Consider the following 115,343-nt stretch of genomic DNA (forward strand, 5'->3'; position numbering starts at 1 on the left):
AGGGATTGCAGCAGATTCAGTTTTCAACTTCCCTCATTCCGCTCAATCGTGGCATCGTGGCGACAGTTTACAGCAAGATGAGGGATTGCAGCAGATTCAGTTTTCAACTTCCCTCATTCCGCTCAATCGTGGCATCGTGGCGACAGTTTACAGCAAGTTGAAGGAACCTTTGACTCGGGAAGAACTGACTGCTATTTATCAGGAATGCTATCAGGACAAGCCGTTTGTCCGTATTCAAGCAGCTCTGCCGAATTTGCACCAGGTTGTCGGTACTAATTATACAGATATTGGTTTTGACTATAATCCTGTGACAAATATTTTAACTGTCGTGGCCGTGCTGGATAATCTGATCAAAGGGGCTGCTGGTCAAGCAGTTCAAAATATGAATCTGATGCTGGGCTTTCCTGAAACAGATGGCCTGCTCAGTCAACCGTCCTATGTCTAGATGAGAAAGGGTTAGATATGAAGATTATTGATGGAACGATTGCCAGTCCGCTAGGCTTTTCGGCTGACGGTTTACACGCTGGCTTTAAGAAAAAGAAGTTGGATTTTGGCTGGATTGTCTCAGAAGTGCCGGCCAGTGTGGCAGGAGTCTATACGACTAATAAAGTCATTGCTGCTCCGCTTCTAGTGACCAAAGCATCAATCCAAAAGAGCCAGAAATTGCAGGCAATAGTGGTTAATTCTGGTATTGCCAATTCCTGTACAGGCCAGCAGGGGTTGGACGCTGCCTATGATATGCAGCGATTGGCTGCTCAAAAGCTGAAGATTGATCCCGACTTGGTAGGTCTGGCTTCTACAGGAGTCATCGGTGAGCAGCTTCCAATAGATGCTCTGAAAAATGGTCTGTCACAGATTCTAGTGAGTGGCAAGGCAGAAGATTTTGCTGAGGCTATCTTAACAACGGATACTTGCACCAAGACCTGTATAGTCACAGAAGAGTTTGGCTCAGAGCTGGTGACTATGGCAGGGGTGGCTAAGGGATCGGGCATGATTCATCCGAATATGGCGACCATGCTGGCCTTTATCACCTGTGACGCTAATATTTCAAGTGCTACCCTGCAAGCGGCTCTCAGTCAGCATGTGGAGACGACTTTCAACCAAATCACGGTGGATGGAGATACATCGACCAATGACATGGTGCTAGTCATGGCTAACGGCTGCCGACAAAATGAAGAAATTCTGCCAGATACGGAAGAATTTGAAAAGTTTTCCAAGATGCTCCGCTATCTTATGGCTGACTTGGCTAAGAAAATTGCCAAGGATGGAGAGGGAGCAACCAAGCTGATTGAGGTCAATGTTCGGCATGCCAAGGATGAACAGAGCGGCCGTATGATTGCTAAGAGTGTCGTTGGCTCTAGCTTGGTCAAAACAGCTATTTTTGGTCAAGATCCCAATTGGGGCCGAATCTTAGCAGCTATCGGCTATGCGGGAGCAGATGTCTCGGTTGATGACATTGATATTTGGATTGAGGGGATTCCAGTTATGCAGGCTTCTAGTCCTGTGGCTTTTGACCCCGAGGAGACTAGTGATGCCATGGCTGGGGAGCTGCTGACCTTGACCATTGACCTGCACGATGGGGAAGCTGAGGCTCAGGCCTGGGGCTGCGATCTATCCTATGATTATGTGAAAATCAATGCCCTCTATAGAACCTAAGGAGAAATGCAATGAAAGATGTGATTGTTATAAAAATTGGCGGTGTTGCTGCGCAAAAGCTGTCTACTAAGTTTATCAAGCAAATGCAAGCGTGGATAGCAGCTGGTAAGAAAATCGTGGTCGTTCACGGGGGCGGTCTGGTCATTAACCAGCTTATGAAAGAACGCCAGCTGCCTACTCGCAAGGTTAAGGGGTTGCGGGTGACAGCTAAGTCTGACTTGCCTATCATTGAGCAAGCCTTGCTAGGTCAAGTCGGCCGGACGCTGACACAAGAACTGAACGACTCAGATATTGAAAGCCTTCAGCTGGTTTCACATTTGGGGAAGACAGTTTCGGCAGATTTTATCGATAAAAACCTCTATGGCTATGTCGGTCAGGTGAAGGCGATTCAAACTGCCTATCTAGAGCAGCTGCTGGCTGCGGACATGGTCCCGGTGCTGGCTTCGCTGGGGGAAAATGACTCTGGTGAGCTCTTAAATATCAATGCAGACTATCTAGCTGCGGCAGTTGCTAGCAGCTTGCAGGCAGAGAAGCTGATCCTGATGACAGATATAGAAGGAGTTTTAGAGGATAAAAAAGTCCTGCCTCAGCTTCTGACCAGTCAGGTGTCCAAGAAGATTCAGACAGGTGTCATTAAGGGCGGCATGATTCCTAAGATCGAGAGTGCTGTTCAGACTGTGCTTTCCGGTGTCGGACAGGTTCTGATTGGTGATAATCTTTTGACGGGCACCTTAATAGCAGAGGGATAATGATGACTTATTTATTTGAAAACTACAAGCGGGCGCCTATTGAGTTTGTTAAAGCAGAGGGCTCCTATCTGCTTGACAGTGAGGGAAAGGCTTATTTGGACTTTTCATCAGGGATTGGTGTAACCAATCTTGGCTTTAACCCGCAGGTCCAGCAGGCTTTGATCCAGCAAGCAGGGCGCATCTGGCACAGTCCCAATCTCTATCTTAGCTCTCTGCAAGAGCAGGTGGCTCAGGAACTGGCTGGTTCTTATGATTATTTGGCTTTTTTCTGCAATAGCGGAGCAGAAGCTAATGAAGCAGCTATTAAGCTAGCTCGCAAAGCTACTGGCAAGCAAGGCATTATCACTTTTCAGCAATCCTTTCATGGTCGGACCTTTGGCGCTATGGCCGCAACAGGACAGGATAAGATTAAGGAAGGATTTGGTGATGGGGTGCCCCATTTCAGCTATGCGGTTTACAATAATTTGGCCAGCGTAGAAGACTTGGTCAATCAGGATACTGCAGCTGTCATGCTGGAATTGGTCCAAGGAGAATCAGGAGTTCGTCCAGCAGAAGCAGCTTTTGTCAAAGACTTGGCTGATTTTTGCCGACGAGAGGAGATTTTGCTGATTGTTGATGAAGTCCAGACAGGTATGGGGCGCACGGGTCAGCTTTATTCCTTTGAGCACTATGGGATTATACCGGATATTGTGACACTGGCTAAGGGTCTGGCTAATGGCCTGCCTGCTGGTGCTCTATTAGGAAAATCAAGCTTGGCTCCTGCTTTTGGACCTGGCAGTCATGGTTCTACCTTTGGTGGCAATAAATTAGCTATGGCAGCCGCCTTGGAGACCTTGCATATCATGAAAGAAGCGGGCTTTATGGAAGGAGTCAGGTCTAAGAGTGCCATCTTACTGGAGCAGCTGCAGCTTGCTTTTCAGGATCATCCAAAGATTTCTGCTGTTCGAGGTCTGGGCATGATGATTGGGATTGAAACAAGTGCCAGTCTGTCAAAGATTGTTGAAGCCGCTCGTCAGAAGGGCTTGATTATCCTGACGGCCGGAGAGAATGTCATCCGTCTCCTGCCGCCTTTGACTATCAGCAGGGAGGAAATCCAGCAGGGGATTGCTATTTTAAAAGAAGTATTTTCTCAAGTAGATGAATAAAGGAAAAGAGAGTGGGACAGAAATCGGTAATTCGTTAGAATTCGATTTCGTCGTCCCACCTCCGCACAGTTGAGTAGGGCTGTAAAAGCTGATGAAATCAGCGTAGTAGAGCCCACTCAACCACTGCGTCTTGCTCGACAATCCAAAGACAATTGAGAGGCTAGGACTTTTGTCCCAGCCTCTTATTTGTCTATGATAATGGCAAATTTGACAATGATTATTATTTTTTTGACAAATATACTTGTCAAAAAGAAAAGAATCTGTTACAATACTTTTGAACAGGAAATGGAGGGACGCTTATGAATGCATTCTTATGGTTCTTGCTTCCGATAACTTTTATGGTTTTTATCTTTGGGATTGATTCTTTAGAAAGAAAAAGAAAGGGGAACAAAACAATGTCACAATTTTTAAAAGAAATGATTGGAAAGAAGCCGACAATTATGAGCGAGTCAATTGGAACCAATAACTGGCTGGTAGTGGATGTGGATGAAGAATGGGTCAAGCTGAGCATGACAGATAAAAAAGGTCAGACCAAGACCAAGCTGATTCGTATTGAAGACATTCGGTCTATCGAGCTTTAGGAGAAGTGGGGGATTTTAATGAAATTAAGAAATCGACTCAAGGAGTTGAGGGCGCGTGACGGTCTCAACCAGACAGAACTGGCTAGGCTGGCCGGTGTTTCCAGGCAGACAATCAGCCTTATAGAGAGAGGCGAATATACCCCGTCGATTGTGATTGCCCTTAAGATTGCCCATATTTTCAATGAAAACGTTGAGAATGTCTTTCGGCTGGTGGAGGAAGCAGAATGAAGAACCAATTAAGATTCATTTCAACAGGAGCTAAAACAGTCCTTCAGCCTCAGCATTCTTGTATCATCTATTGTAAAAAAATAAAGGAGAAGAAGTCGTGAAAGAGCAAAAACGTATATCTACACAGAAAAGAGTTTTATATAATGTCCTTATATTTCTAGCTGGAGCTTTAATAGGTGGTCTGTCTATTTTGTTTTCTGAAACTGGTCTGCTAAAAAACATCAGTTGGTCGACTATTTTTTCTGTTCAACTGCTGCGCCAGCTAGGTAGGGCCAGCCTTATCATCCTCTATCCCTTGGTCTTTTTCTTGATTTATCGGACTCGTAAATACAATGAAGCCTATGAAAAAGAAGCAGATGAGGATAAGAATTATGAATGGTACCGGCTAACCTTTAAAAATCTGGAATATGCGACTATTGTCTTTAATATCAGCAGTGCTATCGTTCTTTTTACGATTTTAGTTGGAGTTGTTTTTATTGGAAATATTACTAATCATAAGAGCCCTCTTCAGTGGAGTTTTATAGATTATGCGATTGCCTTTCTTTATATTATTTTGCAAGTTGTCTTTTTAAAGACAGTTCAGAAGGTGCGGCACTATAAGCTATCAGCCTTTCCGACTACTGAGGAAATAAAAGAATTTGCCCTCTCTTATGATGAGTCAGAGCTGCAAGCCAATTATGAACAGTGCTATCTCATTCTCTTCAATGTAAATCAAAGACTTCTGCCAATCCTCTATATTGTTTTAGGAATAGTGGGAACTTTCACCCCCCTCAATGTCGTTTCCGGTTTTGTCGTCCTAGTGGTGATCCATATCTATATCAATCTTATGTATTATCCAATGGTAAGAAAATATTTCAAATAAGCTTATTTCCCGATGAAAGGCGGAAATTATGAAACTACTGAAAGAACTTGATTTTATCCATAATAAAAAGGTCAATCTGACTCTGAATATAACGGCTGTATTGCTGATCTTCCCTTTTCTAGCCCTCTTTACTTGGATTGCTATTCTGATGTATGGCAAGGGCAGCGAAGTTTTTCATTTCTTTGACTTACTCTACCTCCTTGTTCTAATGGTCATCCATGAACTAATCCACGGCTTTTTCTTCAAGGTCTTGGGAGATGAAAATACCAAGGTCAAGTTTGGTTTTAAGAGTGGCATGGCCTATGCGACCAGCCCAGGCAGTCGTTACAGTCGGAAAAGGATGCTCGTCATTATCCTGGCACCTTTCGTTTTGATTAGCCTAGCCCTGACCTTGATCTATGGCTTGCATATTTTAACTGCGGCTTCTTATATCGTCCTTGCTAGCTTCCATGCAGCTGGCTGTGCAGGAGATTTTTTCCTCGCTGCCACTATTCTCCAGCAGAAGGGAGATATTGCTGTTGAGGATACGGAAGTCGGTATCAATATTTATCAAAAGGAGAATACAAAATGAACAACTTCAAATCAACTGCTTTAGGACTTGTAAAATGGATAGGCTTAATTGCTCTTAGCCTCCTTATAAATGTTGCTCCGATGCTATTCTTAAGGCTCGGGAAGAGTTTACCTGTTTATGCAGAAATCTTATTGGTAGCCTTGTATCTGATTTTAGTTTTCCTGATTTTTCGTATCTTATGGCGGCGATATCAGAAGCGTGTGTCTGAAGAAAAGAAGAAATTCAAACTGTCTGGCAAGGACATCGGTTTTGCTTTTCTATTCTTTTTCCTTGCGAGAGTGGCTGCTATTGTCGGTGTTTATCTTAATCTTATCCTGAGCGGCAATTCCCAGACTAGTAATGACAGTGCTATACAAGGGCTGGGGGGGATGATGTCTTCGCAGCATATCTTCTTTGCCTTGCTCTTTGTTGCAACGATTGCCTTTATCGCTCCTATCATGGAAGAACTAATTTTCCGCGGTTTTGGTACTGCCTTCTTTTTCAAGAATAATCAAAAAGTTTTGCCTGCTATTGTGACTTCTGTGGTCTTCACCCTGCCTCATATCACTCAATTGACAGAGTTTCCAATTTATTTTGCACTTGGACTGGTTCTTTATTTATCCTATGCTCGTCGGGGGAATATAAAAGATTCCATGTTGGTTCATATCCTGAACAATCTCCCTATGGCTATAATACTGCTGCTAGCTATGTTTAAGTAAATCAATCTATAAGGAATCACTATGAAATTAAAAACTTTCTTTACTAATTTTGGCCTTTATATACTTGTCCTCTTGGCCTATTTCTATATATTTTCGGCTATAGTTCTCTTCACTATGGGTTCTCTGACAGGAGGAACTTCTCAACTATTGATTTTGCCGATTTTTGTTATACTTGCCAGTCTCTATTCTTTTGCCATGTGGAAATGGTACCAGAAAGATTTGAAACTGGAAATCAAAAATACCAAGCTGACCAGTTCTATCTGGCTTCCCAGCGCCCTCTTGCTTGCTTTTATCATCTTCCAGCAGCTCGTTCCTATTGAATCTTCTGCCAATCAGAACACTGCTGTAGAGTTGATTCAGCAGCAGCCAGCCTTTGCCTTCCTATACATGGTAATCTTTGCTCCTATTCTTGAGGAGTTGCTGACACGAGGATTTTTGGCTAAGTTTCTCTTTCCTGACCAAAATAGTTTGGCGAAAATCCTGCTCTATTTAACTGTATCTGCCAGCTTTTTCTCTCTTCTGCACATGCCGGGCAATCTAGTCCAGTTTCTGGTCTACTTCATCTTGGGAGCAATTTTCGGCCTAGGCTATCTAGCCAAGAAGGACCTACGTTACTCAATGGGGCTACATTTGGCCAATAACCTCATTGCCTTTGTTCTCATTGTCTTCTTTTAATAGAAAAACTAAATATAAGACAGCACTTCTAAAGTTAGGCAGAAAAATCTAACGCAAGAAGTGTTTTTCTGTAAAATTGAGTTTAAATACCAAACTGCTTTTCTGGTCTCTCGAAAGCTAGCAGTTTCAAATAGTTGTGAAAGTGTTTTCCAGATGGTATAATGAGCTATCAAATGAAAAGAGGTTTCCTTATGTCTAAAGTCCTATTAATTGTCAACCCTAGTTCGGGAGGCGAAAAAGCCAAGTCCTATGAAGACTTGGCAAGGGAAAAGCTAGCAGAATGTTTCGATGAGGTAGTGGTCAAGCATACTGAAAAAGGCGGAGACGCAGCAGCTTTTGCTAAGCAAGCAGCAGAAGACCATTATGATAGCGTCTTTGTCATGGGTGGCGATGGAACTGTCAATGAAGGAATCAGTGGTCTGGCTGAACTAGACTATCGTCCGACTTTTGGTTTCTTTCCACTTGGTACGGTCAATGACTTGGCGCGTGCTCTTGGCATTCCTCTAGATGCTGAAGAAGCCATACAGAATCTGGATATCAATAAAGTCAAGCCACTTGATATCGGCAAGATTAATGACCAGTATTTTATGAATGTGGTTGCCATTGGAACTATTCCTGAGTCGATCAACAATGTAGATTCGGAGGACAAGACCAAGTGGGGCAAGTTTGCCTACTTTATTTCCGGTTTCAAGCAGTTGATGGATACTAGTTTTTACGAATTTCACTTGAAGATTGATGGAGAAGAGCGCACGATAAAGAGCAGTACACTCTTGATTGGCTCTACCAACTCAATCGGAGGTTTCGAGAGTATTCTCCCTGAAGCCACTGTCAATGATGGCTTGCTTCACCTCTTGTATCTTAAGGATAAAAATCTCTTGGACACCTTGGTTTCTGTGCCAGATTTGATTTCTGGTAATGGTGAGGAAAGTGATAATATCGAGTATCTGACCTTTAAGGAAATCACAGTTGAGTTGGCTGATGATAAGGCAGAGCTCAGCGTCAACGTTGACGGAGATGAGGGCGACCAATTGCCAGTAACGATTCGTGTCTTGCCATCTCACTTGAATGTGTATTGCTAATTATTTTGGGAAAATTAGAAAAGCTAGATGATATTTGCTTTATTTGTTTTCCTTGCTAGTTTAGATTACAAAACCCCTCTTTCCGGATTTTGGAAAGAGGGGTTCTTTGTCTTATAAACCGTAATTATAGTCGTCATCCTGCATGGCTTCAACTTCGCCCAGCAGGTAGCCGTTACCTACTTGAGAGAAGAAGTCATGGTTGGAAGTGCCGGTTGAGATGCCGTTCATGACGATAGGGTTGACATCGTCCGCTGAGTCTGGGAAGAGGGGATCCTGTCCCAGATTCATCAGAGCCTTGTTGGCATTGTAGCGTAGGAAGGTCTTGACTTCTTCGGTCCAGCCAACTGTGTCATAGAGGCTTTCAGTGTAGCCTTCTTCATTCTCATAGAGGGTGTAGAGCAGGTCGTACATCCATTCTTTGAGTTTTTCTTGCTCGTCTTCTGGTAATTCGTTAAAGGCTAGCTGGAACTTATAGCCGATATAGGTTCCATGGACAGACTCGTCACGGATAATCAGCTTGATAATCTCAGCAACGTTAGCCAGCTTGTTATTCCCCAGATAGTAGAGTGGAGTGAAGAAACCAGAGTAGAAGAGGAAGGTTTCCAAGAAAACGCTGGCTATTTTCTTTTCCAGAGCTGTACCGTTCAGGTAAATTTCGTTGATAATCTCAGCTTTCTTTTGCAGGTATGGATTGGTGTTGGTCCAGGCAAAGATTTCATCAATTTCTGACTTGGTGTTGAGCGTAGAAAAGATAGAAGAGTAGGATTTAGCATGAACGGACTCCATGAATTGAATGTTGTTGAAGACAGCTTCTTCGTGAGCTGTGCGGACGTCCTTGCGCAGGGCATCCACACCAGACTCAGACTGGAGGGTATCCAGTAGGGTCAGGCCACCGAAGACCTTGCCGACCAAGTCTTTTTCCTTGTGGGACAGCTTTCTCCAGTCATCCAGGTCATTGGATAGGGGAATCCGCGTATCCAGCCAGAATTGTTCAGTCAGCTTTTCCCAGGTGGACTTATCAATGACATCTTCGATAGCGTTCCAGTTAATGGCTTTGTAGTAAGTTTGCATTTAACATCTCTTTCTTTTGTATTTTGAAACAAACAAATATCATAAAAGGCTAATCTTTATTTAGTTGATAAAATTCAATATAAATTCTAAGTGGCGCGACATAGAGTGGAAGTATTTTTAAGTGTCTGAATAGTTCGTAAGGATTTAAAGTATCTATGGGTTGGTTGCTAATTTCTAATGTGTATAAAATAAATGCAGTACTTATAATCAATAAACTATTCAAAATTGATTTAGCGATTTTCACTTCATCATCCAAAGAGAATGATAATTTATTTTTAATCTTATTTAGAAGTATGAATAAAAAAACAGGAATTACAGATGATAAAACTAATCGAACAATTTCAGGTATAAAAAGGAAAAAATCCCAAGTAACAAAAATATAGTATACTGCAAAAATTCCCAAGTTTATTAATATTTTTAGAAATAGATTTTTCATTATTCTAAAATTCCAAATATTTTAAATCACACAGCTTTCACAATGGTTGGCACCTACTTCGCCCCCATCATCAGTGAAGGTGCGGACGTAGTAGATGGACTTGATACCCTTGTTGAAGGCGTAGTTACGCAGGATAGAAAGGTCGCGGGTTGTTTGCTTGCTTTCTTTTTTCCATTCGTAGAGTCCTTTAGGGATATCGCTGCGCATAAAGAGAGTCAGGGAAAGACCTTGGTCCACATGCTCAGTTGCGGCTGCATAGACATCAATAACCTTGCGCATGTCCATGTCATAGGCACTGGTGTAGTAAGGAATAGTCTCAGTTGACAGACCAGCAGCAGGATAGTAGATCTTACCAATTTTCTTTTCTTGACGTTCTTCGATCCGCTGAGTGATTGGGTGAATTGAAGCAGAAACGTCATTGATGTAGCTGATAGAGCCATTTGGCGCAACAGCTAGGCGGTTTTGGTGGTAGAGACCATCGGCCTTGACCTTGTCGCGCAACTCTGCCCAATCCTCTGCAGATGGGATAAAGATGCCTGCGAAGAGTTCTTTGACACGGTCAGACTTAGGTATAAATTCACCCGTCAGATATTTGTCAAAGTAAGTACCGTTAGCATAGTCAGATTTTTCAAAGTTATGGAAGGTCACACCACGCTCGCGAGCGATATTGTTAGACTCAACTAAGGTCCAGTAGTTCATGAGCATAAAGTAGATGCTTGTGAACTCTACAGCTTCTGCTGATCCATAGTCGATCAATTGTTGAGCCAAATAGCTGTGCAGTCCCATAGCTCCCAGACCAAAGGTATGAGCCAGACTGTTACCATTGTCGATAGATGGTACAGCAGTGATGTGTGAACTGTCTGTGACAAAGGTCAGGGCGCGTGTCATAGTCCGGATGGATTTTCCAAAGTCAGGCGATGTCATCATGTTGACAACGTTGGTAGAGCCTAAGTTACATGACACATCTGTTCCTAGGTGAAGATACTCTTGCGCATCATTCAAAAGGCTAGGCTCTTGTACCTGCAGGATTTCAGAGCAAAGGTTACTCATGATGATTTTACCGTCGATTGGATTTGAACGGTTAGCTGTATCAATGTTTACGACATAAGGATAGCCGGATTCTTGTTGGAGTTTGGAAATTTCTGTTTCTAAATCACGGGCCTTGATCTTGGTCTTAGTGATATTTGGATTAGCGACCAATTCATCGTATTTTTCAGTGATGTCAAGGTAGGCAAATGGCACGCCATACTCGCGTTCAACAGAATATGGGCTGAAGAGGTACATTTCTTCATTCTTACGCGCCAATTCGTAGAACTTATCTGGAATCACAACACCGAGTGAGAGGGTTTTAACCCGAACTTTTTCGTCAGCATTTTCTTTCTTGGTAGAAAGAAAGGCGATGATATCTGGGTGGAAGACATTGAGGTAAACAACCCCAGCTCCCTGACGTTGCCCCAGTTGGTTAGAGTAGGAGAAGCTGTCCTCGAAGAGTTTCATAACAGGCACAACCCCAGATGCAGCACCCTCATACCCCTTGATAGGCGCTCCAGCTTCCCGCAGATTGCTGAGGGAAATACCGACCCCGCCTCCAATACGAGACAATTGCAGGGCAGAGTTGATAGAGCGGCCGATTGAGTTCATATCATCGGTTACTTGGATGAGGAAGCAGGACACCAATTCGCCGCGACGAGCCCGACCAGCGTTGAGGAAGCTTGGTGTAGCTGGTTGATAACGTTGGTGGATAATTTCATTGGCAATATCCTTGGCAATGGCTTCATCTCCGTTGGCAAAGTAGAGGGCGTTGAAGAGTACCCGATCTTCCATGCTTTCCAGATAGTATTCACCATCATTGGTCTTCAATGCATACTGGTTGTAGAATTTATAAGCTGCCATGAAAGATTTAAACTTGAAATCTTGAGCATGGATAAAAGCAGTCAGCTCCTCGATGTATTCTGGAGAGTAGAGCTGGATAAATTCCTTTTCCAAATAGTTTTCTTCTATTAAATATTTAATTTTTTCTGTAATAGAAGAAAATTGCTTGGTGTTTGGCTCAACGTTTTCTTTAAAAAAAGCTTTTAAGGCTTCTTGATCTTTATGAAGCATAATCTGACCATTAACTGGACGGTTGATTTCGTTGTTGAGTCGGAAGTATGTCACATCCTCTAAATGTTTGAGTCCCATGTTTTCCCTTTTCTATATAAATAAGATAATTAGCTAGCGGAAAAATATCCGCCTTACAAAAGAAACGGCTCCTATGAGCATAGGAGCTGCAGTTTGCCCTGATATTCTGTCTTTTAGTTTATCTCCCGATCAAGGCGCACTGCCCTCAAAATAAACTACATTAAGACAGTTTTTTCAATTTACCAGGTTGGAAACCAGAAAATGCCTCAGTTGCTGTCTGAATCACAGGAGCAGCATTGAAACCAAGATCTTTGACATGGTCAATGAATTCTGGCTGTTCGTCCAAATTGATTTCGCGGTATTCTACATGATTAGTATCTAAGAAGCGCTTGGTCATTTTGCACTGAACGCAGTTGTTTTTTGAGTAAATAGTTACCATTAAAGATTCCTCTAAACTTTCATTTTTTTCTTTTAAATAATACGAACCTAGTATATCTAAAAGAAAATAGAATGTCAATAGTTTTGAACTAAATATTGTGTGATATTTTGTTATAGGATAGATTACAATACAATATATAGTGTTTATATAAACGATGAAAAGAAGTGAAAAATTGCAGAAAAGGAGCAAAATGCTGTTGGGGCAATGCTTAAACAAGTCTTAAAACTTTAGATAAATGACTGGTAGCTTTTCCTACCAAAAACCAAAATCCAATATCTTGTGTTACAGAATTTAGGGAATCACTAGGAGGAGTGGAGGGAGGAGTTTTTGGATCTGAATTCGAGCTAGATATTTTTGATTGGAATGTAAAAACTCCCTGCAAATGTTGCTGCAGGGAGCTAGGGATAACATGTTATTTTTAGTAGGCAGCCCACCATTGATAAAGAGACCAGTAGAGAATATTGGCGACCATGATTAGAGAGGATAGGCTGGCAATACTAGTGATAAATAATTTACTCTTACTCCATTTTTCCTTGTTTTTAAGATAGAAAGGATAAAGAGAGCCGACTGCAAGAAGCAGAGCTAGAATGGCTAATGTTATAAAGTTCCAGTTATAGTCAGCATCTGCAGCATTCATAAGTTTAGTAAAGATATTGAATAGGTTGAAGGGAATGCTTAAAATAGCTGCATTAGTCAGGTATATCCATATTTTCCATGCTAATGAAGTCTTCTTTTGGGATTTTTTTAGGATAAGGCGATAAAGATCGATACCTGCATTGGTAAGGAGACTAATCGCACTAAACAAAATGGCCAATCCAGCAAGAAGGAGCATCCCGTAGTCTTTGATAAGATCCCAATTAGATTGCCGAAGCGCGTCGCCATAGGCTCGCGTGATTTTTTCTTGTCCTTGTGATTCACTAGCGACCCAGAAATCTCCGTTGAGCTGAGCAGCATCTGCTTTCTCATTGATATAGTAGGTATATCCCGGAACTGTTCTTAAGAAAGAGAAGGGACCACTATTGAAAGTACGGGCGTTGCGATAGTAACCAGGATGGAACTTTGCATAAGATTGTTTATTTGGAGATTTTTTAGGACCAAATACTAGCTCGGGCATCTTGTAATTATAGATTTTTTCTTGAAATTGGTTCGTCATAATGACTTGGCCAATACCAGACTCTAAGTCAAGTAAAATGTAAGAAGAAAATCCTCCAGAATTGCCGCCGTGTCCAATAACTCTGACACCATATTCTTGATACCAAAATCCGTGTGCATTCAGAGGGATATCTGTACCTGGATAGGTCGAGCTTGCAGTATATAGAGTCTTCCAAGTCTCAGGATGTTTGAAAAGTTCTTTCTTTTTTAGAAGGGCTTGGGCAAATTTCTGTAAGTCATCTAAGGTTCCTGTGGCACGACCGACAGGATAGAGACTCAGTTCAAAGTCTGAATCTTTCTTATAATTTCCATTAGCATCATAGCTTTTGACTTCTTTATGTTTTTTATAGACATATGTATTATCAGACAAGTCAGGCAAAATAGCCGTTTTTTCCATTTCTAAGGGTTTAAAGATGTGCTCATGGGTATAGTCGGAAAATGATTGTCCACTAATTCGCTCAACAATATAAGCGGCTAGTCCGGTACCAAAGTTAGAATAGGCAGTAGTTGTACCTGGTTCAAATACTTGATTAGGTTGTCTGGTCTTCATCAGTTCTTCAATACTTTTATCCCCTTTTAGGTAAGTATTTTGCTCGTCAAATCCGGCTTGATGATTCATCAAATCTAGCATAGTAATAGGTTTATCGAAATTTAAATGTTTGAGAAAGTCCTTGGGCAGGTAGTTTTTTATATCAGTCTCAAGATCAATTTTTCCTTCTTCCCAGAGCTGCATGACAGATATCCAGACAGTCAGCTTAGTGATAGAACCCCATTCAAAAATGGTGCTATCATCAGCTTTGGTCTGTTTTTCCTTATCAATATAGCCGAAATTTCCTCGATAAATGGTTCCATTTGTATCAAAAACAGCTGTTTCCATAGCAGCGGATGTCTTTTCATTTTTTTTATAAAAATCTTCTATCTTTTGACCGATCTGTTCATAGCTATCCCCTGTAGGTAAAGTCTTACTATCCGCCAATACAGGACTTGGAATGATAATGCAAAGTATAGGGAGTAGTGAGCAGATGAATAATAGTAATTTCTTCATAGCGTCTTCCTTTCATAAAAATAGAGACTGGACCGTCTATAACCTCTATTTCTTTTCTATTAAATATAGCGCGCCTTCAATAGACAGAAGAAATAGAGAAATCAGTTCTTTTCTATAAAAAAGATTGCAATTGTAGCTAAAGTAAGATATATTTAACGAGTAGCTACAAAACAATTATACCATATGACCGGAATTGTGTAAATAGTCATATACGATTTTTAAAAAGAAAGGAAAACTATGCCAAAAGGGTTTACAATAGAAGAAAAGAGAATATTAATTGAAAAATTTAAGGATGCTTGCAGTCAAAGCTGGATGAATTTTGGCTATAAGAAAACGAGTGTTGATATTCTCTGTCAAGAAGTTGGGATTGCAAAAGGTTCCTTTTATACCTTTTTTAAAAATAAAGAAGAGCTCTTCTTTCAGGTTTATCGCGATGCACAAGACAGGATTTTTTCCATTTTTGAAGCTATTTTGAAGGATAATCCATCAAAGGAGGGGCTGTCTAAAGCTTTGAAGGCAGTCTTTAAAGAGTATGAAAAAAGTACATTTGTCTTTGATACAAAGAATCCTGATTACTTAAACTTTAATAATAAACTGAGTCTTGAACAGCGACAAGAAATTGATGCTCAAACGGCTCGTCTGAATGAAGAAATTTTTTCTCAGTCCTTTCTAAGTTTAAAGATTGATAAGGATTTAGCTATTTCTGTTTTATTTGCAACTATGTCTACCATTACACATAAGGATCAGTTACCTGTTGATATTGAACAAGTTTTTGATTTTATGATTGAAAATTTGGTGGAAGTCATTTTTGAATAAAGCTTGGTGAGTGTGGGCTTTAGCTTTGAAATTCTACCTTCAATATAATAAGAAGTGCTTTCATTTCCTAAGAAATATTTTGTAAGCGAGCCATAAAATTCTTGAAAAAGATTTCAAAAGGTGATATAATATCAACTTGTAAGGGTTATCACAATAACTCAAAAAGAATTATTTAAAAGGAGAGTCTAACTATGGCTTCTAAAGATTTCCACATTGTAGCAGAAACAGGTATTCACGCACGTCCAGCAACTTTGTTGGTTCAAACTGCTAGCAAATTCGCTTCAGATATCACGCTTGAATACAAAGGTAAATCAGTAAACCTGAAATCAATTATGGGTGTTATGAGTCTTGGTGTAGGTCAAGGTGCAGACGTAGTTATCTCAGCTGAAGGTGCAGATGCAGACGATGCTATCGCTGCAATCTCCGAAACAATGGAAAAAGAAGGATTGGCTTAATATGACAGAAATGCTTAAAGGAATTGCAGCATCTGACGGTGTTGCCGTTGCTAAGGCATATCTATTAGTTCAACCGGATTTATCATTTGAGACTGTTTCAGTCGAAGATACGAATGCAGAAGAGGCTCGTTTGGATGCAGCTCTTGAAGCTTCACAGAACGAGCTTTCTGTTATCCGTGAGAAAGCAGTAGATAGCCTTGGTGAGGAAGCCGCTCAGGTGTTTGACGCTCACTTAATGGTACTTGCTGACCCTGAAATGGTTGGGCAAATCAAAGAAACAATCCGTGCGAAAAAGACCAATGCAGAAGCTGGTCTGAAAGAAGTAACGGACATGTTTATCACTCTCTTTGAAAACATGGACGACAATCCATACATGCAGGAACGTGCGGCTGATATCCGCGACGTGACCAAACGTGTTCTTGCTAATCTTTTGGGCAAGAAATTGCCAAATCCAGCGTCTATCAATGAAGAATCAGTTGTCATTGCTCATGACTTGACTCCTTCTGATACAGCACAGCTGGATAAGAAATTCGTTAAAGCTTTTGTAACCAATATCGGTGGCCGGACAAGCCACTCTGCTATCATGGCTCGTACGCTTGAAATCGCAGCAGTATTGGGAACTAATAATATTACTGAGCTTGTAAAAGACGGCGATGTGATTGCAGCTAACGGTATCACTGGTGAAGTAATTATCAATCCAACTGAAGAACAAATCGCAGCATTCAAGGCAGCTGGTGAGGCTTATGCTAAGCAAAAAGCTGAATGGGAATTGCTTAAAGATGCTCAGACTGTGACTGCAGATGGCAAGCACTTCGAATTGGCTGCCAACATCGGTACGCCAAAAGATGTTGAAGGTGTCAATGCTAACGGTGCAGAAGCAGTTGGTCTTTATCGGACTGAGTTCCTTTATATGGATTCTCAAGACTTCCCGACAGAAGATGAGCAGTATGAAGCATACAAGGCTGTGCTTGAAGGAATGAATGGAAAACCGGTTGTTGTTCGTACTATGGACATCGGTGGAGATAAGGAGCTTCCTTACTTTGATATGCCGCATGAAATGAACCCATTCCTTGGTTTCCGTGCTTTGCGTATCTCTATCTCTGAAACTGGTGATGCTATGTTCCGTACACAAATCCGCGCTCTCTTGCGTGCTTCTGTACATGGACAATTGCGCATCATGTTCCCAATGGTAGCCCTTCTGACAGAATTCCGCAAAGCTAAAGCGGTTTATGACGAAGAGAAAGCTAAGCTGCAGGCTGAAGGCGTTGCAGTAGCAGACAATATCCAAGTGGGTATCATGATTGAAATTCCAGCAGCAGCTATGCTGGCGGATCAATTTGCCAAGGAAGTAGACTTCTTCTCTATCGGTACCAACGACTTGATCCAGTACACTATGGCAGCTGACCGGATGAATGAGCAAGTCTCTTACCTCTATCAACCTTACAACCCATCTATCCTTCGCTTGATCAACAATGTTATCAAGGCAGCTCATGCTGAAGGCAAGTGGGCAGGTATGTGTGGAGAAATGGCCGGCGACCAAACAGCGGTGCCATTGCTCGTAGGTATGGGCTTGGATGAATTCTCTATGAGTGCGACTTCTGTTCTTCGGACTCGCAGTCTCATGAAGAAGCTGGATACGAAGAAGATGCAAGAACTGGCTCAGCGTGCACTGACTGAATGTGCAACGATGGAAGAAGTTCTTGAGCTTGAAAAAGAATATCTTGACTTCGATTAATCTGAAAAATTAAGATCAGGAAAAATTTCCTGGTCTTTTTTTGTTGTAGCTTCATAGTAAGAGGGAGCAAAAAGTGGAAACCAAAGAAAAAATTGCAAATAAGCAAGTAGAATATGAACAAACTAAGATTATCTATTTAATTTGTGAAAAAATTCCTTAAATTTACGGATTTTAGTTGAAATTTTCAGAAAATTTGGTAAAATAATATTTAATAAAATTTTGGAGGGGACACGTGACACAATATAAAAACTATGTAAATGGAGAGTGGAAAGTTTCTGAAAATGAAATTGCCATTTCATCTCCCATCAATAATGAGACTTTAGGAACTGTTCCTGCTATGACTCAGGCAGAGGTTGACTATGCTATGGCGAGCGCTCGTGCGGCTTTGCCAGCTTGGAGAGCTCTTTCAGCAGTTGAACGTGCAGCTTATTTGCATAAGGTTGCGGATATTTTGGAGCGTGATCAGGAGAAGATTGGTGAAATCCTTGCTAAAGAAGTTGCCAAGGGGATCAAAGCGGCAGTCGGAGAGGTAGTCCGGACAGCAGACTTGATTCGCTATGCGGCTGAAGAGGGGATTCGTATTCACGGTCAGGTTATGGAAGGCGGTGGCTTTGAAGCTGCCAGCAAGAAAAAACTGGCTGTGGTCCGCCGTGAGCCTGTAGGAGTTGTATTGGCTATTGCGCCATTCAACTATCCAGTTAATCTGTCAGCTTCTAAGATTGCTCCTGCCCTTATCGGCGGAAATGTCGTGATGTTTAAGCCACCTACTCAAGGTTCAATCTCTGGTTTGCTCTTGGCTCAGGCTTTTGCTGAGGCAGGTCTGCCTGCTGGTGTTTTCAATACCATCACTGGCCGCGGTTCAGAAATCGGGGACTACATCATTGAGCATAAGGAAGTAAACTACATTAACTTTACTGGCTCCACTCCAATCGGTGAACGCATTGGTAAGTTGGCTGGTATGCGTCCAATTATGCTTGAATTGGGTGGTAAAGATGCTGCAGTCGTGCTAGAAGATGCTGACTTGGAGCATGCAGCTAAGCAGATTGTTGGTGGGGCATATAGTTATTCCGGCCAGCGCTGTACGGCTATTAAACGTGTCATTGTTATGGAGAGCGTAGCAGATAAATTAGCGACGCTGCTTCAGGCAGAGGTAGAGAAACTGACGGTTGGTGATCCCTTTGATAATGCGGATATCACACCAGTCATTGATCATGCATCAGCAGATTTCATCTGGGGCTTGATTGAAGATGCTCAAGAAAAAGGAGCGTCAGCCCTGACAGAAATCAAACGTGAAGCAAATCTCATCTGGCCTGCCTTGTTTGACCATGTGACACTGGATATGAAAGTAGCTTGGGAAGAGCCATTTGGTCCTGTTCTTCCGATTATTCGTGTGACTTCCGTTGAAGAGGCTATCCAAATCTGTAACCAGTCAGAATTTGGTCTTCAATCTTCAGTCTTTACAAATGATTTCCCGAAAGCATTTGAAATTGCTGAAAAACTGGAAGTGGGTACTGTACATATCAATAATAAGACCCAACGCGGCCCAGATAACTTCCCATTCCTTGGTGTTAAGGGATCTGGAGCTGGAGTGCAAGGGATTCGTTACAGTATCGAAGCCATGACACAAGTGAAATCCATCGTGTTTGATGTGAAATAATGAGAAAGGCGGCTTTGTGCGGCCTTTTTTCTTACCTTGATGAACTTGTAAATCTAACAAAGTTATCGAACTATTTGAAAAGGAACCAACTATTTATATTTTTAAGTGCTTATTATTTTAAAATGTAAATTTACATATTGGTCTATATCTTTATGAAAATTTTCATCCTCTGCTTGTTTGGGATAGCTCCTATATTTAGCGAAAAAGGAATTAAAAGATATCGATAGGCACAAAATGCAGTGGTTTCTATCTTATTTATTACTAATTTCAGCTAATGTTCGGTTCTGGTAATTTTCCGTAAGGATATTTGAAATTTACTTGAAAAAGATATAAAAATAATGTAGAATAGTATTATAGAAAACGCTTACAAATAGAAAGGTGATCGCATGGATAAGAACGAAGCATTAAGAACCTTTACAACAGGTGAAAACTTTCATTTACAGCATTATCTAGGGGCGCATCAGGATGAAGTGGACGGCAAGTCTGGCTATTCTTTCCGCGTTTGGGCGCCTAATGCTCAGAGTGTCCATTTGATTGGAGATTTCACCAATTGGTATGAAGAGCAGATCCCTATGGTCCGAAATGAAGCGGGCGTTTGGGAAGTCTTCACAGAACTGCCTAAGGAAGGAGATATTTACAAGTACAATATCAAGCGCAGCAGTGGTCAGGAAATTTTGAAAATTGATCCGCTGGCTATCTATATGGAAGAGCGTCCGGGCACGGGAGCAGTTATTCGCACTATTCCTGAGAAGAAGTGGAAAGATGGTCTTTGGCTGGCACGCCGGAAGCGTTGGGGTTTCTTCTCTCGGCCAGTCAATATCTATGAAGTGCATGCCGGCTCGTGGAAACGCAATGAAGACGGCAGTCCTTATAGCTTTGCCCAGTTAAAAGAAGACTTGATTCCTTATCTGGTGGAGATGAACTACACACATGTGGAATTCATGCCGCTTATGGCTCATCCGCTGGGACTTAGCTGGGGCTATCAGCTTATGGGCTACTTCGCCTTTGAGCATACCTATGGAACACCAGAGGAATTTCAAGACTTCGTTGAAGAATGTCACTTGAACAATATCGGTGTCATTGTGGACTGGGTACCAGGTCACTTCACTATTAATGATGATGCTTTGGCCTACTATGATGGGACACCGACTTTCGAGTATCAGGATCACGACCGGGCTCATAACTATGGATGGGGAGCTCTCAACTTTGATTTGGGCAAGAATCAAGTTCAGTCTTTCTTGATTTCCAGTATTAAATTTTGGATTGATTTTTATCATCTGGATGGGATTCGGGTTGATGCGGTCAGCAATATGCTCTATCTGGACTATGACAGTGGTCCATGGCAGCCAAATAAAGATGGCGGCAATCGCAACTATGAAGGCTATTACTTCCTGCAGCGTCTCAATACGGTTATCAAATTAGCTCATCCTGATGTCATGATGATTGCAGAGGAAAGCTCCTCAGAAACCAAGATTACTGGTATGAGAGAGCTGGGTGGTCTTGGATTTGACTACAAGTGGAATATGGGCTGGATGAATGATATCCTTCGCTTCTACGAAGAAGATCCGATTTATCGTAAGTACGATTTTAATCTGGTGACCTTCAGCTTTATGTACGTTTTCTCTGAAAACTTCCTCCTGCCATTCTCGCATGATGAAGTGGTTCACGGCAAGAAGAGTCTTATGCACAAGATGTGGGGTGACCGTTACAATCAATTCGCAGGGCTCCGCAACTTGCTGACCTATCAGATCTGCCATCCGGGCAAGAAACTGCTCTTTATGGGCTCAGAATTTGGTCAGTTCCTAGAGTGGAAGTCAGAAGAGCAGCTAGAATGGTCTAATTTGGACGATCAGATGAACAAGAAAATGCAGGGCTTTACTGCTGCACTCAATGCCTTCTATAAAGACAATCGTCCGCTTTGGGAAATTGATCTGAGCTATGATGGTATCGAAATCATAGATGCGGATAACACTGATCAAAGTGTCCTCTCCTTTATCCGTAAGACGGAAAAAGGAGATATGTTAGTTTGTGTATTTAATATGGCGCCGGTAGAGCGGAAAAACTTTACCATTGGTGTTCCAGTGGAAGCCATTTATGAAGAAGTATGGAACACTGAATTAGAAGAATGGGGAGGTGTTTGGAAGGAACATAACGAAACAGTTCAGTCTCAAGAAGGACTTTGGAAAGATTATCCACAGACCTTGACCTTTACACTGCCAGCTCTTGGAGCCAGCATCTGGAAGATCAAGCGTCGGATTGCTCGCAAAAATGTTAAAAAAGATTCCACAAAGGAGTAATAGTCTATGAAGAATGAAATGCTAGCTTTGATTCTTGCCGGCGGGCAAGGAACTCGTCTTGGAAAGCTCACACAGAGTATCGCAAAACCAGCGGTACAGTTTGGCGGTCGCTATCGTATTATTGACTTCGCCTTGTCTAACTGTGCCAACTCCGGTATTCATAATGTCGGTGTCATTACTCAGTACCAACCACTAGCTCTGAACAGTCACATCGGAAATGGTTCTAGCTGGGGTCTCGATGGTATTAACTCAGGCGTGTCCATTCTTCAGCCTTATTCTGCGAGCGAAGGAAATCGTTGGTTTGAAGGTACCAGCCATGCGATTTATCAAAATATCGACTATATCGACAGCATCAATCCTGAATATGTCCTGATTTTGTCTGGGGACCATATCTACAAGATGGACTATGATGACATGCTTCAGTCTCACAAGGACAACAATGCCAGCTTGACAGTTGCCGTTCTGGATGTGCCTCTCAAAGAAGCCAACCGTTTCGGTATCATGAATACAGATGCTAATAATCGGATTGTTGAATTTGAAGAAAAACCAGAAAATCCTAAGTCCACCAAGGCTTCTATGGGGATTTATATCTTTGACTGGCAGCGCCTGCGCAATATGCTGGTAGCTGCTGAAAAGAGCAATGTGGATATGTCTGACTTTGGTAAGAATGTTATCCCTAACTACCTTGAATCTGGCGAAAGCGTTTATGCTTATGACTTTGCAGGCTATTGGAAAGACGTTGGTACAGTAGAGTCTCTCTGGGAAGCCAACATGGAATACATCAGCCCAGAAAATGCTCTGGATAGCCGCAATCGTCGCTGGAAAATTTATTCTCGCAACTTGATTTCTCCGCCAAACTTCATCAGTGAAAATTCCCATGTAGAAGATTCGCTGGTCGTTGATGGCTGTTTCGTTGACGGTACAGTAAAACACTCTATTCTTTCTACTGGTGCTCAGGTCAAAAAGGGCGCAGTCATTGAAGACTCTGTCATCATGAGTGGAGCTGTTATTGGCAAAGACGCTAAGATCAAGCGGGCCATTATCGGCGAAGGTGCTATCATCTCTGATGGTGTAGAGATTGATGGCACAGAGGAAGTATATGTTGTCGGATACAACGAGAAAGTGGGGGTACCAAAAGATGAAGATTGATAAATACTCAGCAATTTTAGGAAACACAGTCGGCTTCCATGATATGTCAACTTTGACAAATCATCGTCCAGTAGCCAGCTTGCCATTCGGTGGGAAATACCGTTTGATTGACTTCCCGCTTTCAAGTCTTGCCAATGCTGGTATCCGCAGTGTCTTTGGTATCTTCCAGCAGGACAATATTAGCTCTGTCTTTGACCATATTCGTTCTGGTCGTGAGTGGGGTCTGTCTACCTTGCTCAGCCACTATTACCTGGGAATCTACAATACTCGTGTAGAAAGTTCTACAGTCGGTGAGGAATACTATGACCAGCTTTTGACCTACCTCAAACGTTCTGGTTCCAACCAAACGGTTGCACTTAACTGCGATATCCTGGTTAATATTGACCTCAATCAAGTTTTCCATTTGCACAATACAACAGAGCAGCCGATTACAGTTGTCTACAAGAAATTGCATAAGGAAAATATTTCGGATGTGAACGCTGTTCTAGACATTGACGAGACGGACCATGTCAGAGGGCATAAACTCTTTGATGGTCGAGAAGATGTTGAGCTCTTCAATATGTCTACAGACATCTTTGTGGTAGATACTCCATGGCTGATTGAAAAACTGGAAGAAGAAGCTAAGAAAGAGCATCCGCAAAAACTGCGCTATGTCCTGCGCGATTTAGCAACTCAGGAAGGGGCATTTGCCTACGAATATACAGGCTATCTGGCGAATATCTATTCTGTAGAGACCTACTACCGATCCAACATCGATATGCTTGAAAGTAAGAAATTCTACTCTCTCTTTAGTCCTAACCAAAAGATTTACACCAAGGTTAAGAATGAGGAGCCAACTTACTATGCTGAGTCTTCAAAAGTAGCTCGCTCTCAATTTGCGTCAGGAAGTATTGTGGAAGGTGAAGTTATCAATTCTGTGATTTCGCGGAATACCAAGATTAAGACTGGAAGCAGTGTTAAATCCAGTGTTCTCTTCCCTCGAGTGAAAGTTGGAGAAAATGCAACTGTTGAGTACGCGATTGTGGACAAGGGTGTTGAAATTGCCGAAGGAGTGGTGATTCGAGGAACAGCAGAAGACCCAATCGTAGTTAAGAAGGGCCAAAAAGTTACAGAGGACATGATTCGATGAAGATTTTATTTGCAGCAGCAGAAGGAGCCCCATTTTCTAAGACAGGTGGTTTGGGAGACGTTATCGGCGCTCTCCCCAAATCACTGGTCAAGGCTGGCCATGAAGTTGGTGTTATTCTGCCTTACTATGACATGACCCATGCCAAATTTGGCGACCAAGTGGAAGACCTTTTCTACTTTGAAGTCAGCGTTGGCTGGCGCCGCCAGTACGTTGGGGTCAAGCGACTGGTCTTGAACGGTGTGTCCTTCTATTTTATTGACAATCAGCATTATTTCTTCCGCGGCCATGTTTACGGGGATTTTGATGATGGTGAGCGCTTTGCTTACTTCCAGTTAGCAGCCGTAGAGCTGATGGAGCGGATTGATTTTATTCCGGATGTTTTGCATGTTCACGATTATCATACAGCTATGATTCCTTTCTTGGTTAAGGAAAAATACCATTGGATTCAAGCCTATCAGAATATCAAGACTGTCTTAACCATCCATAATCTGGAGTTCCAAGGTCAATTTCCTGACAGTATGCTTTGGGAACTTTTTGGAGTGGGCTATGAGCGCTATGCAGACGGAACCCTGCGTTGGAATGACTGTCTCAACTGGATGAAAGCTGGTATTCTCTATGCGGACCGAGTGACGACTGTATCACCAAGCTATGCAGGTGAAATCCGTACACCAGAATTTGGCTGTAATTTGGATCAAATCCTGCGGATGGAGTCCGGTAAGCTGGTTGGAATTGTCAACGGTATTGATACAGATATCTATAATCCAGAAACGGATCCGCTATTAGCTCATCACTTTGACAAATCTGACTTATCTGGTAAACTAGAAAATAAGCGGGCTTTGCAAGAGAGAGTTGGTCTGCCTGTGCGTGATGATGTGCCGGTTGTTGGGATTGTTTCCCGCCTGACGCGTCAGAAAGGCTTTGACTTGGTAGTGGAAGAGCTGCACAATCTCCTGCAGGAAGATGTGCAGATTATCCTCTTGGGAACAGGCGATCCAGCTTTTGAGCAGGCTTTCGCTTGGTTTGGCCATGCCTATCCTGATAAGCTTTCAGCCAACATCCTCTTTGATGTGACCTTGGCTCAGGAGATTTATGCTGCCAGCGATATTTTCCTCATGCCAAGCCGCTTCGAGCCTTGTGGCCTGTCACAAATGATGGCTATGCGCTACGGAACCTTGCCTTTGGTGCATGAAGTGGGCGGTCTGCGTGATACCGTAGAGCCTTACAATGCCTATACAGGACAGGGAACTGGCTTTAGCTTTAATAACTTTTCTGGCTACTGGCTGACTTGGACCTTCAAGGAAGCATTGAGGCTTTATGCCGATGACAAGGAAGCTTGGAAATCTCTGCAAGAGCAGGCGATGGAGAGAGACTTCTCTTGGGATACAGCCAGCAAGGCTTACAGTGATTTATATCAATCACTGCTGTAAAATTTACTTTGGAATCAGTATAAGAAAATCCTCTCTTGTCCATGGGACAAGGGAGGATTTCCGTGAGAATTACATTTTTATATATTATCATACTGTTTTGGAACCCTGTTTTCAGCTTGTGGCTGAAGCGAGTGTTTCCTATCTTGATTGAAAAAAGTATTCCTGCGTTTAAAAACTGTTTCCTGCTTTTAAGAAAGGGAGATAACCACCCACCATGGAACTGACAAAAGAACGTTTTATTCGAGATTTTAAGGATATTCTACATGAAAGACAGCTGATTAAAGTTGCTGATGCGACTTCAGTGGAGCTTTTTCAGGCTTTAGCAAGCACTGTCCGCAAGTATATCACGCCCCTGTGGCTGGAGCGCCGTAATCAGTTGATTGAGCAACAGCAAAAGACAGCTTATTACTTTTCTATCGAGTTTCTTCCAGGACGCATGCTGGAAACCAATCTGCTCAACTTAGGTATCCTCGATACGGTCAAGGAAGGCTTTGCTGAGTTGGGCGTTGACTTTGAGGATGTTAAGAATGCTGAGTATGACATGGCGCTGGGGAATGGCGGTCTGGGCCGTTTGGCGGCTGCCTTCATGGACTCGCTGGCAACAACTGGCTATCCAGGATTTGGAAATGGGATTCGCTATCGCTATGGACTCTTTAAGCAAAGAATCGTAGATGGCTATCAGGTAGAAATTCCTGATGCTTGGTTTGGCAGTCTGGGCAATGTCTGGGAGACGCGCAAGGACCATGATATTGTTGATGTTAAAATCTTCGGAAATGTTTCCCTCCACGCCAATGAAAAGGGCCGGATTGTGCCTCTTTATGAGAATTCCAAAATCTTTCGGGCCGTTCCTTACGATGTGCCGCAGATTGGCTTTGGCAATGACAATGTCAACAATCTCCGGCTTTGGGATGTTGAAATTCCAGAGGAGCATGAACTGGACTACCCGACCATTGAAGCTCGTCGCCGGGTGCAAGATATCACTGCTATTCTCTATCCAGACGACTCTAGCTACGAAGGAAAAGAGCTGCGCTTGATCCAGGAATACTTCATGACCAGTGCAGGTCTGCAGACCATTATCAAATCCTACCTCAAGCAAGGTCGTCCGCTCAAGGATATTCATGAGAAGGTCTCTGTCCATATCAACGATACCCACCCAGCTGTCGCACCAGCTGAATTTATGCGTCTCTTGATGGATGAGTATGATTTGGAATGGGCAGATGCTTGGAATGCTACAGTTAAAACCATGAGCTATACTAACCATACCATCTTGTCAGAAGCCTTGGAAAAATGGGATGCAGAACTCTTTAAGAATGTCCTGCCGCGGGTTTATCAGATTATCCTAGAAATCGACAACCGCTATGTAGCTGAAATGGCTGGGCGTGGCCTTGATCCGCAAGTCATCGAAAACACTCGGATTGTCAAAGATAATCAAATCCACATGGCCCACTTGGCTATCATTGGCGGTCATTCAATCAATGGTGTTGCCAAACTCCACACCGAACTGCTCAAAGAAGATACTTTGCGTGATTTCTATAGCATTTACCCAGAGAAGTTTAATAACAAGACCAACGGGATTATCCAGCGCCGCTGGCTGCAAATTGCGGATGAGCCTCTGTCAGCTGAGATTGATAAGCTGATTGGTAAGGGCTGGAGAAGTGATATCCATGAGCTGCGTAAGCTTTTGGAATTCAAGGATGATCAGCAAGTGCTGGGTGATTTCTATCGGGTTAAGCAAGAAGCTAAGGCTCGTCTAGCTGACTTTATCAAGGAATCAACCGGAGTGGAAGTCTCTACAGAAGCCATCTTTGATGTCCAGGTGAAACGCCTCCACGCTTATAAGCGTCAGTTGCTAAACCTGCTTCATATCATCAAGCTTTACTGGGACCTCAAGGACAATCCTGATAAGGATATGGTGCCACGTGTCTTTATTTTCGGTGCCAAGGCTGCTCCAGGCTACCACTTTGCCAAGTCGGTTATCAAGCTGATTAATGAAGTAGCCAATCTGGTCAACAAGGATGAAAGCCTGCAAGGAAAACTCAAGGTTGTCTTCTTGGAAAACTACCGCGTCAGCCTGGCTGAGCTCATCATTCCAGCTGCGGATGTATCAGAGCAGATTTCTCTGGCTTCCAAGGAAGCTTCTGGTACTTCCAACATGAAGTTCATGATGACAGGTGCCATTACCTTGGCTACTCTGGACGGAGCCAATATCGAAATCAAGGACGAGGTTGGTGACGACAACATTGTCATCTTCGGGATGGACAAGGACCAAGTTTACGAGCACTATGCCCTCCATGATTACTACTCACGCGGTGTCTATGAGAGCAATCCAGATATTCGCCGGGTGGTCGACACCTTTGTCAATGGCACCATTCCAAACGTCCGTGAAGAAGGCTCTGAAATCTACGAAGCCCTCATCACCCATAATGACGAATACTTCCTCTTGGAAGACTTCCATGCTTATGTGGAAGCTCAAGAGAAGATTGATGCTCTCTATCGTGACAAGGGAAAATGGGCCCGCATGAGCTTGATCAACATCGCTACATCCAACAAGTTTACCTCAGATGATACAATTGAGCAATATGCCAAGGAAATTTGGAGCTTGGAGAAATAATACTCTTCAGAAAACATGAACAGTAAGAGATTGGGGCCTGGGTCTCAGTCTCTTTTGCTATCCATCTACCATCTTGTTGAGAAATATGCTATAGTAGAGAAAGTATGAGAGTCCAACTTTTAGAAAAGCAGGGTAAGCAAGCATGAAAGACTACACAATTTTTTATCAACAATTAACAACTCCTTTTCGCAGTCGCCCTCAGTGGCTGAAAGGGCTGGTTTACTTCAATAGGGGAATGACACTGTTCATACCTATTGTTTATGCTCTCGTTCTAATCAGTGCCTTTCTGACGGAAGGCTGGAAAGGGTTGCTTACTTTTTTCTTCTTACCAGCCATTGGATTTGGCCTCTTGTCAGCTATTCGTAAACGGCTGAATCAAGCACGCCCTTACGAAAAATGGCCAATTCAGCCCTTGTTGGCCAAGGATACATCAGGCAAGTCCATGCCCAGCCGCCATGTCTTTTCGGCGACAGTGATTTCCATGTGCTTGCTCTACTTTTTCTGGCTGCCGGGGCTCATCTTCCTCTTGCTTTCGGCAGGGCTGGCCGCAGTGCGTGTGATTGGCGGAGTGCACTATCCAAAGGATGTGCTGGTCGGCTATCTTTGCGGCATTTTCTGGGGAGCTTTACTCTTTTTATTATAAAGGACCTGTTTTCGGTATAGAGTAGACAAAGAACCTCCAGCTATATTATAATAGAAGCAACAACAACCGTTTCGACACCAAGGATTATTCCTTGCAGGATTAAAAAAATATTTAAGGAGAATGCGATGTCAGAACCATTATTTCTACAGTCTGTGATGCAGGAGAAGATTTGGGGTGGGACCAAGCTGCGCGATGTCTTTGGCTATGAAATTCCCAGCGACTATGTAGGGGAGTACTGGGCTATCTCGGCTCATCCCAATGGTGTGTCAACCGTCAAGAACGGACGATTTGCCGGCCAGAAGTTAGATGCGCTCTATGCCGAGCACCGTGAACTTTTTGGCAATCGTTCGGAACCTGTCTTTCCGCTTTTGACTAAGATTTTAGATGCCAATGACTGGCTCAGCGTTCAGGTCCATCCTGATGATGCTTATGGACTAGAGCATGAAGGGGAGCTTGGTAAGACTGAATGCTGGTATGTCATAGCTGCAGATGAAGGAGCAGAGATTATTTATGGCCACAATGCCAAGAGCAAGGAAGAGCTGCGCCAGCAGATTGAGAGCAAGGACTGGGACCGTCTCCTGACTAAAATTCCAGTAAAAGCTGGCGATTTCTTCTATGTACCAAGTGGCACCATGCATGCCATTGGATCAGGTATTCTGATTTTGGAGACCCAGCAGTCCAGTGACACAACCTATCGTGTCTATGACTTTGATCGTAAGGACGATGCTGGCAATCTTCGCGAGCTGCATTTGGAGCAGTCTATTGATGTTTTGACTATCGGTGAGCCAGCCAATAGCCGTCCTGTTACCATTCAGGCAGATAGTTTGACTTCTACTCTTTTGGTGGCCAATGACTTCTTTGCTGTTTACAAGTGGGATATTGCCGGTTCAGTCAATTTTAAAAAGACAGCAGACTATAGCTTGGTCAGTGTCTTGGAAGGTATCGGTGAGCTAGAAGTTGATGGAGCTGTTTACCCGCTCGAAAAAGGGGACCATTTCATCCTGCCAAGCGACATCACAGAATGGACCTTGTCTGGAGATTTGCAGCTGATTGTCAGCCATCCATAACTATAGAAAAATCAAGAGCAAATAATCGCTTTGCTCTTTTTTCTTTTAAAAATATAGGAAATAAGTAAAATTCTAGACAGTTTCTTCTTATTTATATAGCAGAATAGTTTGTATGTTGATAATTATTCAATTGATTTTGGTAAAAAATTTTATATAACAAAAGAAAAAAACAAAAAACGCTTACAAGTGTGTAAAAGATTGACTATTCGATATTTTAGGAGTAAACTAAGGAAGTAATTAAAAAATATTAAGGAGAAGTCATCATGAATTTAACATATTTAGGACTTTGTTTTGCCTGCTTTGGCGTATCAATTGCTGAAGGTTTGATTATGAGTAATTTATTTAAGGCAGCGTCTCGTCAGCCAGAAATGATTGGTCAATTGAGAAGCCTCCTAATCTTGGGAATTGCCTTTGTCGAAGGTACTTTCTTTGTAACGCTGGCTATGGCCTTTGTTATCAAATAAGAAAGAATTCTCTTTAGAAAAGGGGGTGTCATCTGTTGGAAGAAAGTATCAATCCAACTATCAATGTCGGTCCTGTGACCTTTGATTTGACCCTGCTGGCCATGACTCTGCTGACGGTGTTTGTAACTTTTGGACTTGTTTATTGGGCAAGTCGAAAGATGACGATTAAGCCGTCAAGAAAGCAGAATGCTTTGGAATATATCTATGATTTTGTCATTGATTTTACCAAGGGAAACGTTGGCGAGCATTATATGAAGAATTACTCGCTTTTTCTATTCTCCCTCTTTCTTTTCGTGGCTGTGGCGAATAACTTGGGATTGATGGCTAAGGTTCAGACAACCAATGGCTTTAATCTCTGGACATCGCCGACAGCCAATCTCGCTTTTGACCTGGGCTTCTCTCTTTTGGTGACGATTTTCTGTCATGTTGAAGGAGTTCGACGTCAAGGGATAAAAGGATATCTAAAAGGTTTTGTGACTCCGGGTATCATGACACCCATGAATATCTTGGAAGAATTTACCAATTTTGCTTCTCTAGCCTTGCGGATTTATGGAAACATTTTTGCAGGTGAAGTATTGGCTGGTTTGCTCTTGACTTGGGCACATCAAGCGGCGTATTGGTATCCGATTGCCTTTATTATGAACATGGTTTGGACTGGTTTTTCCATCTTTATTTCCTGTATCCAAGCCTATGTTTTTACCATGCTAACATCTATGTATCTTGGTAAAAAAATTAATGGTGAGGTAGAATAAAAAGAAAGGATAGATAAAATGAATATAACCGTAGGTGAAATTATTGGCAACTTTATCTTTATTGCCGGCTCCTTTCTTCTTTTAGTATTTCTCATTAAGAAGTTTGCTTGGGGCAATATTATCGGGATTTTAGATCAGCGTGCTCAAAAGATTTCAGACGATATTGACGGTGCGGAATCGGCCCGTAAGAAAGCTGAAGACTTGGCGCAAAAGCGCGAGGAAGCTCTGGCAGGTAGTCGGGTCGAAGCAGTTTCTATCGTTGAGACTGCTAAGGAGACAGCTGAAAAGAACAAGGCTGGAATCCTAGCTGATGCAGCAGAAGAAGCAGGACGTCTGAAGGCTAAAGCCAATCAGGAAATTGCCCAAAATAAGGCAGAGACTATGAGCAGCATCAAAGGAGAAGTGGCTGACTTGACAGTGACTCTGGCTAGTAAGATTTTGAGTCAGGAGCTGGATAAGGAAGCTCAGAGCGAGCTCATTGATCGCTATATCAAACAGTTAGGAGATGCCTGATGGATAAGAAGCAATATGCAATCATTGAGAAATATGCTTTGCCTTTTGTTCAGACGGTCTTTGAAAAAGGTCAGCAAGAAGATGTTTTTGAAAAACTGAGTCAGATTAAGGCTGTTTTCGAGGAGACCGGCCTTGCTGACTTTTTGTCACATATCGGCATCAGTGACCGCGAGAAAGAAGAGAGTCTGCGGCTCTTTCAAAACTCAGGTTCGCAGCTGCTTGATAATTTGATTGAAATTGTCATTCTCAATCATCGTGAGGACCTCTTTTATGAGATTGTGCTGGAGAGTCAGCACCAGCTTGAAAAGATCAGCAATGAGTTTGAGGTGACGCTGCGCTCTGTTCAGCCTTTGACAGCCAGTCAGAAGGAGAAGATTCGGCCGATTATTGAGCAGAAGATGGGTCTAAAAGTCCGCTCGCTCAAGGAAGAATTGGACAGCAGCTTAATTGGCGGCTTTGTCATTTCTGCCAATAACAAAATAATTGATGCAAGCATAAAACGTCAATTGCAAGTCGTAAAAGAAAAATTGAAATAGAAAGTGGTGTGAATTTTGGCGATTAACGCACAAGAAATCAGCGCTTTAATTAAGCAACAAATTGAAAATTTCCAGCCAAATTTTGACGTCACAGAAACAGGGGTCGTCACTTATATTGGTGATGGAATCGCGCGCGCTCATGGACTGGATAAGGCTATGAGCGGAGAGCTCTTAATCTTTGAAAATGGCTCTTATGGTATGGCGCAAAATTTAGAGTCAACCGATGTTGGGATTATCATCTTGGGAGACTTTACAGACATTCGTGAGGGAGATACCATTCGTCGGACTGGTAAAATCATGGAAGTTCCTGTAGGAGAGGCCTTGATTGGGCGGGTTGTTGATCCGCTGGGTCGTCCTGTTGATGGACTTGGTGACATTGTCACGGATAAGACACGTCCAGTTGAAACGCCAGCTCCAGGTGTCATGCAGCGTAAGTCAGTATCTGAGCCTTTACAGACAGGTCTCAAGGCTATTGATGCCTTGGTTCCGATTGGCCGCGGCCAGCGGGAGCTGATTATCGGAGACCGTCAGACTGGGAAGACGACCATTGCCGTTGATGCCATCCTGAACCAAAAAGGTCAGGATATGATTTGTATCTATGTGGCCATTGGTCAGAAAGAATCTACAGTCCGTACGCAGGTAGAAACGCTCCGTCAGTATGGTGCTTTGGACTATACGATTGTCGTGACAGCCTCTGCTTCACAGCCGTCGCCCTTGCTTTTCCTAGCGCCTTATGCTGGTGTAGCGATGGCAGAAGAGTTCATGTATAATGGCAAGCATGTTTTGATTGTCTATGATGACTTGTCTAAGCAGGCTGTAGCCTACCGTGAACTGTCCCTCTTGCTCCGTCGTCCGCCAGGCCGTGAGGCCTTTCCAGGAGATGTTTTCTATCTGCATAGCCGTCTCTTGGAGCGTTCGGCCAAGGTTTCTGATGAGTTGGGCGGAGGTTCGATTACAGCTCTGCCATTTATTGAAACGCAGGCAGGAGACATTTCGGCCTATATCGCGACCAACGTGATTTCAATCACTGACGGACAAATTTTCCTCAGCGACAGCCTGTTCAATGCTGGGGTACGTCCAGCCATTGATGCGGGTTCTTCTGTATCACGGGTTGGGGGCTCAGCTCAAATCAAGGCTATGAAGAAAGTAGCTGGAACCCTGCGTATCGACCTGGCTTCTTATCGTGAGCTGGAGGCCTTTACTAAGTTTGGTAGTGATTTGGATGCAGCAACGCAGGCCAAGCTCAATCGTGGCCGCAGGACTGTAGAAGTCTTGAAGCAGCCGATTCATGAGCCGCTGCCAGTTGAAAAGCAGGTGGTGATTCTCTATGCTTTGACCCATGGTTTCTTAGACAGTGTGCCGGTAGATGATATTTTGCGCTTTGAGTCAGAATTATTTGCCTATTTTGATGCACATCAAGAAAGCATTTATGAAACCATTCGGACAACGAAAGACCTTCCAAGTGAGGAAGTCTTGGATGCTGCCATTACTGAGTTTATTGACCAGTCTAGCTTCAAATAAGAATAGAGGTGTCAGATGGCAGTTTCATTAAATGATATTAAAAATAAAATTGCATCCACGAAAAACACCAGTCAAATCACCAATGCCATGCAGATGGTTTCTGCTGCTAAGCTGGGAAAGTCTGAGGAAGCAGCTAAGAACTTTCAGGTCTATGCCCAGAAAGTGCGTAAGTTAGTTACGGATATGCTGCATGGCCACGAGGCAGAAAATGCGCGTCATCACTCGATGCTAATCAGTCGGCCAGTCAAGAAATCAGCTTATATTGTCATTACTTCTGACCGCGGGCTGGTAGGTGGCTATAATGCGACCATTCTCAAGGCTTTGATGGAGCTGAAAGCTGAGTACCATCCGACAGGAGAGGACTTTGAAGTCATCTGTATCGGAAGTGTCGGTGCTGATTTCTTCCGAGCTCGGGGCATTCAGCCAGTTTATGAACTGCGTGGTCTAGCCGACCAGCCTAGCTTTGATGAGGTTCGTAAAATCATTAGCAAGACCATTGAGATGTATCAGAATGAGCTCTTTGATGAGCTCTATGTCTGCTATAACCACCATGTCAACAGTCTGACCAGTCAGATGCGGGTGGAGCAGATGCTGCCAATTATTGACTTGGACCCCAATGAAGCTGATGAAGATTATACGCTGAATCTGGAACTGGAGTCCAGTCGGGATTCTATCCTGGACCAACTGCTGCCCCAGTTTGCAGAGAGCATGATTTACGGTGCCATTATTGATGCCAAAACGGCTGAGAATGCTGCCGGCATGACTGCTATGCAGACAGCGACAGACAATGCTAAAAAGGTCATCAGTGATTTGACTATTCAGTACAACCGCGCTCGGCAGGCTGCCATTACGCAGGAAATTACTGAAATCGTGGCGGGTGCAAGTGCGCTTGAATAAGGCCACAAATGAATTAGAAATTAAACGAGGGAAAAAACATGAGCTCAGGCAAAATTGCTCAGGTTATCGGGCCGGTCGTAGACGTTGCGTTTGCTGCTGGAGACAAACTACCTGAGATAAATAATGCACTTGTAGTCTATAAAAATGATGAGAAAAAATCAAAAATCGTCCTTGAAGTAGCTCTTGAGCTTGGTGACGGTGTGGTGCGGACCATTGCCATGGAGTCGACCGATGGTTTGACACGTGGTTTGGAGGTCTTGGATACTGGTCGTCCGATTTCTGTGCCGGTCGGCAAGGAAACTCTGGGCCGAGTGTTCAATGTCCTAGGAGACACTATTGACTTGGATGCGCCTTTTGCAGAGGATGCAGAGCGCCAGCCGATTCATAAGAAGGCGCCGACCTTTGATGAACTATCGACTTCATCAGAAATCCTGGAAACAGGAATCAAGGTTATCGACCTGCTAGCTCCTTATCTGAAAGGTGGAAAGGTTGGACTCTTTGGCGGTGCCGGAGTAGGGAAAACAGTCTTGATTCAGGAATTGATTCACAACATTGCCCAAGAGCACGGTGGGATTTCTGTCTTCACAGGTGTTGGTGAACGGACGCGTGAAGGGAATGACCTCTACTGGGAAATGAAAGAGTCTGGCGTTATCGAAAAGACGGCTATGGTCTTTGGTCAGATGAATGAACCGCCAGGAGCTCGGATGCGGGTTGCCCTTACCGGACTGACTATTGCGGAATATTTCCGTGATGTGGAAGGTCAGGACGTGCTGCTCTTTATTGACAACATCTTCCGCTTTACGCAGGCTGGTTCTGAGGTATCTGCCCTTTTGGGCCGCATGCCATCAGCCGTTGGTTACCAACCAACACTTGCTACAGAAATGGGACAACTTCAAGAGCGTATCACATCAACCAAGAAAGGTTCCGTTACTTCAATCCAGGCTATCTATGTGCCAGCGGATGACTATACTGACCCAGCGCCAGCGACAGCTTTTGCTCACTTGGACTCTACGACCAACCTAGAACGGAAATTGGTTCAGCTGGGGATTTATCCAGCCGTGGATCCCTTGGCTTCCAGCTCTCGTGCCCTTTCTCCTGAGATTGTCGGAGAAGAGCACTATGCAGTGGCTGCAGAGGTTAAGCGGGTCTTGCAACGTTATCATGAATTGCAGGATATCATTGCTATCCTTGGTATGGATGAGTTGTCTGACGATGAGAAGACTCTGGTAGCGCGTGCGCGGCGGATCCAGTTCTTCCTGTCACAGAACTTCAATGTGGCGGAGCAATTTACCGGCCAGCCAGGCTCTTATGTACCAGTAGCAGAAACGGTTCGTGGTTTCAAAGAAATCCTTGAAGGTAAGCACGATAAGCTGCCGGAAGATGCCTTCCGTGGTGTGGGCTCCATCGAGGATGTATTGGCCAAGGCTGAGAAAATGGGATTCTAAGAGGTGAATGATGGCTCAAATGACAGTACAAATCGTGACACCGGATGGTCTTATTTATGATCACCATGCTGCATTTGTTTCCGTAAAGACCATTGATGGTGAGCTGGGGATTTTGCCCCGCCACATCAATACCATCGCTGTTTTAGAAGTGGATCAGGTTAAGGTGCGCCGGGTTGATGATGACAAGCATATCGACTGGATTGCGGTCAACGGCGGAATCATTGAAATTGCAGACAATGTCATTACCATTGTGGCGGACTCAGCTGAGCGTGAACGAGATATTGATATCAGTCGAGCTGAGAGAGCTAAGCTCCGAGCTGAGCAAGAAATCGAAGAAGCCCATGATAAGCATTTGATTGACCAAGAACGCCGGGCTAAGATTGCCCTGCAGCGGGCAATCAACCGGATCAATGTCGGAACAAGAATCTAAGAAGCTATTCTTCTCTGGAGATAGAAGTCATCCTTCATCTGACGAGATTTGGTTTCATGAATACAAACTGAACACGCAAAACTGGGGCAGGAATGTCTCAGTTTTTTTTCCAAAGAAAAAGGGCAGGACTGTTTAGTTCGTCTCTTACTCGGGTCTTGTGGTATAATAAAAGTTATGGTAGAAGTTGTTTTTAAATTATGCAGTCATTTGCTCTTTATTTTCTTTGTCTTTCATCTGCTGTCAACGGTTGTTGAGTGGGAGAGATTTTTCAAGGTTAATGCCGATAATGCGGTGAAGATTCGCTTTTTGATTCTCTTGTTTAGCATTGCCTTGGGCTATTTAGTCAGCCTTTTCTTCATTGGTATTTACGATATGAGTCGGGCGATTTTTAATGGTACTTTATAAGGTCATATTTTTGATTTTATGGTATGATAGTATGGATGATTTTAAAAATTTAGAGTAAGGAATCGGTATGGAAAAAATTATTATTCAAGGTGGAGATAATCGTTTAGTCGGAAAGGTCAAGATTGAAGGAGCAAAAAATGCGGTGCTGCCTCTTTTAGCAGCGACAGTATTGGCCAGCGAGGGCAAGTCTGTTTTGAAAAATGTTCCGGTCTTGTCTGATGTCTTTACCATGAACAATGTGGTCCGCGGTTTAAACACTCAGGTGGATTTTAATCAGGAAGAAAATACAGTTGTTGTGGATGCCACCCAGCCCTTGTCTGAGGAGGCACCTTACAAATACGTCAGTAAAATGCGGGCGTCTATCGTTGTTTTGGGGCCAGTCCTGGCTCGTAATGGTCATGCTAAGGTTTCTATGCCGGGCGGCTGCACGATTGGCAGTCGGCCTATTGACTTGCACCTAAAAGGTCTTGAAGCCATGGGAGCTCAGATTACCCAGACAGCGGGTTACATAGAAGCGAAGGCAGAGCGGCTCAAGGGGGCACACATTTACATGGACTTTCCCAGTGTGGGAGCAACGCAAAACATCATGATGGCCGCAACGCTGGCTCAAGGTACAACAGTGATTGAAAATGCTGCTCGGGAGCCTGAAATCGTTGACCTAGCCCTCTTTTTGAATGAAATGGGAGCCAAGGTCAGAGGAGCAGGTACCGAAACTTTGACTATTGTCGGAGTGGATCAGCTGCGGGGTGCCAAGCATAATGTGGTTCAAGACCGTATCGAAGCAGGAACTTTTATGGTTGCTGCAGCTATGACCAGCGGTGACCTGCTGATTGAGGATGCCATTTGGGAGCACAATCGTCCCCTGCTTTCCAAAATGCAGGAAATGGGAGTGGAAGTGACAGAGGAAGATGAAGGGATTCGGATTCGTTCTGATGTTTCGAAGCTGAGACCGGTTTCGGTCAAGACTCTTCCTTATCCGGGCTTCCCTACCGACATGCAGGCTCAGTTTACAGCGCTGATGGCTATGGCCAAGGGCGAGTCTACGATGATTGAGACTGTCTTTGAGAACCGCTTCCAGCATCTAGAGGAAATGCGTCGGATGGGGCTGCACTCTGATATCATGCGTGACACAGCTCGCATCTGGGGTGGCGGCAGTCTTCAGGGAGCTGAAGTCATGTCAACAGACCTCCGAGCTAGTGCGACTTTGATTCTGATGGGCTTGATTGCCGAAGGCGAGACCAAGGTCAGCAAGCTGGTACACTTAGACCGAGGCTACTATAAATTCCATGAGAAATTGGCAGCCTTGGGAGCCAAAGTGAAGCGTGTAAAGGAAGAAGACGATGAGTGAAAATCTTAAATATTTAGGCCGGCAGATTGGCCTTGTTTTACTGGTTCTTTTGGTAGCTGTGATTCTCTTTTTCGTGGCTCTGATGATTGGCTATAATGTTATCGGAAACGGTAAGGGCTCTATCTGGTCACCAGAAACCTGGCAAGAATTGATCGGGAAGTTTACTGGAAACTAGCTCCTAGTCGAAAAGACTGGCTGAAATGAATCCAGTTTGCTAAGTTGAAAGAAAAAAGATGAAAAGAAAGACTAGTCAGAAAAGGAATTCTAAGAGCCTGCAAGGCTGGGCTGGGCTGACTCTGGCTTTGATTTTAGCTCTGGCTGGCTATTTCTGGGGACAGGAAGGTCAGCAGCCACTTCAGAGTCCAAATTCAGAAATCAGGGTTGGGCAAGTCCAAGATCAGGGCACCCCTAGCCAGGAATTGGCTGAGAGCGTTCTGACGGATGCTGTCCGAGCTCAGCTCAAAGGCAGCATTGAATGGAATGGAGCTGGTGCCTTTATTGTGAATGGAAATAAGACAGACTTGGATGCGGGGATTTCTAGCAAACCCTACGCTGACAATAAGACCAAGCTTGTACAAGGGCAACCACTTCCGACAGTGGCGAATGCCTTTTTATCCAAGTCTACCCGCCAGTACAAAAAACGGGAAGAAACTGGAAATGCCAACACTTCATGGGTACCGGCAGGCTGGCATCAACTCAAGAACCTCCCTGGTGAGTACAATCATGCTGTGGACAGAGGACATCTCTTGGCCTATTCGCTGATTGGTGGTTTGAAGGGCTTTGATGCTTCTACTAGCAATCCTGCCAATATTGCTGTGCAGACAGCTTGGTCCAACCAAGCCAATGAAGCGGATTCGACAGGGCAGAATTACTATGAGACAAAGATCCGTAAGGCCCTTGATAAGAACAAGCGAGTGCGCTACCGGGTAACCTTGATTTATGCCACGGAGACTGATTTAGTACCGGTTGGGTCACATTTAGAGGCCAAATCTAGCGATGGTAGTTTGGAATTTAATGTCTTTATTCCGAATGTGCAAAAAGGGATTCGCCTGGACTATAATAGTGGCAGGGTCAGTCAGGAGACGGGTTCTTAATTTTATACTCAAAAATGGATTTGCAAAGAGTATTCAACAGTATGAAAAGAAATGGTTGCAGATTTGTAGTCATTTTCTTTTATACTAATAGATAAGAAGAAGGCGAATTTTTCAGCCTTCTTTAAGAAAGCGGTGATAAAATCAACGTTCTCTTACAATCTAGTAAAGGAGGTTGCGATGGGACTTATTTTTAAAAGCATCCGATTCCTCATGCGTCTGATTGGGCGCGTGGTTTGGGGACTTGCCTGGTCCTTTGTCCTGAGCTTTATGGTTATTGTCGGAATTTTCTATTTTACCACTTCGACAAAATCGGGTACAGAGGGACTGACGCAGGCTGTTCAGACAGTTGTTGGCAGAGTAGATCAATTTTTAAATCACCAAGGTATTTCCACAGGGCTTCACAGCAGTGAGGAGACGCAGACGGATCAGCTGACAGATGAGCATGCAACAACAGGGGCTCGTTGGGATCAGCCAAGCGCCACGATTTATATCGATACAAATAATGAAACCTTCCGTTCAGCCTATAAGGAGGCTATTGATTCTTGGAATCAAACAGGTGCCTTCACCTTTCAAATCATCAATGACAAAGACAAGGCGGACATTGTCGCGACGGAGATGAACGATGGCAACATCAGTGCAGCTGGTGAAGCTGAGTCGCAGACCAACCTCCTAACCAAGCGGTTTACCCATGTCACGGTTCGCCTTAACAGTTACTACCTGCTGGACAGTCGCTATGCTTATTCTCATGAGCGGATTGTCAATACAGCAGCGCACGAATTGGGCCATGCTATCGGATTAGACCATAATGAGGAGGAATCAGTGATGCAGTCAGCAGGCTCATTTTACAGTATCCAGCCGACAGATATCCAGGCTGTAAAAGACTTGTATCAATCGTAAGCCTATGTTAAAATCTGTTTTTTACTTGATTCGACACTTTCCAGAGCAAGTTTTTCTCTTTGTTTTTAACTCAGGAATCTTTGTCTGGCTATGGAAAAGTGGCAATGAGATTGCCAACCAGCTAGGAGTGACAGCGGCTTGGGAAAATCATGTTCCGGCGCCCATTCAGGTCTTCTTCGGTCAGAATGTTGAGGCAGTTCAGGGCTTTTTTCACAATTCCGCCTTTATGTGGCTAGTCGGATCCATGATTATCCTTCTGGCTATTCGTATAATCAAGGGAATGATTAAATTTGTTGTCTTTGTAGTTCTGATTCTGCTGGGAATTTATCTGATTTTGCAGAATCAATCTATTCTCAATAGTTTTATGTAAGGCAGTCAGCTATGGCTGTCTTTTTTCTTTTGGGGGAGCTGAGTTCGCTTTCTCTTGAATTCTGATAGCTGTGCTTCTGGAAATTTGCTATAATGGTCTTATGATTATTTTACAAGCAAGCAAGATTGAGCGCTCTTTTGCAGGGGAGCTTCTTTTTGACAATATTAACCTGCAGGTGGATGAGGGTGACCGGATTGCCCTCGTCGGTAAAAATGGAGCTGGGAAGTCAACCCTTCTCAAGATTTTGGTGGGCGAGGAAGAGCCTACTTCTGGTCAGATCAATAAAAAACGAGACCTGTCTCTGTCCTATCTGGCTCAGGACAGCCGCTTTGAGTCGAAGAATACTATCTACGACGAGATGCTGCTGGTCTTTGATAGCCTGCGTCAGCAAGAGAAGCGCTTGCGGCAGATGGAGTTGCAAATGGGAGAATTGTCAGGGGAAGACCTGACTGCTCTCATGACCCAGTATGACCAGCTGTCAGAGGATTTTCGCCAGAAAGGTGGTTTTACCTACGAGGCTGATATTCGAGCGATTTTGAATGGCTTCAAGTTTGACCAGTCCATGTGGCAGATGAAGATTTCTGAGTTGTCGGGCGGGCAGAATACCCGTCTGGCGCTGGCTAAGATGCTTTTGGAAAAGCCAGAGCTGCTGGTCTTGGACGAGCCGACCAACCACTTGGATATTGAGACCATTGCCTGGCTGGAGACTTACTTGATTAACTACAGCGGTGCCCTGATCATCGTCAGCCATGACCGCTATTTCCTAGATAAGGTTGCGACTATCACGCTGGATTTGACCAAGCATTCCTTGGATCGCTATGTGGGCAATTACTCTAGCTTTGTGGTCCAAAAGGAGCAAAAGTTAGCCACTGAAGCCAAGAACTATGAAAAGCAACAGAAAGAAATCGCTGCGCTGGAGGACTTTGTCAATCGCAATTTAGTCCGGGCTTCCACAACCAAGCGGGCTCAGTCCCGCCGTAAGCAGCTGGAAAAGATGGAGCGTTTGGACAGGCCGGAGACCGCCAGTCGATCGGCTAATATGACCTTCAAATCGGATAAGGTTTCGGGCAATGTTGTTCTGACCTTGGAAGATGCAGCTATTGGCTATGGTGAGGAAGTGCTGTCGGAGCCGATTAACCTTGATATTCGCAAGTTTAATGCGGTAGCTATTGTCGGACCAAATGGGATTGGAAAGACGACTCTGATTAAATCACTAATCGGGCAAGTACCCTTCATCAGAGGCAAGGAACAGCTTGGGGCTAATGTGGAAGTGGGCTACTATGACCAGACCCAGAGTAAACTGACTGCCAGCAATACGGTACTTGATGAGCTATGGAATGACTTCAAGCTGACACCAGAGGTCGAGATTCGCAATCGCTTAGGCGCTTTCCTCTTCTCGGGAGACGATGTCAAGAAGTCTGTCGGCATGTTATCGGGTGGAGAGCGGGCGCGGCTGCTTCTAGCCAAGCTGTCTATGGAAAACAACAACTTTCTCATCCTAGACGAGCCGACCAACCACCTGGACATTGACAGCAAGGAAGTGCTGGAAAATGCCCTGATTGACTTTGACGGCACCCTGCTCTTTGTTAGCCACGACCGTTACTTTATCAATCGCGTAGCCACTCAGATTATCGAGCTCTCTGAGACAGGCTCTACCCTTTATCTGGGTGATTATGACTATTATCTGGAGAAAAAGGCAGAGCAGGAAGCCTTGCGTGAGGAGACGGAGCAAGCCAGTCCTGACAAGTCAGCACCTGCCAATGACTATCAGCTTCAAAAGGAAAACCAGAAAGAACAGCGCCGGCTGGCCCGCCGCCTAGAGCAATTGGAAGCGCAAATCGAGGACTTGGACAGTCAGATCAGTCAGCTTCAGGAAGCCATGGAGGCCACTAATGACGCCACCGAACTCATGGAGAGCCAGCAGCAAATTGACCAGCTGACCGCCGCCCAAGAAGAAGCTATGCTAGAGTGGGAAGAACTGGCGGAGAAGGTGTAGGAGGATCCAATCGAACCTGTGCAAGAATGCCTAGTTTCCGTTGGAAATGAGCTTCTTAGAGCTTACAGGAAAAATTAAATTGATATTCAATGTGGTTCAGTTATCGTATTACTAAAGATTTTGATGACTGAATCGTTTTATTTAAGAAAAATAGGAGAAAATGATGGATTTTGTAATAATTTTTATTGTCTTAATGCTAGCAATTTTTGCTTTCGTAGGTTGGATAGTTTATTGGGCGATTAGTCATTCCGCCAAAAAGAATAAAGTATACCAAGCCTTCGCTTCCGAGCACGGCTATCAATTTGACAAAGCACAAGGTAACGATTATTACAGAGATTACTCTAAGCAAAAAACAAGTAATGACCTGACACTGAAACTTTTTCAGAATCCTTATGTAGCAAAATACGCTAATTTTAGTCATTATCCATTTGGTCGTGGAAATCTAGTAAAAGTTGCCTATGTAATTTCAGGTAACTACAATGGTTCTCATTTTCGGGCTTTCACCTATCATTTTGAGGGGAATGCAATTGAGAATTCTGGTCCCGGTGGTGTTTTCAGCATTGTTATGATTCAGTGCCCCGATGAACCTAAAGGTCAGCTTTCAGAGCAAATGTTTTATGAAAATGGAATGCTCTGTGAATACCTTCGAGAAAATTTGAATGTAGAAGACCTTCATGATAGAATTGAGAAATTGGCTTATATTGCAAACGCAAAATGAGTCTTCCTGGTTTTCAATCCAGAGATTTGGTAATAGGAAGTATATAGTTAAGTAGAAAGAGGCTAGAATGTTTTTTATAAGACGTCGTATGTTTTTTAATCAATATGGCGATAAAGCTATTTATTTTGATTGTAAGACCCACGAACTTTTAGAGGCACCAAAGAGTAAACTATTAGATACAGAGAAATCAAGCAGGATGAATCGGCATATACCTCTTTTAGTTGTCCTATTTTTGTCTAGTGGAGGAGGCCTAATTTCTTTCTTTAGATTGTTCTTACATGGAACATATACCATGACAACTTTTTGGAGTGTTATTCTTATTTGGATAGCAGAGTTTGCCTTTATTACTATCCTCGTAGAACGCGCCTTGTACCGAAATGTCAATAGAGCAGAAGTCACCTCTCAAACGGTTTGTCGGGTGATTATGGAAAAGTCAGACGAAGCCAAGGAAGTGGAGGCAGAGATGGAGATGAGTGAAAAAGATAGCCGCAATGCTACACGCTTGATAAGAGGTTTAATTTTTCTAGTACCCTTGGTTGGATTCTTCTATGCCTATGATTTTATTTTTAATTATCAAGACTTGTTAGGTAATCCTATTGGAGGAGAAATATTTAAAATTATTGCAACTGGACTTTTATTAGGTATTTCTTTCGTATTATATAATCAGAACAATCTTCCCAAGAGTTTTGATATATTGGATTTATTCCGTGCTGGAAAACTTAATGTGATATGTAGAGCTGACGACGATCCTGATGTCTATCTAGAAGTTAGTGTCGGATCGGATGGAGCTATCGTGACAAAAGAGCTACATGATTATAAAGCTGGGGCTTAGCTGATTTGAAATTGAATAAAGGTCAGTGAAGCAGTAGAGATTATAAAGTTTAGTAATAGAACTTCAATAAGTAATTAGAAAGAGGTTAGAATGTTTTTTCTTAGACGTCGTCGAGTATTTATTGGCGAGTGTGATGGTCAGGCGGTCTATTATGACCAGCAGACTGGAGAGGCTTTAGCAGCTCCCAAAAGTTTCCTGCTCAATACGGAAGGTGCTTATAAGACCAATGCTTACATTCCTGAAATGGTTATTTTTCTAATGGCTGGTGGACCTGGTCTCTATGGCTTCCTTTCAGCCTTGGATATTGGTGTCTATAACTGGACTAGTTTGAGCTATGTGTTACTATTGTGGCTGGCTGAGTTTCTATTGTTTACCGCAATTCTTGAGCGAGGACTTTATAAAAATGTGCGCAAGGCTCAGCCGACAACAGAGAAGGTGTTTTATTATGCAGTGTCACATAATTTGATGGTGAGGGATGAACATTTTGATCCAGCTGAGGCATCTGCTACAATCTATCGAATAACTCGTTACATTATACTTGCCTTTGCTATCTATTTTTTGTACGTTTTTTACGACTGTACTCAAAAATTTGGACAACCGATCGAACGAGGCTATGATTTTTGGGGAGCAGGTTTAATGTTCTTCATGCTTTTTTTGGTGTACAACCAAAACAATCCGGTTCGCTTTGTGAAGATTATGAAGCTATACAGCCAAGGGAAAGTGCGTTTTAGGGAAGAAGGAGAAAACAAATAAAATTTTACATTTGGGTTCGGTAGTAACCCTTAAAAACGGCGATGATACAGAAGTGATGATTGTTTCACAGGCTAGTGTAATCGAAGTGGAAGATGGACGAGGAGGGACTAAGAGTGTCTATTTTGACTGCGGTTCAGTAGTTATTCCGAATGGGAGGCAAACACCAGATAATTTGTTCTTTTTCAATAGAGAAAATGTTAAAGGATATAGAAATGAAGACGAAGAGGCTTTTGAAGAGCATTACGAAACTTGGATGAAGTCAACAGATGTTCTAAAAGGTTCTATTTAATATGGTATGAGAAGAATCGCTTGAGTCAAAGCGATTTTTTATTTATCGGCCTCCAGATTCATGGTATAATTAAGAGCAGATGGCTTTGTTTTTCTATACCGCATAGGGAAGGTAGATTGAAAGAGGTTTATGAACAAAAGACAGCCTTGTTTAATTCAAAAACCTCCATCAATGCTTAGCTTGAGACAGCTAAGACCTCTTTTATAAATTTGATACATTTAGAAAGCCTCAAAGGAGAGGTGAAGGAAGCAATTAATGCAAAAATCACCAATCACCAAGTACCGCTATTGACAAATTTTTCGAATGTCTTAGCGGTTCTCTTAGCTCAGCACGAGAAAAGTATTAAGCAATTTCAATCAGAGGATAAGCATGTATAAAGAACGATATCACGGACCTTTAATTACTAATGGGGTTAGTTTAGGCTATATTAAGATTCTACCTTGGATTACACTGGCAATCTCTTTTATGGCATTTTTTGGGACGACTTTTATAGACCATGTTGGCATCTATAAGATCCTGTTCATAATTTGTATGTCCATTAGTGGTGTTGCAATTCCAATCTCTTTCTTTAATAATTTTATTCTAAAATTTAAAAGTTTCATCTATCTATTTGTTTCCATAACTGTTTTAGTTTTACTTGTTGACGTCAATTTTATAGGCTTGGTCATGCTAGTTGGTAATGGTGGGATATATTCAGGCTTGGCACTTGTTTATAATCTTTTAGCCTTTTGTATTTTTCTATTTTCATGCACTCTCTACTCTTGGTATTACCTTCCTAAAAATCAGGGGAAAATCTGGGCTTTCAACCGGTGGGAGACATATGGCGGCAAAGAAAAAGGTAGAAAGCAAGAACGGCTGTTCAACTTTGGAGTTGCTTTTGTAGCTGCCATGCTAGCACTAGCAATTCTTACTGGTTACAGTGAGAATGTTTTTGGTGTTTTCATTGGAATTTTGATGAACTTAACTTTCCCAGCTGTTATGATAGATGCTTTATATGCAGCAATCTATATAAGGACACATCCTGACTATGAATAGGTAAGGCACTAGGATTTGAGTGAAAAAAATGAAGAAAAGATCTATTTTTAATGCTAGTTTTGAAGAGAGTTTAAATCTGGAAGATGATGGGTTTCGAAAGTTGCAGCAAGAGCAGCATGATAAAACGTCTAACTATTTTAAAAAAGGAGGAGCATCTCTTTGGTTTCGAATTAGAAGTTTTATTTTAGGTTTAATTTTTCCTGTTGGATTTAACTTTATGTTGCTTGTTGTATCTATGGAATTTCATGAGAGTGAGACCCTGACTCTTCCGATATCTAAGCACGAGTCATTAACTGTAAATGTTTTTTTGATTTTACTTCTTATTTGGCTGTTCTTAGTCATTCTTGGAAAATTTACTAAACGAACTTATCTTTTACCATATCGTTATCAGCTTCATGTTTTTACATTTATGCTTTGGTTTTTATTGGAAATTGATTTAATCGTTTTTGACATTCTATTAGCAAATTTAGCATTTTGGGAAATTATTGCTATATATGGAGTAATAATGATCTTCACTTACATGATGTTTAGTATGGAGTTAACAGGATTAAGAAAGCTTATGTATGATGAGGATAGACAAGTGACTTTTCGTAATAAGATTGCTAAAATTATTTCTATTTACGGCATGGGGATTTTAGGGATTGGTATTATTATAAAATATATTTTCGGAAGCTTTACTGTAGATATTTCAAATTCCATGAAAGCATTTGGTTTTTTACTTCTATGGGTCTTTGCTAATATTGTGGTGATTGCAATAATTGTTTTTATAGGTTTACCATATTTTCTCCAAGCCTATTACAAATGGAAATATTCCGAAGAATATCGAGAATGGGAAGGTAAGTCCGTAGAGGAATGGTATGGGAAGAGGTACTTGAAAAAGCACCCTGAACTATTACAAAAGAAGATTGGAAATCAAAGTTATGACTAAAAAATCTATTTTTAAGGCTAGTTTTGAAGAGAGTTTGAATCTGGAAGATGATGGGTTTTTACAGTATCAGAAAAAAGATTATTATAATAAACTTGGGAAAGCTTTTAAGAAGGGGAAACCCTCCTTTTGGTTTAGCGTTCAAACCCTAATTTTTAGTTTATTGTTTCCGATAGGTGTAAATTTCATGTTATTTGTTTTTGCGATGTCCTTACATGATTCTGATCCTAAGGATTTAAGATTGCCTATTTCTCAACATCCTATACTAACAGTTGAAGTCTATTTAATTTGTTTATTAATTTGGCTGTTAATGGTATTAATGGGCAAATTCTTTAAACGGACTTATATTCTTCCTTATCGTTATCGCTTTCATATCATGACTTTTATGATATGGTTTATGTTAGAATTTAATTTGCTGGCAATCACTATATCTTTACCGGTATTATCAATATGGGGTATCTTGGCACTTTTTGGGTTTCTAGTATTGTTGACTTATTTAATGTTAAGCAGTGAAATTAGAAGTTTAAAAAAACGAATTTACGGGAATATTCAATCTCTTACTCTGCAGGATAAAATTGCCAATATGATATCTGTTTATGGAATGGGAATTTTGGGAATTGGTGTTATTATTAATTTTATTTTGAAAAGTTTTTCTATAAAATTTTCAACTTCTATAGAAGGCATGGGGCTATTCTTGACATGGATTATTTTGAATATCGTCCTAATTGCCATACTCATTTTTATGGAATTTCCTTTCTTTTTAGAAGCATTCTACAAATGGAAATATCCAGAAGAATACCGAGAATGGGAAGGCAAGTCCGTAGAGGAATGGTATGGGAAGAGGTACTTGAAAAAGCACCCTGAACTACTACAAAAGAAGATTGGTAATCAAACTTATGGATAAAAAATCTATTTTTAATGCTAGTTTTGAAGAGAGTTTAAATCTGGAAGATGATGGGTTTTTACAGTATCAGAAAAAAGATGTCTATAGCAAATTAGAAAAGTATTATAAAAAAGGCTACCCTTCTATAGGATTAAAAATTCAGAGTGTTATTCTGGCGTTGATATTTCCAATAAGTTTAAATTTCATGCTTTTAGTAATTTCTATTTATCTACATGATTCCAACCCAAAAGATTTAGCTGTTTCTATATCTAAAACTCCCTTATTGTCAGCTGAAATATATGTTTTATTCCTGTTTGTATGGTTACTCATTATCTTAGTTGGAAAGTTCATTAAAAGAAATTATTTATTACCCTATCGTTATCATTTCCATGTCATCACATTTCTAATTTGGCTTAGTCTTGAATTTAATCTGTTAGCTATTGATATATCATTACCAACTTTATCTATTTGGATGGTTGTTGCAATTTTTGTTTTTATTTCTATATTAGCCTATTTTATGTTTAGACTTGAAATTGAAAGTCTAAAAAAACTGATGTATGGTAATGGAAGTGGCTCTTCTCTTCGAAATAAAATTGTCAATAAGATAGCGATTTATGGAATGAGCTTTTTGGTAATTGGAGTAATTATAAACTTTATAATAAAGGGTTTTTCCATAAAATTTTCAACTTCGTTGGAAGGCTTAGGTCCTTTGATAACATGGATTATCCTAAATATTGCTGTGATTGCTATGCTAATTTACATCGAATTTCCTAGTTATTTACAAGCTTTCTACAAATGGAAATACCCCGAAGAATACCGTGAGTGGGAAGGCAAGTCTGTAGAGGAATGGTATGGAAAAAAATATTTAAAAAAACACAAGGATTTATTAAAAAACAGATGAAAAGAACGATTGGTATGGGTGGTAGGAATAAGTAGACAGGATTCTTAGAAGAATTTGCCTTTTCCGATTTTCAGCCGATAAGATTTTGACGAAAAGAGCTTCGTCTGAAAATAAAATCCGAACAAGGGGCAGTGAAGGTAGTTTTGAAAGAAGTAAGTAGGGAAGCGAAACAGCAATTAAAGGAATTGAAGTGGTAAACAAATGGAAGATTTAGGCAAAGTTTTTCGTGATTTTCGTTTAAATGGACGTTATTCATTGAAGGAAGCGGCGGGTCAGGTTTGCTCGACTTCTCAGCTGTCTCGTTTTGAGCTGGGTGAGTCGGACATGACCCTCTCGAAATTTTTAGATCTCTTGGATAATATTCATGTGACCCTTGAAAATTTTATGGACAAGGCTCGGAATTTCCAGCAGCATGAGCATGTGGCCATGATGGGTAAGATTATCCCTCTTTACTACTCAAATGACATCAAGGGATTTCAGGACTTGCAAGCGGAGCAGTTGGAAAAGGCCCAAGCTAGTAACACGCCTCTTTACTATGAGCTGAATTGGATTTTGATGCAGGGCTTGATTTGTCAGCGGGACAGTCAGTTTCGCATGAGGCAAGAGGATTTAGATAAGGTGGCTGATTATCTTTTCCAAGTGGAAGACTGGACTATGTATGAGCTGATTCTCTTTGGCAATCTCTATAGCTTTTATGATGTGGACTACGTCTACCGTCTGGGCAAGGAAGTTATGGAGCGGGAGGGCTACTACAAAGAAATCGGTCGCCATAAGAGACTAGTCTTGATTCTAGCTCTCAATTGTTACCAGCATTGTTTGGAAAGTCGTTCTTTTGATAAGGCTAGTTATTTTGAGGCTTACGTAGAGAAAATCATTGGCAAAGGCATCAAACTCTATGAACGCAATGTGTTCCTCTATCTCAAGGGTTTTGCGGCTTATCAGAAGGAGCAGAAGAAGCAGGGCATCAAGCAAATGCAGGAAGCCATGCATATCTTTGAAGTGCTGGAATTACCTGAGCAAGTCGCCTATTATCAAGAGCATTTCGAAAAGTTTGTAAAAGCATAATTTCCCAAATATGGGAAAAATAAAGAACCTCCTTTCATTCCTGATACAATAGTTTCAGAAATGAAAGGAGGTATTTTTATGAATCGACAGGCAGCACAGCTGATTACACGGGCTGCTATTAATAAAATTGGGAATATGCTTTACGATTATGGGAATAGCATCTGGCTTGCTTCTTTGGGAGCTCTGGGACAGACGGTCTTGGGCATTTACCAGATATCGGAGCTAGTCACTTCCATCTTATTCAATCCTTTTGGGGGAGCCATTACGGACCGCTTTTCCAGGCGTAAGGTTTTGATGGTAACAGATTTGATTTGTGCTGGTCTTTGTCTGCTGATTTCTTTTATATCTAATGACCAGCTCATGATTGGAGCACTGATTTTTGCCAATGTGGTTCAGGCTATAGCCTTTGCTTTTTCTAGGCCAGCTAATAAGTCTTATATTACCGAAATTGTGGACAAGGAAGACATCGTGGCCTACAATTCTCATCTGGAACTGGCCTTGCAGGTTATCAGTGTTTCAGCTCCAGTTTTGTCTTTTATCGTGATGCAGTATGCAAATCTTCGCGTGACTCTTCAGCTGGATGCGCTGAGCTTCTTTCTGGCTTTTGCCCTGGTTTATTTTCTGCCTAATCATGAGCCAAGCAAGCAAAAGTCGCCCATCAATCTTGGAAATATCCTGAGAGATATCAAGGAAGGTTTAGTTTATATCCGTCAGCAAAAAGAAATTTTCTTTCTGCTCTTGGTAGCTTCTGCAGTCAACTTTTTCTTTGCGGCTTTTAATTATCTATTGCCTTTTACCAATCAGCTCTACGGCAAGACCGGCTCTTATGCAACTATTTTGAGTTTGGGAGCTGTAGGCTCAATCGTTGGAGCTATTCTATCTAGCAAGGTTAAGGCCAGTATGGAAAATCTTCTTGTAGCTCTGCTATTGACTGGTGTTGGAGTCCTGGTCATGGGGATCTCTGCCTTGCTACCGGTTCATCCATATTTCTCCTATTCTGGTAATCTAATCTGCGAGCTTTTTATGACTGTTTTCAATATTCATTTCTTCAGCCAGGTTCAGACCAAGGTGGACAAGGAGTACCTAGGACGAGTTTTTTCGACTATCTATACGCTGGCAATTCTTTTCATGCCTCCTGCGACTTTTCTGATGACTCTTCTGCCGAGTGTCCGGACCCTTTCCTTTCTTCTGATTGGTTTCGGAGTGATGGGATTAGCTTTGATTTCCTACCTTTATCAAAAGAAAATAGAAAAAAACTAGGCTGGATTTTCAACCTAGTTTTCTGTATGGGAATTTTTAAGTGCTTCTTTGGTTTTCTTAAGCTCTTTTTTCAGTGAGAAATTTTTCAACATGCTGATGAGAAAGGTCGTAACAGAGCCTAGGAGCACTGAGACCAAAATCAATATGATTATGGGAAGTTTGAAGCTAAATAGGATAAAGCTAACATTGACACTCTGCATATTTGCCAAGGAAATACTGGCAACCAATAGAATGGTAATTAAAAGCAGAATATAATGCAATTTTTCTTTCATAGTGATTCTCCTGTTTATCTATTCAAACTCAGCCTTGCTTTTGATATCTCCGTATTCTTCTGGGATTTCTTGGGCAAGGATATCTTCATAAGCAGCCAGTTTAATATCTGAGCCATACTTATTTTTCAGAGCGGTAGTCACCAGACGGTAGGCCAAGTTTGCATTGCGGGACAAGATGGGACCATGGAAGTAGGAGCCAAAGACATTCTTATAGTGGACGCCTTCATTGCCGTCTTCTTGGTTGTTACCATTTCCATAGACGACTTTGCCCAGAGGTTTTTCGTCGTCAGAGAGGAAAGTCCGTCCTTGGTGATTTTCAAAGCCGTAGTAGGTTTCATCGAATTCATCATTATGAATCTTAATGTCACCGATATAGCGGTTTTTGGTCTGGTTGAGGGTGTAGTGGCCCATGATGCCCAGGCCTTCGATTCGACGGCCAGAAGCTTCGATATAGTATTGGCCTAAGAGTTGGAAGCCACCGCAGATAGCTAGCACAACGCCATTTTCATTGATAAAGCTTTCCAAAGCTTCTTTTTTAGCTGGCAAGTCACGAGCCACGATCGTTTGCTCGTAGTCTTGACCTCCGCCAAAGAAGACGATGTCGTAGTTGTCCTTGTCAAAGTCATCTTCTAGAGAGACGATATCGACTTCAACCCTAGCGCATAGCTTTTCAGCCACATACTTGAGCATGAGAACATTGCCGTTATCGCCGTAGGTATTCATGAGATTACCATAGAGGTGGGCAATCTTTACATCGTAACGGTAATCCTGGTTTTCAGGAGAAGTGAGGGATCTGTAAACCATTAGTTCATCTCCTTTCTGACCACTTGTCGATCTGCCAGTAGCTCGCGGAATTCCAGCATAGCAGTATAAGTTGCTAAGATATAGGCATGCTTGGTTTCTTGCTGCTCAATGGCCTTAAATACTGCTTCTAAATCTTTGACTTCAGTAATCTGATCTGCTGGATAGCCGGTTACCCGCAGTCGACGAGCAATCTCAGAGTGGCGCACACCACCTGCAATGACATGAGGAAGCTCCATCTCTAGAATCTTCTCAAAGTCAGCATCCCAGATCCAGCTGGTATCAATTCCGTCCGCATAGTTGGCGTTGAGCAGGACGGACAAACTAAAGTCAAAGGGTGCAAGTCCAATCATATCTAAAGCTTGGGTCGCCCCAACAGGATTTTTAATCAAGACTAAGGTACATTCCTTATCGCTGATTTTGAAAGTTTCCTGACGGCCAAAGACAGCTCGGCTCTTGTCAAAGCCAGCCTTGATAGTAGCCGGCTCAACACCAAAGAATTGAGCTACTGACACTGCTGCTAGAGCGTTATAGATATTGTAGAGACCGCCGATATTGATTTGATAGTCTTGTCCATCAATGGTAAAGGCAGAGCGGTTATGCTCAAGTGTTTTGAGAGCGGTCAGGCTGTAGTCAAGCTTAGGACGCTTGAAGCCACAGTCCTCACAGATATAAGCTCCCAGATTGGCATAGGTGTTGAGCTCATACTTGAGGATATGCTCGCACTTAGGACAGAGGATGCCCTCAGTATTGTAGTGAGCGAGCTGAGCCTGGCCTTTCTCGGTATCAAATCCATAGTAGCGAACAGGATTCTTCAGGCTTACTGAGTTAAAGAGGGGGCTGTCGCCATTCATCAGTACAGTCGCTTCAGGCACTTTAGCTGCAGCATCCAGAATCATCTGGTAGGTTGTGTAGATCTCCCCATAGCGGTCCATCTGGTCTCGGAATATATTGGTAAAGACGAAGAGGCTAGGCTTGATATAATCACAAATCCGAGATAGGCTGGCTTCGTCTATCTCCAGCACAGCGATATTCTTGCCAGATTTGCCTTTCTTAGCGGTTAGGAAGGTTGTGGTAATCCCCGTAATCATATTGGCACCGCTGGGATTGGTCACTACTTCTCCGAAGGCCTCCTTGAGAATGCCTACTGTCAGAGCTGTAGTCAGAGTTTTACCATTGGTTCCGGTAACAACCACGACCTCATAGTTCTTCGCTAGATTTTGTAAAATGTTTTTGTCAAATGTCAGGGCAACTTTCCCCGGCAGGGTCGATCCACGTCCCATTTTGCTGAGAACAAAGTGGGAGGACTTGCCTGCCAAGAGGCCCAATGCTGTATTTATCTTCATAAGAAATATTTTATCATAAAAAAGTAAAGAAGGTTACAGAAAAATATTGACAAACGTGATATAATGGGTTGGTAAGTCTTTAAGCATTAAGACCCACTGTAAAATAAAAAGAGAGAAGTTAATTGAGTGAACTCTAATTACAAGATAAAATCAGGCTGATACTGGATTTAATAAGTTCGATTTGTTGCTACAGCTGTTTGATTTTGTTTGTAGAGGAGTAGGAAGTCTAAGTATGAATTTTCAACAACTAACCAATCTCCAATATTGGGCCAGTTTGTTTTCTGACCCTTGGAGGATTGTAATTAATATTATTGACGTCGTTATCGTCGCATGGATTCTATATTATCTGATCAAGGCCATCGCTGGTACGAAGATTATGATTCTGGTCCGCGGGGTGCTCTTCTTTATCTTGGCACAGTTTTTTGCCAATATCATCGGCTTGACCACCATTTCTTGGCTGATTAATCAGGTCATCACTTATGGGGTCATTGCGGCTGTGGTGATTTTCTCGCCTGAGATTCGGGCAGGATTGGAAAAGCTGGGCCGAGCAACGGATATTTTTTCTACGACGCCCATCAGTAACGAAGAAAAAATGGTTCAGGCCTTTGTCAAGTCTGTTGCCTATATGAGTCCGCGGAAAATCGGGGCTTTGGTGGCCATTCAGGGAACCCGCACCTTGCAGGAGTACATTGCAACAGGGATCACTTTGGATGCAGATGTGTCCGGAGAGCTGCTAATCAATATTTTCATCCCCAATACGCCATTGCACGATGGAGCTGTCATTATAAAAAACAATAAGATTGCGGCTTCCTGTGCCTACCTGCCTCTGACAGAAAGCAGCGGCATCTCTAAGGAGTTTGGAACCCGGCACCGCGCAGCTATTGGCCTGTCTGAAGTATCTGATGCGTTTACTTTTGTCGTTTCAGAAGAAACAGGTGGGATTTCCACTACGCACAATGGAATTTTCAAGCATGATCTGACTTTGGATGAGTTTGAGATAGAGCTGAGAAAGGTCTTCTTATCAGAGCAGGAAAAGCCAGCAGGTTTGAAAAAACGCTTCATGGGAGGATGGAAGAAATGAAAAAACGTAAAAAAATTCTTTATATCATCTCTTCGTTTTTCTTTGCCCTAGTGCTTTTTGTCTATGCAACCTCTAGCAGTTATCAAAACAATACTGGAGTTCGACAGGTCACATCTGAAACTTATACCAATACGGTTTCCAATGTGCCAATTGATATCAAATATGACAGCGAGAATTACTTTATCAGCGGCTTCACTTCTGAAGTTTCCGTCGCCCTGACAGGCTCCAACCGGGTCAATCTAGCCAGTGAAATGCAGGAAAGTACTCGGAAGTTTCGAGTTGTAGCTGATCTTTCTAAGGCTACAGAGGGAACAGTAGAAATTCCGCTAAAGGTTGAAAACCTGCCAAGCGGTCTGACTGCTACAGTCACTCCCCAGAAGATTTCTGTTAAGATTGGTAAAAAAGCCAGCAAGAAGGTTGAAGTCCGCTATCTCATCACAGACAGCCAGGTGGCTGAAAATGTGTCTATCAGTGGTGTGACCTTGGAAAATAAGGAAGCTACAGTAACTAGTGACGAGGAGACCCTGTCTAAGATTGAATATGTCGTGGCTATTCTCCCGACCAATGTCATTATCACTGGCAACTACAGCGGGACAGCGCCGCTGCAGGCTGTTGATGGACAGGGAAATGTCATGCCAAGCGTGGTGACACCATTTGAAACGACTATGCGTGTCAACACTAAAACAGCAGACAACTCAGGCTCGTCCTCCTCTAACAGTAGCTCAAATACGAGCTCATCAAATAAAAACTAAATAAAATTTTGAAAATAAACTTGGATTAAAGCGGTCTGCCTCGCTTGTAGCCTAAATCTTTACATCCAAGTCTTATGAAAGGAAACTATTTATAATGGGTAAATACTTTGGAACCGATGGTGTTCGCGGAGAAGCAAATGTGGAATTAACGCCGGAATTGGCCTTTAAACTCGGCCGCTTTGGTGGTTATGTTCTGAGCCAGCACGAAAGTGAAGTTCCCCGGGTCTTTGTTGGCCGTGATACTCGAATTTCAGGAGAAATGCTGGAAAGCGCCTTGGTTGCAGGACTTTTGTCCGTTGGGATTCATGTTTATAAGCTAGGTGTCATTGCAACGCCTGGTGTGGCTTATCTGGTCAAGTCAGAGAAGGCCAGCGCGGGAGTCATGATTTCTGCTAGCCACAATCCAGCTTTGGATAATGGTATCAAATTCTTTGGTGGTGACGGCTATAAGCTGGATGACGAGCGTGAATTGGAAATCGAAGCTTTGCTGGACGCAGCAGAAGATACCTTGCCACGTCCAAGCGCCGAAGGTTTAGGTGACTTGGTTGACTATCCAGAAGGGTTGCGCAAGTACCAACAATACTTGGTTTCAACTGGTTTGGAACTAGAAGGAATGCATGTGGCCTTAGATACGGCTAACGGTGCGGCTTCTACCAGCGCCCGTCAGATTTTTGCGGATCTCGGCGCACAGTTGACGATTATTGGAGAAAATCCAGACGGCCTCAATATCAATCTGAATGTTGGATCTACGCATCCAGAAGCTTTGCAGGAAGTTGTTCGTGAGTCTGGTGCAGCGATTGGTCTGGCCTTTGATGGAGATAGCGACCGCCTCATTGCCGTGGATGAAAATGGTGAGCTGGTAGACGGTGACAAGATTATGTACATCATCGGTAAGTACCTGTCTGAGAAAGGCGAGCTGGCGCAGAATACCATTGTTACGACTGTCATGTCCAACCTAGGCTTCCATAAGGCTTTGGATCGCGAAGGTATTCAAAAGGCTGTGACAGCAGTTGGTGACCGCTATGTAGTAGAGGAAATGCGCAAGAATGGTTATAATCTTGGTGGCGAGCAGTCTGGACATGTTATCATCATGGACTACAATACGACAGGTGACGGTCAGCTTTCAGCTGTGCAATTGACCAAGGTCATGCAGGAAACAGGTAAGAAGCTATCTGAATTGGCTGCTGAAGTAACTATCTATCCGCAGAAACTAGTCAATATCCGTGTGGAAAACAGCATGAAGGATAAGGCGATGGAAGTTCCAGCTATTAAGACGGTCATTGAGAAAATGGAAGCTGAAATGGCTGGCAATGGCCGGATTTTGGTTCGTCCGAGCGGAACAGAGCCTCTGCTGAGGGTCATGGCTGAAGCACCAACTGACGAAGAAGTAAATTATTATGTAGATACCATTGCTAATGTTGTTCGAGATGAAATTGGAATTGAGTAATAAAACGTAAAGAAACTGAGACACAACGTCTTGGTTTTTTTACATTGTTATGAATTTTTAAACACTACGAATAAAAATGTTGATAAATTGCAATACTCTTGGTATAATAAGCTACGAAAGGAGAAAAAGATGAAAAATAAAAATACAATTATTTTTAAAATTCTTATCTTATTAACAGCTATTGTTACAGGTTTAGGTTTTGCTGCTCGAACTCACGCTTCTGAAGTAACTGAATACAGTCAGCAAACCAGCATTACTAAGGATGGTGAGCCATTAACAAGTGACTCAACTGTTAAGACTAATGAAACCTTGTCTGTAACAACCAACTTCACATTTCCTGCGGCTCAAACGATCGCTGAAGGGGATACCCTGACTTTTAAACTTCCGGAAGAATTAAGTCTGATTACTGCCTTAAACTTCGATGTCTATGATGTTGTTAATCATACGGGAGAGTTAGTCGGTACAGCTCAAACTGACCCAGCGACTCAGTCAGTTACAGTGACTTTCAGTAACTACTTTACAAACTATACTCAAAAGAAAGAGCTATCTTTGGGCTTTAATGTTCGCATCAATAACGAAAAAGTCAAAGAAACAGGTCCTGTTTCCTTCAAATTTGGCCAGACAGACTTTTCTTTCCAATACCAGAAAGAAGAAGGAACTGCTGGTGAGTATGAAATGAAATATGGCTACCAGGACAGCACTGATCCGAGTATTGTTAAATGGCGCATTATCCTGAATGCAAGACAGGACATGCTTCGCAACATGGTAATTTCAGACAACTTTGGTGATGGTCTGACACTGGTACCGGGTACTCTACGTGCAGTTCGTTATGCTCCTGTTGCAGGTGGTATTCGCAATGAAGCTCATATCCTGACTCTGCCAGTAGTTGATAACTTTACTAACAAGGCAGTTCTAACTCAAAACGCTAATGGCGATGCTAACGGTTTTACCATTAACTTTGGCGATAACTACAACTGGCCAATGTACATCGAGTACTCTACTCGTGTACCAGAAGGTACTAAAGTGGGGGATGTGGTTAACAACACCCTGTCTTGGACAGCAAAAGGCTTCCCAGAGCGTACTATTACTAAGTCAGTCCGCTTGGAAGAGGGCTCTGGTAAAGGAAGCGCTGTGCTAGCAAAAGATGTGAAGATTCAGGCACAGAAAAAACTTGTCAATAAAGTGTTAGAGAAGGGTCAATTTACCTTTGGTCTCTTTGACGAAAACGGTGTTTTACTTCAAACAGCTACCAATGAAGCTGATGGTTCTATCAATTTCAAAGCCTTGAACTATAATGCAGCTGGTGACTACCGCTACAGCATTAAGGAAATTCCGGGCAATGATGCTAACTACATCTATGATGACAAGGAAGCTCAGCTGACAGTTACTGTTAAAGATGTGAATGGTGAGTTTTTGGGCTCTGTTAAATATGATTTGGATCCTGTCTTTACAAATACCTATAGAGGTAATGATCCAGGCAAGGCAGTTCAGCCACCTAACCCTGGAAATAACAACAATCCAAACAATCCAAATAACAACCCTAACAACAATCCAAACAATAATCCGAATAATACCCCAGGTAATGGTAACAATACCCCTGGTAACAGTTCCGATAATCCAAAGGGTGGAACAGACAATCCAGGAAATGGAAATAACAATTCAAACAATGGTACCAATGATCCAGGTGCTGCAGGAGGCAACAAAAAAGTTCTGCCTAAGACTGGTCAAGAAACGACGCTTTGGCTGTCAGTTGCAGGTTTGGCAATCTTAGTTGGCTTTGGAAGCTATGTCTTTCTTCAAAAGAAGACTAGATAAGATTCAAAGGTTTTAAGAGTTTTCTCTTAAAGCCTTTTTGCATGGTTTTCCATTTGAAAAAACGGAGCAATCGTGTTAGAATAGACCTAGTAATTTTTAAAGGATAGAGGTGTTATCGTGGCTTTTGGAGATAACGGACAACGCAAAAAAACAGGATTTGAAAAATTGACGATGCTGGTCGTGATTATCATGCTCATCGTGACAGTCGGAGCAATCTTTGCTTCTGCTCTCAGTGCAATCTTTTAATCCAAACGCTTCAGGGCGTTTTTTTAGACTAGAAAAAGAGAATAGAAAAAATGAGTATGTTTTTAGATACGGCCAAGATTCAAGTTAAGGCTGGCAATGGTGGCGATGGCATGGTGGCCTTTCGCCGTGAAAAATATGTTCCGAATGGCGGTCCTTGGGGCGGTGATGGCGGTCGTGGCGGCAATGTTGTTTTTGTCGTAGACGAAGGTCTGCGTACCCTGATGGATTTTCGCTACAATCGCCACTTCAAGGCTCAATCTGGTGAAAAGGGCATGACTAAGGGCATGCATGGCCGTGGCGCTGAGGACTTAATTGTTCGTGTACCTCAAGGGACAACGGTTCGTGATGCGGAGACAGGCAAGGTGCTAACGGACTTGGTAGAAAACGGCCAAGAATTCATCGTAGCGCGTGGCGGTCGTGGCGGTCGTGGAAATATCCGCTTTGCGACGCCTAAAAATCCTGCTCCAGAGATTTCTGAGAATGGAGAACCGGGTCAAGAGCGTGAGCTTCTGCTGGAGCTCAAGGTACTAGCAGACGTTGGTCTTGTCGGCTTCCCTTCTGTCGGGAAATCCACTTTGCTTAGTGTCATCACAGCAGCTAAGCCTAAGATTGGTGCTTATCATTTTACGACAATCGTGCCCAATCTAGGTATGGTCCGCACTCACTCAGGGGAGTCCTTTGCGGTGGCGGATTTGCCAGGTTTGATTGAGGGGGCCAGCCAAGGGGTCGGACTGGGTACTCAGTTTCTCCGTCATATTGAGCGGACACGGGTTATCCTTCATGTCATTGATATGTCAGCTAGTGAGGGGCGTGACCCTTATGAGGACTATCTAGCTATTAATAAAGAGTTGGAATCCTACAACCTTCGTCTCATGGAGCGTCCGCAGATTATTGTTGCTAACAAGATGGATATGCCAGATAGTGCTGAAAATCTCAAGGTATTCAAAGAGAAATTATCAGCTAATTATGATGAGTTTGCGGAACTACCGCAAATCTTCCCGATTTCTAGCCTGACCAAGCAGGGACTTGCGACCCTCTTGGATGCGACCGCTGAATTACTAGATAAAACACCAGAGTTCTTGCTCTATGATGAGTCTGAAATGGAAGAGGAAGCTTACTATGGCTTTGACGAAGAAGCGCCAGCCTTTGAAATTTCTCGTGATGATGATGCGACTTGGGTGCTGTCAGGTGACAAGCTTGAGAAGCTCTTTAATATGACCAACTTTGACCGCGATGAAGCAGTCATGAAATTTGCTCGTCAGCTTCGCGGTATGGGCGTTGATGAAGCCCTTCGCGCTCGCGGAGCCAAGGATGGGGATCTGGTTCGCATCGGCAAGTTTGAGTTTGAATTCGTTGACTGAGGAGGCTTGCAATGGGTGATAAACCAATATCCTTTCGCGATGAAAATGGAAATTTTGTCTCTGCGGCAGATGTCTGGAATGCAGAAAAGCTAGAAGAGCTCTTTAATAAACTCAACCCCAAACGCAAGCTTCGTCTGGAAAGAGAAGCATTAGCGAAAGCTGAAGAGCAATAAGATTTTATTTTGAGAATCATAAACGCTGGGAAAGATTTCTCAGCGTTTTTAAATCTTAAAAAGTGGGTTCTGATAGGTAAGAAGATTTCCTTTTAGCTTCTAAGGCCCCATCAATGAAAAAATGGAAAAAGGCAAGGCTTATCAATCTGTCGTGGCCATTGCTTGCTATTTTATGGTATAATGAAAAAAATAAGTAGGAGAAGTGATAATTATGGCAAAAACAATTCATACAGACAAAGCACCAGCAGCGATTGGACCTTATGTTCAAGGAAAAATTGTCGGCAATCTCTTGTTTGCGAGCGGGCAGATTCCCCTGTCTCCTGAAACTGGAGAGATCGTTGGGACGACTATTGAAGAGCAGACCCAGCAGGTGCTGAAAAATGTTTCAGCCATTTTGGAAGCCGCTGGAACAGACTTTGACCACGTAGTCAAGGCTACTTGCTTCTTGAGCGATATCAATGATTTTGTGGCTTTTAATGAAGTTTATAAAACAGCCTTTACAGAAGCATTTCCAGCTCGCTCGGCAGTAGAAGTGGCTCGCCTACCTAAGGATGTGAAGATTGAGATTGAGGTTATTGCCGAGATTCTCTAAAAAAGGGCTGGAGAAAACAGCTTTTTGACGGATTCTATCTGATGAAAGGATTATTATGTCTGAGAAGAAAATTCAGCTTGTCATTGTGACTGGAATGAGCGGGGCGGGGAAAACCGTAGCCATTCAGTCCTTTGAAGACTTAGGTTATTTTACCATTGACAATATGCCGCCAACTCTGGTGCCGAAGTTCTTGCAGCTGGTCGAAGGGACCACTGACAATGATAAATTGGCTCTGGTTGTCGATATGCGGAGCCGTTCCTTCTTTTTGCAAATCCAGAACGTTTTGGATGATTTAGAGCAAAACGAGAACATTGATTTTAAGATTCTTTTCCTAGATGCAGCGGATAAGGAGTTAGTGGCTCGTTACAAGGAAACGCGGCGCAGCCATCCGTTGGCAGCTGATGGCCGGATTTTGGATGGGATTAAGCTGGAGCGTGAGCTCTTGGCCCCTCTGAAAAATCTCAGTCAAAATGTTGTGGACACAACTGATTTGACACCACGGGAGCTGAGAAAGACCATCTCTGAGCAATTCTCAAATCAGGACGAGATGCACAGTTTCCGCATTGAGGTCATGAGTTTTGGTTTCAAATACGGTCTGCCTTTGGATGCGGATTTGGTCTTTGATGTGCGCTTTCTGCCTAATCCCTACTATAAACCTGAGCTACGCAATCAGACAGGTTTGGACAAGGATGTCTTTGACTATGTCATGAACCATGCAGAGTCAGAAGAATTTTACCAGCATCTGCTAGGCTTGATTGAGCCAATCTTGCCGGGCTATCAGAAGGAAGGCAAGTCTATCCTGACGATTGCAGTGGGCTGTACGGGTGGTCAGCACCGCAGTGTGGCCTTTGCTCAGCGCTTAGCGGATGATTTGGCTAAAAACTGGCCGGTCAATGCCAGTCACCGCGACAAAAACCGTCGGAAAGAAACGGTGAACCGCTCATGAGAAAGCCACGAATTACAGTCATTGGCGGTGGGACAGGCATTTCTGTTATTTTAGACAGCCTGCGTAAAAAGGACGTAGAAATTACAGCCATTGTCACAGTAGCAGATGATGGCGGGAGTTCTGGTGAGCTGCGGAAAAACATCCAGCAGCTGACTCCGCCGGGTGATTTGCGAAATGTCTTAGTAGCCATGTCTGACATGCCAAAGTTTTATGAGAAGGTCTTTCAGTATCGCTTTGCGGAAGGAGACGGTGTTCTAGCGGGACATCCCTTGGGCAATCTGATTATTGCCGGTATTTCCGAAATGCAGGGATCAACCTATAATGCCATGCAGCTTTTGACCAAGTTTTTCCATACGACAGGAAAAATCTACCCTTCTAGCGACAATCCGCTGACCCTGCATGCTGTGTTTACAGATGGGACGGAAGTTGTCGGTGAAAGCAATCTGACCAGCAAGACCGGGATGATTGAGCGGGTTTATGTGACCAATACCTATGATGACAAGAAGCCTGCTGCCAGTAAAAAGGTGGTTGAGAGCATCTTAGAAAGCGATATGGTGGTTCTGGGGCCGGGTTCACTATTTACCTCTATCTTGCCTAACCTCGTTATTGAGGAAATTGGCCAAGCTCTTCTAGACACCAAGGCAGAAGTGGCCTATGTCTGCAATATTATGACCCAGCGAGGCGAAACAGAGCATTTTTCAGACAGCGACCACGTTCAGGTGTTGCACCGTCATTTAGGCAGGAAGTTTGTAGATACTGTCTTGGTCAATATCGAACCTGTCCCTCATGAGTACATGGACAGTAATCAGTTTGACGAATATCTGGTACAGGTGGAGCATGATTTTCAGGGGTTACAAGAACAGGTTCCGCGCGTTATTTCTTCAAACTTTCTGCGTTTAGAAAATGGCGGAGCTTTCCATGATGGCGAGTTGGTCGTTGACGAATTGATGCAGATTATACAGGTACGCAAATGAGTTTTACAGTAAAAGTAAAAGAAGAACTGCTGAGTCTGGCAAGCAGAGATAAAAATGAGCTGTCAGCCATGATCAAGATGTCTGGCAGTCTGGGCTTGGCCAGTAGTGGTTTGACCCTGTCTGTCACAACAGAAAATGCCAAGATTGCTCGCCATCTCTATGAGTTGCTGTCGGACCTTTATCAGGTCAAGTCAGAAATCCGCCACCATCAGAAGACCAATCTGCGCAAGAATCGCGTTTATACAGTATTTCTAGATCAGAAAGTGGAAGAAATCCTTTCTGACCTGCACTTAGCTGACTCCTTTTTTGGTATCGAGGCCGGGATTGACCAGGCCATTTTGTCAGATGACGAAGCTAGCCGAGCCTACCTTCGGGGAGCCTTTCTCTCAAATGGTAGCATGCGGGAGCCAGACTCAGGCAAGTACCAGCTGGAAATTCTGTCCGTTTATCTGGATCATGCTGAGGATTTGGCTGCCTTGATGCGTCGTTTCCTACTGGATGCCAAGACCATCGAACGCAAGAAAGGGGCTGTTACTTATCTGCAGCGGGCTGAGGATATCATGGATTTTCTCATTGTCATCGGTGCTATGGAAGCCATGGCTGAGTTTGAATCTCTTAAGCTCATGCGGGAAGCGCGCAATGACCTCAATCGCGCTAATAATGCGGAGACAGCGAACATCGCCCGCACGGTCACAGCCAGTATGAAAATCATCAACAATATTGCCAAAATCAGCGATAATATTGGCATTGAAAGTCTACCTGTGGACCTGCAGGAGGTAGCACAGCTTCGTATCCAACATCCGGAATACTCCATCCAGCAGCTAGCTGATAGTCTGAGCCGGCCACTGACTAAGAGCGGTGTCAATCATCGCTTGAGAAAAATCAATAAAATCGCAGATGAATTATAAAAGCTGCTGAGCTTGAGCTCGGCAGCTGTTTTTTATAGGCTTGTAGAATGTTTGGGTTGGACTTTTTGCTCAGGATAGATATGGTTAATGGCATTGTTGACAGCAGTAGGTGCCTCACCTAGCCCAGTTGCAATCAGATCAATCTTGCCCTCGTAGCTGCAGCAGTCTCCGGCTGCATAGATACCTGGCACAGAAGTTTCTTGCTTGCTGTTTACCAAAATCTTGTGACGGTTGAGCTCCAAGCCCCAATCTTTGAGATTGCCGACAGAGGATTTAAAACCGTAGTTGACAAAGAGATGATCTAGGGGCAGAAGCTGACTTTCCTCTCCCTTGACTTGGCTGATTTCCAAGTGGGTAACCTTGCCATTTTCGCCGACCAATCGACTGGGTACAAATGGTGTCTTAATCTCAACACTAGAAGCCTTGAGTTCTTCTACACTATGTTCTAAAGCCCGGAAGTTGTCCCGACGATGAACTAGACTGGTTTCCGCAATCTTTTCAAAAGCTAGCGCCCAGTCAACAGCGGAGTCACCGCCTCCCAGAATGACAACCTTTTTGCCAGCGTACTGGCTGATGTTTGACACATGATAGTGGAGGTTATTGTAGCTTTCAGCATCGTCTAGTTCCAAAGCTCTCGGTTTGAAAGCGCCGCCTCCCATGGCGATGATAATGGTTTTGGTCTGATGCTGAGCTTGAGAAGTCGTGATGGTGAAGCCATCATCAGATTTAACGATATCCAGAACCGTTTCATTGAGGCAAATCTCAGTCTGGAAAGTTTCCAGCTGCTCAATCAGACGCTGTGTCAGCTCTTCGCCACTTAGATTGGTAAAGCCCGGCACATCCAGAATCTTCTTTTCTGGATAGAGAATGGCCGGCTGACCACCCAGCTGAGGCAGGGAATCAATGATTTTAACCTTGGCTTGGCGCAGATGAGCGTAAAAAGCTGCGAATAGGCCAACTGGTCCACCGCCGACAATCGTAATATCATACAGTTCAGACATAATCTTCCTCAATCTTTTTAAAATAAACTAGCATTATTGTACCACAAAAAGGGGTTGAAATGTAAGCAAATGTTTTGAAGACATCTTAAAAGCCCCATCAGGGGCTTAAAATTAGATAGCAAATAAATCGTTGAGGTTTTCAGCCAACGTTGGGTGAGTGAAGATTTGCTTGCTCAAGTAGGTGTAAGGAATCTTATTATCCATGGCTACAGTCAGGATGTTGATAATTTCCTGAGCTCCTGCTGAGAAGATTGTTGCTCCGACGATTTCCTTGGTCTCAGTGTTGACAACAGCCTTGAAGGCACCACGTAAGTCAGCATTGACATGACCACGAGGCATTGCTGCGACTGGAATCTCCTTGACTGCAATCGGTAAACCTTGCTCTTGGGCTTCCTTTTCAGTCAATCCGATTTGAGCCAATGGCGGTGTGATGAACATGCTGGTAGGGACATTTTTACGGTCTTCCAGTGTGTAGCTGCCATCGCCAGCCAGATAGCTATAAAGGATACGGAAGTCATCCAGTGAGATATAAGTGAACTGCAGACCGCCATTGACATCGCCCGCTGCAAAAACGCCAGGTACAGATGTTTCCAAGTGTTTATTGACCTTGATAGCTCCGCGCTCTGTCAGCTTGATATCTGTATTTTCCAACTGCAGTGGCTCAACATTCGGCTTGCGGCCAGTAGCATAGAGTAGGGCATCAAAGCGGAATTCTCCATCCTCTGTCACAACCACAACTTCAGCACCATCATTTTTAATATCCTTGGTTTGCACATTTTGCAGGAGCTGGATTCCGTCTTCTTCCATGTATTGCTTAGCTAGAGCAGCGATAGAAGGCTCTACTCGAGGGAGAAAGACAGGAGCAGCATCCAGCACAGTCACCTGACTGCCCAATTTGTTGTAGAGTCCAGCAAATTCTAAGCCGATGTTACCGCCCCCCAGAATTCCTAAGCGTTTAGGAAGTTCCTTCAGATTTTGGATGCCGGTTGAGTCATAGACATGTTCGGTTTCAGTCAGTCCTGGAATTGGCAGGACATTGGAAACAGCACCAGTATTGATAACAATGGTCTCAGCAGTCAGTTCCTCTTTCTCATCGCCAACTGTGATTTCGATGACTTTATTGGAAAGGAAATGAGCTTCCGCATCGATGATGTCAACACCAGCGCCACTGATTGCTGCGTAGTTCTTCCCGTTGAGACGGCTGGTTACAGCGTTCTTTTCAGCCATGACTTGGTCGAAAGCCAGGCCTTTTTCAGCTGCGACAAGCAGGGTCTTGGTTGGGATGCAGGCGATATTAATACAGGTTCCCCCATACATAGCCTTGCTTCGCTCAATCAAAGCAACTTTTTTTCCTTGGGCCGCCATTTTGGCTGCCAATGTTTTACCGGCCTTACCAAAGCCGATGACAATTAAATCATAGGTTAACATAAACTACCTCCATTTTTCAAAAAGATTGTATCACATCCAGTCAGAAATTGCTGATTTCTGCTACGCTTTTTTTCTTCAGTATTTTTAGTCACACTTTTTATACAAACTGTCCATTTTTGAGCAAGATTTTCGCAGATCCAGTCAGTCTGTGTTATACTAAGTTTCGTTATTTATTTTAGGAGAGTAAAATGTCTATTATTACACTGATTTTGGCAAGTTTGGTTGCCTTGGAATTTTTCTACATCCTGTACTTGGAGACCATTGCGACGACTTCTGCAGCAACAGCTCGGGTTTTCGGTATGTCACAAGAGGAGTTGGAGCAGCAGTCGGTCAATACACTTTTCAAAAACCAAGGAGTTTACAACGGATTGATAGCTGTTTTGGTCTTGATTGCAGCCTTTGTACAGCCTAGTCCGGTTTGGCTGGGAATTTTTATGGTTTATATCATCTTGGTGGCAGCATACGGTGCAGTGACCAGTGACCCTAAAATCTTGTTCAAGCAGGGAGGACTGGCTATGCTGACCCTACTTAGTTTATTTTTCTAATAGAGTGCGGAAAATTGATTTCCCATTCTTTTTTTATATAATGATTGACTTTTTTGTTAGACAAGTGTAGAATAAAGATAGAAATAGCATTAATTTAGAAAGCGCGTGGGAACGATGAAAAGACCTATTAAACGTTTGCCAGATGGGGAATTTACTATTTTAAAAGTAATTTGGCAGCTGCCTACCCCGACGACCTCTGCCCGTATCATGGAAAAGCTGGGACCAGACAATCACTGGAAGCCCCAGACTTTGCTTACAGTTTTGGCTCGCTTGACGGAAAAGGGCTTTTTAGAAAGTGTCCGCAAGGGACGTGAAAGGCAGTATACAGCCTTGATCTCAGAAGATGAGTATCTGGAAGTTGAGGCTTCGGATTTCTTGAAGCGTCACAGCGGCCGTTCTATGGGCGGATTTGTCAAAACACTCTTTTCTTCTAACTCCTTTTCGGAAAATGAATTGGATGAGCTGCGCAGTCTGCTCAACCAAGGAAAGTAGGATGGAGGGATAAGCATGAAACAATTCCTTCTTTCTTTTCTTCTGACCAGTTTGTCAACATCCATTTTGGTGCTTTTGCTTAGTCTGCTTTTTACGGCCTTTAAAACTAAGATTTCGGTCAGAGTGAAGTATTTTATTTGGTTTCTGATATTGCTGAGTTTTCTGTTTCCGTTCCGTCCCCAATTTGGCTCAGGCCTGATTCGGCTGAATACAGGATCGGTAGTTCAGACAGCAGTGACTGCTACCCAGACAGGTGGAGCTCAGGGTGCTTCTCAAGCAGTTGAAAATGCTGCCCAGACAAATCTATGGGAGGCTTTTCTGGGCCTACCTTGGTTTGAAATTCTCTTTGCCATCTGGCTGATTGGCTTTGTCTTTAGTATTGGAAGATATGCTTATTCTTATATTCGCTTCAGAAAGATGCTGAGGCGCTGGGGCACGGAGTTTCAGGACGAAGAAGCGATGGCTCAGCTGCGGGCTGTTCAGCAGGAGATGGGAGTTAAGGGCCGGATTCGTCTGCTCCACTATCCTATGTCCCAAAGTCCTATGCTGCTAGGTTTCAGAGATATTTTAATCGTGCTGCCAGAGTTGGACTACACAGAAGAAGAGCTGCAGCTGATTTTCAAGCATGAGCTGACTCACTATAAGCACCGCGATGTTTTAGTTAATCTTTTGGGAATTTTTGCCAAGAGTCTGCACTGGTTTAATCCGGTTGTCCGCTTTGCCTGCCGGGAAACTCAGGAAGCAGGAGAAATGTACTGTGACTACGATGTTCTGAGCTGTAGAGATACAGAGTATCGGACTTTCTACGGTGAAACGATTTTGACCATGATAGACCGCAGTAAGAAGACCCCGATTGCTCTGACGACCTGCTTTTACTCTGACAAGTTTAATCTCAAGCGTCGGATTGTCGGTATTATGGATAATCGCCTGCCTAAGAGGTTTCTGTCTGCTGCTTTTGTAGTGGCCGTTCCTCTCCTTTTGCTCTTGACTAGCTCGGTCTTTGCTCTAGAAAGTCCAGCTGCTCAACAAAGCAGACCTGTGGCCGAACAAAAACAGTCTCGAGGGCTCAGTCAGCGTCAGGCTCTAGCGTCCGTCTTAAAAGAGCTGTCTCTTTCTGAAAAAGATATTAAAGATTTACAAATTTCTCGTGAGAAAGACACTTATAAGATTCGCTTCTCACACGGGCAAACGGCCCATGAAACCATTGTCAATGCTAAGGATGGAAAATTGATCCAATCCAAGCAGCATACCATTGTCGAAAAGACAGTAACGGTCGAAAAAGAAGTCAGTCCATCCTCGTCTGCTGCATCAACTCCAGCCGACAACAGCGCTACTGCAGGCGCAGGAAATACGGGAGCAGCGGGCTCTACTGGAGCCAGTACAGCAACAGTTCAAACTCCGTCTCAGAACAGTTCCTCTCATACGACAGACACTGATGATTCGGACGATGATGATGACCATGATGACGATTAAATAAAGGATTCTGCCAGTTTAAGTTTCTTAAAAGATTAGACTGGTAGAATTTTATTATCTTCTCAAAGGGGGATTTGGCAATCCTCCAAGAGCAGTTTGTCATCAGTTTATCTTTATTTTAGGACGATTTTGCTTACAGTTTGCACTTCGTTTCCTAATGCAAAAAAAACTGAAAGATTATTTATCTTTTTTCTTGACATTCATAAACGACAATTGTAGAATATACTTATAAACTACATTTGTAGAATGTTTTTGAAAAATACTGCTTGGAAAGGAGAAGAAAGCAAAGCCTATCCAGACGCTTGTAGGATGCAGAGCGGAAGCTCTATTTCTTTTAAAAGCATAAACTACATTTGTAGAATCAAAGGAGAATTCAAATGAAACAAAAGCAAATCCAAACAAACTTCCAACGAATCGAAACGAAGTATATTCTTGATCGGCCGATGTTAAATCGTCTTGAAGCTGACATGAGACCGTACCTCACCGCAGATGATTATGCGACATCAACCATTTCCAATGTGTATTTTGATAATGATGAGTTCCAGATGATTCAGGATTCCATTGCCAGAAAAGGTGGTCGCGAAAAGATGCGGATGCGCACTTATGCTGAGCAGCCAAATGATGATAGTCAAGTTTTCTTGGAAATCAAGAAGAAACGCGATGAAGTAGGTTTCAAATACCGTTTGGTTTCGAATCCTCTCTCTGTGACCAACTATATTGTGAATGGTGTGGCAGACCATACTATTTCCGATGATCGGGTCAAGGCAGAAGTGGAGCAGTTGCAGGAGCGCTATATAGACTTGAAGCCAAAAATGGTGATTAGCTATGACCGCTACTCTATGAGAGGCTTGGAAGATAAAAAAGTCCGTGTGACAGTTGATTCCAACATCCGCTACCGTGATTATGATGTAGACTTGGCTTTAGGCCGCTATGGACTGCCCTTGCTGGATGACGACAAGGTGATTATGGAAATCAAGGTTCCTGGTCAATATCCTCAGTGGTTGGCTGATATTCTGAACAAATACGGTCTTGAAGACCAGTCCTTCTCAAAATACGGCAATGCCTACCTGAAAACTAAAGAAAGGCTGACTCAAACAGTCAAGGCCTAAGGAGGTAGTCTATGCTCAATCAGTTATTTAACAGTATCTACTCCTCTACGGAAGTCAAGATAAATCCTTTAGCATTGATTTTCTCACTAGCAACTAGTGTGGTTTTAGGAATTATCTTGGCCAAGGTCTATAAGCGCCAAACCATTTATACCAAGGAATTTGTCGTCACCCTCTCCCTTTTGCCAGCCATTATTTCCATTATCATCTTCTTGGTTAATGGAAATCTGGGTACCAGTGTCGCCGTAGCAGGAACTTTCAGCTTGATTCGCTTCCGGTCAGCTGCAGGTGGCTCCAAGGAGCTTCTAGCCATCTTTATGGCGACGGCTATCGGGATTACAACAGGGATGGGATTTGTAGCACTGGGAATTGTCTTTACTCTAGCTATTTCAGGCATCTGGATGCTCTTTGAAAAGATGAGCTTTACTTCAGTCAGTCCGACCAGACGTTATGTCCAGGTTCAGGTTCCAGCTGACTTTGACTACGAAGTACTCTTTGATGCTATCTTTGAAACGACTTGTAAATCAGCCGAACTGACCTCTCTCAAGTCGGCTGAAAAGAAGTCTATCAAGCTGGACTATGTTGTTGACTTGAATCCTGACATGAGCGACAGAGAGCTCATTCAGCAGTTCCTGTTCTATGATAAGGTGCAGGACATTTCCCTTTCCAAAGCTGCTAAGAAGCGTAAAACCCTCTAAGTAAAAGAAGACCAGCTGCATCATAGCAGTTGGTTTTCTTGTTTGTATCATAAAAAGGAGCTACATCATACTTACAGAAAATACTTGACACTCTTTTCTATATGTGGTATGATTATATAGATTTTGGACTTGAAGGGAGTGAAAAAAATGTCAAAAACAGTAGTACGCAAGAATGAATCACTTGATGATGCACTTCGTCGTTTCAAACGTGCGGTTACTAAAGCTGGTACTCTTCAAGAAACACGCAAACGTGAATTCTATGAAAAACCTTCTGTAAAACGCAAACGCAAATCAGAAGCAGCTCGTAAACGTAAAAAATTCTAATTGAACAAAAAAGCAGACTCCGGTCTGTTTTTTGTTTTCACTCTTTGGAGAGAAGAGGAAGATTGTGTGCAATGGACAAGAAAAAAACACTGATTTTCATCAGTGAATTCTCTTTATTTTTTCTCAGCCAACAAAGCTTTGATTTCTTGCAGGACTTCCAATTCAGTTGGTCCAGCTGGCGCTTCCTCAACTTCTTCCTTCTTCTTAGCAAGGCTTTGTGCTTTTTCAGCAGACTTGACGATGAAGAAAAGAACAGTACCGATTACCAAGAAGTTAATTACAGCACTCAAGAAGTTACCATAAGCGATCCCGTTCCATTTCAATTGAGAAATTTGCTCCAAGTTTGCAGCTTTCAAAATTGGGTTGAGGAAGAGGGGAGTGATTACGTCAGTAATCAATGAAGTGACGATTGCTCCAAAGGCGTTGGCGATGATCACACCGACTGCCAAATCAATCACGTTCCCGCGCAGCAAGAATTCTTTAAGATCCTTTAACATTCTTTCTTTCCTTTCAAGAATTTATTAATGAGATTATATTATAGCTTATTTATATGACATCCTCAAGATATTTGCTTGTCAAATATTTTACATTTGCATCATTTTAGTATAAAATATAGAATGATATTCTATGATAAATTGGAGGTATTGTCTCTTGATTGATAAAGAAATCATTTCTGAAATTAAAAACAGCGTCAATATCGTCGATGTCATAGGAGAAACAGTGGCCTTGACTAAGGCTGGGCGGAATTTCCTGGGACTCTGTCCCTTTCATGGCGAAAAGACTCCCTCTTTTAACGTTGTAGAGGACAAGCAGTTTTATCACTGTTTTGGCTGCGGCAAGTCGGGCGATGTCTTCAAATTCATTGAGGATTATCGAGGCGTTTCCTTTATGGATGCTGTTCAGATTGTAGCAGAGCGGGCAGGGATTCCCTTGGCTGTAGAGACAGCGGGCAATGACCGACCGAGACAAAGTCATCCGCATCAGGCTCTCTACGATATCCATACTGAGGCAGCGAAGTTTTACCATGCGGTCCTGATGACGACCAAGATGGGAGAGGAAGCGCGGGATTATCTCTACCAGCGGGGGCTGACAGATGATGCTCTTAAGCATTTTCAAATCGGGCTGGCTCCTAATGAGGGCAATTATCTTCATAAGAGCATGGTTGGCAAGTTTGATGAGAATACCATCATGAACTCGGGCCTCTTCAATCTGGCGGAGAATAATCTGGTCTATGATGCCTTTCAGAACCGAATTATGTTTCCACTGACCAATGACAGCGGACAGGTTGTGGCCTTTTCCGGGCGGATTTGGCAAGAGGCGGCTTCAGACGGCCATCAGGCCAAGTACAAAAACAGTCGCAGCACCGCTATTTTCAATAAAAGCTACGAGCTCTATCATCTGGATAAGGCCAAGCCGGTTATCAAGAAGAGCCATGAGGTCTATCTGATGGAAGGCTTTATGGATGTGATTGCGGCTTATCGGGCCGGGATTGAAAATGCTGTAGCTTCTATGGGAACAGCTCTGACACCTGAGCATGTCCAGCACCTGAGCAAGTATTGCAAGAAGATTATCCTGTCTTACGATGGAGATAGGGCTGGGCAGGCAGCGACTGCTAAGGCTTTAGATGAGCTGAGAGATATGACGGTGGAAATTGTTCGGATTCCAGATAATTTGGATCCGGATGAATTTCTAGCTAAAAATTCTGAGGAAGATTTGCAGCATTTGCTGAGCAAAACGCGAATAAGTAATGTGGAGTTTCTGCTGCATCATCTGAAACCAGATAATATTGAAAATCTACAGGCTCAGATTGAGTTTGTAGAGAAGATGGCGCCGATTATTGCGAAGACCAAGTCCATCACAGCTCAGAACTCCTATATTTACATGCTGGCTGAGTTGCTGCCGGACTTTGACTATCAGCAGGTGGAGCAGACGGTAAATAACAGTCGGCTGGCTGAGCGCTCTAGTCGCAGTCAGGAGGCGCCCACTCAGCAGTCTCAACCAGTCGTCATGCAGTTTTCGCCTTCGAACCGGCTGAGTCGGCTCATGAGGGCGGAAAATCATATCTTCCACCGCATGATACATCATCCTTTGATTTTGAACCAATATCGGCTGAGAGAAGATTTTGTCTTTGACTCGGAAGAATTGCAGACCTTGTATGAGATTTTGCTGGCAAATGGTGAGGTGACACCGCAGGATTTGTCCCAGCTGCCAGATCATGTTCAACAGGCTTGGTACCGCGTTTTAGAAGAAGACTTGCCGAATGAGGTTTTGGAAGATGAGTTGAAAGAAGTGGAAGAAACCAGAGAGCGGGAGATTTTGCGCAAGCATAATCAGTTTATTAGTAAGAAGATTCGAGAAGCCTCTCACAGCGGAGATACGGATACAGCCCTGTCTGAGCTGGAGCGCTTGATTGAGCAAAAAAGAAGAATGGAGTAGGAATGGCTACAAAACAAAAAGAAGTAACAACATTAGACGTTCAAATTGCAGAATTTATCCGCAACCACAAGCAGACAGGGGTTGCGACAGATGATGAAATTAATGACCAACTGGTTATTCCTTTCACTTTGGACGCTGATGGGATTGAGGATTTGCTGCAGCGCATTCAGGATGCTGGCATCTCAATTACAGATAAGGAAGGAAATCCCAGCGCGCGCGTCTTAAATAACGAAGAGGAAGAAGCAGAACTGACGGATGAAGAACTCCTAGGCAGCAATTCAGCCAAGGTCAATGACCCAGTCCGCATGTATCTGAAAGAAATCGGGGTTGTGCCCCTTCTCAGCAATGAAGAAGAGCAGGAGCTGGCTATCTTGGTAGAACAGGGAGACTTGGAAGCCAAGCAGCGTCTGGCTGAGGCCAACCTTCGTCTGGTTGTTTCCATTGCTAAGCGTTATGTCGGTCGTGGTATGCAGTTCCTTGACTTGATTCAAGAAGGAAATATGGGGCTGATGAAAGCCGTTGATAAGTTTGACTACACCAAAGGATTTAAGTTTTCAACTTATGCGACTTGGTGGATTCGTCAGGCCATTACCCGTGCGATTGCTGACCAAGCTCGGACCATTCGGATTCCGGTCCACATGGTAGAAACCATTAACAAGCTAGTCCGTGAGCAACGCAATCTCTTGCAGGAATTGGGGCAAGACCCAACACCAGAGCAAATCGCTGAGCGTATGGATATGACACCTGACAAGGTTCGTGAGATTCTTAAGATTGCTCAAGAACCGGTTTCTCTGGAGACCCCTATCGGTGAGGAAGATGACAGCCATCTGGGAGACTTTATCGAAGATGAAGTGATTGAAAACCCAGTTGACTACACAACTCGTGTCGTCCTTCGTGAGCAGCTGGATGAGGTCTTAGATACGCTGACAGACCGCGAGGAAAACGTCTTGCGCCTGCGCTTTGGTCTGGACGATGGAAAAATGCGGACACTGGAAGATGTCGGCAAGGTCTTCAATGTCACCCGCGAGCGGATCCGCCAGATTGAAGCCAAGGCCCTGCGTAAACTTCGCCATCCAAGCCGCAGTAAACCACTCAGAGACTTTATCGAAGATTAAGAACTGAAGAGTAAGAAGGGGCAGAAATTTTTCAGTAGGAAGCATAAAGTCGGCAATCCTAGCTGAAAACAAGAGCCCCTCGAGCTAACTTGAAATTTCTGCTATATCTATAAGGAGGATATTGCATGTCAGAACAAAAATACAGCCCTGAAGAAGTTGAAAAGATTAAAACACGTATATTAGAGAGCTTGGAGCAGGTCATTGACCCAGAGCTTGGGATTGATATTGTCAATCTAGGTCTAATCTATGAAATCCGTTTTAACGAGACCAATGGGGAAACAGAAATCGATATGACCCTGACAACCATGGGATGCCCTCTGGCGGATCTTCTGACTGACCAGATCTATGATGCCATGTCTGATGTTCCAGAGGTTACCAAGACGGATGTTAAATTGGTTTGGTACCCAGCTTGGACGGTGGAAAAGATGAGCCGCTATGCTCGGATTGCTTTGGGGATTCGCTAAGAACTGATAGTAAGTGCTGGCCTGCTGTTTGCAGGCTTTTGCTTTCTTTAGTAGATTCTGTTATAATGTTCTTATTGTCTTGGGGTCGTTACGGATTCGACAGGCATTATGCGGCACATTTTGCAACCCATCTAGCGGATGTAAAACGCCAGTTAAATATAACTGCAAAAAATAACAATTCTTACGCTGTAGCTGCCTAAAAACCAGCCAGCGTGACCCGATTCGGATTGCTTGTGTCTGATGACAGGTCTTATTATGAGCAAGCTACGGCAAAGTCTGGTCTAGGGATTTTGCAAGAGATTGATAGACTCGCTTGACTTGGGCTTGAGCTATGTGTCAAAGTGAAGTTAAATCAATACATAGCCTATGGTTGTAGACAAATGTGTTAGCAGGTGTTTGGACGTGGGTTCGACTCCCACCGGCTCCATTATTTTAAAGTCCTTCTAAAACGTTGAGAAATCAGCGTTTTTTGCTTTTACGATGTTCAGGAAATCTTGATTTCTATCTGAAAAAGTAATACAATGATGTTAGTGATGACAAAGGAAATATTGGTATTTCTAGTTGGTCAATTTCATAAGTATTAAGGGAAGTTGGATATGAGTTTTTTTAAGAATCTGTTTGGTAAGAAGCGAGAGCAAGAGAAAGAGAAAGTAGAAAATGTAGAAGAAGCAGAGCTTGATGTGCCTTCTGAAGATCCTTTTCCGAGTGAGTGGGGATCTTTCTCGACCTATATTGATGACAAGTTGGCTAGTATCCGTCTGAATCTTGCTTTGGCTGATAAGGCACCCTATCCTCTCTATGCCTATGCTATGAGGCTCAAGGTAACGCTTCTCCAGTACGATGGGGAGACAGGTTTTCCATCTAGTGATGAGTTTAAAGAGCTGAATGTGATTGAGGACCGGCTTTCTGAGGCTTTAGGGCAAGTCGGTGGCATTCATGTCGGTGTGATTACGACAGATGGAAATATTGAGTTTTACTACTATCTGCAAGACAAGAAAAGCCATCTAGAGCCGATTGCAAACGTGATGCGCGACTTTCCAGACCGCCGCTATGACTCGGCAACCCTAGAAGACGAGGAATGGAATCAATACTTTGATTTTCTCTATCCTAATGAATACGAGTATCAGACCATTCTCAACCAGCGGGTCTGGTACCAGCTGGAGCAGGACGGCGATGACCATAGTCAGGAGCGCGAGATTGACCATTGGGCTTATTTTGCTTCGGAGGAAGAACGGGATGGTTTCCTAAAGGAAGTCGAAGAGCTGGGCTATAGCCTCGTATCAGCTGAAAAGATAGAAGATGCTGACAAACCATATCAGCTGCATGTGATTCGTATGGATACGACGGAAATCTTTGATTTGAACCAGAATGTTTGGACTTTGGTTGAATTTGTGAAAAAATTTAACGGAAACTATGGCGGTTGGGGCTGTAATGTGGTATAATGGTTAAAGTTTTGAGAAAGCTAGGCTTTCTCTTTTGTGGAAGATTACTCAAGAGGCTTAAGAGGCTGTGTTGGAAACGCAGTAGGCGTGTAAAAGCGTGCGTGGGTTCGAATCCCATGTCTTCCGTCATAAGATGCAAAAAACGCTGTTTGGCGTTTTTTCTATTTGAAAAAGGTTATGAAAGTAAGGTGATTCTTTTTGAAAATGAGTTTTTTGGAAATGCTTGAAAACAATTTCAGCAAAAAAATAAGTAAATTATTGTTCATTTTATATAATAGTGTGGTAAAATGGGATTAATGGATTTTTAAAAAGGATATAAATTAAAGGGAGAATTATGTTTTTTAAACGTCAAAAAGGTAAGTACCACGAAGTAGAGCGTGTGACTCGTTTTAAGTTGATTAAATCGGGTAAGCATTGGCTGCGTGCTGCGACATCACAGTTCGGCCTTTTTAGATCAATGAAGGGGGGAGGCCTTTCATCGATCGAGCTCAAGGTAACGGAAGAACAAGTTACCGATAAAAAGAGCGGCATAGACTTTTTGAGGGGCATTGTCGCCACGGGAGCCGTGCTGGGCGGAGCTGTTGTGACAAGCACAACTGTCCATGCAGAAGACGGTCAGGCTCTGGAAAAGGTCATTGATACGACAGACGTTTTAGCGACACGTGGTGAAACAGTTTTAGGAGAAGAAAGCAGTGCTGCTGAAGCAGCAACCGCAACGGTAAGCTCACATACTGAGTCAGAGTCTGTATCAGATACATCCTCAGCTAGTGCCAGTGCTTCTGTCAGTGCATCTATTTCAGCCAGCATCTCAGCTTCAGAGTCAATCTCGCAGTCTAGCTCTGCCTCTATCAGTGCCAGCACATCTCAAGCAGTCTCAGATTCCTTAAGTGTATCTGAGTCTCTTTCAGTGTCTTCAAGTACATCTGATTCAGTGAGTGCATCTCAGCCAGCATCGACCTCAGCTAGCTCCAAGTCAGAATCTACTGTAAACAGTCAAAGCGCATCATCCGAAACCAATAGGTCTTCTAATAATGGCTCAGCCAGTACCTCAAGAGAAACTGCCCGTGTCCGGAAACGTCGTGATGTAGCAAATGCTCCAGATACAACCCCACCTACAATTACAGTTCCCAATGAAATAGTAGTCTATCGTGGTGAAGAGTTTGAATTTTATTTTGAAATAACAGATGACAGCGGGCAAGTTACAAATGTAGAATTAAGTACTTTTGGTCAAGCATTGAATTTATCTTGGTTAGAAATCTCACGGGATAATTTCAATGTACCTGGGAATGCTACCTCTGCTAATCCATTACGTGTTAGAGCATACGGTAGAGTTCCACTAGATGAACAAATTCCCGCTAATAAAAGCAAGGCTCAGTATACTAGAACTATTAGGGCTTGGGATGTTAACGGTCTAGTCTCTTCAAATATTCCTTTTGTAATAAAATATAGAGAGCAAACTGAAAAATATAATCCTGCAGATCCGACAATAACGTATGTAGATAGGCTTTCTAGTTTATCCTCAAGTGAGAAAAGAGCAGTAGAGGCGGCAGTAAGAGCAGCCAATCCTCAGATTCCTGAAGCTTCTAGAATTACTGTCTCTCCAAATGGAACAGTCACCATTACTTATCCAGACAATTCTACAGATACTATTACTGCAAATAGAGTAGTAAAAGATCTTGCATCAAGTCGTTCAGCTTTAACATCAGCTTCTACATCCGCCTCGACCAGTGCTTCAGTGTCTGCTAGTACCTCAGCGTCCCTTAGTGCATCGACCTCAGCGAGTCAGTCTATTGTAGATAGTAAATCTGCTTCTGTAAGTGCATCAACATCTGCAAGTACGTCAGCATCGACAAGTGCGTCCGTAAGTGCAAGTACGTCCGCGTCAACCAGTGCATCTGTATCTGCAAGTACGTCCGCTTCAACAAGTGCCTCAGTGAGCGCCAGCACGTCCGCGTCAACCAGTGCATCAGTAAGTGCAAGTACGTCCGCGTCAACGAGCGCATCTGTATCTGCAAGTACCTCCGCCTCAACAAGTGCATCCGTATCTGCAAGCACATCAGCCTCAACAAGTGCATCCGTGTCAGCAAGCACCTCGGCTTCAACGAGCGCGTCAGTATCTGCAAGTACGTCCGCTTCAACGAGTGCATCTGTGAGTGCAAGCACGTCCGCTTCAACGAGTGCATCAGTAAGTGCAAGCACCTCAGCATCGACTAGCGCGTCCGTAAGTGCGAGCACCTCGGCTTCAACGAGCGCGTCCGTAAGTGCCAGCACATCCGCCTCAACGAGTGCGTCAGTGAGTGCAAGCACGTCCGCCTCAACGAGCGCATCAGTATCAGCAAGTACCTCAGCGTCCACAAGCGCATCGGTAAGTGCCAGTACCTCCGCCTCCACGAGTGCGTCAGTAAGTGCAAGTACGTCAGCCTCCACGAGTGCGTCTGTATCTGCAAGTACCTCCGCCTCCACGAGTGCGTCCGTGAGCGCAAGTACCTCCGCCTCCACGAGCGCGTCCGTATCAGCAAGTACCTCAGCCTCCACGAGTGCATCAGTTTCAGCAAGCACGTCCGCGTCCACTAGTGCATCGGTGAGCGCAAGTACGTCCGCGTCCACAAGTGCGTCAGTGAGTGCAAGTACGTCTGCATCGACGAGTGCATCAGTATCAGCAAGCACATCTGCTTCAACGAGCGCGTCTGTGTCTGCGAGTGAATCTGCATCGACGAGCGCATCAGTAAGCGCAAGTACCTCAGCATCGACAAGTGCATCTGTATCTGCAAGCACGTCCGCATCGACAAGTGCGTCAGTAAGCGCAAGTACGTCCGCGTCTACTAGCGCGTCTATGAGTGCAAGTACGTCCGCCTCCACGAGCGCATCAGTGAGCGCAAGTACGTCCGCTTCTACCAGCGCATCAGTTTCAGCAAGCACGTCCGCATCGACAAGTGCGTCCGTAAGCGCAAGTACCTCAGCCTCGACGAGTGCGTCGGTATCCGCAAGTACCTCAGCGTCCACGAGTGCATCTGTGAGTGCAAGCACCTCAGCGTCTACTAGCGCGTCAGTCAGCGCAAGCACATCTGCGTCCACGAGTGCGTCGGTATCCGCAAGCACGTCCGCGTCAACGAGTGCATCAGTAAGTGCAAGTACGTCCGCCTCGACGAGTGCTTCAGTATCTGCAAGCACCTCAGCCTCAACGAGCGCGTCAGTTTCAGCAAGTACGTCTGCCTCCACGAGTGCGTCAGTATCTGCAAGCACCTCAGCCTCAACGAGTGCGTCAGTAAGTGCAAGTACCTCAGCATCGACCAGCGCGTCAGTAAGTGCAAGCACCTCCGCGTCAACGAGCGCTTCAGTGAGCGCAAGCACCTCAGCATCCATGAGCGCATCTGTATCTGCAAGTACGTCCGCATCAACTAGCGCCTCAGTTTCAGCAAGTACGTCCGCATCGACGAGCGCATCAGTAAGCGCCAGCACGTCTGCTTCAACGAGTGCGTCAGTATCTGCAAGCACCTCAGCTTCAACGAGCGCATCAGTAAGTGCAAGTACGTCCGCATCGACAAGTGCGTCTGTATCTGCTAGCACGTCAGCATCTACTAGCGCGTCAGTGAGCGCAAGTACGTCAGCTTCAACCAGTGCATCTGTGAGTGCAAGCACCTCAGCGTCAACGAGTGCGTCCGTATCAGCAAGTACGTCCGCCTCGACGAGTGCTTCAGTGAGCGCAAGCACCTCAGCGTCGACAAGTGCGTCCGTATCAGCAAGCACCTCAGCGTCTACTAGCGCGTCTATGAGTGCCAGCACATCGGCATCAACGAGTGCGTCAGTAAGCGCAAGTACGTCAGCATCAACGAGTGCATCCGTAAGTGCAAGTACGTCCGCCTCAACGAGTGCATCAGTAAGTGCAAGTACGTCCGCCTCAACGAGTGCATCAGTAAGCGCAAGCACCTCAGCATCAACAAGTGCGTCAGTAAGTGCAAGTACATCTGCATCGACAAGTGCGTCCGTATCAGCAAGCGCATCAGTAAGTGCAAGTACCTCAGCGTCCACAAGTGCATCCGTGAGCGCAAGTACGTCCGCCTCAACGAGTGCCTCAGTAAGCGCAAGCACCTCGGCTTCAACGAGTGCATCCGTGAGCGCAAGTACCTCAGCGTCCACAAGCGCATCAGTAAGCGCAAGTACCTCAGCCTCCACGAGTGCATCAGTAAGTGCAAGTACGTCCGCCTCAACGAGTGCATCAGTAAGTGCAAGTACGTCCGCGTCGACGAGTGCGTCCGTGAGCGCAAGTACGTCCGCCTCGACGAGTGCATCAGTAAGCGCAAGTACTTCAGCGTCGACAAGTGCATCAGTAAGCGCAAGTATGTCTGCGTCAACGAGTGCGTCAGTAAGTGCAAGTACTTCAGCGTCGACAAGTGCATCAGTAAGCGCAAGTATGTCTGCGTCAACGAGTGCGTCCGTAAGTGCAAGCACGTCCGCTTCAACGAGTGCATCTGTAAGCGCAAGTACATCAGCATCGACGAGCGCATCAGTAAGCGCAAGTACGTCAGCGTCAACGAGCGCATCCGTAAGTGCAAGCACATCGGCTTCAACAAGTGCCTCTGTTTCTGCAAGTACGTCCGCATCAACCAGTGCATCTGTATCCGCAAGTACGTCCGCTTCAACGAGTGCGTCAGTGAGTGCAAGTACGTCCGCCTCCACGAGTGCCTCCGTTTCAGCAAGTACGTCTGCGTCCACGAGTGCGTCAGTGAGCGCAAGTACCTCAGCCTCAATGAGCGCATCCGTTTCAGCAAGCACGTCCGCCTCGACAAGTGCATCAGTAAGCGCAAGTACGTCCGCATCGACGAGTGCCTCCGTAAGCGCAAGTACCTCAGCGTCAACGAGCGCATCAGTAAGCGCAAGCACATCTGCGTCCACAAGTGCGTCAGTTTCAGCAAGTACGTCCGCTTCAACTAGCGCCTCGGTAAGTGCAAGTACGTCCGCATCGACGAGTGCCTCGGTAAGTGCAAGTACGTCCGCATCAACGAGTGCCTCAGTAAGTGCAAGTACGTCCGCATCGACGAGTGCATCGGTAAGTGCCAGCACATCGGCCTCAACAAGCGCGTCAGTGAGCGCAAGTACGTCCGCATCAACGAGTGCATCTGTATCAGCCAGCACGTCAGCCTCAACGAGCGCATCCGTAAGTGCAAGCACTTCAGCATCGACAAGTGCGTCAGTAAGTGCAAGCACGTCTGCCTCAACGAGCGCATCCGTAAGTGCAAGCACTTCAGCATCGACAAGTGCGTCCGTAAGCGCAAGTACGTCCGCGTCAACCAGTGCGTCCGTATCAGCAAGCACCTCAGCGTCAACGAGCGCATCTGTATCTGCAAGCACATCGGCTTCAACAAGCGCATCAGTTTCAGCAAGTACGTCTGCATCGACGAGCGCCTCAGTAAGCGCAAGTACCTCAGCGTCCACCAGTGCGTCTGTAAGTGCAAGTGAGTCGGCTTCAACAAGCGCGTCAGTAAGTGCAAGCACGTCCGCTTCAACGAGTGCTTCAGTCAGCGCAAGTACATCCGCATCGACGAGTGCATCAGTTTCAGCAAGCACGTCCGCGTCGACAAGTGCGTCCGTAAGTGCAAGTACCTCAGCCTCAACCAGTGCGTCAGTGAGTGCAAGCACCTCAGCGTCGACAAGGGCATCTGTATCTGCAAGTACTTCAGCGTCGACGAGTGCTTCAGTCAGCGCAAGTACGTCCGCGTCCACGAGCGCGTCCGTAAGCGCAAGTACGTCCGCGTCCACGAGCGCCTCAGTGAGTGCAAGCACGTCAGCATCGACGAGTGCTTCAGTCAGCGCAAGTACGTCCGCATCGACGAGTGCGTCCGTAAGTGCAAGTACATCCGCGTCGACGAGTGCATCTGTATCCGCAAGCACGTCCGCATCAACGAGCGCCTCAGTGAGTGCAAGCACGTCAGCATCGACGAGTGCTTCAGTCAGCGCAAGTACGTCCGCATCAACGAGTGCGTCAGTAAGTGCAAGTACCTCAGCATCAACGAGTGCGTCAGTGAGTGCCAGCACGTCAGCGTCCACCAGCGCCTCCGTAAGTGCAAGTACCTCTGCGTCAACGAGCGCATCAGTTTCAGCAAGTACGTCTGCATCGACGAGTGCGTCAGTTTCAGCCAGCATGTCAGCATCAACTAGTGCCTCAGTAAGTGCCAGCACGTCCGCGTCGACGAGTGCGTCAGTATCAGCAAGTACGTCCGCATCGACGAGTGCATCAGTAAGTGCAAGTACGTCGGCTTCAACGAGTGCGTCAGTAAGTGCAAGCACATCTGCGTCCACAAGTGCGTCAGTTTCAGCAAGTACCTCCGCTTCCACGAGTGCATCAGTAAGTGCAAGTACGTCTGCATCAACGAGTGCGTCGGTAAGCGCAAGTACCTCAGCTTCAACGAGTGCGTCGGTATCAGCAAGTACATCTGCATCAACGAGCGCATCAGTAAGTGCCAGCACGTCTGCGTCAACAAGTGCCTCAGTAAGCGCAAGTACGTCGGCCTCAACCAGTGCATCCGTATCAGCAAGTACGTCAGCCTCAACGAGTGCATCGGTATCCGCAAGTACATCAGCATCAACTAGTGCGTCTGTGAGCGCCAGCACGTCAGCATCGACAAGTGCGTCTGTATCTGCCAGCACGTCCGCATCGACTAGCGCGTTAGTATCAGCAAGTACGTCTGCATCAACGAGTGCATCAGTAAGCGCAAGTACGTCCGCATCGACGAGTGCATCGGTAAGTGCCAGCACGTCCGCGTCAACCAGTGCATCAGTAAGCGCAAGTACATCGGCCTCAACGAGCGCGTCAGTGAGCGCAAGTGAATCGGCTTCAACTAGCTCATCTGCGAAAGCGAGTGAATCTGCATCAACGAGTGCATCAGTTTCAGCAAGCACATCGGCATCAACGAGCGCTTCAGTATCCGCAAGTACGTCCGCCTCAACGAGTGCATCGGTATCCGCAAGTACATCAGCATCAACTAGTGCGTCTGTGAGCGCCAGCACGTCAGCATCGACAAGTGCGTCTGTATCTGCCAGCACGTCCGCATCGACTAGCGCGTTAGTATCAGCAAGCATGTCAGCGTCCACCAGCGCGTCAGTGAGTGCAAGCATCTCGGCCTCAACCAGTGCATCTGTATCTGCGAGCGAGTCCGCATCGACAAGCGCGTCCGTGAGCGCAAGTACGTCTGCGTCAACGAGCGCGTCCGTGAGTGCAAGTACTTCTGCGTCGACGAGTGCATCAATATCCGCCAGCACATCGGCATCGACGAGCGCTTCAGTATCCGCAAGTATGTCCGCATCAACCAGTGCATCAGTATCAGCAAGTACATCCGCATCCACCAGTGCATCCGCTTCAACGAGCGAATCCACTTCAGTAAGTGCATCTGCTTTAGCGTTGGCAAGTATATCTGCTTCAGTAAGTGCCTCAGAATCCGCAAGTACTTCAGCTAGCCTGTCTGGTTCAGAAAGTGCTTCGATTAGTGATTCTCAGTCAATCAGTGAGTCAACCTCAGTGAGCACCAGCACATCAGTCTTGCATAGTCAGCTGGATCTGGTTCATGAGAAGGAATTCTATTCACTCAGCCTTTCTACTAGCGAGTCATTGTCAGCAGCGGTCAGCCTCAGCGAGCTTGCCCGTGTCAGCCAGTCTGTATCAGAAAGCCTGTCTACGAGCCTGTCAGCTAGTCAGAGCACATCTGAAAGTCTGTCCGCTTCAGCAAGACAGTCTGAGCTGGATCTGATTTCCAGAGGTCGTCTGCCTCAGACAGGGGAAACGGAGAGCAAGGCTTCCATCCTGGCTTTAGGCTTAGGAGCATTGGGCTTGGCCTTCAAGAGACGTAAAAAGAAAAGCGACTCTGAGGAGTAGCAGTAAATAGAGCCAATCAGTTTATCTTTTAGTCCGTCGAAATTTCACTCAGCTAGTGAGCTGTGGAAGTGATGGACAGAGCAAGTTATAAGGAAATAACTTGGTTATTTCTGGTGCTTGCTTCCTAAAATCCTAGACTAGAAACTAGTAAAAAGAAACCGAGAGGCTATAGAAACAGGAAGTTTTGACAACTTCCTGTTTTTTTGACAATTTAGTAGAAAAAAGTGTCCTTTATTCTGCAGGAAAGTCCTTGAGAATATAGATTTTTTGGACAATATTTTATATAATATCAAGTATAGAAATGATGTTTTAGAGTTTATGAAATGAAAGAGTAAGGGAAGAAATGAAAACGATTGTTTTGGTTGGGGATCAAGCCTATCAGGAGCAAGTTTCGACTGCAATTAAGTCGATTTTATATTACAATAAAAATGTAAAAATCTATGTTTTCAATCAGGGATTGAGCGACGAATGGTTTCGTGATTTTAATGAGCTGGCTGAGCAGCTGGATAGTGAGTTGGTCAATATCAGCTTGGAGCAAGTGACTATCAGTCCAGAGTGGCTGACTCAGGACCATATCAGCTCAGCAGCCTATGCTCGCTATTTCATTCCGCAGTTTGTGGCAGAGGAGCGCGTCCTTTATCTGGACAGTGATCTGGTGGTCAATAGAGATTTGAAGCCTTTATTTGATATTCCTCTGGAAGGCAAGCTTGTGGCAGCGGTTGGAGATGCCGGAGGTTACGGTTTTAACTCAGGAGTTCTGCTAATTGATAATCGAGCATGGAAAGAAAGGCAGCTACAGGAGACCTTTATTAAGGAAACGGACCGCATCATGGGCTTGGTTCGGTCTGGCCAGATGGAGGATTTCAACGGCGATCAGACAGTTTTAAATCATGTGCTGGCTCAGGACTGGCTGCCCTTGGATAAGATTTACAATCTGCAGGTAGGCCATGACTTGGTGGCCTTTTACAGCGGCTGGAATGGTCATTTTGAGCTAGATCAGGAACCTCTGATTATCCACTATACGACCTTCCGCAAGCCATGGAACTCGGAAGTTAGCTATCGGTACCGTCAGCTTTGGTGGGACTTTCAGGCCTTGAGCTTGGCGGAGATTTCAGCCCATCATCGGGGAGAGTTTGAGCTGCAAGACCGATGGGAGAAGGCGGCTCTGAATTGCATGCTCCTGACAGATGTACAGGAGCTGGAGCAGATTGAATTTTTAGCCCAGTCCCTGCCTAGCGTTCATTTTTATATAGCCTGTTACACAGATATGGGAGATTATCTGCGTTCTTTGGATCGCTATGAAAATATCCATCTCTATCCGCAGGTTATTCATGCTGTGCTAGATGAGCTCATTGATAAGTGCCAGGTCTATTTGGATATTCACCATGGAAGCGAGCACTATCAGCTGAGCAGTCGTTTCAAGGCGCTTGACAAGCCAGTTCTGGCTTTTGACAATACTAAGAAAAATGAAAAGGAAGAACTGGTCTTTCAGCATGAAAATCCACAGGAAATGGTGGAAAAGCTGCGCAGTCTGATGAAAAAAGAGAAGCCGCAAGCCTTTCGGGCTGTGGTGTTGGCGGCTAATGCTGCCTATAGTGAGCAGGTCTTAACCACCATTAAGTCCATCGTCTGCCACAATCGCTTTATCAAGTTTTATGTCATCAACAGTGACTTTCCGACAGAGTGGTTTGTCAGCATGCAAAAGAGACTGGCCAAGCTGGACTGCCAGATCGTTAATGCTCGGGTGTCTGCTTCGCTAGTGTCAAATTTTAAAACGGATATTAGTTATACAGTTTTCCTGCGCTATTTTGTAGCGGATTTTGTTGAGGAAGACAAGGCTTTGTATTTGGATTGCGATATCGTTGTCACGCGGGATTTAAGCTCCCTATTTGAAACAGAACTTAGAGATGCACCACTTGCTGCGGTCAAGGATCTGGGTGGGCAAGTGTATTTTCATCAGCACATCTTTAATGCTGGGTTCTTATTAATCAATAATGCCCTTTGGAAGCAGGAAAATATTCGCCAACGTTTGATTGAACTGACCAATGAATGGCATGACAAGGTACCGTCTGGTGACCAAAGCATTCTCAATATGCTTTTTGAAAACCGCTGGATGGAGCTGCCTTTTGCTTATAACTGCATTACGCTGCACACGATCTTTTCGGACTATGAACCTGAAAAAGGTCTCTATCCGCCGGTGATTCACTATCTGACCGAGCGAAAGCCTTGGAAAGAGTACACCCAGTCCATCTATCGTGAGGTCTGGTGGTTCTATCAGGGATTGGATTGGTCGGATATGCAGGAGCCAGTCGGAGCCCTGACTCAAAAGATGGTGGAAGGTGAAGAGGGCTCAAGTCTGTCCTGCCTAGTCTACACCTACTCTTGTGACCTGATGCATATCAACTATCTGATTCAAGCCCTGCCTGCCTGTCATTTCTACATCGCGGCACCGGTAGTGGTAGCAGAGCCAATCACGCGTCTGCTCCAGTATCCTAATGTCAGCGTCAGTTCAGATATTGCGGGCATTCCGGCTCTCTTGGAGTCGCTGGAAGCCAAGTCTCAGCTGCTGTTGGATATCAATGCCGGTGATGAGGTGGGGGATATTATTGCTCGCTTTAAGTCTGCTGGCAAGTCAGTCTTTGCCTTTGACAGCACAGCCCATGGCCAGCAAGGGCAGGAAGTCTTTCCAGCTGATAACCCTGAAGTCATGGTGCAGGCTATTGAGAAGCTGGGCTTAGCCGAGCCTGAGGAGCGGCAGATTTCTGTACTCTCTATCGACCAATCACTGGATTATCTCTTAGAGAAAGGTGCTTCAGTGGTTCGCTTTGGAGATGGGGAGATGGATTTGGTTGCGGGCCGTAGTATCGTCTATCAGGACTTTGATCCAGAACTGTCAGCGCGTTTGAGAGAGATTATGTCTATGGAAAGCGATGAGCATTTGATGATCTGTCTGCCCGATGTCTTTACAGGGCTAGAGCGCTATTCCATTGATGCCCAAAATTTTTGGAGTCTAAATCATTTGCCACATTTTCTTGAGAAATATAAAAATATTTGCCAAGCACCTTGGTACGGATCGACCTTTATTTCTCGTCCTTATATCGACTTGGAAGATAAGACGCCGTCTGCGGGCTACTTTACAAAGCTTAAGCAGCTATGGCAGGACAAGGACCTCTTGATAGTAGAGGGCTTGACTTCCCGCTCTGGTGTGGGCAATGACCTCTTTGACGGGGCTAAATCCATCAAGCGGATTATCTGTCCTTCTCGCAATGCCTACAGCAAACTGGAGGCCATCAAGCAGGCTGTTCGAGAGCATGCGGATAATCGTCTGATTTTGACCATGCTGGGTCCGACGGCCAAGGTCTTGGTCTACGATCTGGTTCAGGAAGGTTATCGGGCCCTGGATATTGGACATATTGACTCAGAGTATGAGTGGTTCCAGATGGGGGCTACGCACAAGGTCAAGCTGTCGCACAAGCATACGGCTGAGCACAACTTTGATCAGGATATTGAGTTTAGGGATGACCAGGCTTATGACAGTCAGATTGTTGCCAATCTGGCTCAGGAATGAAGATTAGAAAAAGAATATGAAAGTTAATATTACCAATCTATACGGTATGTCTGGCCAGAGTACGGCTTTGATTGCCCAGAATGATGTGACCAAGCTAGCCAAGCAGCTGGGCTTCAATGAACTGAGTTTTTATTTTTACGATATTTACAGCGACAGCCAGTCGGAGCTCAGTCGGCGTCTGGACGGTATCATGGCCAGTGTAGGCTATGGCGATGTGGTTATCTATCAGTCGCCCACTTGGAATGGCCGGGAGTTTGACCAGGCCTTTATCAGCAAGCTGAAGATTTTGCAGGCCAAGTTGATTACCTTTATCCATGATGTGCCGCCGCTGATGTTCCCGTCAAACTACTATCTGATGCCGGAGTATATCGATATGTATAATCAGTCCGATGTGGTTATCGTCCCTTCTGAGCAGATGCGGGATAAGCTTCTGGCAGAGGGTCTGACTGTGGACAAGATTTTGATCCAACGCATGTGGGATCATCCCTATGATTTGCCCTTGCACCAGCCTCAGTTTGCGCCTAAGCTGTATTTCGCGGGAAGTGTGGAGCGTTTTCCGCATCTGAGCAACTGGTCTTATGCAACGCCGCTGGAGATTTTTTCGCCTGAGGAAGAATCAAATCCAGATGCCAATGTTAGCTATCGCGGCTGGGTCAGCCGGCCAGAGTTGCTTTTGGAGCTGTCCAAGGGCGGTCTAGGTCTGGTCTGGGGCGTTGAGGAAAATCCAGCAGACGAGCCGGAATACTATGGTCTCAATATCTCTCATAAGTCTGCCACCTATCTGGCAGCTGGGATTCCGGTCATCGTCCCTTCTTACCTGTCCAATGCAGAGCTGATTCGCGAGCGCGGTCTGGGCTTTGTAGTAGACAGTCTGGAAGAGGCCAGTCGGATCGTTGAAAATCTGACTGCAGAGGAATATCAGGCTATGGTCGAGCGGGTTAGAAAGTTCTCTTTCCTGCTCAAGGAAGGTTATTTTAGCAAGAAAGTCTTAGTAGATGCGGTGATGGAAGTCTTATCTTAGAGCCTTTCCAGCCATCGTCATGAGGAGTCAGTGTGAAGTCATTTTTTAAACCGGTCATTATCAAAAAGTTTCTGTGGACCTTATTTTTCTTATTTATCTATGTCTTGGGAACCAAGCTGACCCTGCCTTTCATCGATATGATTAAGGCAGCTGCCATGGACGGGACCTCTACTACCTTGAACTATGCGACAGCCCTGATGGGTGGGAATCTGCGCAGTATGTCGCTCTTTTCTGTCGGCCTGTCTCCTTGGATGTCCTCTATGCTGATCTGGCAGATGTTTGCTGTGTCCAAGCGCCTAGGCTTGAGTAAGCTCCCTCTGGAAGTGCAGGAAAGGCGGCGGATGCTGCTGACTTTGGTCATTGCCTTGATACAGTCTGTGGCACTGGTCCTAAACTTGCCATTGCAAGAAGCAGGTGGGGTGGATATGACTACGATTATGGTCTTAGATACCTTGGTCTTGATGGCTGGGACTTATTTTCTCATCTGGCTGACGGATTTGAATGCTGCTATGGGACTTGGCGGCTCCATCATGATTGTCATGGCCAGTATGATTGCCTACATTCCGCAGGATATTTGGAACTCCATTCAGGAACTGAAGATTTCTTCACTTTGGCTAGCCTTGATGCTGGTTTTCAGTCTAGTCTTTCTCTATCTGGCTGTTACAGTTGAGCGGTCCAAGTACCGAATTCCAGTCAATAAGATCAATATCCATAACCGTTTTAAGAAATACTCTTATTTGGATATTCGTCTGAATCCTGCTGGTGGGATGCCGATTATGTACGCTATGACCTTGGTCAGCATTCCCCAGTATTTTCTTTTGATTATCCACTTTCTCCAGCCGGACAATCAGCTGATTGATCAGTGGATAGAAGCGCTGTCTATGGGAAGTCCAGCTTGGTTTATCCTCTATCTGCTGACCATTTTCATCCTGGCGCTGGCCTTCGCCTTTATCAATATCAGTGGCGACCAGATTGCTGAGCGGATGCAAAAGAGTGGAGAGTATATTGAAAATGTTTATCCGGGAGGAGCAACCCGCCGGTATATCAATGGTTTGGTAACCTTTTTTGCACTAGTGGGAGCTTTCTATCTTATCCTGATTTCTGGCCTGCCTATGATGGTGGTGCTTCTGGACATTCGCTATCTGCGCCTCAGTATGATTCCGGGGATTTTTATGATTTTTATCGGAATGGTCTTTTCTATTAAGGACGAGGTGGATGCCTTGACGCTTAATGACCGTTATCGTTCATTGTTGTAGGAGAAACTATGTATTACTTTATTCCTTCATGGAGTGGCAGTGGGGATCGGGTTTGGCACCGGGATATTATCCCTTGGTACCGCTCCATGCAGCGACTGGAGTTTGATGACTCGATTCATCAGATTCGGATTTTTCAAAGTGAAAATCTGCCGGTCCAGCTGCTTTTGCCAGCCTATATGCCACATGCCCGCTACCTCTTGCATCGGCAGGATATTTTTGAGACGGACTATTACTCGGTCTTTGATGAGATTCAGGGAATTCAGTCTAAAGAAATGCAGGTGTTGCAAATCAAGGATCTGGACTGGGAGCCAGACTGCGAGTTTGTCTATACGCCCTTTCTAATCATGGTCCGCAGGCAGGGACAGCTCTATGCCCATGTCGAGTTTGGAGTAGAAAGCTTTATCAGCTTCATCAAGTTTTTCAAGGATGACCAGCTGGAGAAGTTGTATATCTTTGATGATCGGGGCTTTGTTTCCAGTATCACCTATTATGAAGAGGGGCAGCCCCTTTATCAGGACTACCTGCAGCCGGATGGTGACTGGCGGATTCGCGAGCATCTGAAGCCTGACGATAGCCGAGTAGAGGTCAATCCTGCTTACTTACTGGACTTTGATAAGCTGGAGTATGAGCGGATGCCGGACTTAATCTTGGAGAAATTAGGTCATTATATCGAGCGCAATGCAGGAGCGAACAGCCGTTTCGTCCTGGCAACGCATCCCTTATACACTCAAGCTATTTTGCGCTTGTTGCCCAAGAATGTTCAAATCATTCTCAGCTTTTTCCACGAGCGCAATCATGCAGTAGATTGGCAGGCTTTAGAAGCAGATTTGCAGCAGGCAGATCTAGTCTTGACTGATCGTATGGACTTCAAGAAGGCTATTCAGCGCTACCTGCCTAGACAGGCTCAGAAGGTTCATTACCTGTCGCCTTTTGATACCCGTCTGCAGCTGGGCAAGAGTCAACGCCGGCGTGAATCCAAGATTTTTTATCAGATTAATCTGGAAGAAGGGCTTAATGACTATGCCATCTTCAAGGTTCTCCACTATGTGGCCAAGCATCCGGATACAGAGCTGACTATCGGTGTTTACAATGCCTGGCAGGAAGGGATCCAAAAAGTGGAGACCAAGGTGCAGGAGGTTATTGATGAGTATCTGAACCAGTATGAGTTTGTCAAGAACTACCGTCGCAGTGAGCAGGCTGAGAATGCCCTGCTGGAAAATCAGGAGCAGGACCTTCGTTTCACCATTAAGAATATTACGGACGAGCTCAGCTTGATTCAGGAGCTGGATGATACACGATTAATCATTGACCTGAGTGAGCAGCCCAATCTCTATACGCAGATTGCTGGGATTTCAGCTGGGATTCCGCAGATCAATCTGGTGGGTTCGGACTATGTGACCCATCTGCAAAATGGCTATATCTTGGACTCTATCTCTGATCTACCGACTGCTGCAGACTATTACTTGGAAGGTTTGAAAAATTGGAACCAGGCCTTGATTTATTCTATTGAAAAAATCCATCATAATACTGGTCTGGAGCTGATTGGCCGCTGGGAGCAGTGGCTCAAGGAGGCTGAGAATGCAAAATAAGCTGAAAATCTTACAGATTGGTTCAAGCGACTGGAGCAAGGAGCTTGCTATTCCAGACAATATGGCCTGGTATTATTTCTTTCCTAACTCCAATCTAGCTATCAAAAAAGTCATGGAAATGGATAAGATTGGCAAGTTTGATGCGATTTTGGTAGACGATTTGCGTCGGATTCCAGATTTGTTTATGATTGAGCCCCAAATTATCCCTTATACAGTTTTCTATGATCAGGAACAGGAAACCCAGGAAGCGGATATTGAGTACTTCCTTAAGCGTCACTGTGCTCAGCCAACGGATATGAGTGATCGAGCTGACCTGGTTCGCAAGCTGTCCAAAGCTCTCTTTTCCGGCCAGTATGGGGATAAGATGACTCCACTCGATATGGTGGTCAGCCCTGGATTTCGGGGCAAGATTTGCTACAATGGCTATGAAAATCTAGAGCTGGAAGGTGATTTTGGTCAGGACTTTCAGCCAATCCTGTCTTGGAAATATAATATTATAGCCAACAAGTTCAATCCAGTTGAACTTTGGCTTGAATATGAAAAGTCAGGCAGCTGTGAGCTGCGGCTGCGCCTCTATAATATCCAGGAAGGCTCGACTGCAGATATTGCTCGCGAGACTATTTTCACAGAAGAGGACATGCGGGAATCCATGGTTCTGGACAATGACTTTACTTCCTATCTGGGCGTCAGTCTGGAGGCTAGAGGTGAGGGACAGATTCAGGTCGGTGCTCTGCATCAGCGTCTGACCCGCTTTGAGTTTGGTAAGTATGTTCTGGGTGGGAAAATTTTTCGTGATAGTCACCGTCAGGAGATTAATTACTTCTTTTATCCGGGAGATTTGAAGCCGCCTTTGGCTGTTTATTTCTCTGGTTACCGTCGGGCGGAAGGCTTTGAGGGCTTTGGAATGATGCGCAGTTTGGGCTGTCCTTTTCTCTTATTTTCAGATCCGCGCGTGGATGGCGGTATGTTTTATTTGGGCAGCCAGGAGCTGGAGAGCAGTATTCATAACATTATCCAAGAGCATTTGGACTTTCTGGGCTTTACCGAGCGGGATTTGATTCTATCAGGCATGTCGATGGGGACCTACGGTGCGGTTTATTACGGATCAGAGTTTCGTCCGCGGGCTATCGTTTTGTCCAAGCCCTTGGGAAATCTAGGCACTATTGCCCAACGTGGTCGTTTACGCCTGCCCGAGGTCTTTCCGACGGCTCTAGATGTCCTTCACCGTCACACGGGTGGCAAAGATAAGGAGCATGTAGAGGATCTGAATCAACGCTACTGGCGTAAGTTTGAGAAGGCTGATTTCAGCCGTACGACCTTTGGTATCGCCTATATGAAAGAAGAGGACTATGATCCGACGGCCTATGAGGACCTGGTGGCAGCTCTTCATCTGACCGAGGCCAAGCTGATTAGCAGAGGTGTCCCTGGACGCCATAATGACGACTTAGCTGTGTCTGTGTCTTGGTTTATGAATTACTATCGAATGATATTGGAAAAGGAATTTGGGAGAAAGAAATGAAAATTCAAAAAAGAAAGGGCATATACTGGGGAGAGCTGAGAGGGGTTTCGGCAGCTGGTAAAATGACTGACTTTACCTATCTCTACGGCACTACCCTTATCATGCATTCTCCTTCACATGTATTTTTTGAAAATAAACTAATGGCCTCCGGCCAGACCATCCATGAATGGTCTTCCAAATGGAACTATCAGCGAGACCGGCAGGTGCCTTCTCTCCCTTTGCTCAAAAAGGGAGCTCGCTACTGCCTGTCTAGAGATATGACCACCTATCCTGAATCCAGCGTCTTTCTGAAAATCATCTTCTTTGACCGCTATGAGAAAGAAATCAGCAATCAAGTGGAGCGCTCGGAGAGCATGGTGTTTATCTATCCAAACGAAGCCTATAGCTATAAGGTTCAGCTGCTGAGTGCAGGAGTTGAGTCCTTAGAGTTTCATTGCCTAAACATTGACCAAATCATAGAGGAGTCTGATGATTAAAAATCATTTTCAAATTCAGCGCTTAAAGAAAATCTTAGCCAAAGTCAAGAGCTTTGAGTCAGAAATGGCTGGCCTGTCAGACGCTGATCTGAGAAAGAAAACACAGGAATTTAAGGAGAGACTGGCTACAGGTGAGACTTTAGATGACTTGCTGCCGGAGGCTTATGCTGTAGTGCGGGAAGCGGACAAGCGGGTGCTGGGCATGTTTCCTTACGATGTGCAGGTCATGGGGGCGATTGTTCTTCATGAGGGCAATGTCGCTGAGATGGCTACGGGAGAGGGCAAGACTCTGACGGCTACCATGCCGCTCTATCTCAATGCCCTGTCTGGTCAAGGAGCTATGCTGGTGACCACCAATACCTATCTGGCTCTGCGGGATGCTAAGGAAATGGGACAGGTCTATCGTTTTCTGGGGATGACTATTGAGGCAGCGGTGGTAGCTGATGAGACTGAAAATTTGACTCCCAAGCAGAAGCGGCTGATTTACCAGGCGGATATTGTCTATACGACCAATAGTGCCTTGGGCTTTGACTATCTGATTGAAAATCTAGCTGAGAATAAGGATAGTCAGTACCTTAGTCCTTTCAACTATGTCATCATAGACGAGATTGACTCTATCCTCTTGGACAGCGCTCAAGTGCCTTTAGTTATCTCTGGTGCGCCTCGGGTTCAGTCAAACTTCTATGGTATCATGGATACCTTCATTACGACTTTGAAAGAAGACGAGGATTATCACTACGATGACGAGAAGAATGAAGTCTGGCTGACATCGAAAGGTATTCTGTCGGCAGAGTCTTTTCTTGACTTGGAGCATCTTTTCTCCAAGGAAAATCAAGAGTTGGTTCGCCACCTCAATCTAGCCTTGCGGGCCCACAAGCTCTACAAGAAGGACAAGGATTATGTTGTCCGCCAGGGTGAGAAAGAAGCTGAAGTCGTACTTTTGGACCGCTCAACCGGCCGTCTGCTGGAAATGACCCGGCTTCAGGGAGGTCAGCACCAGGCTATTGAGGCCAAGGAGCATGTCAAGCTGACAGAGGAAACGCGAGCCATGGCTTCCATTACCTATCAGAATCTCTTCCGGCTCTTCCGGAAAATCTCGGGTATGACTGGAACCGGCAAGGTGGTGGAGAGCGAATTTATGGAGACTTACTCCATGTCTGTCATCAAGATCCCGACCAACCGGCCAGTCATACGCCAAGACTTGCCAGACCAGCTTTACCAGACCCTGCCAGAAAAAGTCTTTGCTTCTCTGGACGAGGTCAAGCACTACCATGCTCAAGGCAATCCGCTCTTGATTTTTACCGGCTCAGTGGAGATGTCAGAGATTTACTCTTCCCTCTTGCTGAGAGAAGGCATCGCCCACAACCTGCTCAATGCCAACAATGCGGCTCGTGAGGCTCAAATCATCGCTGAGTCTGGGCAGAAAGGTGCGGTGACGGTGGCTACATCCATGGCCGGCCGTGGTACGGATATAAAGTTGGGACCGGGTGTCGCTGATTTGGGTGGTCTCGTGGTGATTGGCACTGAGCGGATGGAAAACCAGCGGATTGACCTACAGATTCGTGGCCGTTCAGGCCGTCAAGGTGATCCGGGAATTAGTAAGTTCTTCATCTCGCTAGAGGATGATCTGCTCAGGAAGTGGGGACCAGACTGGCTCAAGAAGTTCTACAAGGACTACTCTGCTGAAGAGGTTCAGCAGCATCCAGTCCAGCTGGGACAGCGTCGTTTCAGACACTTGGTGGCTAAGGCTCAGAGGGCTAGCGAAAGCAGCGCCAAGATGTCCCGTCGGATGACGCTGGAATATGCCCAGTGTATGAAGATTCAGCGGGAGATTACCTATGCTGAGCGCAATCGCTTGATTCAAGCTGAAGAGCGGATTGATGAAGAAATCAGCCGTGTCCTCCGTCAGGTCATTCATCAGGCGGCCTATGAGCGGTCCTATGGGACGCGGGCTGACCTCTATCGCTTTATTTTAGATTATTTCAGCTATCATGCTGAGCGCATTCCTTATGATTTCGATATTTATTCGCCGGAGAAAATTGCAGAGCTCTTGCAGGATATTGCCGAGCAGGAATTGCAGGCAAAGAAAGCCTATCTCAAGTCTGACAAGCTCTTTACCCATTTTCAGCGGGTGTCCGTTCTCAAGGCTATTGATGAGAACTGGGTCGAGCAGGTGGACTATCTGCAGCAGCTCAAGACAGCCTTGAGCGGTCAGCATTTCTCTATGAAAAATCCTCTGGTAGAATACTACCAAGAGGCTTACGATGGCTTTGAATATATGAAGGAGCGCATGAAGCAGCAGATCGTCAAGAATCTTTTGATGAGTGAATTGGCACTCAACCCTAAAGGAGAAGTCATCATGTACTTCCCGTAAGACGAGGAGAATATGACAGTATATAACATCAACTTAGGCATCGGCTGGGCCAGCAGCGGTGTAGAATACGCCCAAGCTTATCGGGCCCAGCTACTGCGCAGAATCCAGCAGCCGGCTAAGTTTATCTTTATGGATATGATTTTAGCAGATAATATCCAGCATCTAACGGAAAATATCGGTTTTCTGGATGAGGAAGTTATCTGGCTTTATAATTACTTTACTGATATCAAGATTGCGCCGACGACGGTGACGCTGGACCAGGTGCTGGCTCAAGTCGCAGGTCAGCCGGAGCGCTCGGAGAGAGAGGGCAAGATTGTCCGCTATTTCTATCCGCAGGATGATCAGTTTATCACTTGCTATCTGCGGCAGGAAGACCAAGACTTTGTGGAGCATGTGGAGTATGTCTCGCGGGGAAGATTGATTCGCAAGGATTATTTCTCCTATGTCCGCTATGCTAGCGAGTATTTCGCACCTCACAATGACGCTGCAACCCTCTACCAGCGCCGTTTCTACCATGAAGACGGCAGTGTGGCTTATGACATGCTGATCGAAGATGGTCAGGAAGAGCTTTATCGCTTTCCAGATCGGATTTTCTATTCCAAGGCTGAGCTGGTCCGTTATTTCCTCCAATGTCTGCAGCTGCAGGCAGATGATGTGGTCATCTTGGATAGGGAGACAGGGATTGGTCAGGTTGTCTTTGAAGAGAGCCAGAAGGCTAAGCTAGGAGTAGTGGTCCATGCAGAGCATTTCAGTGAAAATGCCAGCAGTGACGACTACATTCTCTGGAACAATTTCTATGACTACCAGTTTACCAATGCTGACAAGGTGGACTTTTTCATCGTGGCAACTGAGGCTCAGAAAACGATTCTAGAGCAGCAGTTCCAGCATTACTCGGACAAGCGGCCCAAGATTGTCACCATACCGGTGGGCAGTCTTGGCCAGCTGACTTATCCCAAAGAGCCTCGCAAGCCTTTCTCCATGATTACGGCTTCGCGTCTCGCTACGGAAAAGCATATCGATTGGCTAGTGGCAGCGACTGTCCAAGCCCATGACCAGCTGCCTGAGCTGACTCTTGATATTTACGGTAAGGGGGGCGAAGAGGACAAGCTACGCCGAAGGATTGAGGAAGCAGGAGCGCAGGACTACATTCGACTCAAAGGGCATGCAGATTTAAGTCAGATTTATGCAGGCTATGAGCTTTATCTGACTGCTTCAACCAGCGAAGGCTTTGGTTTGACTCTTATGGAAGCAGTCGGCTCGGGTCTGCCTCTCATCGGCTTTGATGTCCGCTATGGCAATCAGACTTTTATTGATGATGGTAAAAATGGCTATCTGCTGCCGGTCAGTTCCAATCAGGTCGAGGATCAGATTATTGCTGCTTTTGTAGAAAAAATAGTAGCTCTCTTTAGCCAAGGACGCCAGCAGGAGATGAGCCAACACTCTTATCAAGTAGCCGAGAATTATTTGACCAACCGGGTTGAAGAGGCTTGGTCCCAGCTTTTAAAGGAGGTCAGAGATGATTCAGCTCTTTGATTATTACAATCAGGAAACCCAGGATCTGCATGATTCCCTCCTTGCAGCTGGCTATGACTGTCCGACCATTGTCATTGAGGCCAATGGCTTTCTGCCGGACGACATGATCTCCCCCTATACTTACTTTCTGGGGGATGAAGAGGGAGCAGACCACCCGCTCTTTTTCAATCAAGTGCCGGTGCCCCCTTTCTGGGAAATCACAGGCGACCATCAGGCGGCGCGTGTCAGTGACATGGGAGAAGAAAGAGCACGGATTCACTATGCCAGTCAGGCCAAGGGCCGGCTGGTCAAGCAGGTGGACTGGCTGGATAAAAAAGGCCAGTTGCGACTGAGTGAGCGCTATAATAAGCAAGGCCGCTGCTTTGCCAAAACAGCTTATAAATCAGGCCAGGAGGCTTTCAACACGACCTATTACAGCACTGATGGTCAGGAGCGTATTGTGGAAAATCACGCCACCGGTGACATCATCCTAACCCTGGACCAAGAGCCCTTGCGGATTTTTAAAAGCCGAGTGGATTTTATCTGTTTCTTTTTAGAGCGGCTAGACTTGGACTTGGATCACATTCTCTTTAATTCGCTGGCTTATTCTTTCCTGGTTTCCCACAGCTTGACAGGCCGAGCTGGGCAGGATATTCTTTTCTGGCAGGAACCTCTGTATGACGAGCTTCCGGGCAATATGCAGCTGATTCTGGAAAATAGCCAGCTGCGGACGCAGACCATTGTCATTCCAGATTTAGCAACTTATGAAAAGGCCAAGAGTCTGGCAGCGACTGACCAGCAGAAGAAGTTCCTGCATCTGGGCTATCATTATGACTTCAAGCGGGACAACTACCTACGAAAAGATGCTTTAATTTTGACCCATTCAGATCAGATTGAAGGCTTAGAGACCTTGGTTCAGTCCCTGCCACAGCTAGTCTTTCGCATTGCTGCCCTCACGGAAATGTCACCTAAACTCTTATCTATGCTGTCCTATAAGAATGTCGTCCTTTATCAAAATGCCAGTCTCAAGCAGATCGAGCAGCTTTACTTGGAATCGGACATTTATCTGGATATCAATCACGGCGGTCAGGTCCTGCAGGCAGTGCGCAAGGCTTTTGAGAACAATCTCTTGATTCTAGGCTTTGAGCAGACCCTGCATGATAGGCACTACATTGCCCAACAGCATATTTTCTACAGCAGCCAGCCAGCTCAACTGGCATCAACTTTGGAAGAAGCCTTATCTGGTGTTGAGCAGATGCGGTCAGCCTTGCAAGCTCAAGGCAAACATGCCAATGATGTACCCGTCAGTCTTTATCAGGAGACTCTCCAAAGCTTGTTAGGAGGTCAGCATGGCTAAAAAAGATTTATTTCATAAGGATATTGAGGGACGGTTAGATGAGCTTAAGCATGGCAAGCCCAAGAAGGAGAAGGCCAGCCTGGGTGAAAACCTCAACAAGGCCTTTGTCATCGCCTTGGGCTTGATGATCTTGATTGGCTTGATTTTTACATTGATTGGAGCCTTGAGGAAATAAAATGCAAACAATATTGATTACACTTACCATTGTAGCAGCCTTTGTCTTGATTTTGCTGGTTAGTCTTCTTCCCAGAGAAAACCAGCAATTTTACAGAGACACCAATACATCGATCGGCAAGTCAGGCTACTGGGAAACCCACCTCGCAAAGAAAATCTTAGTTCTTTTGGCAAGTCTTGCCCTGATTGTGCTCATGATTTTCTTTATGATTCAATCCCTCTAGCATCTGTCTAGGAAGTTACTCAGACGACTGCTAAATAAGAAAGACCCTCTATTGCAGACAATGGAGGGAATTTTTATAAGCAAATTTTGGATGTAAAGGTTTTAATTTCTGAAAGCAACTTGATATTTTTCTGAAAAGGAGTAAACTGGATATACAAGTGATGGAGGTTTGGTATGAAATTATACGTTCAGTTGATGATTATTTTTATGATTTCCCTCGTTGGAGAAGGAATTTCAAGTGTTTTCCACCTACCTGTTCCGGGCAGTATCATTGGTTTGGTCTTGCTGTTTTTGGCTCTGCAATTCAAGATCCTGCGCCTGCGTCATATCAGTATGGTTGGCAATTTTCTCTTGGCAAATATGACCATCCTTTTTCTGCCTCCAGCAGTTGGCATCATGGATAAATTTCAGGTCATTGCGCCTTATCTGCTGCCGATTATTTTGATTGTTTTAGGAGCGATTGTGCTCAATGTCTGCGTGATTGCAGTTGTAGTGCAGCTGATTAAGACTCGTTTTGAAGGAGATTATGAGGAAGGAGACGCTAGCAATGTCTGATTTATGGAGCAACCCTCTCTTTGGCCTTGCCTTGTCTATCTTGGCCTATCTTGGTGGCCTATTGATTTTTCGGAGATTTCCCCATCCCTTGACAACACCATTGCTGATTGCAGCAGTTTTGGTTATTGCATTTTTAAAATTAACCGGTATTTCCTACAAGGATTACTATGTCGGCGGCTCCTATTTAAACAACCTGATTGTGCCATCTACGGTTGCTTTGGGAATTCCGCTTTACAAGACTTTTCATTTGATGAAGCACCATGCACGCAGTATTTTGATTGGGACCTTTGCGGCGGTTGTAGTCAATACCAGCTTCACTGCTCTGCTGGCTAAGTTTTTCGGAATGGACTTCTTTCTGGCTGTTTCTCTTTTTCCGAAATCTGTCACAACGGCCATGGCTGTCGGTATCACAGACAAGCTGCAAGGTCTTGCTACAGTGACCTTAGTGGTGGTGGTTGCGACGGGCATTCTGACCAGTGTCTTAGGACCAACGCTTCTTAAGCTCTTAAAAATCACAGACCCAGTAGCTATCGGTCTAGCTTTAGGGGGAACAGGCCATGCGGTAGGAACGGGAACCGCTTTTAAATACGGCCAGGTCGCAGGAGCTATGGCAGGACTTGCGATTGGCGTGACCGGCCTCATGTACGTTCTGGTCAGCCCCATCGTAGCAGCCATTATTCTGAAGTAAAAATAAACAAGGTTGAAACGTTTTGTTTCAACCTTGTTTTGCTTATTGCAGATTTAGTTTGTTTTTTACAATGGTATGGATTGTAAAATAGAAACCAAAAATTTTGACCAGTTCAAAGACGACTCTGATAATAATGAAGCCATCTAGCATCTGTTCAAATTCCGAAGAGGAGTAACTGTAATCATATAAACTAAGTAGTCCATATGAATCAAAAGAACTAGGTAATAAGAGTGACAGGACTGCCAGAACAGTCCAAATCAAAAATCCAAAGAGCACAGCCATCATAATCCGATTCTTCTTGAAAAGCTGTCCGACTGAGATCGCTAGATAAAAGAAGAGAATACCAGAAAGGATTTGAAGGAGATTAAGGAAGCCGTATTTGACAATCCATAGCCATAAATCTGGTATTTCACCAATAAATTTAAAAATCTCATTGAATGAAAAACCTACAAGGGGAAGAGCAATGCCAAAGATGACTAAACCACTAATAAACATGGTCAGCATACACAAGAGGGTCCAAACAAATGCGGAAAGAAGCTTGGACAGAAGAATCTGATGCGGGGTGACCGGCAAGGTCCAAGTCAGGTAGCCTTCTCTCCCAAAGACATTTTTATAAAATCGACGGATAATAATGATGGTATTGGATAGAAAGACTGCGCAAGATGCAGAAAACAGCAAGAGAAATAGTAGATAGAAAGTGATAATAACACCACTAGTAGCCATTGGGTAGTCACTATAGCGTTCCATGACCTCAGGTTTTAAGATGCTGCCAGCCACGAATCCCATGAAGACTGATAGAGTAAGAAGAATGGCAAAGGTGATACAATACCATTTGTAATTAGACTTAAAGTCGTATTTAAACAGTTTTCCAAACATATAATGAAGTCCTCCTAATAAAAGCGAAACTGGCTGCGGAAGAGATTATCAATGGATTGATTGTACTGTTGACGCAGCTGATTAGCATTTTCATGCAAAAGAATCTGACCTTGGTTAATCAGGATTACTTCATCCAAGATTGGCTCGATATCTGCAATCAAGTGGGTGGAAATGATGACAGAAGACTGAGGTGTGCGATTTTGGATGATGGTCTGCAGGATATAGTCACGAGCAGCCGGATCAACACCACCGATAGGCTCGTCTAGGATATACAGTTCCGCATGACGGCTCATGACCAAAATGAGCTGCATTTTTTCCTTGTTTCCTTTTGACAGACTTCCGATGCGCGCTTGAGGATCGATATGAAGATCCTTTAGAAGCTGCATGGCTTTCGCGCTGTCAAAATTATCATAAAAATCTTGGAAATATTTTACAGCTTCGATTACTTTGGAGCTGTCGCTTAGGTATGTCGTATCTGGTAGATAGGAAACGATTCTTTTGGTATCAGGAGAGGGTTTGACGCCTTTGAGATAAATATGACCAGAGGTCGGCTGCAAGAGACCATTGATAAGCTTGATAATAGTTGTCTTGCCGCTGCCATTAGGGCCTAGAAGTCCGATGATTCTGCCGGGCTGGATATTTAAGCTCACATCATACAGAGCGGGTGCGTCGCCATAATTTTTATGGACATGGTCAAGATAGACCAGAGGATACTGATTCATACATGTCTCCTTTATTTTCTGCAATTTACAATTATTGTACCTTTTCCTTAGGAAAATGGCAAAGAAAGCCGGAAAGGGTGAATGGAATCTTTCTGTTCAGTCAAACTCCTATTTCCCTCATTCAGTGAATTGCGGTATAATAGTTATAAGAAGAAGCAAAGCATGTTCAAGGAGAAAAATGTGGTGATACAACTTGATACCAAGACTGTTTACAGTTTTATGGATAGCTTGATTCCGATAAAGAAATATGTGCAGAAAGCCAAGGACTTAGGATACAGTCATCTGGGCATGATGGATGTGGACAATCTCTATGGAGCCTATCATTTCTTAGAGGAAGCCGAATCAGCGGGACTGCAGCCGCTTTTAGGCTTGGAACTGAGTCTGATTAAGGCAGAGCAGGAGCTTCATCTCCGTCTGCTGGCCTTGGACAGTCAGGGCTACCGCAATCTGATGAAAGTCTCGACTCTCAAGATGATGGGACAAAAAAACTGGGAGGATTTCCAGCATCTCTTTAAGGGATTGGCTGTGATTGTTCCTGCTTTTGACGGAGTAGCAGATCTGGATTTGGGGTTGGATTTTTATATTGGTGTCTTTCCAGCAACGCCCCAGCAGGAGTTTGGTCGGCCAACCCTGCCCCTGCATACTGTCCGATATTTTGATAGGGGGGATTTGGAGACCTTGCAGATGCTCCGAGCTATTCGAGAAAATGCCAGCCTGCGGGAGATTGGCAGTCTTCCCAATCATGAGTTTTTGCTGGCACCAGATGCTCTGGCAGGAGCTTTTAAGGAAACTTTCCCAGAGAGTTTGGCTAATCTTGAGAAGCTAGTCCGTCATGTTCACTATGATATCAATAGGGAGCTGAAACTGCCCCGCTTTAATCGGGAACGTTCTGCCGTGGAAGAGTTGCGGGAGCGCTCCGAAGCTGGCTTGAAAAAACGCGGTTTAACAGGTAAACTTTATCAGGAACGGCTGGATCAGGAGCTGGATGTCATTCATCAGATGGGCTTTGATGATTATTTCCTCATTGTCTGGGATTTGCTGCGCTTTGGTCGCAGTCAGGGTTATTATATGGGCATGGGCCGAGGATCTGCTGTTGGCAGTCTGGTGGCCTATGCTTTGGAGATTACTGGGATTGACCCAGTCAAGAATAACCTGCTCTTTGAGCGCTTTCTCAATCTAGAGCGCTATACCATGCCCGATATTGATATCGATATTCCTGATGTTTACCGGCCAGAGTTTATCCGCTATGTTCGTGACCGCTATGGCAGTATGCATGCAGCTCAGATTGTGACCTACTCGACCTTTGGAGCTAAGCAGGCCATTCGCGATGTTTTCAAGCGTTTCGGTCTGCCAGAGTATGAGCTGACCAATATCACCAAGAAAATCCGCTTCGGGGATAGTCTGACCTCTGCTTATGAGAAAAATATGGCCTTTCGTCAGATTATCAATAGTAAGCTGGAATATCAAAAGGCCTTTGATATTGCTAAAAAAATCGAAGGTCATCCCCGTCAGACTTCTATCCATGCAGCTGGCGTTGTGATGAGCGACAGTGACCTGACTGATCAGATACCGCTCAAATACGGCGAGGACATGTATATTACCCAATATGATGCCCACGGTGTGGAGAGCAATGGACTGCTCAAGATGGATTTTCTGGGCTTGCGCAATCTGACCTTTGTCCAGCGGATGAAAGAAGCAACCCTGAAAAAATATAAGGTAGATATTGAGATTGCAGAGATTGACTTGGAGGATGCAGACACTCTGAAACTCTTTGCGGCTGGCCAGACCAAGGGGATTTTCCAGTTTGAGCAGCCGGGTGCCATCAGTCTACTCAAGCGGGTTCAGCCGGTTCGCTTTGAGGAAGTAGTGGCCACAACCTCTCTCAATCGTCCTGGAGCCAGTGATTACATCGACAATTTTGTCAAGAGAAAGCATGGGTTGGAGCAGGTGGAGTTAATTGATGAAAGTTTGGCTGATATTCTAGCTCCGACTTACGGTATCATGCTCTACCAAGAGCAAGTCATGCAGGTGGCCCAGCGCTTTGGTGGCTTTAGTCTAGGGAAAGCCGATATTTTACGAAGAGCAATGGGCAAGAAAAGCGCTGCTGAAATGCACCGCATGCAGGAGGACTTTGTTGCAGGTGCTCTCAAGCTAGGTCACTCGGAATCCAAAGCCAAGGAAGTCTTTGCTATTATGGAGAAGTTTGCTGGCTATGGCTTTAACCGCAGCCACGCCTATGCCTACTCAGCTCTGGCTTTTCAGCTTGCTTACTTCAAGGCTCACTATCCAGATGTTTTCTTTGATGTCATGCTCAATTACTCTAGCAGTGACTATATCACTGATGCCCTGAGTTTTGACTTTGAAACAGCGCCCCTCAGTATCAATAATATTCCCTACCATGATAAGTTTCAGGATAAGAAGATATTTTTAGGCATGAAAAATATCAAAGGCCTGCCTAGGGATTTGGCTTACTGGATTATCGAAGAGCGACAAAATGCTGCCTTTACTGGGGTGGAAGACTTTATTCTGCGCCTGCCTCAGAATTACCATAAGATTCCGCTGCTGACTCCTCTGATTCAGCTGGGGCTCTTTGACAGTTTTGAGAAAAACCGCCAAAAAATTCTAGCCAATCTGCCTAATCTGTTTGTATTTGCGGATGAGCTGGGCAGTCTCTTTGCGGATACGACTTATTCTTGGACAGAGGCTCAGGATTTTAGCGATGCTGAAAAGTTTGAGCTGGAACAGAGCATTATCGGTGTGGGGCTTAGCGATCACCCCTTGGTTAAACTGGCCAAAGAAGCAGATCAGCCCTTTAGCTGGATTAGTGAGTTGACAGAAAATAGCAGAGCTAGGATTTTAGCTCAAGTCCAGACTGTCAAGACTATTCGGACTAAAAAGGGCGAGAATATGGCCTTCTTGCAGGTTTCAGATACGAAGAAAAAACTGGATGTTACCCTCTTTCCTGATACCTATCGTCAGTTGGGTGACCGTATTAAGGAGAAGGGTATTTACTACTTGACTGGCAAGGTGAAGGAGCGGGATGGCCGTTTACAGTTGGTCTTGTCAGATATAGAAGAAGCCACTACAGAACGCTTCTGGATAAAACTTGCTGGCCATGAACATGATCGAGAAATATCTCAGATTTTGCAGAAATACCCCGGTAATATTCCGGTTGTCCTGCGTTATGAAGATGAGAAGCGAACCATGTCTGCACCGCATTTTCGAGTGGAGAAATCAGAGCAACTACAAGAGGAATTGAAGAATTATACTATGAAAACGATTTTTCGTTAAAAAATATGGAAAATAAGAGAATTTTCATGATGATTGTGGTATAATCTATAAGAATGTTAAAAAGAAAAAGGAGCAAAAAGCGAAATGAAACGTATTGCTGTTTTGACTAGTGGTGGCGATGCCCCTGGTATGAATGCTGCCATCCGTGCAGTTGTTCGTAAAGCAATTTCCGAAGGAATGGAAGTTTACGGGATTTATGATGGTTACGCTGGAATGGTTGCTGGCGAGATTTACCCACTTGATGCGACATCAGTTGGTGACATTATTTCTCGCGGTGGAACTTTCCTTCACTCTGCTCGTTACCCTGAGTTTGCCCAAGTTGAAGGGCAGCTGAAAGGGATTGAGCAGCTTAAAAAACATGGAATCGAAGGTGTCGTTGTTATCGGTGGAGATGGATCTTACCACGGTGCGATGCGCTTGACAGAGCATGGCTTCCCAGCTGTCGGTGTTCCAGGAACCATTGACAATGATATCGTCGGAACAGACTTCACTATCGGTTTTGATACAGCTGTTACTACAGCCATGGATGCGATTGACAAGATTCGGGATACTTCATCCAGTCACCGTCGTACTTTCGTTATCGAAGTAATGGGACGTAATGCTGGTGATATTGCTCTTTGGGCAGGTATTGCATCTGGTGCGGACGAAATCATCGTTCCTGAAGAAGGTTTCAAGATCGAAGAAGTTGTTGAAAGCATTAAGAGTGGTTATGCCAAGGGTAAGAAGCACAACATCATCGTCTTGGCTGAGGGTGTCATGTCAGCGGATGAATTTGCTGAAAAGCTGAAAGAAGCTGGAGATATGAGCGATTTGCGTGTCACAGAGCTCGGACATATCCAGCGTGGAGGCTCACCAACTGCGCGTGACCGTGTTCTTGCATCTCGTATGGGAGCTCATGCTGTTAAACTGCTTAAAGCAGGTATCGGTGGAGTTGCTGTTGGAATCCGCAATGAGCAGATGGTTGAAAGCCCAATCCTAGGAACTGCTGAAGAAGGAGCACTCTTTAGCTTGACTGCTGAAGGTAAGATTGTCGTCAATAACCCGCACAAGGCTGATCTGGGCTTGGCTGATTTGAACCGCAGCATCAATATTTAATTATTATTTGTTATTCAGGCCAAGAGGCCAAATAGAAGAAGGAGTTTCATACAATCATGAATAAACGTGTAAAAATCGTTGCAACATTAGGTCCTGCGGTAGAAATCCGCGGTGGTAAAAAATTCGGTGATGACGGATATTGGGGAGAAAAGCTGGATGTTGAAGCATCAGCTCAAAACATTGCTAAGTTGATTGAAGCTGGCGCAAACACATTCCGTTTCAACTTCTCACACGGTGACCATGCTGAGCAAGGAGAGCGCATGGCAACTGTTAAGCGTGCAGAAGAAATTGCCGGTCAAAAAGTTGGTTTCCTTCTTGATACAAAAGGACCAGAAATTCGTACAGAATTGTTCGAAGGCGATGCAAAAGAGTATTCATACAAGACTGGTGAAAAAATCCGTGTTGCTACTAAGCAAGGTATCAAATCTACTCGTGAAGTAATTGCTTTGAACGTTGCTGGTGGATTGGACATCTACGATGATGTTGAAGTTGGCCGTCAAGTATTGGTTGACGATGGTAAACTTGGTCTTCGTGTTGTCGCTAAAGACGATGCTACTCGTGAATTTGAAGTAGAAGTTGAAAACGACGGCATCATTGCTAAGCAAAAAGGTGTGAACATTCCTAACACTAAGATTCCTTTCCCAGCGCTTGCTGAGCGTGACAATGACGATATCCGCTTTGGTCTTGAGCAAGGAATTAACTTCATCGCGATTTCATTTGTACGTACTGCAAAAGACGTCAACGAAGTTCGTGCAATCTGTGAAGAAACTGGTAATGGCCATGTTCAATTGTTCGCGAAAATCGAAAACCAACAAGGTATCGATAACTTGGACGAAATTATTGAAGCTGCTGACGGTATCATGATTGCCCGTGGTGACATGGGTATCGAAGTACCATTCGAAATGGTTCCAGTTTACCAAAAGATGATCATCACTAAGGTAAATGCAGCTGGTAAAGTGGTTATCACAGCAACTAACATGCTTGAAACCATGACAGAAAAACCACGTGCAACTCGTTCAGAAGTATCAGACGTATTTAACGCTGTTATTGACGGAACTGATGCAACTATGCTTTCAGGTGAGTCTGCAAACGGTAAATACCCACTTGAGTCAGTAACAACAATGGCTACTATCGATAAGAATGCTCAAACCCTTCTTAATGAATATGGCCGTTTGACAACTGATAACTTTGAGCGCAACTCTAAGACTGAAGTTATGGCTTCAGCAGTTAAAGATGCTACAAACTCAATGGATATCAAGTTGGTAGTTACCCTTACTAAGACTGGTCACACAGCTCGTTTGATTTCTAAATACCGTCCAAATGCTGATATCTTGGCTATCACTTTTGACGAATTGACTCAACGCGGTCTTATGCTGAACTGGGGTGTAATTCCAGTGACTACAAACACTCCATCTAACACAGATGATATGTTTGACATCGCTGAGAAGATTGCAGTTGAGCAAGGCTTGGTTGAATCTGGTGATGATATCGTTATCGTTGCTGGTGTGCCGCTTGGTGAAGCAGTTCGTACCAACACAATGCGTATCCGTACAGTACGTTAATAGGAATTAAAAAACCTTGCTATATCAACGTTTCAGCGTTGTTAGCAAGGTTTTTATTTGTTATAAGGGGCAAGTAAGGGGCAAAAATCTATTTTCGGTCATTGGCAATTGTGTCTAAAATATTCTCTATATTGGATTTCATGCTCTTTGTTACATGTGTATAGATTTGCATCGTAGTATTAGAGTCTTTATGCCCAACTCTTGCCATGATAGCTTTTACTGGTACATTTCTTTCGGCAAGCATGCTGATTAGTGTATGCCTAAAGATGTGGGAGCTGAGGGGCTTATTAATCGGCTTATCTAGTCTCTGATTGGCTTTCTGCAGGGTAATGTTAAAAGCATTTCTTTGAATTGGTTTTCCATGGTTGTTGAGGAAAATATAATCTGTATCAGAGAGTTCAGGGTTCGTACTAGTGGCTAGTTCATTTAGCTTGATAAACTCGTCGATGATCTCGATTTCACGGTTAGTCAAGTTAGTCGTGCGGTAGCTTGATATAGTTTTCGTCAGTTCTTTCTTGGCGTTTCTGTCAATACTGTCTAGTGTGCCGTGTATATCAAGCTCTCTGCTTTCTTTGTGGTAATTGTGTCTTTCGATAGCTACAGCTTCACCAATTCGACAACCATTCAAAGACATAAATTCAGCCAATAGCCCCGCTCTGTATGTTCTAGTGTTTTTATATAATTCTTTCAAGAGTGCATTTAGTTCTTCTGGCTCCAGGTATTTCTCAGTGACTGATTGCATATTTTCCAACGTCAATACACGTTTAGGGAGAGTAGTAGCCCTGGCAGGATTGTCAGTTATGATCCTTAGCTCTTGAGCATAATCAAACACTCCGTTTAAGACAACTTTGATATGGTTTAGTTGAGAAGCTGTGTAGTCAGAATTAGCAATATATCTCTTAATATAAGAGACATCGATATTGCGGATAGGAACATTAGGCGCAAAGTTGTTGGATAGTCTTTTGTATGCTGGTTTACGAGCACGGACACTAGACCGCCTGACTTCTTTTTGGTAAAATGTCCACCATTCTTCCAGGACATCGACAAACAGCCTGTCTGATGTCGTAAGCTTCTGGAGAACATTCTCAATCTTTTCTTCTAAAATCTTCTGGGCTTCTTTTTTGGCTCGACTAGAGCCACTATCTAAAGTAACTGAAACTCTGCGCCATTTCTCTGTATATGGATCTTTGTATCTCTCGAAAAATTTATATTTTCCGCTTTCTAATTTCTCTATCCACATTGTTTTTTCTCCTCATTTTTGATAAAATGAGTACAAGAAAACGACCTTTTGAATGGTTGTTTCTTATACAGGATTTCCCCACATTCAAGCTTGCCGGCCGAGAATGTGGGGATTTTTTTATTTTTCTAACAAAATTTCTATCTTCTGTTTCAAATCTTCCAGCTCAATCATTTCACTATTGGCTGTGCTGATGTAATAGTCTATGTCTTGTTTGGCTTCTCTTTTTCCACCAGGATGTCCATACTGGTTTAAGTAATCAATCATCCGCTTATAAAAAGCGATACTATCTCGCAGATAATTTTCTTTCATCCTGTAGTAATCTATCTCAGATCTAGTCTTGTCCCAAGTCGGGAAGTCAATATCTAAGTTAGTAGGAAAGCCTTTAAAAGAGTGAATCTCCCACAGCGTGGCATATTTATCATAAAATTCTTGCCCGGCGGCTGTAAGTTTTGTTTTTTCGCCCAAATCTTCTAGATATCCCTCGACCTTGAGCTTTCGGGTTACCTTTTCAGCATTAAGATTATACTGGCTAAAGAAGTATTTGGGGATTGCTGTAGATGACTTACGCCCTTGCTTAGTCTTCCCCCACCAAACGAGCAGCAACCACTCTCTAAGCTTGTGACCGTCGCCTGTCTTAAAACTGTCATTGTAAGCCGGCAAATCAAAACTGCGGCCGAAATAATCTACTAGACTAGGACGAGTGATCAAAATATCGTAATAGTCTTCAGAGAAGCTAGATTTACCTCTCACAACCAAATCAACCCTTGCATTATTTTTCTTTCCAAATAGAGCGCTAAAAATCCCCATAATTTGAACCTCCTAAAGACCTCCGGCAAACTTCAGATACTCGCCTTGTATCATGAGTTCGTCTGCGGTCGTTTTTAAATTATATTTTTTAGCAAAGTTAGACCAGTTAAATGCTGTCGGGTCATCATAGCTGGCCAGCTCTTCCTGGACCAGATGGCGGATCATGAAACGATTAGCTTCATTCTCGCAGCGCATAGCAGAGTGACGATAGATAGAGCCGATATGCTCTAAGTGTCCTAATTCGTGTAGCAATACTCTGTGGCGTTCTGCAGGCGATAAGGAGCTGTTCAAGAAAATAGTCCTTGTCTCTGCGTCATAGAAACCACGCCCAGCCCATTGGTCTGGCTCGAAAGTATAAAGTGATACCTCATACTGCTCCAACAGTTCTTTTTCTTTATCCATAATCTCCCTCACCTAAACTTATTTCTTGCTATTGAGGTAGCCCTCTATAATGCCCTTAATAGCTCGCTTGTCGTCATCAGACAATGGCTTACCGTCAAAGAGCATGATGCGGCCGTCCAAGTCATCAAGTTCTATTTCATGCTCTGGAGCTTTTTCTCCTGCAATAGCTGGGTTATCCGTCCGACCTAGTAAGTAGTCGGTAGATACTCCGAAATAGTCTGCAATTTCTTGAAGACGGTCAGAACTTACCTTTTGACGTTTTAAAGAATATAATGTGTTTTTGCTATATCCGAGCTTTTCTTCTACTTGATTTAAAGATAGACCTCGTTTTTTAGCAAGTTCTTTGATTCTTTCAAATGTTAAGAACATTGATTTATCAACCTTTCTCAGAGATTGACAAAAAATATTTAAATTATTTATATAAAAGTATTGACAAAGTTAAATAAATAATTTAAAATAGTTTTTGTAAGTTAAAGATTTAGTAAAAAACCTTGTAAAAACTTATCTAAAAATTAAATAGCTTTGGCGAGCGCATTGAATTGATAGATATATCGTTTTATCAAGTCTTTTAATTATGGTTTCATTTTAAATTATTTGTTTAAAACTGTCAAGCATTTTTATAAAATAATTTACTATTTCTTTAACTTTCTAATTAAGAAAGGAGAAAACATGAGCCAACAACACAAAAAATGGATTGAGCTAGTCAAGCAGCGAATGAAAGAAAAAGGTTGGAAAAAATCAGACCTTGCGACCGTTGTAGGAGTTTCACCGGCTGCTATTACGCTCTTGCTAAAAGAGGGGCGAGGAAGCGATGACTTGAAGCTAGAGGTGAAGAAAAAGCTTTCAATCCAAGAAAGCTGGGTTGTCTTTGAAGAAAGGTAGGGGATAAGATGCCGCAGGTAAAGATAAAAGAAATTATCTACACGCCAACCAACGGAACTGAAGAACCGACAGGCGGAGATTATGAACATCTAATTCAAAGGTGGCAAGGGCTGACACTTCCAACGGCAAAGCAATTTGTCAAAGAAATGCGAGAAAATGCAGAATTCGAGCAATATGTCTTCAATCCGACGCACAAGCTGATGTTTGTAGACTATGAGGGTTTCCGCAAGTTCTGGAAGTGGAAGCAGCTTAACCGCTACCGTGCTAAAAAAATAAGCCTTGCCGAGATAGAGTCGGACAAGGCACTAGCGAAGCGATTAGGCTTCTAAAAAGTATTTGCTTAATTATATCACACAACGAGGAGAAAAAACAATGGAACCAACATTAGGGAGTCAAATCATGGGAGTTGCTTTGATTGCAACCATCGCATTTGTTGCCGGCTGGTACGGCAACCGCATGGACGCTCACAAACGTGCGAAGAAAGAGCGCTTGGCACGCTTGGAAGCTGAGCTAGTGGCTCAGTACGAGGAAGATATGCGTCTGTATCACGAAGAACAGCGGCAAGCCGAAATGGACGCTTTGGCGATGGCTAGAAAAGCTATAACGCCAGCGTTTGAATATGCGGAGGTTTTGTCATGATATTTAAAAGAATTGTGACAATGGACGAACTAATTGAATTTAATGATTGCGAAGTAAGAGAGGTCGACGACAGCACGAAAAAACTTTTAGGTGATAAAGACTTAGTAGAGATCATTGAAAAAGGGGAAAGCTATCTCGTAAATACAGACTACATTATCATGATTAATCGTTGATCGTTAGGAGGGAATATGGAATTAAAAACAGGTGACTACGTCAAAATTTTAAAAAATGGTGAGTTTTTTAAAATCGTACAAATTAAAAATATGTACGGAAATATAATTAATACCACGCATGGGATTTATCTTCGCGATACGCTGGCAAGTAAACTTGATAGCAAATGCATTATATCCGGAATTGTGAAATGGGAGGATTTGAAATGATACCGAATTTTAGGGCTTGGCTCAAAGAAGAGAAAGAAATGATTGATGTCGATGAAATTCATTGGTATCGTGGTAAATTTGAGTTCATCGGTGATGGCATCACTTTTCAACGCTTAGCGAACGAAGTTGAACTCATGCAATCAACAGGTCTCAAAGATAAGAATGGCTTCAAGTTCAACCTTCCTCATGTGACTAACATTGTGAGTGTGGAATATAAAACACGCCTGAAGAATAAGCTTCAGAACCCTGTGAATGTACTACGCTTCACAGCAAGTGGTCAGGAGTATAGCTTTGAGCGTGAGATTGTGGTTGCAAATGCCAAGGGTTCAGCTAAAGGAACTATCCGCCCTTATTCTTGGGACGTTCCACCAGCACCAGTGTATGACATTCCAGAGTACACAGGAGACGCTGTTCCGTTAGACCCACCTGTGCATGAGAAACCAGAACTTGACATATCAGGTATCCCAGAAATGCCACCAGCTCCAATCCATGAGCTTCCAGAGTGGCAAGGAGGTACCAAACCGTTAGATCCTCCTACAGTTGACAAGCCTGAGTGGAACGGAGGAGCAGTACCCAATGACCCTCCTGTGTTAGACTGGCCAGAGTTGGTTATTCCAGAAGAGCCTAAGCCAGAATTGCCGCCTAAAACGCTCGAAAAAGAGCCGCCCGCTCCAAATACCAAGAATGAACCTAAAAACGCAACAGAGAGCAAATTAGAGGTCTCTACAAACGAATTACCAAAGACGGGAGAAGTCAGCAATGTATTTCTGTCAATCTTCGGTATTTCCCTACTGATTAGCGGAGCGATGATTTGGCACGATAACAAGAAAAAGTAAGGAGGGGATTGAAATAGCAAATCCAAAAAATAGGCGCTTCTATTGGTTGCAGCTGTCCGAGGAGTTTTTCAAATCGAAAGAAATGAAGCTCCTCCGACGGCTTCCAGGAGGCGAAGAGCACACGATCATCTATCTCAAACTCATGCTAGCTAGTCTACAAGACAATGGAAATATCTATTTTGAGGGTTTGGCTGACAGTCTTGCAGAAGAAATGGCTCTTATCATCGACGAAGACGCTGAAGCGGTCAGAATGACACTGATGTTCCTGGAGCAAAAAAAGCTATTGACGACATCAGACAATTTTGCCTATAAACTGGAACAAGTGCCAGAGATGATAGGCAGCGAAACCGCAAGCACCCGTAGGTCTCGCAAGCATCGAAGCACACAAAAAGCGTTGCAATGCAACACTGATGCAACAAAGTGCAACGGAGAGATAGAGAAAGATATAAATATAGATTTAGATAAAGATATAAATATAGAGTTAGAAGTTAGAGTAGAGAAAGAGGATGAAACTCTAACTACTGCTGAAATTTCAAAACTCTATCAATCCAGAATAGGAGTTCTTGATGGTCAGCAATATCAGATGTTGATTGATTATATTACGGAAGACAAAATGGAGCCTGACCTAATCAAACGTGCTATCGGGAAAGCTGCAGACAATAGCAAGCGATCATTTGGTTATATAAACCGCATTTTGAAGAATTGGGCGCAAAACGGCATACGAACGGTTGCCCAGCAGGATGAAGAACAGCGGCGATACCTTGAAAAGAAAGGCATCTATAAGCCAGACTCTAATATCCCAGAATGGTCTAAGGAGCATCCTAACTACCAACCGCCTGAAGAGTCAACGATACTATCAAGAGAGGAGTTCTTAGCACAAGATGACTAAAATTAACTACGATCAAGTCGCAGGGAATGAGTCTCTGTATAAGCAGTACAAGAACACTTTTTCTAAATGGTTCAACATGCAGCTATCCAGAAAGCAATATGTGGAATTTGTGGACATGTGTAGAGAGCATGTGAACATGCACCTAAATCCATTTAACATGTGCGCCTACATTCTCAAAAGGCCAGTAGAGGAAATAGTGACTAGATTTTTTCAAAAAGGAGATAAAACATGACAATACCAGAGCTTGAAACAGCGCTGCTATATCATATCACGCCTAACGAGCGCAAACGCCTGAAATGGTATAAGAAACATGATGTGGTTAAGTTTGTTAAGGAGTTAGGAAAACTTTGGCGAAAATACAAGGGAGAAGAAAATGGATAAATTACACAAACGGATTTTACAAGCCATTCCTGTAGGAAGTGATCGGCCGAGACCACGGAGGGAAATTGAACAAATGCTTGGTCTGAGCAAGCGATCTGTAGAAAAGGCTATCGAGCGATTGATCTATCGAGATGGTATTCCTATCGTGGCAATCAAACAAGCCGGGCACAATGGCTATTATCTGCCAAGGAATGAAGAAGAGCGCCAGGAGGGTCTGCAGGCTTACAAAGGTCAAATAAGGACCTCGCAACGCCGAGTATCAAAAGTTGAATCAGTCGACTTGGTGAAGTTCCACCAGGCACTAAAGGAGGGAGTCTATGCTCGAACCGTTTGATTATGACAAGTGGCTGACGACACCACCTGAAGAAAAACCAGAGCGTCCGGATCCCGACAATTGGGTTTATATCTCTGGGAGGTGGGTGTATGTGGGGGACGAAGTATGACAGCATACCTACTGAAAGAAATTGATAGATGGCGCTCTGAGTATATTCACCTCGGCCATGAGCTGGGCGAAGTTATCAACGAGCAGCAAGATAGAATCTTGGCACTTAGCCAAGAAAACAAGCGTCTCAAACGTGAAAATTGGAATTTGAAACAGACAAAAAGGAGAAAATAGAATGGCAAATGAAATATCGACACAAAAAGCAAAGCGAGATATATCAATCAATACAATGGACTGGACAGCCCAAGACATCAAACAGTATTTTGACCCAGACAACCTTTTGACGCCGAAACAAGTTGGGATGGCGTTGTCGCTCATTAAAGGGCGAGATTTAAATCCGTTAGCCAACGAGGTTTACATTGTCGCCTATCGTAAAAAGAACGGCGGAACAGAGTTTAGCTTGATTGTATCAAAAGAAGCTTTCCTAAAACGAGCAAATCGCAATCCGCAGCTTGAAGGCTTTGAAGCTGGAATTGTTGTAATTAACGAAAGCGGTTTGCAAGAGGAAAGAAAAGGCGCACTCGTTCTGCCTAATGACGAACTTGTCGGTGGATGGGCTAGAGTTTATCGAAAAGATTTTCGTGTGCCGGTTGAAGTCTATGTCAGCATGAAAGAGTACAACAAAAGCCAGAGCACTTGGAACTCAATGCCGGCTACTA

At 44.2% G+C, this 115,343-nt stretch carries 114 protein-coding genes, 1 tRNA gene, 1 other RNA gene and 1 pseudogene (1 of these 117 running past the window's edge); 100 read left to right on the forward strand and 17 right to left on the reverse strand.

The window, feature by feature from the left end:
• The 12 genes and pseudogenes from K1J09_RS08145 to K1J09_RS08195 form a co-directional block, all read left to right on the forward strand.
• The coding region (locus K1J09_RS08145; RefSeq protein WP_263281564.1) for an Asd/ArgC dimerization domain-containing protein at window positions 1–445 on the forward strand (445 nt) is incomplete at its 5' end.
• Window positions 446–462: 17 nt separating this feature from the next.
• The gene (gene argJ, locus K1J09_RS08150; RefSeq protein ID WP_002929858.1) at window positions 463–1,656 is read left to right on the forward strand and encodes a bifunctional glutamate N-acetyltransferase/amino-acid acetyltransferase ArgJ; all 1,194 of its coding nucleotides are present in this window, start codon (window positions 463–465) and stop codon (window positions 1,654–1,656) included.
• An 11-nt stretch (window positions 1,657–1,667) separates the two neighbouring features.
• Window positions 1,668–2,405, forward strand: a complete 738-nt coding sequence (gene argB, locus K1J09_RS08155) for an acetylglutamate kinase (protein WP_223323387.1) — start codon at window positions 1,668–1,670, stop codon at window positions 2,403–2,405.
• A 2-nt stretch (window positions 2,406–2,407) separates the two neighbouring features.
• On the forward strand, window positions 2,408–3,550 hold the full coding sequence (locus K1J09_RS08160) for an acetylornithine transaminase (RefSeq protein ID WP_223323483.1): 1,143 nt from the start codon (window positions 2,408–2,410) through the stop codon (window positions 3,548–3,550).
• Window positions 3,551–3,742: 192 nt separating this feature from the next.
• Window positions 3,743–3,832, forward strand: a pseudogene (locus K1J09_RS11890) (helix-turn-helix transcriptional regulator); the annotation flags it as partial.
• 113 nt (window positions 3,833–3,945) lie between these two features.
• A complete protein-coding gene (locus K1J09_RS08165) occupies window positions 3,946–4,131 on the forward strand; it encodes an aspartyl-tRNA synthetase (RefSeq protein ID WP_223323389.1) in 186 nt (61 codons plus the stop codon).
• Between the two features lie 18 nt (window positions 4,132–4,149).
• Entirely contained in the window at window positions 4,150–4,359 is a 210-nt protein-coding gene (locus tag K1J09_RS08170) for a helix-turn-helix transcriptional regulator (RefSeq protein WP_125434102.1), read from the forward strand.
• A gap of 97 nt (window positions 4,360–4,456) precedes the next feature.
• The gene (locus K1J09_RS08175; RefSeq protein WP_002897932.1) at window positions 4,457–5,221 is read left to right on the forward strand and encodes a DUF3169 family protein; all 765 of its coding nucleotides are present in this window, start codon (window positions 4,457–4,459) and stop codon (window positions 5,219–5,221) included.
• 28 nt (window positions 5,222–5,249) lie between these two features.
• Entirely contained in the window at window positions 5,250–5,792 is a 543-nt protein-coding gene (locus K1J09_RS08180; protein WP_002897931.1) for a DUF3267 domain-containing protein, read from the forward strand.
• A complete protein-coding gene (locus tag K1J09_RS08185; RefSeq protein WP_223323390.1) occupies window positions 5,789–6,490 on the forward strand; it encodes a CPBP family intramembrane glutamic endopeptidase in 702 nt (233 codons plus the stop codon). Before K1J09_RS08180 ends, K1J09_RS08185 begins: the two co-directional genes overlap by 4 nt.
• A gap of 21 nt (window positions 6,491–6,511) precedes the next feature.
• Complete coding sequence (locus K1J09_RS08190; protein WP_125346917.1) at window positions 6,512–7,165, forward strand: CPBP family intramembrane glutamic endopeptidase; 654 nt, start codon at window positions 6,512–6,514, stop codon at window positions 7,163–7,165.
• 161 nt (window positions 7,166–7,326) lie between these two features.
• Window positions 7,327–8,244, forward strand: coding sequence for a diacylglycerol/lipid kinase family protein (locus tag K1J09_RS08195; RefSeq protein WP_223323392.1), 918 nt, complete (start codon window positions 7,327–7,329; stop codon window positions 8,242–8,244).
• Window positions 8,245–8,355: 111 nt separating this feature from the next.
• Here K1J09_RS08195 and nrdF read toward each other — a convergent pair whose 3' ends face one another.
• From nrdF to K1J09_RS08220, 5 genes are all read right to left on the reverse strand, one after another.
• Window positions 8,356–9,315, reverse strand: coding sequence for a class 1b ribonucleoside-diphosphate reductase subunit beta (gene nrdF, locus K1J09_RS08200; RefSeq protein WP_002896021.1), 960 nt, complete (start codon window positions 9,313–9,315; stop codon window positions 8,356–8,358).
• A 49-nt stretch (window positions 9,316–9,364) separates the two neighbouring features.
• A complete protein-coding gene (locus K1J09_RS08205) occupies window positions 9,365–9,751 on the reverse strand; it encodes a hypothetical protein (RefSeq protein WP_223336025.1) in 387 nt (128 codons plus the stop codon).
• Window positions 9,752–9,772: 21 nt separating this feature from the next.
• Window positions 9,773–11,932 (reverse strand): class 1b ribonucleoside-diphosphate reductase subunit alpha, encoded by a 2,160-nt coding sequence (nrdE, locus tag K1J09_RS08210; RefSeq protein WP_223323395.1) that lies wholly within the window; start codon window positions 11,930–11,932, stop codon window positions 9,773–9,775.
• Between the two features lie 160 nt (window positions 11,933–12,092).
• Window positions 12,093–12,311: a glutaredoxin-like protein NrdH gene (gene nrdH, locus K1J09_RS08215; protein WP_002897920.1), complete on the reverse strand. Its 219-nt coding sequence runs from the start codon at window positions 12,309–12,311 to the stop codon at window positions 12,093–12,095.
• A gap of 418 nt (window positions 12,312–12,729) precedes the next feature.
• Window positions 12,730–14,508 (reverse strand): serine hydrolase domain-containing protein, encoded by a 1,779-nt coding sequence (locus tag K1J09_RS08220; protein WP_223323397.1) that lies wholly within the window; start codon window positions 14,506–14,508, stop codon window positions 12,730–12,732.
• A 237-nt stretch (window positions 14,509–14,745) separates the two neighbouring features.
• Here K1J09_RS08220 and K1J09_RS08225 point away from each other — a divergent pair, with 237 nt between their 5' ends.
• The 36 genes from K1J09_RS08225 to K1J09_RS08400 all read left to right on the forward strand — a co-directional run bounded on the left by K1J09_RS08225 (window position 14,746) and on the right by K1J09_RS08400 (window position 50,823).
• Window positions 14,746–15,324 carry a TetR/AcrR family transcriptional regulator gene (locus tag K1J09_RS08225; protein ID WP_002929881.1) on the forward strand — a complete coding sequence of 193 codons (579 nt, stop codon included), beginning with the start codon at window positions 14,746–14,748 and terminating at the stop codon, window positions 15,322–15,324.
• A gap of 191 nt (window positions 15,325–15,515) precedes the next feature.
• The gene (locus K1J09_RS08230) at window positions 15,516–15,779 is read left to right on the forward strand and encodes a phosphocarrier protein HPr (RefSeq protein WP_002929889.1); all 264 of its coding nucleotides are present in this window, start codon (window positions 15,516–15,518) and stop codon (window positions 15,777–15,779) included.
• 1 nt (window position 15,780) lies between these two features.
• A complete protein-coding gene (gene ptsP / locus K1J09_RS08235; protein WP_002900755.1) occupies window positions 15,781–17,514 on the forward strand; it encodes a phosphoenolpyruvate--protein phosphotransferase in 1,734 nt (577 codons plus the stop codon).
• Between the two features lie 232 nt (window positions 17,515–17,746).
• The gene (locus tag K1J09_RS08240) at window positions 17,747–19,171 is read left to right on the forward strand and encodes an NADP-dependent glyceraldehyde-3-phosphate dehydrogenase (RefSeq protein WP_223323399.1); all 1,425 of its coding nucleotides are present in this window, start codon (window positions 17,747–17,749) and stop codon (window positions 19,169–19,171) included.
• A 386-nt stretch (window positions 19,172–19,557) separates the two neighbouring features.
• Window positions 19,558–21,468: a 1,4-alpha-glucan branching protein GlgB gene (gene glgB / locus K1J09_RS08245; RefSeq protein ID WP_223323401.1), complete on the forward strand. Its 1,911-nt coding sequence runs from the start codon at window positions 19,558–19,560 to the stop codon at window positions 21,466–21,468.
• A 6-nt stretch (window positions 21,469–21,474) separates the two neighbouring features.
• Window positions 21,475–22,617 carry a glucose-1-phosphate adenylyltransferase gene (locus K1J09_RS08250; protein ID WP_223323403.1) on the forward strand — a complete coding sequence of 381 codons (1,143 nt, stop codon included), beginning with the start codon at window positions 21,475–21,477 and terminating at the stop codon, window positions 22,615–22,617.
• The gene (gene glgD, locus K1J09_RS08255; RefSeq protein WP_223323405.1) at window positions 22,607–23,746 is read left to right on the forward strand and encodes a glucose-1-phosphate adenylyltransferase subunit GlgD; all 1,140 of its coding nucleotides are present in this window, start codon (window positions 22,607–22,609) and stop codon (window positions 23,744–23,746) included. Before K1J09_RS08250 ends, glgD begins: the two co-directional genes overlap by 11 nt.
• The gene (glgA, locus tag K1J09_RS08260) at window positions 23,743–25,173 is read left to right on the forward strand and encodes a glycogen synthase GlgA (RefSeq protein WP_223323407.1); all 1,431 of its coding nucleotides are present in this window, start codon (window positions 23,743–23,745) and stop codon (window positions 25,171–25,173) included. The genes glgD and glgA overlap by 4 nt, the downstream gene beginning before the upstream one ends.
• Window positions 25,174–25,387: 214 nt before the next feature.
• The gene (locus K1J09_RS08265; RefSeq protein WP_223323409.1) at window positions 25,388–27,784 is read left to right on the forward strand and encodes a glycogen/starch/alpha-glucan phosphorylase; all 2,397 of its coding nucleotides are present in this window, start codon (window positions 25,388–25,390) and stop codon (window positions 27,782–27,784) included.
• 142 nt (window positions 27,785–27,926) lie between these two features.
• A complete protein-coding gene (locus tag K1J09_RS08270; protein ID WP_223323412.1) occupies window positions 27,927–28,427 on the forward strand; it encodes a phosphatase PAP2 family protein in 501 nt (166 codons plus the stop codon).
• Between the two features lie 125 nt (window positions 28,428–28,552).
• The gene (gene manA / locus K1J09_RS08275; RefSeq protein WP_223310804.1) at window positions 28,553–29,494 is read left to right on the forward strand and encodes a mannose-6-phosphate isomerase, class I; all 942 of its coding nucleotides are present in this window, start codon (window positions 28,553–28,555) and stop codon (window positions 29,492–29,494) included.
• Between the two features lie 263 nt (window positions 29,495–29,757).
• Window positions 29,758–29,958, forward strand: coding sequence for a F0F1 ATP synthase subunit C (locus K1J09_RS08280; RefSeq protein ID WP_002897908.1), 201 nt, complete (start codon window positions 29,758–29,760; stop codon window positions 29,956–29,958).
• A 35-nt stretch (window positions 29,959–29,993) separates the two neighbouring features.
• Window positions 29,994–30,710 carry a F0F1 ATP synthase subunit A gene (gene atpB, locus K1J09_RS08285; RefSeq protein WP_002897906.1) on the forward strand — a complete coding sequence of 239 codons (717 nt, stop codon included), beginning with the start codon at window positions 29,994–29,996 and terminating at the stop codon, window positions 30,708–30,710.
• An 18-nt stretch (window positions 30,711–30,728) separates the two neighbouring features.
• The gene (atpF, locus tag K1J09_RS08290; RefSeq protein WP_223323414.1) at window positions 30,729–31,223 is read left to right on the forward strand and encodes a F0F1 ATP synthase subunit B; all 495 of its coding nucleotides are present in this window, start codon (window positions 30,729–30,731) and stop codon (window positions 31,221–31,223) included.
• A complete protein-coding gene (locus K1J09_RS08295; RefSeq protein ID WP_223323417.1) occupies window positions 31,223–31,759 on the forward strand; it encodes a F0F1 ATP synthase subunit delta in 537 nt (178 codons plus the stop codon). Before atpF ends, K1J09_RS08295 begins: the two co-directional genes overlap by 1 nt.
• A 15-nt stretch (window positions 31,760–31,774) precedes the next feature.
• Window positions 31,775–33,280, forward strand: a complete 1,506-nt coding sequence (gene atpA, locus K1J09_RS08300; protein ID WP_223323419.1) for a F0F1 ATP synthase subunit alpha — start codon at window positions 31,775–31,777, stop codon at window positions 33,278–33,280.
• A gap of 15 nt (window positions 33,281–33,295) precedes the next feature.
• Complete coding sequence (locus K1J09_RS08305; RefSeq protein WP_002895995.1) at window positions 33,296–34,177, forward strand: F0F1 ATP synthase subunit gamma; 882 nt, start codon at window positions 33,296–33,298, stop codon at window positions 34,175–34,177.
• 38 nt (window positions 34,178–34,215) lie between these two features.
• Complete coding sequence (gene atpD, locus K1J09_RS08310; protein ID WP_002895993.1) at window positions 34,216–35,622, forward strand: F0F1 ATP synthase subunit beta; 1,407 nt, start codon at window positions 34,216–34,218, stop codon at window positions 35,620–35,622.
• A gap of 7 nt (window positions 35,623–35,629) precedes the next feature.
• On the forward strand, window positions 35,630–36,052 hold the full coding sequence (locus K1J09_RS08315; protein WP_202617589.1) for a F0F1 ATP synthase subunit epsilon: 423 nt from the start codon (window positions 35,630–35,632) through the stop codon (window positions 36,050–36,052).
• A 174-nt stretch (window positions 36,053–36,226) separates the two neighbouring features.
• Window positions 36,227–36,457, forward strand: a complete 231-nt coding sequence (locus K1J09_RS08320) for a DUF1146 family protein (RefSeq protein WP_223323420.1) — start codon at window positions 36,227–36,229, stop codon at window positions 36,455–36,457.
• A gap of 67 nt (window positions 36,458–36,524) precedes the next feature.
• Window positions 36,525–37,805: a UDP-N-acetylglucosamine 1-carboxyvinyltransferase gene (gene murA, locus K1J09_RS08325; RefSeq protein WP_223323422.1), complete on the forward strand. Its 1,281-nt coding sequence runs from the start codon at window positions 36,525–36,527 to the stop codon at window positions 37,803–37,805.
• Entirely contained in the window at window positions 37,798–37,980 is a 183-nt protein-coding gene (locus K1J09_RS08330) for a DNA-directed RNA polymerase subunit beta (RefSeq protein ID WP_002917490.1), read from the forward strand. Before murA ends, K1J09_RS08330 begins: the two co-directional genes overlap by 8 nt.
• A 58-nt stretch (window positions 37,981–38,038) precedes the next feature.
• Complete coding sequence (locus tag K1J09_RS08335) at window positions 38,039–38,899, forward strand: DNA/RNA non-specific endonuclease (protein WP_049547466.1); 861 nt, start codon at window positions 38,039–38,041, stop codon at window positions 38,897–38,899.
• A 177-nt stretch (window positions 38,900–39,076) separates the two neighbouring features.
• Complete coding sequence (locus K1J09_RS08340; RefSeq protein WP_049547465.1) at window positions 39,077–39,796, forward strand: matrixin family metalloprotease; 720 nt, start codon at window positions 39,077–39,079, stop codon at window positions 39,794–39,796.
• Between the two features lie 4 nt (window positions 39,797–39,800).
• Entirely contained in the window at window positions 39,801–40,166 is a 366-nt protein-coding gene (locus K1J09_RS08345) for a hypothetical protein (protein ID WP_049547464.1), read from the forward strand.
• 100 nt (window positions 40,167–40,266) lie between these two features.
• On the forward strand, window positions 40,267–42,162 hold the full coding sequence (locus K1J09_RS08350; protein ID WP_223323424.1) for an ABC-F family ATP-binding cassette domain-containing protein: 1,896 nt from the start codon (window positions 40,267–40,269) through the stop codon (window positions 42,160–42,162).
• A 160-nt stretch (window positions 42,163–42,322) separates the two neighbouring features.
• Complete coding sequence (locus K1J09_RS08355) at window positions 42,323–42,880, forward strand: hypothetical protein (protein WP_223323426.1); 558 nt, start codon at window positions 42,323–42,325, stop codon at window positions 42,878–42,880.
• An 88-nt stretch (window positions 42,881–42,968) separates the two neighbouring features.
• Window positions 42,969–43,712 (forward strand): hypothetical protein, encoded by a 744-nt coding sequence (locus K1J09_RS08360; RefSeq protein ID WP_223323485.1) that lies wholly within the window; start codon window positions 42,969–42,971, stop codon window positions 43,710–43,712.
• Window positions 43,713–43,802: 90 nt separating this feature from the next.
• On the forward strand, window positions 43,803–44,465 hold the full coding sequence (locus K1J09_RS08365; protein WP_223323427.1) for a hypothetical protein: 663 nt from the start codon (window positions 43,803–43,805) through the stop codon (window positions 44,463–44,465).
• A gap of 10 nt (window positions 44,466–44,475) precedes the next feature.
• Complete coding sequence (locus K1J09_RS08370) at window positions 44,476–44,754, forward strand: DUF4176 domain-containing protein (protein WP_002910176.1); 279 nt, start codon at window positions 44,476–44,478, stop codon at window positions 44,752–44,754.
• Window positions 44,755–45,123: 369 nt separating this feature from the next.
• Complete coding sequence (locus K1J09_RS08375; protein WP_223323429.1) at window positions 45,124–45,789, forward strand: hypothetical protein; 666 nt, start codon at window positions 45,124–45,126, stop codon at window positions 45,787–45,789.
• A 28-nt stretch (window positions 45,790–45,817) separates the two neighbouring features.
• The gene (locus tag K1J09_RS08380; protein WP_002910171.1) at window positions 45,818–46,717 is read left to right on the forward strand and encodes a hypothetical protein; all 900 of its coding nucleotides are present in this window, start codon (window positions 45,818–45,820) and stop codon (window positions 46,715–46,717) included.
• On the forward strand, window positions 46,710–47,618 hold the full coding sequence (locus K1J09_RS08385) for a hypothetical protein (protein ID WP_002910170.1): 909 nt from the start codon (window positions 46,710–46,712) through the stop codon (window positions 47,616–47,618). The genes K1J09_RS08380 and K1J09_RS08385 overlap by 8 nt, the downstream gene beginning before the upstream one ends.
• Window positions 47,611–48,498, forward strand: coding sequence for a hypothetical protein (locus K1J09_RS08390; protein ID WP_223323431.1), 888 nt, complete (start codon window positions 47,611–47,613; stop codon window positions 48,496–48,498). The genes K1J09_RS08385 and K1J09_RS08390 overlap by 8 nt, the downstream gene beginning before the upstream one ends.
• A 201-nt stretch (window positions 48,499–48,699) precedes the next feature.
• Window positions 48,700–49,563, forward strand: coding sequence for an Rgg family transcriptional regulator (locus K1J09_RS08395; protein ID WP_223323432.1), 864 nt, complete (start codon window positions 48,700–48,702; stop codon window positions 49,561–49,563).
• A 78-nt stretch (window positions 49,564–49,641) separates the two neighbouring features.
• Window positions 49,642–50,823 (forward strand): MFS transporter, encoded by a 1,182-nt coding sequence (locus K1J09_RS08400; RefSeq protein WP_317627837.1) that lies wholly within the window; start codon window positions 49,642–49,644, stop codon window positions 50,821–50,823.
• 14 nt (window positions 50,824–50,837) lie between these two features.
• Here K1J09_RS08400 and K1J09_RS08405 read toward each other — a convergent pair whose 3' ends face one another.
• The 3 genes from K1J09_RS08405 to murT are packed head-to-tail and all read right to left on the reverse strand — an operon-like array spanning window position 50,838 to window position 53,242.
• Window positions 50,838–51,095: a LapA family protein gene (locus K1J09_RS08405; RefSeq protein WP_223323437.1), complete on the reverse strand. Its 258-nt coding sequence runs from the start codon at window positions 51,093–51,095 to the stop codon at window positions 50,838–50,840.
• A gap of 18 nt (window positions 51,096–51,113) precedes the next feature.
• Window positions 51,114–51,899, reverse strand: a complete 786-nt coding sequence (gene gatD / locus K1J09_RS08410; protein WP_223323439.1) for a lipid II isoglutaminyl synthase subunit GatD — start codon at window positions 51,897–51,899, stop codon at window positions 51,114–51,116.
• A complete protein-coding gene (gene murT / locus K1J09_RS08415; protein ID WP_223323441.1) occupies window positions 51,899–53,242 on the reverse strand; it encodes a lipid II isoglutaminyl synthase subunit MurT in 1,344 nt (447 codons plus the stop codon). Before murT ends, gatD begins: the two co-directional genes overlap by 1 nt.
• A 232-nt stretch (window positions 53,243–53,474) precedes the next feature.
• On the opposite strand from murT, the gene cdaA reads away from it, so the two are divergent.
• The 11 genes from cdaA to whiA all read left to right on the forward strand — a co-directional run bounded on the left by cdaA (window position 53,475) and on the right by whiA (window position 63,537).
• On the forward strand, window positions 53,475–54,323 hold the full coding sequence (gene cdaA / locus K1J09_RS08420) for a diadenylate cyclase CdaA (RefSeq protein ID WP_223323442.1): 849 nt from the start codon (window positions 53,475–53,477) through the stop codon (window positions 54,321–54,323).
• Window positions 54,311–55,075: a CdaR family protein gene (locus tag K1J09_RS08425; protein ID WP_176693545.1), complete on the forward strand. Its 765-nt coding sequence runs from the start codon at window positions 54,311–54,313 to the stop codon at window positions 55,073–55,075. The genes cdaA and K1J09_RS08425 overlap by 13 nt, the downstream gene beginning before the upstream one ends.
• A gap of 94 nt (window positions 55,076–55,169) precedes the next feature.
• Window positions 55,170–56,522 carry a phosphoglucosamine mutase gene (glmM, locus tag K1J09_RS08430; RefSeq protein WP_061602948.1) on the forward strand — a complete coding sequence of 451 codons (1,353 nt, stop codon included), beginning with the start codon at window positions 55,170–55,172 and terminating at the stop codon, window positions 56,520–56,522.
• A gap of 129 nt (window positions 56,523–56,651) precedes the next feature.
• On the forward strand, window positions 56,652–58,337 hold the full coding sequence (locus tag K1J09_RS08435) for an Ig-like domain-containing protein (protein WP_125445214.1): 1,686 nt from the start codon (window positions 56,652–56,654) through the stop codon (window positions 58,335–58,337).
• 117 nt (window positions 58,338–58,454) lie between these two features.
• On the forward strand, window positions 58,455–58,583 hold the full coding sequence (locus K1J09_RS08440) for a DUF4044 domain-containing protein (protein ID WP_002895969.1): 129 nt from the start codon (window positions 58,455–58,457) through the stop codon (window positions 58,581–58,583).
• Between the two features lie 50 nt (window positions 58,584–58,633).
• Window positions 58,634–59,944: a GTPase ObgE gene (gene obgE / locus K1J09_RS08445; RefSeq protein WP_061589209.1), complete on the forward strand. Its 1,311-nt coding sequence runs from the start codon at window positions 58,634–58,636 to the stop codon at window positions 59,942–59,944.
• An 11-nt stretch (window positions 59,945–59,955) separates the two neighbouring features.
• Window positions 59,956–60,117: a hypothetical protein gene (locus K1J09_RS08450; RefSeq protein ID WP_125352087.1), complete on the forward strand. Its 162-nt coding sequence runs from the start codon at window positions 59,956–59,958 to the stop codon at window positions 60,115–60,117.
• 211 nt (window positions 60,118–60,328) lie between these two features.
• Window positions 60,329–60,709 (forward strand): RidA family protein, encoded by a 381-nt coding sequence (locus tag K1J09_RS08455; RefSeq protein WP_002906916.1) that lies wholly within the window; start codon window positions 60,329–60,331, stop codon window positions 60,707–60,709.
• A 55-nt stretch (window positions 60,710–60,764) separates the two neighbouring features.
• Complete coding sequence (rapZ, locus tag K1J09_RS08460; protein WP_002900704.1) at window positions 60,765–61,655, forward strand: RNase adapter RapZ; 891 nt, start codon at window positions 60,765–60,767, stop codon at window positions 61,653–61,655.
• On the forward strand, window positions 61,652–62,629 hold the full coding sequence (locus K1J09_RS08465) for a YvcK family protein (protein ID WP_223323444.1): 978 nt from the start codon (window positions 61,652–61,654) through the stop codon (window positions 62,627–62,629). Before rapZ ends, K1J09_RS08465 begins: the two co-directional genes overlap by 4 nt.
• Window positions 62,626–63,537: a DNA-binding protein WhiA gene (gene whiA, locus K1J09_RS08470; RefSeq protein WP_223323446.1), complete on the forward strand. Its 912-nt coding sequence runs from the start codon at window positions 62,626–62,628 to the stop codon at window positions 63,535–63,537. Before K1J09_RS08465 ends, whiA begins: the two co-directional genes overlap by 4 nt.
• Before the next feature lie 32 nt (window positions 63,538–63,569).
• Here the strand turns inward: whiA and K1J09_RS08475 are convergent, their stop codons facing one another.
• Together K1J09_RS08475 and K1J09_RS08480 are read right to left on the reverse strand one after the other, a co-directional pair.
• Window positions 63,570–64,538, reverse strand: coding sequence for an NAD(P)/FAD-dependent oxidoreductase (locus tag K1J09_RS08475; protein ID WP_002900700.1), 969 nt, complete (start codon window positions 64,536–64,538; stop codon window positions 63,570–63,572).
• A gap of 111 nt (window positions 64,539–64,649) precedes the next feature.
• A complete protein-coding gene (locus tag K1J09_RS08480) occupies window positions 64,650–65,966 on the reverse strand; it encodes an FAD-containing oxidoreductase (protein WP_125332445.1) in 1,317 nt (438 codons plus the stop codon).
• Window positions 65,967–66,154: 188 nt separating this feature from the next.
• Between K1J09_RS08480 and K1J09_RS08485 the strand changes: the two genes are divergently transcribed.
• From K1J09_RS08485 to rpsU, 6 genes are all read left to right on the forward strand, one after another.
• The gene (locus tag K1J09_RS08485) at window positions 66,155–66,511 is read left to right on the forward strand and encodes a DUF1304 domain-containing protein (RefSeq protein ID WP_004187581.1); all 357 of its coding nucleotides are present in this window, start codon (window positions 66,155–66,157) and stop codon (window positions 66,509–66,511) included.
• Between the two features lie 114 nt (window positions 66,512–66,625).
• Window positions 66,626–67,003 carry a BlaI/MecI/CopY family transcriptional regulator gene (locus K1J09_RS08490; protein WP_125332443.1) on the forward strand — a complete coding sequence of 126 codons (378 nt, stop codon included), beginning with the start codon at window positions 66,626–66,628 and terminating at the stop codon, window positions 67,001–67,003.
• Between the two features lie 15 nt (window positions 67,004–67,018).
• A complete protein-coding gene (locus K1J09_RS08495) occupies window positions 67,019–68,476 on the forward strand; it encodes a M56 family metallopeptidase (RefSeq protein ID WP_223323448.1) in 1,458 nt (485 codons plus the stop codon).
• A gap of 377 nt (window positions 68,477–68,853) precedes the next feature.
• Window positions 68,854–69,585, forward strand: a complete 732-nt coding sequence (locus K1J09_RS08500; protein WP_149566383.1) for a polyphosphate polymerase domain-containing protein — start codon at window positions 68,854–68,856, stop codon at window positions 69,583–69,585.
• 11 nt (window positions 69,586–69,596) lie between these two features.
• Window positions 69,597–70,280 carry a DUF4956 domain-containing protein gene (locus K1J09_RS08505; protein WP_002895949.1) on the forward strand — a complete coding sequence of 228 codons (684 nt, stop codon included), beginning with the start codon at window positions 69,597–69,599 and terminating at the stop codon, window positions 70,278–70,280.
• Window positions 70,281–70,427: 147 nt separating this feature from the next.
• A complete protein-coding gene (gene rpsU, locus K1J09_RS08510) occupies window positions 70,428–70,604 on the forward strand; it encodes a 30S ribosomal protein S21 (protein WP_000048054.1) in 177 nt (58 codons plus the stop codon).
• A gap of 113 nt (window positions 70,605–70,717) precedes the next feature.
• Here the strand turns inward: rpsU and mscL are convergent, their stop codons facing one another.
• Complete coding sequence (mscL, locus tag K1J09_RS08515; protein WP_002904176.1) at window positions 70,718–71,101, reverse strand: large conductance mechanosensitive channel protein MscL; 384 nt, start codon at window positions 71,099–71,101, stop codon at window positions 70,718–70,720.
• Between the two features lie 154 nt (window positions 71,102–71,255).
• Between mscL and dnaG the strand changes: the two genes are divergently transcribed.
• The 20 genes from dnaG (at window position 71,256) to K1J09_RS08615 (ending at window position 100,240) form a co-directional block, all read left to right on the forward strand.
• On the forward strand, window positions 71,256–73,040 hold the full coding sequence (dnaG, locus tag K1J09_RS08520) for a DNA primase (RefSeq protein ID WP_317627838.1): 1,785 nt from the start codon (window positions 71,256–71,258) through the stop codon (window positions 73,038–73,040).
• A 2-nt stretch (window positions 73,041–73,042) separates the two neighbouring features.
• Window positions 73,043–74,155, forward strand: a complete 1,113-nt coding sequence (gene rpoD, locus K1J09_RS08525) for an RNA polymerase sigma factor RpoD (protein ID WP_002897871.1) — start codon at window positions 73,043–73,045, stop codon at window positions 74,153–74,155.
• A 125-nt stretch (window positions 74,156–74,280) separates the two neighbouring features.
• Entirely contained in the window at window positions 74,281–74,619 is a 339-nt protein-coding gene (locus tag K1J09_RS08530; protein WP_002904178.1) for a metal-sulfur cluster assembly factor, read from the forward strand.
• 81 nt (window positions 74,620–74,700) lie between these two features.
• Window positions 74,701–75,049: a transfer-messenger RNA gene (gene ssrA / locus K1J09_RS08535) on the forward strand.
• Between the two features lie 166 nt (window positions 75,050–75,215).
• A complete protein-coding gene (locus tag K1J09_RS08540) occupies window positions 75,216–76,061 on the forward strand; it encodes a DUF695 domain-containing protein (protein WP_223323449.1) in 846 nt (281 codons plus the stop codon).
• 38 nt (window positions 76,062–76,099) lie between these two features.
• Window positions 76,100–76,187 (forward strand) — tRNA-Ser (locus K1J09_RS08545).
• Window positions 76,188–76,395: 208 nt separating this feature from the next.
• Window positions 76,396–83,928 carry an accessory Sec-dependent serine-rich glycoprotein adhesin gene (locus tag K1J09_RS08550; protein ID WP_223323487.1) on the forward strand — a complete coding sequence of 2,511 codons (7,533 nt, stop codon included), beginning with the start codon at window positions 76,396–76,398 and terminating at the stop codon, window positions 83,926–83,928.
• A 343-nt stretch (window positions 83,929–84,271) separates the two neighbouring features.
• Window positions 84,272–87,496 (forward strand): SP_1767 family glycosyltransferase, encoded by a 3,225-nt coding sequence (locus tag K1J09_RS08555; protein ID WP_223323451.1) that lies wholly within the window; start codon window positions 84,272–84,274, stop codon window positions 87,494–87,496.
• A 16-nt stretch (window positions 87,497–87,512) separates the two neighbouring features.
• The gene (locus tag K1J09_RS08560) at window positions 87,513–88,517 is read left to right on the forward strand and encodes a sugar transferase (protein WP_125337859.1); all 1,005 of its coding nucleotides are present in this window, start codon (window positions 87,513–87,515) and stop codon (window positions 88,515–88,517) included.
• A gap of 32 nt (window positions 88,518–88,549) precedes the next feature.
• A complete protein-coding gene (secY2, locus tag K1J09_RS08565) occupies window positions 88,550–89,773 on the forward strand; it encodes an accessory Sec system protein translocase subunit SecY2 (protein WP_223323453.1) in 1,224 nt (407 codons plus the stop codon).
• A gap of 8 nt (window positions 89,774–89,781) precedes the next feature.
• Complete coding sequence (gene asp1, locus K1J09_RS08570; RefSeq protein ID WP_223323455.1) at window positions 89,782–91,362, forward strand: accessory Sec system protein Asp1; 1,581 nt, start codon at window positions 89,782–89,784, stop codon at window positions 91,360–91,362.
• The gene (gene asp2 / locus K1J09_RS08575; protein WP_223323457.1) at window positions 91,352–92,881 is read left to right on the forward strand and encodes an accessory Sec system protein Asp2; all 1,530 of its coding nucleotides are present in this window, start codon (window positions 91,352–91,354) and stop codon (window positions 92,879–92,881) included. Before asp1 ends, asp2 begins: the two co-directional genes overlap by 11 nt.
• On the forward strand, window positions 92,878–93,357 hold the full coding sequence (asp3, locus tag K1J09_RS08580) for an accessory Sec system protein Asp3 (RefSeq protein ID WP_223323459.1): 480 nt from the start codon (window positions 92,878–92,880) through the stop codon (window positions 93,355–93,357). Before asp2 ends, asp3 begins: the two co-directional genes overlap by 4 nt.
• Window positions 93,350–95,731, forward strand: coding sequence for an accessory Sec system translocase SecA2 (gene secA2 / locus K1J09_RS08585; RefSeq protein WP_223323461.1), 2,382 nt, complete (start codon window positions 93,350–93,352; stop codon window positions 95,729–95,731). The genes asp3 and secA2 overlap by 8 nt, the downstream gene beginning before the upstream one ends.
• 12 nt (window positions 95,732–95,743) lie before the next feature.
• Window positions 95,744–97,264, forward strand: coding sequence for an accessory Sec system glycosyltransferase GtfA (gene gtfA, locus K1J09_RS08590; protein WP_223323463.1), 1,521 nt, complete (start codon window positions 95,744–95,746; stop codon window positions 97,262–97,264).
• Window positions 97,248–98,600: an accessory Sec system glycosylation chaperone GtfB gene (gene gtfB, locus K1J09_RS08595; protein ID WP_223323465.1), complete on the forward strand. Its 1,353-nt coding sequence runs from the start codon at window positions 97,248–97,250 to the stop codon at window positions 98,598–98,600. The genes gtfA and gtfB overlap by 17 nt, the downstream gene beginning before the upstream one ends.
• Entirely contained in the window at window positions 98,593–98,775 is a 183-nt protein-coding gene (asp4, locus tag K1J09_RS08600) for an accessory Sec system protein Asp4 (protein ID WP_002897858.1), read from the forward strand. Before gtfB ends, asp4 begins: the two co-directional genes overlap by 8 nt.
• A 1-nt stretch (window position 98,776) precedes the next feature.
• Window positions 98,777–98,998, forward strand: a complete 222-nt coding sequence (gene asp5 / locus K1J09_RS08605) for an accessory Sec system protein Asp5 (RefSeq protein ID WP_061602703.1) — start codon at window positions 98,777–98,779, stop codon at window positions 98,996–98,998.
• A 173-nt stretch (window positions 98,999–99,171) separates the two neighbouring features.
• The gene (locus tag K1J09_RS08610) at window positions 99,172–99,552 is read left to right on the forward strand and encodes a CidA/LrgA family protein (protein WP_023916062.1); all 381 of its coding nucleotides are present in this window, start codon (window positions 99,172–99,174) and stop codon (window positions 99,550–99,552) included.
• On the forward strand, window positions 99,545–100,240 hold the full coding sequence (locus K1J09_RS08615; protein ID WP_223323467.1) for an LrgB family protein: 696 nt from the start codon (window positions 99,545–99,547) through the stop codon (window positions 100,238–100,240). Before K1J09_RS08610 ends, K1J09_RS08615 begins: the two co-directional genes overlap by 8 nt.
• Window positions 100,241–100,282: 42 nt before the next feature.
• Here K1J09_RS08615 and K1J09_RS08620 read toward each other — a convergent pair whose 3' ends face one another.
• Both K1J09_RS08620 and K1J09_RS08625 read right to left on the reverse strand, forming a co-directional pair.
• Window positions 100,283–101,116, reverse strand: coding sequence for a lantibiotic ABC transporter permease (locus K1J09_RS08620; protein ID WP_223323469.1), 834 nt, complete (start codon window positions 101,114–101,116; stop codon window positions 100,283–100,285).
• A 14-nt stretch (window positions 101,117–101,130) separates the two neighbouring features.
• Window positions 101,131–101,838: an ABC transporter ATP-binding protein gene (locus K1J09_RS08625; RefSeq protein ID WP_002912147.1), complete on the reverse strand. Its 708-nt coding sequence runs from the start codon at window positions 101,836–101,838 to the stop codon at window positions 101,131–101,133.
• Between the two features lie 180 nt (window positions 101,839–102,018).
• Between K1J09_RS08625 and K1J09_RS08630 the strand changes: the two genes are divergently transcribed.
• The 3 genes from K1J09_RS08630 to pyk all read left to right on the forward strand — a co-directional run bounded on the left by K1J09_RS08630 (window position 102,019) and on the right by pyk (window position 107,786).
• Window positions 102,019–105,129, forward strand: a complete 3,111-nt coding sequence (locus K1J09_RS08630) for a DNA polymerase III subunit alpha (RefSeq protein WP_317627839.1) — start codon at window positions 102,019–102,021, stop codon at window positions 105,127–105,129.
• Window positions 105,130–105,213: 84 nt separating this feature from the next.
• Window positions 105,214–106,224 carry a 6-phosphofructokinase gene (gene pfkA, locus K1J09_RS08635; protein ID WP_124764943.1) on the forward strand — a complete coding sequence of 337 codons (1,011 nt, stop codon included), beginning with the start codon at window positions 105,214–105,216 and terminating at the stop codon, window positions 106,222–106,224.
• 56 nt (window positions 106,225–106,280) lie between these two features.
• Complete coding sequence (pyk, locus tag K1J09_RS08640) at window positions 106,281–107,786, forward strand: pyruvate kinase (RefSeq protein ID WP_125331454.1); 1,506 nt, start codon at window positions 106,281–106,283, stop codon at window positions 107,784–107,786.
• Window positions 107,787–107,874: 88 nt separating this feature from the next.
• Here pyk and K1J09_RS08645 read toward each other — a convergent pair whose 3' ends face one another.
• The 4 genes from K1J09_RS08645 to K1J09_RS08660 form a co-directional block, all read right to left on the reverse strand.
• A complete protein-coding gene (locus K1J09_RS08645) occupies window positions 107,875–109,026 on the reverse strand; it encodes a tyrosine-type recombinase/integrase (RefSeq protein ID WP_223324060.1) in 1,152 nt (383 codons plus the stop codon).
• Between the two features lie 117 nt (window positions 109,027–109,143).
• Window positions 109,144–109,833 (reverse strand): hypothetical protein, encoded by a 690-nt coding sequence (locus tag K1J09_RS08650; protein WP_223324059.1) that lies wholly within the window; start codon window positions 109,831–109,833, stop codon window positions 109,144–109,146.
• A 12-nt stretch (window positions 109,834–109,845) separates the two neighbouring features.
• Entirely contained in the window at window positions 109,846–110,235 is a 390-nt protein-coding gene (locus tag K1J09_RS08655; protein ID WP_223324058.1) for an ImmA/IrrE family metallo-endopeptidase, read from the reverse strand.
• A gap of 18 nt (window positions 110,236–110,253) precedes the next feature.
• Entirely contained in the window at window positions 110,254–110,604 is a 351-nt protein-coding gene (locus K1J09_RS08660) for a helix-turn-helix domain-containing protein (RefSeq protein ID WP_223324057.1), read from the reverse strand.
• Between the two features lie 300 nt (window positions 110,605–110,904).
• On the opposite strand from K1J09_RS08660, the gene K1J09_RS08665 reads away from it, so the two are divergent.
• From K1J09_RS08665 to bet, 12 genes are all read left to right on the forward strand, one after another.
• The gene (locus K1J09_RS08665) at window positions 110,905–111,117 is read left to right on the forward strand and encodes a helix-turn-helix domain-containing protein (RefSeq protein ID WP_223324056.1); all 213 of its coding nucleotides are present in this window, start codon (window positions 110,905–110,907) and stop codon (window positions 111,115–111,117) included.
• A gap of 8 nt (window positions 111,118–111,125) precedes the next feature.
• A complete protein-coding gene (locus tag K1J09_RS08670) occupies window positions 111,126–111,446 on the forward strand; it encodes an excisionase (RefSeq protein ID WP_223324055.1) in 321 nt (106 codons plus the stop codon).
• A gap of 43 nt (window positions 111,447–111,489) precedes the next feature.
• Window positions 111,490–111,756, forward strand: a complete 267-nt coding sequence (locus tag K1J09_RS08675; protein ID WP_223324054.1) for a hypothetical protein — start codon at window positions 111,490–111,492, stop codon at window positions 111,754–111,756.
• A gap of 20 nt (window positions 111,757–111,776) precedes the next feature.
• On the forward strand, window positions 111,777–111,929 hold the full coding sequence (locus K1J09_RS08680; protein ID WP_223336033.1) for a hypothetical protein: 153 nt from the start codon (window positions 111,777–111,779) through the stop codon (window positions 111,927–111,929).
• 15 nt (window positions 111,930–111,944) lie between these two features.
• Entirely contained in the window at window positions 111,945–112,136 is a 192-nt protein-coding gene (locus tag K1J09_RS08685) for a hypothetical protein (protein WP_223324053.1), read from the forward strand.
• Window positions 112,133–112,972 carry an SIALI-17 repeat-containing surface protein gene (locus K1J09_RS08690; RefSeq protein WP_223324052.1) on the forward strand — a complete coding sequence of 280 codons (840 nt, stop codon included), beginning with the start codon at window positions 112,133–112,135 and terminating at the stop codon, window positions 112,970–112,972. Before K1J09_RS08685 ends, K1J09_RS08690 begins: the two co-directional genes overlap by 4 nt.
• Window positions 112,973–113,018: 46 nt before the next feature.
• Window positions 113,019–113,861, forward strand: a complete 843-nt coding sequence (locus K1J09_RS08695) for a phage replisome organizer N-terminal domain-containing protein (RefSeq protein ID WP_223324051.1) — start codon at window positions 113,019–113,021, stop codon at window positions 113,859–113,861.
• 228 nt (window positions 113,862–114,089) lie between these two features.
• Window positions 114,090–114,242 carry a hypothetical protein gene (locus K1J09_RS08700; protein WP_223324050.1) on the forward strand — a complete coding sequence of 51 codons (153 nt, stop codon included), beginning with the start codon at window positions 114,090–114,092 and terminating at the stop codon, window positions 114,240–114,242.
• A complete protein-coding gene (locus tag K1J09_RS08705) occupies window positions 114,235–114,576 on the forward strand; it encodes a DNA-binding protein (protein ID WP_223324049.1) in 342 nt (113 codons plus the stop codon). Before K1J09_RS08700 ends, K1J09_RS08705 begins: the two co-directional genes overlap by 8 nt.
• Window positions 114,560–114,685, forward strand: coding sequence for a hypothetical protein (locus K1J09_RS11835; protein ID WP_263281547.1), 126 nt, complete (start codon window positions 114,560–114,562; stop codon window positions 114,683–114,685). Before K1J09_RS08705 ends, K1J09_RS11835 begins: the two co-directional genes overlap by 17 nt.
• Window positions 114,682–114,858 carry a hypothetical protein gene (locus K1J09_RS08710; protein WP_223324048.1) on the forward strand — a complete coding sequence of 59 codons (177 nt, stop codon included), beginning with the start codon at window positions 114,682–114,684 and terminating at the stop codon, window positions 114,856–114,858. Before K1J09_RS11835 ends, K1J09_RS08710 begins: the two co-directional genes overlap by 4 nt.
• A 1-nt stretch (window position 114,859) precedes the next feature.
• Window positions 114,860–115,343, forward strand: partial view of a phage recombination protein Bet gene (gene bet / locus K1J09_RS08715; protein WP_223324047.1) — the 5' portion only. It continues 293 nt past the right edge of the window; 484 of the gene's 777 nt are visible here — the first part of the coding sequence; the start codon lies at window positions 114,860–114,862; the stop codon falls past the right edge of the window.

Source organism: Streptococcus sanguinis (assembly GCF_019928825.1).
Classification (GTDB): Bacteria; Bacillota; Bacilli; order Lactobacillales; family Streptococcaceae; genus Streptococcus; species Streptococcus sanguinis_L.

Excerpts from the sequence above, each read along its gene's own strand:
- argJ (WP_002929858.1), top strand. The coding sequence starts at position 463 with ATGAAGATTATTGATGGAACGATTGCCAGTCCGCTAGGCTTTTCGGCT.
- argB (WP_223323387.1), top strand. The coding sequence starts at position 1,668 with ATGAAAGATGTGATTGTTATAAAAATTGGCGGTGTTGCTGCGCAAAAG.
- K1J09_RS08160 (WP_223323483.1), top strand. The coding sequence starts at position 2,408 with ATGACTTATTTATTTGAAAACTACAAGCGGGCGCCTATTGAGTTTGTT.
- K1J09_RS08165 (WP_223323389.1), top strand. The coding sequence starts at position 3,946 with ATGTCACAATTTTTAAAAGAAATGATTGGAAAGAAGCCGACAATTATG.
- K1J09_RS08170 (WP_125434102.1), top strand. The coding sequence starts at position 4,150 with ATGAAATTAAGAAATCGACTCAAGGAGTTGAGGGCGCGTGACGGTCTC.
- K1J09_RS08180 (WP_002897931.1), top strand. The coding sequence starts at position 5,250 with ATGAAACTACTGAAAGAACTTGATTTTATCCATAATAAAAAGGTCAAT.
- K1J09_RS08185 (WP_223323390.1), top strand. The coding sequence starts at position 5,789 with ATGAACAACTTCAAATCAACTGCTTTAGGACTTGTAAAATGGATAGGC.
- K1J09_RS08190 (WP_125346917.1), top strand. The coding sequence starts at position 6,512 with ATGAAATTAAAAACTTTCTTTACTAATTTTGGCCTTTATATACTTGTC.
- K1J09_RS08195 (WP_223323392.1), top strand. The coding sequence starts at position 7,327 with ATGAGCTATCAAATGAAAAGAGGTTTCCTTATGTCTAAAGTCCTATTA.
- nrdF (WP_002896021.1), bottom strand. The coding sequence starts at position 9,315 with ATGCAAACTTACTACAAAGCCATTAACTGGAACGCTATCGAAGATGTC.
- K1J09_RS08205 (WP_223336025.1), bottom strand. The coding sequence starts at position 9,751 with ATGAAAAATCTATTTCTAAAAATATTAATAAACTTGGGAATTTTTGCA.
- nrdE (WP_223323395.1), bottom strand. The coding sequence starts at position 11,932 with ATGGGACTCAAACATTTAGAGGATGTGACATACTTCCGACTCAACAAC.
- nrdH (WP_002897920.1), bottom strand. The coding sequence starts at position 12,311 with ATGGTAACTATTTACTCAAAAAACAACTGCGTTCAGTGCAAAATGACC.
- K1J09_RS08220 (WP_223323397.1), bottom strand. The coding sequence starts at position 14,508 with ATGAAGAAATTACTATTATTCATCTGCTCACTACTCCCTATACTTTGC.
- K1J09_RS08225 (WP_002929881.1), top strand. The coding sequence starts at position 14,746 with ATGCCAAAAGGGTTTACAATAGAAGAAAAGAGAATATTAATTGAAAAA.
- K1J09_RS08230 (WP_002929889.1), top strand. The coding sequence starts at position 15,516 with ATGGCTTCTAAAGATTTCCACATTGTAGCAGAAACAGGTATTCACGCA.
- ptsP (WP_002900755.1), top strand. The coding sequence starts at position 15,781 with ATGACAGAAATGCTTAAAGGAATTGCAGCATCTGACGGTGTTGCCGTT.
- glgB (WP_223323401.1), top strand. The coding sequence starts at position 19,558 with ATGGATAAGAACGAAGCATTAAGAACCTTTACAACAGGTGAAAACTTT.
- K1J09_RS08250 (WP_223323403.1), top strand. The coding sequence starts at position 21,475 with ATGAAGAATGAAATGCTAGCTTTGATTCTTGCCGGCGGGCAAGGAACT.
- glgD (WP_223323405.1), top strand. The coding sequence starts at position 22,607 with ATGAAGATTGATAAATACTCAGCAATTTTAGGAAACACAGTCGGCTTC.
- glgA (WP_223323407.1), top strand. The coding sequence starts at position 23,743 with ATGAAGATTTTATTTGCAGCAGCAGAAGGAGCCCCATTTTCTAAGACA.
- K1J09_RS08265 (WP_223323409.1), top strand. The coding sequence starts at position 25,388 with ATGGAACTGACAAAAGAACGTTTTATTCGAGATTTTAAGGATATTCTA.
- K1J09_RS08270 (WP_223323412.1), top strand. The coding sequence starts at position 27,927 with ATGAAAGACTACACAATTTTTTATCAACAATTAACAACTCCTTTTCGC.
- manA (WP_223310804.1), top strand. The coding sequence starts at position 28,553 with ATGTCAGAACCATTATTTCTACAGTCTGTGATGCAGGAGAAGATTTGG.
- K1J09_RS08280 (WP_002897908.1), top strand. The coding sequence starts at position 29,758 with ATGAATTTAACATATTTAGGACTTTGTTTTGCCTGCTTTGGCGTATCA.
- atpF (WP_223323414.1), top strand. The coding sequence starts at position 30,729 with ATGAATATAACCGTAGGTGAAATTATTGGCAACTTTATCTTTATTGCC.
- K1J09_RS08295 (WP_223323417.1), top strand. The coding sequence starts at position 31,223 with ATGGATAAGAAGCAATATGCAATCATTGAGAAATATGCTTTGCCTTTT.
- K1J09_RS08305 (WP_002895995.1), top strand. The coding sequence starts at position 33,296 with ATGGCAGTTTCATTAAATGATATTAAAAATAAAATTGCATCCACGAAA.
- atpD (WP_002895993.1), top strand. The coding sequence starts at position 34,216 with ATGAGCTCAGGCAAAATTGCTCAGGTTATCGGGCCGGTCGTAGACGTT.
- K1J09_RS08315 (WP_202617589.1), top strand. The coding sequence starts at position 35,630 with ATGATGGCTCAAATGACAGTACAAATCGTGACACCGGATGGTCTTATT.
- K1J09_RS08320 (WP_223323420.1), top strand. The coding sequence starts at position 36,227 with ATGGTAGAAGTTGTTTTTAAATTATGCAGTCATTTGCTCTTTATTTTC.
- murA (WP_223323422.1), top strand. The coding sequence starts at position 36,525 with ATGGAAAAAATTATTATTCAAGGTGGAGATAATCGTTTAGTCGGAAAG.
- K1J09_RS08330 (WP_002917490.1), top strand. The coding sequence starts at position 37,798 with ATGAGTGAAAATCTTAAATATTTAGGCCGGCAGATTGGCCTTGTTTTA.
- K1J09_RS08335 (WP_049547466.1), top strand. The coding sequence starts at position 38,039 with ATGAAAAGAAAGACTAGTCAGAAAAGGAATTCTAAGAGCCTGCAAGGC.
- K1J09_RS08340 (WP_049547465.1), top strand. The coding sequence starts at position 39,077 with ATGGGACTTATTTTTAAAAGCATCCGATTCCTCATGCGTCTGATTGGG.
- K1J09_RS08345 (WP_049547464.1), top strand. The coding sequence starts at position 39,801 with ATGTTAAAATCTGTTTTTTACTTGATTCGACACTTTCCAGAGCAAGTT.
- K1J09_RS08350 (WP_223323424.1), top strand. The coding sequence starts at position 40,267 with ATGATTATTTTACAAGCAAGCAAGATTGAGCGCTCTTTTGCAGGGGAG.
- K1J09_RS08355 (WP_223323426.1), top strand. The coding sequence starts at position 42,323 with ATGATGGATTTTGTAATAATTTTTATTGTCTTAATGCTAGCAATTTTT.
- K1J09_RS08360 (WP_223323485.1), top strand. The coding sequence starts at position 42,969 with ATGTTTTTTAATCAATATGGCGATAAAGCTATTTATTTTGATTGTAAG.
- K1J09_RS08365 (WP_223323427.1), top strand. The coding sequence starts at position 43,803 with ATGTTTTTTCTTAGACGTCGTCGAGTATTTATTGGCGAGTGTGATGGT.
- K1J09_RS08375 (WP_223323429.1), top strand. The coding sequence starts at position 45,124 with ATGTATAAAGAACGATATCACGGACCTTTAATTACTAATGGGGTTAGT.
- K1J09_RS08380 (WP_002910171.1), top strand. The coding sequence starts at position 45,818 with ATGAAGAAAAGATCTATTTTTAATGCTAGTTTTGAAGAGAGTTTAAAT.
- K1J09_RS08385 (WP_002910170.1), top strand. The coding sequence starts at position 46,710 with ATGACTAAAAAATCTATTTTTAAGGCTAGTTTTGAAGAGAGTTTGAAT.
- K1J09_RS08390 (WP_223323431.1), top strand. The coding sequence starts at position 47,611 with ATGGATAAAAAATCTATTTTTAATGCTAGTTTTGAAGAGAGTTTAAAT.
- K1J09_RS08395 (WP_223323432.1), top strand. The coding sequence starts at position 48,700 with ATGGAAGATTTAGGCAAAGTTTTTCGTGATTTTCGTTTAAATGGACGT.
- K1J09_RS08400 (WP_317627837.1), top strand. The coding sequence starts at position 49,642 with ATGAATCGACAGGCAGCACAGCTGATTACACGGGCTGCTATTAATAAA.
- K1J09_RS08405 (WP_223323437.1), bottom strand. The coding sequence starts at position 51,095 with ATGAAAGAAAAATTGCATTATATTCTGCTTTTAATTACCATTCTATTG.
- gatD (WP_223323439.1), bottom strand. The coding sequence starts at position 51,899 with ATGGTTTACAGATCCCTCACTTCTCCTGAAAACCAGGATTACCGTTAC.
- murT (WP_223323441.1), bottom strand. The coding sequence starts at position 53,242 with ATGAAGATAAATACAGCATTGGGCCTCTTGGCAGGCAAGTCCTCCCAC.
- cdaA (WP_223323442.1), top strand. The coding sequence starts at position 53,475 with ATGAATTTTCAACAACTAACCAATCTCCAATATTGGGCCAGTTTGTTT.
- K1J09_RS08425 (WP_176693545.1), top strand. The coding sequence starts at position 54,311 with ATGGAAGAAATGAAAAAACGTAAAAAAATTCTTTATATCATCTCTTCG.
- glmM (WP_061602948.1), top strand. The coding sequence starts at position 55,170 with ATGGGTAAATACTTTGGAACCGATGGTGTTCGCGGAGAAGCAAATGTG.
- K1J09_RS08435 (WP_125445214.1), top strand. The coding sequence starts at position 56,652 with ATGAAAAATAAAAATACAATTATTTTTAAAATTCTTATCTTATTAACA.
- obgE (WP_061589209.1), top strand. The coding sequence starts at position 58,634 with ATGAGTATGTTTTTAGATACGGCCAAGATTCAAGTTAAGGCTGGCAAT.
- K1J09_RS08450 (WP_125352087.1), top strand. The coding sequence starts at position 59,956 with ATGGGTGATAAACCAATATCCTTTCGCGATGAAAATGGAAATTTTGTC.
- K1J09_RS08455 (WP_002906916.1), top strand. The coding sequence starts at position 60,329 with ATGGCAAAAACAATTCATACAGACAAAGCACCAGCAGCGATTGGACCT.
- rapZ (WP_002900704.1), top strand. The coding sequence starts at position 60,765 with ATGTCTGAGAAGAAAATTCAGCTTGTCATTGTGACTGGAATGAGCGGG.
- K1J09_RS08465 (WP_223323444.1), top strand. The coding sequence starts at position 61,652 with ATGAGAAAGCCACGAATTACAGTCATTGGCGGTGGGACAGGCATTTCT.
- whiA (WP_223323446.1), top strand. The coding sequence starts at position 62,626 with ATGAGTTTTACAGTAAAAGTAAAAGAAGAACTGCTGAGTCTGGCAAGC.
- K1J09_RS08475 (WP_002900700.1), bottom strand. The coding sequence starts at position 64,538 with ATGTCTGAACTGTATGATATTACGATTGTCGGCGGTGGACCAGTTGGC.
- K1J09_RS08480 (WP_125332445.1), bottom strand. The coding sequence starts at position 65,966 with ATGTTAACCTATGATTTAATTGTCATCGGCTTTGGTAAGGCCGGTAAA.
- K1J09_RS08485 (WP_004187581.1), top strand. The coding sequence starts at position 66,155 with ATGTCTATTATTACACTGATTTTGGCAAGTTTGGTTGCCTTGGAATTT.
- K1J09_RS08490 (WP_125332443.1), top strand. The coding sequence starts at position 66,626 with ATGAAAAGACCTATTAAACGTTTGCCAGATGGGGAATTTACTATTTTA.
- K1J09_RS08495 (WP_223323448.1), top strand. The coding sequence starts at position 67,019 with ATGAAACAATTCCTTCTTTCTTTTCTTCTGACCAGTTTGTCAACATCC.
- K1J09_RS08500 (WP_149566383.1), top strand. The coding sequence starts at position 68,854 with ATGAAACAAAAGCAAATCCAAACAAACTTCCAACGAATCGAAACGAAG.
- K1J09_RS08505 (WP_002895949.1), top strand. The coding sequence starts at position 69,597 with ATGCTCAATCAGTTATTTAACAGTATCTACTCCTCTACGGAAGTCAAG.
- rpsU (WP_000048054.1), top strand. The coding sequence starts at position 70,428 with ATGTCAAAAACAGTAGTACGCAAGAATGAATCACTTGATGATGCACTT.
- mscL (WP_002904176.1), bottom strand. The coding sequence starts at position 71,101 with ATGTTAAAGGATCTTAAAGAATTCTTGCTGCGCGGGAACGTGATTGAT.
- rpoD (WP_002897871.1), top strand. The coding sequence starts at position 73,043 with ATGGCTACAAAACAAAAAGAAGTAACAACATTAGACGTTCAAATTGCA.
- K1J09_RS08530 (WP_002904178.1), top strand. The coding sequence starts at position 74,281 with ATGTCAGAACAAAAATACAGCCCTGAAGAAGTTGAAAAGATTAAAACA.
- K1J09_RS08540 (WP_223323449.1), top strand. The coding sequence starts at position 75,216 with ATGAGTTTTTTTAAGAATCTGTTTGGTAAGAAGCGAGAGCAAGAGAAA.
- K1J09_RS08550 (WP_223323487.1), top strand. The coding sequence starts at position 76,396 with ATGTTTTTTAAACGTCAAAAAGGTAAGTACCACGAAGTAGAGCGTGTG.
- K1J09_RS08555 (WP_223323451.1), top strand. The coding sequence starts at position 84,272 with ATGAAAACGATTGTTTTGGTTGGGGATCAAGCCTATCAGGAGCAAGTT.
- K1J09_RS08560 (WP_125337859.1), top strand. The coding sequence starts at position 87,513 with ATGAAAGTTAATATTACCAATCTATACGGTATGTCTGGCCAGAGTACG.
- asp1 (WP_223323455.1), top strand. The coding sequence starts at position 89,782 with ATGTATTACTTTATTCCTTCATGGAGTGGCAGTGGGGATCGGGTTTGG.
- asp2 (WP_223323457.1), top strand. The coding sequence starts at position 91,352 with ATGCAAAATAAGCTGAAAATCTTACAGATTGGTTCAAGCGACTGGAGC.
- asp3 (WP_223323459.1), top strand. The coding sequence starts at position 92,878 with ATGAAAATTCAAAAAAGAAAGGGCATATACTGGGGAGAGCTGAGAGGG.
- secA2 (WP_223323461.1), top strand. The coding sequence starts at position 93,350 with ATGATTAAAAATCATTTTCAAATTCAGCGCTTAAAGAAAATCTTAGCC.
- gtfA (WP_223323463.1), top strand. The coding sequence starts at position 95,744 with ATGACAGTATATAACATCAACTTAGGCATCGGCTGGGCCAGCAGCGGT.
- gtfB (WP_223323465.1), top strand. The coding sequence starts at position 97,248 with ATGATTCAGCTCTTTGATTATTACAATCAGGAAACCCAGGATCTGCAT.
- asp4 (WP_002897858.1), top strand. The coding sequence starts at position 98,593 with ATGGCTAAAAAAGATTTATTTCATAAGGATATTGAGGGACGGTTAGAT.
- asp5 (WP_061602703.1), top strand. The coding sequence starts at position 98,777 with ATGCAAACAATATTGATTACACTTACCATTGTAGCAGCCTTTGTCTTG.
- K1J09_RS08610 (WP_023916062.1), top strand. The coding sequence starts at position 99,172 with ATGAAATTATACGTTCAGTTGATGATTATTTTTATGATTTCCCTCGTT.
- K1J09_RS08615 (WP_223323467.1), top strand. The coding sequence starts at position 99,545 with ATGTCTGATTTATGGAGCAACCCTCTCTTTGGCCTTGCCTTGTCTATC.
- K1J09_RS08620 (WP_223323469.1), bottom strand. The coding sequence starts at position 101,116 with ATGTTTGGAAAACTGTTTAAATACGACTTTAAGTCTAATTACAAATGG.
- K1J09_RS08625 (WP_002912147.1), bottom strand. The coding sequence starts at position 101,838 with ATGAATCAGTATCCTCTGGTCTATCTTGACCATGTCCATAAAAATTAT.
- pfkA (WP_124764943.1), top strand. The coding sequence starts at position 105,214 with ATGAAACGTATTGCTGTTTTGACTAGTGGTGGCGATGCCCCTGGTATG.
- pyk (WP_125331454.1), top strand. The coding sequence starts at position 106,281 with ATGAATAAACGTGTAAAAATCGTTGCAACATTAGGTCCTGCGGTAGAA.
- K1J09_RS08645 (WP_223324060.1), bottom strand. The coding sequence starts at position 109,026 with ATGTGGATAGAGAAATTAGAAAGCGGAAAATATAAATTTTTCGAGAGA.
- K1J09_RS08650 (WP_223324059.1), bottom strand. The coding sequence starts at position 109,833 with ATGGGGATTTTTAGCGCTCTATTTGGAAAGAAAAATAATGCAAGGGTT.
- K1J09_RS08655 (WP_223324058.1), bottom strand. The coding sequence starts at position 110,235 with ATGGATAAAGAAAAAGAACTGTTGGAGCAGTATGAGGTATCACTTTAT.
- K1J09_RS08660 (WP_223324057.1), bottom strand. The coding sequence starts at position 110,604 with ATGTTCTTAACATTTGAAAGAATCAAAGAACTTGCTAAAAAACGAGGT.
- K1J09_RS08665 (WP_223324056.1), top strand. The coding sequence starts at position 110,905 with ATGAGCCAACAACACAAAAAATGGATTGAGCTAGTCAAGCAGCGAATG.
- K1J09_RS08670 (WP_223324055.1), top strand. The coding sequence starts at position 111,126 with ATGCCGCAGGTAAAGATAAAAGAAATTATCTACACGCCAACCAACGGA.
- K1J09_RS08675 (WP_223324054.1), top strand. The coding sequence starts at position 111,490 with ATGGAACCAACATTAGGGAGTCAAATCATGGGAGTTGCTTTGATTGCA.
- K1J09_RS08680 (WP_223336033.1), top strand. The coding sequence starts at position 111,777 with ATGGACGAACTAATTGAATTTAATGATTGCGAAGTAAGAGAGGTCGAC.
- K1J09_RS08685 (WP_223324053.1), top strand. The coding sequence starts at position 111,945 with ATGGAATTAAAAACAGGTGACTACGTCAAAATTTTAAAAAATGGTGAG.
- K1J09_RS08690 (WP_223324052.1), top strand. The coding sequence starts at position 112,133 with ATGATACCGAATTTTAGGGCTTGGCTCAAAGAAGAGAAAGAAATGATT.
- K1J09_RS08700 (WP_223324050.1), top strand. The coding sequence starts at position 114,090 with ATGACAATACCAGAGCTTGAAACAGCGCTGCTATATCATATCACGCCT.
- K1J09_RS08705 (WP_223324049.1), top strand. The coding sequence starts at position 114,235 with ATGGATAAATTACACAAACGGATTTTACAAGCCATTCCTGTAGGAAGT.
- K1J09_RS11835 (WP_263281547.1), top strand. The coding sequence starts at position 114,560 with ATGCTCGAACCGTTTGATTATGACAAGTGGCTGACGACACCACCTGAA.
- K1J09_RS08710 (WP_223324048.1), top strand. The coding sequence starts at position 114,682 with ATGACAGCATACCTACTGAAAGAAATTGATAGATGGCGCTCTGAGTAT.